General features: G+C 69.9%; 72 protein-coding genes and 1 pseudogene (1 of these 73 running past the window's edge). 34 read left to right on the forward strand and 39 right to left on the reverse strand.

What is annotated here, in order from left to right; translation table 11 throughout:
• Positions 1–477, forward strand: the 3' portion of a protein-coding gene (locus E8A74_RS23625; protein ID WP_136931318.1) for a hypothetical protein. It extends 183 nt beyond the left edge of the window; 477 of the gene's 660 nt are visible here — the last part of the coding sequence; its start codon lies beyond the left edge, outside the window; its stop codon occupies positions 475–477.
• A 23-nt stretch (positions 478–500) separates the two neighbouring features.
• Complete coding sequence (locus E8A74_RS55580; protein WP_170229318.1) at positions 501–941, forward strand: YraN family protein; 441 nt, start codon at positions 501–503, stop codon at positions 939–941.
• 69 nt (positions 942–1,010) lie between these two features.
• Here the strand turns inward: E8A74_RS55580 and E8A74_RS23635 are convergent, their stop codons facing one another.
• Positions 1,011–1,841, reverse strand: coding sequence for a methyl-accepting chemotaxis protein (locus E8A74_RS23635; RefSeq protein ID WP_136931320.1), 831 nt, complete (start codon positions 1,839–1,841; stop codon positions 1,011–1,013).
• A gap of 88 nt (positions 1,842–1,929) precedes the next feature.
• Complete coding sequence (locus E8A74_RS23640; RefSeq protein ID WP_232379713.1) at positions 1,930–2,733, reverse strand: HEAT repeat domain-containing protein; 804 nt, start codon at positions 2,731–2,733, stop codon at positions 1,930–1,932.
• A 326-nt stretch (positions 2,734–3,059) separates the two neighbouring features.
• Between E8A74_RS23640 and E8A74_RS23645 the strand changes: the two genes are divergently transcribed.
• The 11 genes from E8A74_RS23645 (at position 3,060) to E8A74_RS23695 (ending at position 19,583) form a co-directional block, all read left to right on the forward strand.
• On the forward strand, positions 3,060–4,853 hold the full coding sequence (locus tag E8A74_RS23645) for a carboxypeptidase regulatory-like domain-containing protein (RefSeq protein WP_136931322.1): 1,794 nt from the start codon (positions 3,060–3,062) through the stop codon (positions 4,851–4,853).
• 128 nt (positions 4,854–4,981) lie between these two features.
• A complete protein-coding gene (gene ftsY / locus E8A74_RS23650; protein ID WP_136931323.1) occupies positions 4,982–6,391 on the forward strand; it encodes a signal recognition particle-docking protein FtsY in 1,410 nt (469 codons plus the stop codon).
• A gap of 372 nt (positions 6,392–6,763) precedes the next feature.
• Complete coding sequence (locus tag E8A74_RS23655) at positions 6,764–7,732, forward strand: outer membrane beta-barrel domain-containing protein (protein WP_136931324.1); 969 nt, start codon at positions 6,764–6,766, stop codon at positions 7,730–7,732.
• A 63-nt stretch (positions 7,733–7,795) separates the two neighbouring features.
• A complete protein-coding gene (locus tag E8A74_RS23660; protein WP_136931325.1) occupies positions 7,796–8,728 on the forward strand; it encodes a porin family protein in 933 nt (310 codons plus the stop codon).
• Between the two features lie 235 nt (positions 8,729–8,963).
• Positions 8,964–9,743, forward strand: a complete 780-nt coding sequence (locus E8A74_RS23665) for a HEAT repeat domain-containing protein (protein ID WP_136931326.1) — start codon at positions 8,964–8,966, stop codon at positions 9,741–9,743.
• Between the two features lie 204 nt (positions 9,744–9,947).
• Complete coding sequence (locus E8A74_RS23670; RefSeq protein WP_232379714.1) at positions 9,948–11,594, forward strand: hypothetical protein; 1,647 nt, start codon at positions 9,948–9,950, stop codon at positions 11,592–11,594.
• Positions 11,591–13,006 carry a cytochrome c3 family protein gene (locus tag E8A74_RS23675; protein ID WP_232379715.1) on the forward strand — a complete coding sequence of 472 codons (1,416 nt, stop codon included), beginning with the start codon at positions 11,591–11,593 and terminating at the stop codon, positions 13,004–13,006. Before E8A74_RS23670 ends, E8A74_RS23675 begins: the two co-directional genes overlap by 4 nt.
• A gap of 174 nt (positions 13,007–13,180) precedes the next feature.
• The gene (locus E8A74_RS23680; protein WP_136931327.1) at positions 13,181–13,435 is read left to right on the forward strand and encodes a hypothetical protein; all 255 of its coding nucleotides are present in this window, start codon (positions 13,181–13,183) and stop codon (positions 13,433–13,435) included.
• Positions 13,436–13,518: 83 nt separating this feature from the next.
• A complete protein-coding gene (locus E8A74_RS23685) occupies positions 13,519–14,559 on the forward strand; it encodes an Ig-like domain-containing domain (protein WP_136931328.1) in 1,041 nt (346 codons plus the stop codon).
• 31 nt (positions 14,560–14,590) lie between these two features.
• Positions 14,591–15,259, forward strand: coding sequence for a DUF3105 domain-containing protein (locus E8A74_RS23690; protein WP_136931329.1), 669 nt, complete (start codon positions 14,591–14,593; stop codon positions 15,257–15,259).
• Positions 15,260–15,371: 112 nt separating this feature from the next.
• The gene (locus E8A74_RS23695; RefSeq protein ID WP_136931330.1) at positions 15,372–19,583 is read left to right on the forward strand and encodes a sigma 54-interacting transcriptional regulator; all 4,212 of its coding nucleotides are present in this window, start codon (positions 15,372–15,374) and stop codon (positions 19,581–19,583) included.
• Position 19,584: 1 nt separating this feature from the next.
• Here E8A74_RS23695 and E8A74_RS23700 read toward each other — a convergent pair whose 3' ends face one another.
• The 8 genes from E8A74_RS23700 to E8A74_RS23735 form a co-directional block, all read right to left on the reverse strand.
• Positions 19,585–20,271 carry an SCO family protein gene (locus tag E8A74_RS23700; RefSeq protein WP_136931331.1) on the reverse strand — a complete coding sequence of 229 codons (687 nt, stop codon included), beginning with the start codon at positions 20,269–20,271 and terminating at the stop codon, positions 19,585–19,587.
• A 34-nt stretch (positions 20,272–20,305) separates the two neighbouring features.
• The gene (locus E8A74_RS23705) at positions 20,306–20,764 is read right to left on the reverse strand and encodes a DUF420 domain-containing protein (protein ID WP_136931332.1); all 459 of its coding nucleotides are present in this window, start codon (positions 20,762–20,764) and stop codon (positions 20,306–20,308) included.
• A gap of 10 nt (positions 20,765–20,774) precedes the next feature.
• Positions 20,775–21,731, reverse strand: coding sequence for a heme o synthase (gene cyoE, locus E8A74_RS23710; protein WP_136931333.1), 957 nt, complete (start codon positions 21,729–21,731; stop codon positions 20,775–20,777).
• 190 nt (positions 21,732–21,921) lie between these two features.
• Entirely contained in the window at positions 21,922–22,737 is an 816-nt protein-coding gene (locus E8A74_RS23715) for a carboxypeptidase regulatory-like domain-containing protein (protein ID WP_136931334.1), read from the reverse strand.
• A 123-nt stretch (positions 22,738–22,860) separates the two neighbouring features.
• A complete protein-coding gene (locus E8A74_RS23720; RefSeq protein WP_136931335.1) occupies positions 22,861–23,967 on the reverse strand; it encodes a hypothetical protein in 1,107 nt (368 codons plus the stop codon).
• A 43-nt stretch (positions 23,968–24,010) separates the two neighbouring features.
• On the reverse strand, positions 24,011–24,514 hold the full coding sequence (locus E8A74_RS23725) for a T3SS (YopN, CesT) and YbjN peptide-binding chaperone 1 (RefSeq protein WP_136931336.1): 504 nt from the start codon (positions 24,512–24,514) through the stop codon (positions 24,011–24,013).
• 278 nt (positions 24,515–24,792) lie between these two features.
• The gene (locus tag E8A74_RS23730) at positions 24,793–26,589 is read right to left on the reverse strand and encodes a hypothetical protein (protein WP_136931337.1); all 1,797 of its coding nucleotides are present in this window, start codon (positions 26,587–26,589) and stop codon (positions 24,793–24,795) included.
• Between the two features lie 311 nt (positions 26,590–26,900).
• Positions 26,901–27,746: an SDR family NAD(P)-dependent oxidoreductase gene (locus E8A74_RS23735; RefSeq protein ID WP_136931338.1), complete on the reverse strand. Its 846-nt coding sequence runs from the start codon at positions 27,744–27,746 to the stop codon at positions 26,901–26,903.
• Between the two features lie 77 nt (positions 27,747–27,823).
• Between E8A74_RS23735 and E8A74_RS52595 the strand changes: the two genes are divergently transcribed.
• Genes E8A74_RS52595 through E8A74_RS23750 form a run of 4 tightly spaced genes read left to right on the forward strand, consistent with a single transcriptional unit; the run spans position 27,824 to position 30,651 of the window.
• Positions 27,824–27,994 carry a hypothetical protein gene (locus tag E8A74_RS52595; RefSeq protein WP_170229319.1) on the forward strand — a complete coding sequence of 57 codons (171 nt, stop codon included), beginning with the start codon at positions 27,824–27,826 and terminating at the stop codon, positions 27,992–27,994.
• A 13-nt stretch (positions 27,995–28,007) separates the two neighbouring features.
• Entirely contained in the window at positions 28,008–29,033 is a 1,026-nt protein-coding gene (locus E8A74_RS23740) for a lysylphosphatidylglycerol synthase transmembrane domain-containing protein (protein ID WP_136931339.1), read from the forward strand.
• Between the two features lie 19 nt (positions 29,034–29,052).
• Positions 29,053–29,652, forward strand: coding sequence for an SMI1/KNR4 family protein (locus E8A74_RS23745; RefSeq protein WP_136931340.1), 600 nt, complete (start codon positions 29,053–29,055; stop codon positions 29,650–29,652).
• A 12-nt stretch (positions 29,653–29,664) separates the two neighbouring features.
• Entirely contained in the window at positions 29,665–30,651 is a 987-nt protein-coding gene (locus E8A74_RS23750; RefSeq protein WP_136931341.1) for an RluA family pseudouridine synthase, read from the forward strand.
• Between the two features lie 7 nt (positions 30,652–30,658).
• Here the strand turns inward: E8A74_RS23750 and E8A74_RS23755 are convergent, their stop codons facing one another.
• Positions 30,659–30,922, reverse strand: a complete 264-nt coding sequence (locus E8A74_RS23755) for a hypothetical protein (protein ID WP_136931342.1) — start codon at positions 30,920–30,922, stop codon at positions 30,659–30,661.
• A gap of 508 nt (positions 30,923–31,430) precedes the next feature.
• On the opposite strand from E8A74_RS23755, the gene E8A74_RS23760 reads away from it, so the two are divergent.
• The 3 genes from E8A74_RS23760 to E8A74_RS23770 all read left to right on the forward strand — a co-directional run bounded on the left by E8A74_RS23760 (position 31,431) and on the right by E8A74_RS23770 (position 32,801).
• Entirely contained in the window at positions 31,431–32,144 is a 714-nt protein-coding gene (locus E8A74_RS23760; RefSeq protein WP_136931343.1) for a hypothetical protein, read from the forward strand.
• Between the two features lie 116 nt (positions 32,145–32,260).
• The gene (locus E8A74_RS23765; RefSeq protein ID WP_136931344.1) at positions 32,261–32,512 is read left to right on the forward strand and encodes an addiction module protein; all 252 of its coding nucleotides are present in this window, start codon (positions 32,261–32,263) and stop codon (positions 32,510–32,512) included.
• Complete coding sequence (locus E8A74_RS23770) at positions 32,490–32,801, forward strand: type II toxin-antitoxin system RelE/ParE family toxin (RefSeq protein WP_136931345.1); 312 nt, start codon at positions 32,490–32,492, stop codon at positions 32,799–32,801. Before E8A74_RS23765 ends, E8A74_RS23770 begins: the two co-directional genes overlap by 23 nt.
• On the opposite strand, the gene E8A74_RS23775 is transcribed toward E8A74_RS23770, so the two are convergent.
• On the reverse strand, positions 32,785–34,185 hold the full coding sequence (locus E8A74_RS23775; protein ID WP_136931346.1) for a glycosyltransferase family 39 protein: 1,401 nt from the start codon (positions 34,183–34,185) through the stop codon (positions 32,785–32,787). The genes E8A74_RS23770 and E8A74_RS23775 overlap by 17 nt on opposite strands.
• Positions 34,182–34,799 (reverse strand): Maf family protein, encoded by a 618-nt coding sequence (locus tag E8A74_RS23780; protein WP_136931347.1) that lies wholly within the window; start codon positions 34,797–34,799, stop codon positions 34,182–34,184. The genes E8A74_RS23775 and E8A74_RS23780 overlap by 4 nt, the downstream gene beginning before the upstream one ends.
• A 186-nt stretch (positions 34,800–34,985) precedes the next feature.
• Here E8A74_RS23780 and E8A74_RS23785 point away from each other — a divergent pair, with 186 nt between their 5' ends.
• The gene (locus E8A74_RS23785; protein WP_136931348.1) at positions 34,986–36,980 is read left to right on the forward strand and encodes an OmpA family protein; all 1,995 of its coding nucleotides are present in this window, start codon (positions 34,986–34,988) and stop codon (positions 36,978–36,980) included.
• Positions 36,977–37,855, forward strand: a complete 879-nt coding sequence (locus E8A74_RS23790) for a PPC domain-containing DNA-binding protein (RefSeq protein ID WP_136931349.1) — start codon at positions 36,977–36,979, stop codon at positions 37,853–37,855. Before E8A74_RS23785 ends, E8A74_RS23790 begins: the two co-directional genes overlap by 4 nt.
• Positions 37,856–37,960: 105 nt before the next feature.
• Here E8A74_RS23790 and E8A74_RS23795 read toward each other — a convergent pair whose 3' ends face one another.
• From E8A74_RS23795 to E8A74_RS55585, 10 genes are all read right to left on the reverse strand, one after another.
• On the reverse strand, positions 37,961–38,551 hold the full coding sequence (locus tag E8A74_RS23795) for a polysaccharide biosynthesis/export family protein (RefSeq protein WP_136931350.1): 591 nt from the start codon (positions 38,549–38,551) through the stop codon (positions 37,961–37,963).
• Complete coding sequence (locus E8A74_RS23800; RefSeq protein WP_232379716.1) at positions 38,551–39,987, reverse strand: hypothetical protein; 1,437 nt, start codon at positions 39,985–39,987, stop codon at positions 38,551–38,553. Before E8A74_RS23800 ends, E8A74_RS23795 begins: the two co-directional genes overlap by 1 nt.
• A gap of 37 nt (positions 39,988–40,024) precedes the next feature.
• Complete coding sequence (locus E8A74_RS23805; protein ID WP_136931351.1) at positions 40,025–40,603, reverse strand: hypothetical protein; 579 nt, start codon at positions 40,601–40,603, stop codon at positions 40,025–40,027.
• Between the two features lie 197 nt (positions 40,604–40,800).
• Positions 40,801–42,228 (reverse strand): AgmX/PglI C-terminal domain-containing protein, encoded by a 1,428-nt coding sequence (locus tag E8A74_RS23810; protein WP_136931352.1) that lies wholly within the window; start codon positions 42,226–42,228, stop codon positions 40,801–40,803.
• Between the two features lie 97 nt (positions 42,229–42,325).
• Positions 42,326–42,907, reverse strand: a complete 582-nt coding sequence (locus tag E8A74_RS23815; protein WP_136931353.1) for a hypothetical protein — start codon at positions 42,905–42,907, stop codon at positions 42,326–42,328.
• A 22-nt stretch (positions 42,908–42,929) separates the two neighbouring features.
• Complete coding sequence (locus E8A74_RS23820; protein WP_136931354.1) at positions 42,930–43,181, reverse strand: hypothetical protein; 252 nt, start codon at positions 43,179–43,181, stop codon at positions 42,930–42,932.
• A 52-nt stretch (positions 43,182–43,233) separates the two neighbouring features.
• Positions 43,234–44,838, reverse strand: a complete 1,605-nt coding sequence (locus E8A74_RS23825; RefSeq protein ID WP_136931355.1) for a tetratricopeptide repeat protein — start codon at positions 44,836–44,838, stop codon at positions 43,234–43,236.
• Positions 44,835–49,187: a tetratricopeptide repeat protein gene (locus E8A74_RS23830; protein ID WP_136931356.1), complete on the reverse strand. Its 4,353-nt coding sequence runs from the start codon at positions 49,185–49,187 to the stop codon at positions 44,835–44,837. Before E8A74_RS23830 ends, E8A74_RS23825 begins: the two co-directional genes overlap by 4 nt.
• Entirely contained in the window at positions 49,184–51,592 is a 2,409-nt protein-coding gene (locus E8A74_RS23835) for a tetratricopeptide repeat protein (protein WP_136931357.1), read from the reverse strand. The genes E8A74_RS23830 and E8A74_RS23835 overlap by 4 nt, the downstream gene beginning before the upstream one ends.
• Positions 51,593–51,614: 22 nt before the next feature.
• Positions 51,615–52,538 (reverse strand): hypothetical protein, encoded by a 924-nt coding sequence (locus tag E8A74_RS55585; protein WP_269749889.1) that lies wholly within the window; start codon positions 52,536–52,538, stop codon positions 51,615–51,617.
• A gap of 378 nt (positions 52,539–52,916) precedes the next feature.
• Here E8A74_RS55585 and E8A74_RS23845 point away from each other — a divergent pair, with 378 nt between their 5' ends.
• The 3 genes from E8A74_RS23845 to E8A74_RS23855 are packed head-to-tail and all read left to right on the forward strand — an operon-like array spanning position 52,917 to position 56,457.
• Positions 52,917–53,543 (forward strand): RNA polymerase sigma factor, encoded by a 627-nt coding sequence (locus tag E8A74_RS23845; protein ID WP_136931358.1) that lies wholly within the window; start codon positions 52,917–52,919, stop codon positions 53,541–53,543.
• 18 nt (positions 53,544–53,561) lie between these two features.
• Positions 53,562–54,632: a zf-HC2 domain-containing protein gene (locus E8A74_RS23850; RefSeq protein ID WP_211365433.1), complete on the forward strand. Its 1,071-nt coding sequence runs from the start codon at positions 53,562–53,564 to the stop codon at positions 54,630–54,632.
• A 52-nt stretch (positions 54,633–54,684) separates the two neighbouring features.
• Positions 54,685–56,457, forward strand: a complete 1,773-nt coding sequence (locus E8A74_RS23855) for a hypothetical protein (RefSeq protein ID WP_136931359.1) — start codon at positions 54,685–54,687, stop codon at positions 56,455–56,457.
• A gap of 1,103 nt (positions 56,458–57,560) precedes the next feature.
• On the opposite strand, the gene E8A74_RS23860 is transcribed toward E8A74_RS23855, so the two are convergent.
• Positions 57,561–58,043, reverse strand: coding sequence for a TIGR02266 family protein (locus E8A74_RS23860; RefSeq protein ID WP_136931360.1), 483 nt, complete (start codon positions 58,041–58,043; stop codon positions 57,561–57,563).
• A 61-nt stretch (positions 58,044–58,104) separates the two neighbouring features.
• Complete coding sequence (locus tag E8A74_RS23865) at positions 58,105–60,696, reverse strand: glycosyltransferase family 39 protein (protein ID WP_136931361.1); 2,592 nt, start codon at positions 60,694–60,696, stop codon at positions 58,105–58,107.
• A gap of 720 nt (positions 60,697–61,416) precedes the next feature.
• On the opposite strand from E8A74_RS23865, the gene era reads away from it, so the two are divergent.
• Positions 61,417–62,592 (forward strand): GTPase Era, encoded by a 1,176-nt coding sequence (era, locus tag E8A74_RS23870; RefSeq protein WP_170229320.1) that lies wholly within the window; start codon positions 61,417–61,419, stop codon positions 62,590–62,592.
• Between the two features lie 2 nt (positions 62,593–62,594).
• Positions 62,595–63,995 carry a ribosome biogenesis GTPase Der gene (gene der / locus E8A74_RS23875; RefSeq protein WP_232379717.1) on the forward strand — a complete coding sequence of 467 codons (1,401 nt, stop codon included), beginning with the start codon at positions 62,595–62,597 and terminating at the stop codon, positions 63,993–63,995.
• Positions 63,996–64,001: 6 nt separating this feature from the next.
• On the opposite strand, the gene E8A74_RS23880 is transcribed toward der, so the two are convergent.
• From E8A74_RS23880 to E8A74_RS23890, 3 genes are all read right to left on the reverse strand, one after another.
• Positions 64,002–65,750 carry a hypothetical protein gene (locus E8A74_RS23880; RefSeq protein WP_136931364.1) on the reverse strand — a complete coding sequence of 583 codons (1,749 nt, stop codon included), beginning with the start codon at positions 65,748–65,750 and terminating at the stop codon, positions 64,002–64,004.
• Between the two features lie 59 nt (positions 65,751–65,809).
• Positions 65,810–66,193 carry a hypothetical protein gene (locus E8A74_RS23885; RefSeq protein ID WP_136931365.1) on the reverse strand — a complete coding sequence of 128 codons (384 nt, stop codon included), beginning with the start codon at positions 66,191–66,193 and terminating at the stop codon, positions 65,810–65,812.
• 127 nt (positions 66,194–66,320) lie between these two features.
• Entirely contained in the window at positions 66,321–66,935 is a 615-nt protein-coding gene (locus E8A74_RS23890) for a hypothetical protein (protein WP_136931366.1), read from the reverse strand.
• Positions 66,936–67,262: 327 nt separating this feature from the next.
• Here E8A74_RS23890 and E8A74_RS23895 point away from each other — a divergent pair, with 327 nt between their 5' ends.
• Positions 67,263–70,244: a carboxylesterase family protein gene (locus tag E8A74_RS23895; RefSeq protein ID WP_136931367.1), complete on the forward strand. Its 2,982-nt coding sequence runs from the start codon at positions 67,263–67,265 to the stop codon at positions 70,242–70,244.
• A gap of 100 nt (positions 70,245–70,344) precedes the next feature.
• On the opposite strand, the gene E8A74_RS23900 is transcribed toward E8A74_RS23895, so the two are convergent.
• Both E8A74_RS23900 and E8A74_RS23905 read right to left on the reverse strand, forming a co-directional pair.
• Positions 70,345–71,121, reverse strand: a complete 777-nt coding sequence (locus E8A74_RS23900; protein ID WP_136931368.1) for a hypothetical protein — start codon at positions 71,119–71,121, stop codon at positions 70,345–70,347.
• Between the two features lie 130 nt (positions 71,122–71,251).
• Entirely contained in the window at positions 71,252–73,156 is a 1,905-nt protein-coding gene (locus E8A74_RS23905) for an OPT/YSL family transporter (protein ID WP_136931369.1), read from the reverse strand.
• Between the two features lie 164 nt (positions 73,157–73,320).
• Here E8A74_RS23905 and E8A74_RS23910 point away from each other — a divergent pair, with 164 nt between their 5' ends.
• Positions 73,321–74,487, forward strand: a complete 1,167-nt coding sequence (locus tag E8A74_RS23910) for an oxygenase MpaB family protein (RefSeq protein WP_136931370.1) — start codon at positions 73,321–73,323, stop codon at positions 74,485–74,487.
• Between the two features lie 10 nt (positions 74,488–74,497).
• Here the strand turns inward: E8A74_RS23910 and E8A74_RS23915 are convergent, their stop codons facing one another.
• Positions 74,498–75,868, reverse strand: a complete 1,371-nt coding sequence (locus tag E8A74_RS23915) for a DUF2330 domain-containing protein (RefSeq protein WP_170229321.1) — start codon at positions 75,866–75,868, stop codon at positions 74,498–74,500.
• A gap of 194 nt (positions 75,869–76,062) precedes the next feature.
• Here E8A74_RS23915 and E8A74_RS23920 point away from each other — a divergent pair, with 194 nt between their 5' ends.
• Together E8A74_RS23920 and E8A74_RS23925 are read left to right on the forward strand one after the other, a co-directional pair.
• Positions 76,063–77,181 (forward strand): MBL fold metallo-hydrolase, encoded by a 1,119-nt coding sequence (locus E8A74_RS23920; RefSeq protein ID WP_136931372.1) that lies wholly within the window; start codon positions 76,063–76,065, stop codon positions 77,179–77,181.
• Between the two features lie 10 nt (positions 77,182–77,191).
• Positions 77,192–78,004, forward strand: coding sequence for an SDR family oxidoreductase (locus tag E8A74_RS23925; protein WP_170229322.1), 813 nt, complete (start codon positions 77,192–77,194; stop codon positions 78,002–78,004).
• On the opposite strand, the gene E8A74_RS23930 is transcribed toward E8A74_RS23925, so the two are convergent.
• Both E8A74_RS23930 and E8A74_RS23935 read right to left on the reverse strand, forming a co-directional pair.
• The gene (locus E8A74_RS23930) at positions 77,988–78,887 is read right to left on the reverse strand and encodes a hypothetical protein (protein WP_136931374.1); all 900 of its coding nucleotides are present in this window, start codon (positions 78,885–78,887) and stop codon (positions 77,988–77,990) included. The two genes, E8A74_RS23925 and E8A74_RS23930, sit on opposite strands and share 17 nt — an antisense overlap.
• Positions 78,863–80,008 (reverse strand): GNAT family N-acetyltransferase, encoded by a 1,146-nt coding sequence (locus E8A74_RS23935; RefSeq protein ID WP_136931375.1) that lies wholly within the window; start codon positions 80,006–80,008, stop codon positions 78,863–78,865. The genes E8A74_RS23930 and E8A74_RS23935 overlap by 25 nt, the downstream gene beginning before the upstream one ends.
• A 345-nt stretch (positions 80,009–80,353) precedes the next feature.
• Here E8A74_RS23935 and E8A74_RS23940 point away from each other — a divergent pair, with 345 nt between their 5' ends.
• Positions 80,354–80,803, forward strand: a complete 450-nt coding sequence (locus E8A74_RS23940; protein WP_136931376.1) for a hypothetical protein — start codon at positions 80,354–80,356, stop codon at positions 80,801–80,803.
• On the opposite strand, the gene E8A74_RS23945 is transcribed toward E8A74_RS23940, so the two are convergent.
• The 3 genes from E8A74_RS23945 to E8A74_RS23955 form a co-directional block, all read right to left on the reverse strand.
• Positions 80,800–81,039, reverse strand: coding sequence for a hypothetical protein (locus tag E8A74_RS23945; RefSeq protein ID WP_136931377.1), 240 nt, complete (start codon positions 81,037–81,039; stop codon positions 80,800–80,802). The two genes, E8A74_RS23940 and E8A74_RS23945, sit on opposite strands and share 4 nt — an antisense overlap.
• A gap of 78 nt (positions 81,040–81,117) precedes the next feature.
• Complete coding sequence (locus tag E8A74_RS23950) at positions 81,118–82,698, reverse strand: radical SAM protein (RefSeq protein WP_136931378.1); 1,581 nt, start codon at positions 82,696–82,698, stop codon at positions 81,118–81,120.
• 85 nt (positions 82,699–82,783) lie between these two features.
• On the reverse strand, positions 82,784–83,236 hold the full coding sequence (locus E8A74_RS23955) for a PA2169 family four-helix-bundle protein (RefSeq protein WP_136931379.1): 453 nt from the start codon (positions 83,234–83,236) through the stop codon (positions 82,784–82,786).
• A gap of 243 nt (positions 83,237–83,479) precedes the next feature.
• Between E8A74_RS23955 and E8A74_RS23960 the strand changes: the two genes are divergently transcribed.
• Positions 83,480–84,652, forward strand: coding sequence for a hypothetical protein (locus tag E8A74_RS23960; protein ID WP_136931380.1), 1,173 nt, complete (start codon positions 83,480–83,482; stop codon positions 84,650–84,652).
• A gap of 21 nt (positions 84,653–84,673) precedes the next feature.
• Positions 84,674–85,420, forward strand: a complete 747-nt coding sequence (locus tag E8A74_RS23965) for a ferritin-like domain-containing protein (RefSeq protein ID WP_136931381.1) — start codon at positions 84,674–84,676, stop codon at positions 85,418–85,420.
• A 12-nt stretch (positions 85,421–85,432) separates the two neighbouring features.
• Here the strand turns inward: E8A74_RS23965 and E8A74_RS23970 are convergent, their stop codons facing one another.
• From E8A74_RS23970 to E8A74_RS54055, 3 genes and pseudogenes are all read right to left on the reverse strand, one after another.
• A complete protein-coding gene (locus E8A74_RS23970) occupies positions 85,433–86,434 on the reverse strand; it encodes a PEGA domain-containing protein (RefSeq protein ID WP_136931382.1) in 1,002 nt (333 codons plus the stop codon).
• A 9-nt stretch (positions 86,435–86,443) separates the two neighbouring features.
• Positions 86,444–87,766: a serine/threonine-protein kinase gene (locus tag E8A74_RS23975; RefSeq protein WP_170229323.1), complete on the reverse strand. Its 1,323-nt coding sequence runs from the start codon at positions 87,764–87,766 to the stop codon at positions 86,444–86,446.
• Positions 87,763–88,240 (reverse strand): annotated as a pseudogene (locus tag E8A74_RS54055) (hypothetical protein); the annotation flags it as partial. The gene E8A74_RS23975 and the pseudogene E8A74_RS54055, both read right to left, overlap by 4 nt.

Raw genomic sequence — 88,240 nt, forward strand, 5'->3', positions numbered from 1 at the left:
CAGACCCGTATCTGCCTCGTGAACCACTTCCAAGGCCGCGTGAGCTGCCCCTACGGGCAGACGAAGCCCGCGACCGGCGGCGCCGCCACGAACGGCTGCCAGACGGCCGGTTCGACGGCGGACGACGCGAACAAGGCCTGCTGCATCCCCGGCACCGACACGGTGATCGAGGCGGAGGTCTGTGGCCAGTGCGCGCCCGACTCGCAGCGTGACGCGGCGCAAGCCGTGTACTGCTCCTGCCGGTGCGGCGTGGCCGATGGCGAGCCGCCGGATCCGAACTTCAACTTCTGCGAGTGCCCGACGGGCTACTCGTGCGAGCAGATCCGGCCCAACGTGGGTCTCGGCGATCCGCTGCTCACGGGCAAGTACTGCATCAAGCAGGACACGAAGTTCGTCACCGAAGGCACCTGCGGCACGGTCAAGGGTCACTACAACGCGACCCAGTGCAAGGGCGTCGGCTTCACGACCGATAGCTGAAACGAGCTGCGACGCGCACGCCTGTGACGCGTCCTCCTCGTCCCCCGCCTGCCTCTCCCGAAGTATCTCCTTCTGCTGATGTCCGAGTCATCTCGCCGCGCGATGCGCGTCATCGCGCAGGTGCGCGCGCCGAAGACGCAGCCGCGGACCACTTCGTTCGCGCGGGATGCACGATCCTCGGCCGCAACGTGCGCGTGGGGCGTGCCGAGATTGATCTGCTCGTGCGCGACGGTGTCGTGATCGTGGTCGTCGAGGTCCGCACGCGCGGGCCACGAAGTTACCAGCGCGCGCTCGACAGCATCGACGCACGGAAACGCGCGCGCCTGCGTGCTGCTGGACAGCGACTGTGGACTGCGAAGTTTGCGCGCGACGAGAGGATCGAGCGCATGCGCTTCGACGCCGTCGCCGTCGCGTTCACGCCCGAAGGCGAGCCGCTCGTCGAGCACATCAAAGCAGCGTTCTGATCGGAGTGCGTGAGGCGCGGCGTCGCGTGATCCACAGGGATCCCATCGACGCCGCGAATCGTGACGACATCAGTTGTCGATCTGCGACTGCATCTCGGCGCGCAGCTTCTTCAACATCGCCACGCCGTCGCCCGAGGCGTCCGCCTCCACGCGCGCGATCGCGGCGTCGATCTGCTCGATCTCGCGCGTCTTCTGCGCGCGGAGATTGCCGAGCATCTGATCGAACGACTCGAAGAAGTCTTGCATCTCGTCGCCCCTGCGCAGGCGCTCGCGCAGACCGAGGTGGCCCTCGCCGACGCGACCGAACATGCGCTTCATCTTGAAGACGGGCCCCGCGATCTTGTGCGTGACGACGATCCCCGCGCTCCAGATGCACGCGACGAGGAAGCCGAGCGCAAGCACCAGACCGAGGATCAAGTTGCGCTGCTGCTCCTCCACCGCGGCGGCCTGGCGCTCGAGCTCGGCAGCTTGCTGCTTCAACGAGTCCGCGTCCCTTTCGAGGCTCGCTTGCTCTTCCTTGAGCTTCGCAGCGTCGTTCTCCGCGTCCTTGTTGAACTGCTTCGCGAGCTCGGGCGCATCCTCGTACGCCTTCGCGATGTTCATCTTGACGAGCTCGTCGTTCTTCTTTCGCTCGGCGAGCGCGAGCTGGCCGCGCTTGACGGTCTCTTGTCCTTGGGTGACGAGCGCCTTCTGCTGCACGACGGCCTGGCGGCTCTGATCGATCAGCTTGTTGCTCGTCCACCAGAGGACCGCGCCGAGGAGGAGGGAGACGACAAGCGCGATCGCCGCGAGAAAACCCGCGTATTTGAGCTGGAAGCGCTTGTCGAGCAGGAAGTTGCGGATGCGGCGCTGCTGGCGGCCGCTCGTAGCGGCGGGCGGGGTGACAGAAGCCTCGCTCATCGGGGACCTTGCGCGTCTCTTGCCACGGCGCGTGGTGTTTGCCCGAGTGGGTCGCGGCGCGCCGGATCCGCTCCCCCTCGCTGCGATATCACATCGACGCGACGATCTTCGCGAAGCTGTCGATGGCGTTCTCCACGCACATCTTCATGAGCACGTTTTCGCTCTGCACGTCGGTCTTCGGCGTGTCGGATTGCGTGAGCTTCGGCGAGAACTCGCCCTGCAACGCCTTGCCCGGGTACGTCCACATGCTCACGCGCACGATCTGCGTGAGGTTTCCATTCTCGTACACCGGCGGCTCGACGCTGGCGATCAGATAGAAGCCCTTCAGCTTTTTGGAGTTGACGACCTTGCCGCCTTGTGCAGCCGTCTCGCCCTTGGGCGCGACGGCATACCCCGCCTTGCCGAGGAGCTTCGTCTGCATCGCCGCGCGCACGATCGCGTCGACCTCGGCCGCAGGTCGCTTCGTCTTGTTCGAGATCTCGATCGCCACGTAGTATTTCGCGTCGGGGCCGGGCGGCGGAGGCGCAGCCACGCCGCCGCTCTTCAGCGTGTCGATCGATTTCTGCATCTGCGTCTTCGTGGAGGCGCCCTTCTCGTTCTTGATCGCAGCCTGCAGACACGGCAGGCCCGCGGGCTTGCCGAGCTTGCCGAGCGCGGCCGCCGAGGCGACCTTCACCGACTCGTTGCCATCCGTAAGCGCATCGCAGAGAGGTTTGACCGCGGCATCGTCGCCCGACGCGCCGAGCGCGAGCGCGGCCTGCGTTCGCACGCGGAAGTCTTCACTCGTCTTGAGCTGCTGGACGAGATAACCGGTGCGAGGATCCGCTCGCACGACCTCGGGGGTCAGCACGAACAACGAGAGGGCCGCGACGACGGGGACGCTCTTTCGCATTCGAGGTCCGAAGATACACGAGGTCCGCGTGTGAATGGAGCGAGCTCGCGCCAGCTCGGAGGTCGTGGAGTTCTCGAACACGCGATCACCCGTCTTCTTCATCCTGCACCTCACCCGTACCTCGACGCAGAGCGGCACGACTCGTTCTGCTCCGCCCAGAGAGACCCATGGCGACCTCGGTCATCCGAGATCCGCCGCGGCTGTCACGCGCGGAGGAGCCGTGAGGACTTGGACGTGCCTCGCCCGAGCTCGCTTCAACGCGCGGCCAGACCATGACATCGGCAGAAGCGCTGGTCGCGCGGGGCGTTCCCGCATATAGGAAAGGGATGTCCCGCAGCCGAGGTGCCCAGGCGAGAGCCTCGTCGCGCCCGCTGTGCACGCTCGTCGCCTTGCTCGTCCTGCTCCTCTCGGCGCCCGTCACGGCGCAGACACGAGGATCCGGAGGCGCGATTCGCATCCAGGTGCGAGGCGGCGCGCAGATCAGCGCAGCCGCGACCATCGAGCCGTCCGGCACGATCGTCCGAGGCGAGCTTCTCGACGACGCAGGCGCCGCCGTGGCCAGCGCGACGATCACCCTCCGCGCGATCGCGGAGGGCGGCGCCGCCGTCAATCTGCCGACGCCCTCGACGTGTGACGCGACCGCACGACGGTCGCGACGCTCGGTTCGCCTGGTCGGCACGGACGCGTACGAGGTGCAGACCGACGATCGCGGAGCGTTCTGCGTGCGCGCCGGTGCGCCCATCGGGCAGGCGTCGATCAAGCTCCGCTTCGAAGGCGACGAGCTACGAGACCCTGCCGAGAGCGTGGTCCGACTCGATGCGGCCGACGCACCGCTCGCGCGAACGATCCTCCGATTCGAACCTGCGCCTGACGTGATCGATCTGGATCGCGAGACCGTCCTGCTCACGGGATCGCTGCGCGTCGATCGCACCGGCTCGTCCCGATCCAACACAGCGCGGCGCGAGGGGCTCGCGATCCGGGTCGAGGACGAGCGTGGCGAGCGCATCGCCGAAGGGCAAACAGGCGGCGACGGGCGCGTACGCTTCGAGATCCCGAGCGCGTCGTTTCCCGGTCCTGGATCGGGCGAGCTGCGTCTGCGCTTCGAGGGCACGGCGACGCTCGCGAAGGCGACGACCACACAGCCGATCGTGAGGCGCGCCGAGGTGCGTCTGGCGCTCGCGCATCCTGTCGACGCAGGGGATCCCGAGGACGGCGTCGGCATCGACGTGGACGTCACGACGTCACGAGGACCGGTGACGGGCGGCGTGGTCGAGGCGCTGCGCGGGAGCGAGAGCGTGGGCGCAGGCACGGTGCAAGGCGGGAAGGCGCACGTCATCGCGTCGTTCGCGCTCGAGCGCGCCGGCGTCGTACCCTTGACGCTTCGGTACGTGCCCGCCGCGCCCTTCTACAAATCCGGGGCGAACCTCCAGGTCGACGTGAACGTCAAGGGGCCCGGTGTCGCGCGGCAGATTTTGATCGCCATCGTGGTGCTCGCGGTGACCGCGTGGATCGTCTTCGGTTGGCGGCGTGCGCCCATGCCGCCGAAGAAAGACGAAGACGACGAAGCGCATCCCGTGCCCTCGGGCCGCGCCGGTGTCGAGGTCGTGCGAGCGTCGACCGGACAGGGTGGTTATCGTGGCGCGGTGCTCGATGCGCACGATGGAACCCCGATCGCCGGCGCGCGTCTCGTCGTGGTGGCGCCCGCGTTCCAAGGCGACGGTGTCGTCGCGCGCGCGACCGCCGACGAACGTGGAAGCTTCGTGCTGGATGTGCCCTACCGCAGCGATGCGCGTCTCGTGATCGAAGCGGAGGAGCACAGCAGGTACGAGCAGGCGCTCCCTCCGCCGGGGGTGCTGCGCGTTGCCCTGATCACCCGCCGCCGCACGCTGCTCGAGCGGCTCGTGAAGTGGGCGCGCCGCACCGGAGCGCCCTTCGACATGCAACCGGAGCCGACCCCCGGGCACGTACGGCGGGCGGCTTTCCGCGCGAACAACGCGGAAATCGAGTCCTGGGCGCGAGCCCTCGAGCAAGCCGCCTACGGCTCCTCCGTCGTCGACGAGGGGGTCGAGGCGTCGCTCCTCAACGACGAACCCAGGGGCGGCCGAAAGCCGGCGGCATGACATGAACCGCCCCCGAATCTTCACCCGTGCGCTGCCTTTGCCCTCGCGCGCAGAGCACACACGTTGACGTACGGGTACCGTCCCATATAGTCGCGAACCAGTTCGCGGACCGCTGGAGAACGCACATCGTGGACCCCCTCTACATCGTCATCGGTCTCGTGGTCGTGGCGCTGGCCGTCTACTTCCTGTTCATCAGGAAGCCGGAAGCGCCCAAGAAGCTCGAGACGCCGCCGGAGCCGAAGAAGCTCCCGGAGAAAAAGGCGCCCGAGCGTGAAGAGCCGGCCAAGGCCGCGGGGAAACCCGCGAAGGAGGAGCCGAAGCAGGCTGCTCCTGCGAAGGCCAAGCCGGCCGAAGAGGCCAAGGAGGCCAAGAAGAAGGAGGAGAAGCCGGCTGCCGAGCCTGCACCGGCCGTCGTGGAGAAGCAGCCCGAGCCTGCGCCCGTCGCGAAGGAGCCCGAGGCCAAGCAGCCCGAGGCCGCGCCCGTGCAAGCTCCCACGCCGGTGGCCGAGCCCGCGCCGAAGCCTGCGGAGGCTGGTGGGATCAAGCCCGTGTCGATCGCGGCGCGTGAGCCGCCTGCGCCTTCGGCTCCCCGCAAGAAGGACGTCGAGGGGCTGCGCCGTGGCCTCACGAAGGCGCGCGAGACCGAGGGCTTCTTCGGTCGCCTGAAGGCGCTCTTCGTTGGTCGCAGCGAGATCGATCCCGGGCTCGTCGATCAGATCGAGGAGGTGCTGCTCACCTCCGACGTCGGCGTGAAGACGACCGAAGCGCTGCTCGAAGAGATCCGCGCGGGCATCAAGGAGAAGAAGCTCGTCAAGGACGAGCAGGTTTGGGATGCCTTGCGTCGTCGCGCGCGTGAGCTGCTTGGTGGGAGTGGCGGCGGCATCAAGTACCCTGCGCGTCCCACGGTCGTGATGTTCGTGGGCGTCAACGGCGCAGGCAAGACGACGTCGATCGGCAAGCTCGCGACCAAGCTCAAGGCCGAAGGCAGGACCGTCGTGCTCGCCGCGGGCGACACGTTCCGCGCCGCGGCGGTGCAGCAGCTCGTCGTGTGGGGCAAGCGCGTCGGCTGCGAGGTCGTGAGCGGCAAGGATGGCGCGAACCCGGGCGCGGTCATCTACGACGCGATCCAGAAGGCTGCGGAGATCGGCGCGGACGTCGTGCTCGCCGACACGGCGGGTCGGTTGCACACGAAGACGAACCTGATGGACGAGCTCAAGAAGGTCGCGCGCACGATCGACAAGGCGCTGCCGGGAGCTCCGCACGAGACGCTCCTCGTGCTCGATGCGACGAACGGGCAGAACGCGCTGCAACAGGCGGCGATGTTCAAGGAGGCGCTGCCGCTCTCGGGCATCGTGCTGACGAAGCTCGATGGTACGGCGAAGGGCGGCGTGGTCCTCGGCATCTGCGCGGAGCACGCGCTCCCGGTGCGTTACATCGGCATCGGCGAGCGTCCCGACGAGCTGCGTGACTTCAACGCAGACGAGTTTGTCGAAGCGCTGCTCGGTCAAGCGGACGAGTCTACGGACGCGGCGGCGTGAACCACGGCGTCGGCGAGCACGAAGTGGGCGCGACGGGGCTCCGACCGGGATCGGTGACGGGGCCGCGTCGCGCACGTTTCGGACGGACGGCGCAAAAAACGTGGATTTCGTTTGATTTTCTTGCTCGCTCGCGAGCGTCTCGTGGTGGAATGGGCGTGGATCGTGTCGCTGCGCGAGCAGTCGGGACGGTCCTGCCCGGTCCAGATCCGAGAGAGAAACCGATTTGGTTGTTGATTCCCAGATTTTACGCGTGATATAGTCCGTCCCGCTTGTCGGTAGACCGTTTTTTTGAATGAAGTCGCGCAGTTAGACTTGTACGGACGGACCGGACCGATCGATGCTCACGTCGCACGGACTGCGGAAGGGATGGCGATGAACCAGGTTCGCGTGGGGCTCCTCGTGGCGGCTGCGCTGCTGGCCATGCCGTTGACGGCGGCAGCGCAACCGAAGAAGGATCAACCGAAGGAGATCAACCTCGACGAGGAGGGAGCCGAGAAGCCTGCTGAAGCCCCCACCGAGGGCGAGGGCGCCGGCGCCGAAGGCGAGGGCGAGACTCCTGGCGGCGAAGGCGAAGGTCTCGGGGACATCTGTAAGATCGACCCGTCGGCCTGCCCGAGCATCAACATGGATGAGGCCGCGAAGCGGGACATCAACGCAGAGATGTACGCGGTGCAGCAGATTTACGCGCTGCGCCGGTTCCGCTTCGAGATCACGCCCTACTTCGGGATCACGATGAACGACCAGTTCGTCGCGCACCCCGCGCCCGGGCTCGGTCTCAACTTCTACATCACGAACGTGCTCGCGGTCGGGGTCAACGGCAACTTCTACGCCGGACTGAACTCGCCCTCGAACTTCAACTTCCAGACGAGCCGCGCGGCGCGCGTCGGTATTCCGATCACGGAGTACGCCTGGAACGCGAACGCGAACTTCTCGTACGTGCCTGCGTACGGCAAGTTCGCCGGGTTCGGCGACTTCATCTTCCACTACGACTTCTACGTGCTCGGCGGCGTGGGTGCGATCGCGACGCGTCCGATCGCCGTCGTCGATCCCGACAACCGCACGTTCGAGTACAAGCCTCGGCTGTCGTTCCATGTCGGCGGTGGGCTCCGCATCTTCTTCAACCGCTGGTTTGCGGTCGTGGCGGAGCTCAGCGACTACATCTTCTTCGACGAGCTCGAGAACCCGGGCATCCCGATCGGCAACGACGCCAACGGCAATCCGAAGGCGCAGGATCCGACGACCTGGACCGCGCCCGAGACGAGCTTCACCAACAACGTCCAGGCGCAGGTCGGCTTTTCGGTCTTCCTACCGTTTAGCTGGGAATACCGGCTGCCCAAGTGAGCCGAGGGGCAGCGTGGCATGCAAGGAACATCCGGGACGATTCAGCCAAGTACGGGGACATGCATGATGCGTCGATTCGTGAATAGCCTTTGCGCGTCTCGCCTGCTCCGCAGGGGCATGCTCGCGGCGCTCACAGGATGTGCAGCGCTTGCCATGAGCGCGGGCGCCGAAGCGCAGGAGATTCAGCTCACGGGTCCCCTCGCGGGGGCCCCGGCCGTGCGGAAGTTGCGCCTGCATCGCGCGGGTCGCATCGAGATTACGCCGAGCGCGTCCTTCACCCTGCTCGACGAGTACCAGCGCACGATCATGCCCGGTCTGCGCGTGATGTACCACCCGACCGACTGGCTCGGGTTCGGCGTCTGGGGCGGCTACGGCATCCAGACGACGACGTCGCTCACCGACGAGCTGCAGGTGAAGGCGATCGACGAGCGGAACTGCCCCACGGACTCGAACACGGCGACCGACACAGCCTGCAAGCTGACGGCCGTCAACCTGACCCGCGGCAACCTCGCCCAGGATCAGCTCGGCCGCATGCAGTGGGTCGCGGCCCCGCAGGTCACGGTCGTTCCGTTCCGCGGGAAGCTGGCGCTCTTCGCGACGCTCTTCGTGGACACCGACATCAGCTTCTTCGTCGGTCCGGCGGTCATCGGCGTGCAGGAGCGTGCGCCCTGCGGCAAGGACAACGACGGCAACGCACTCACCGACCGCCCCTGCGCGGCCCAGAGTTCGTTCCAGCTCGAGAGCCGCATCGCCATCGCGCCCACGTTCGGCGTCGGCTGGAACTTCTACCCGACGTCGTTCTTCGGCTTCGGCGCGGAGTGGAGGGCGCTGCCCTTCGCGTGGAACACGTCCGGCTTCGACAACGCTGGCTCGGGCAACGACGAGGCCTTCCCCGACACCGCGGTCAACAACCAAGACCGTCAGTTCCGCTTCAACAGCATGGTCTCCGTCAACCTGATGTTCTCCCTTCCGATGAAGGTGAAGAGCAGCGACTGACGAAGACGAAGCCGGCTGCACCCAAGCCGATGACACGCCCCGGGATGCGGGCGGGCGAGACGGAGACCAAGAGCTCCGCGACGCCCCAGGCATCACGGGGCGTGGCGCTTTCGAAGCCCCGCTGGCAGGGGCAGCGCGCTCGTCAACGGGGCCTTGCACTTGCTTTGTCCCTGGCGAGGGCCTATGCGAAGCCTGCTCCAGCCCCACCCCTGCCGGGCCGGAGCGCGAGGTAGAGGTGGGCATTTTCGACTTCCTCCGTAGCAAAGGCGCGAAGAGCGCGCCTCCGTCGGGCAACACGCCCGCCGTCGACAAGAAGATCGCCGGGCCGGCCAAGGTCGTCGCGGACAAACGCGCCCAGACCTACGACCGCCTGGAGGCCATCCAGGCCCTCGTCGACATGAAGACGCCGGAGGCGGCCGCCGCTCTCCTCAAGCGCTTCAACTTCACGATCGATCCGTCGATCACGGACGCAGAAGAGAAAGACCTCGCGTTCCGGGGCATCGTCGCCGCCGGCAAGGACGTCGTCCCCGCGGTCATCGAGTTCTGCACGAGGGCCGAGGCGCTGACGTGGCCGCTCAAGGTTCTCGACGCCGTGCTCGACGAGGACGGGTATCGCGAAGAGCTGCTCGATCTGCTCGAGGGCTTCGACACCGAGTACGCGCGCAACGTCGAGCCGAAGATCCAGATCATTCAGGCGCTCGAAGAGGTCGTCCACGACGACGTACGCGCGGCGGTGGAGCGCTTCTTCGAAGATGTCAACGAGACCGTGCGGTTCCACGCGGTGCAAACGACGTTCGCCCAGGCGATGTCCGAGAGCGTCAAGCCGATGATCGACTTGCTCGTGAACGAGGAGTCGGTCCGCGTAAAGAACAAGGTCGCCGAAGGCCTGCTCGTTCGCGGGTGGACGATCCCCGAGGATCGAAGGGATGCCGTCGCCGACGCGCTCGGCGATACCGGCGGCTACACGGTCGGCGAAGGTGGCAAGATCGTGAAGCGTTCGCTCCGGTTCGGCTGATCGAAACGCGTAGCGGATTGCGCGCCGCCCTGGCGCGTTGTGAGCAGCAAGCTCTCCCCTCGTCCGTGTTGACAGCGCGGGCCACGCTGAAAGAGGATCCCTCCTGCCTCGACTTGTTCGAGGTGTGTCGACTGCCCCGCGGCAGCCGCGCGTGATCCGCGCAGGCTCCCCGGCACCACTCGACGGAAAGCGAGCATCCCAGGCGTGAGGGGACATCGATCGACGCGCCTTCCGCGCGTGGTTGCTTCCGGGCTCGCCGCTCTTGCCACGGCGATCACCGCGCATCCGCGTGACGCGCGCGCCCTCGACTTCGAGGTGCAGAGCGACACGGCAGCACAGGCGTACCAAGTCGCGAGCCCGTGGGGCGACACGATCCTCGATCGGCGTCGCCTCATGCAGACGTTGTCGCTCGGCGTGTACAACCTGCAGGGCGATCACGTCCCAGGGCGCGCCGACTTCGCGGTCGTCTTGCGCGTTCGCCTCGACGCCGACTTCGGGATCAACGGCCACCTCGGCGACGCCGATCGCGGCGGCGAGACGAGCTACCTGACGGAGGCGGGGCCCGGCGTGCGCTTCGTGCCGGGCCTGCAGCAAGCGCCGGTCGATCTGATGTACGCGTACGTCGAGGGCCGCAACCTCTTGAACGGCTGGCTCGGCTTCCGCGCGGGCCGGCAGTACGTGGTCGACTCGCTCGGCTGGTGGTCGTTCGACGGCGCGCTCGCGCGCGTGACGACGCCGTACTTCGTGCAGGCCGAGCTCTACGGCGGGCTCGAGCAACGCGGGGGGCTGCCGCTCTCGACGTCGCGGTACGAGCGACCAGGCGTTTGGCGTGGCAACCACGCAGGCTTCGGCACGGCGGGCGATCAGCCGAGCGTGACGGATTTCCCTTCGTACCAGTACACGCAGCCCGCGCCCGCGTTCGGCGTCTCGCTCGAGAGCAACGGCCCGAGCTGGATCCACGGGCGGCTCTCGTATCGACGCGTCTACAACACGGGCACGTCGGTGACGCAGCAGTTCCCCGATCCGACGGGCGGCTATCGCACGGCGAAGGGGCTGCGCGTGTCGCAGGATCGGCTCGGGTATGCGCTCGATCTGAACAAGTCGGACCTCGGCGCGATCAAGGGCGGCGTCACGTACGACTTCTACAACCAGATCGTCGGCTCGTATTACGGCGGCGTCGAGGCGTACCTGGGCAAACGTGCGACCGTCGGTGCGGACATCGACTACTTCGTGCCGACCTTCGACGCGGACTCGATCTTCAACTGGTTCACGAAGAGCCCCATCACGACGGCGACGGCGCGCGTCTGGGTCGCGCCGACGCAACGCCTCGATCTCTCGGCGTACGGCGGCGTGCGGATCTGGATGGCCGACGGCGATCCCGAGACGTTCGGTACGGAGCAGTGCAGGGCCTCGGGCCTCTGCAGCGGCGACCAGGAGATCGATCCGTCGAACTCGAAGACGTTCACCCGCGATCCTGACAACCGCGAGATCTCCACGACGATTGACGCGCTCGCGAACGTGTCGGGTCGGTATCGCTTCGGCACGGGCGAGGTGGGACTGCGCGGCATGATGCAGGCCGGCGCGCGTGGGCACACCGGCGGCGCGGATCTCTCGGGCGAGAAGCGCTTCGACGGCGGGCGCTACCGCGTCGGCGGGCGCGTCTCGGTCTACGACTGGAACGACCCGCTGCGGCCCGATCGCGGCGCGACGTCGTTCGGCTACGTCCTCGGCGCGGGCGTCCGGCCCGTGCAACAGGCCGACCTGCGGATCGAGTGGGAGCACGACATGAACCGGCTCGTGGGGCAGCGCTTCCGCATCGTGGCGCTCCTCAACTTGAGGCTCGGCGGATGATGATGAACGCCTCCAAGCGAAGCTCCGTGAGCGCACGCAAGACGCGCAGGCCGAGCGGCCGACCGCTGCCGGGATGGCTCGCCTTCGTGGCATGCCTGTCGGCCCTCGTGCTCGGCCTCGTGGGCCCCGACGCCTCCGCGCAGGCCGCCGACGACGCGCCGCCCGCGGAGTCCGCCGCGCCGCCGCCCGCGCCGCCTCCGGGTGGCTACAAGAGCGGCCTCTACCCGATGCCGAACGACGCGGAGACGCCGCTCGCGTTCATGCCTCCGGGCAGCGCGGCGACCCCCGTGCCGAGCGAAGAGATCTACCCGCCGCAGACGATCACCATCCGCTTCAACCACAAGAAGCACACGAAGGATCTCAAGCAGACCTGCAAGTCGTGCCACGCGGCCGCGTTCACGAGCGACAAGGTCGCCGATCGGCTCATGCCGAAGGCCGAGCAGTGCGACGCCTGCCACGACGTCGATCACTCGGACCTGCACGACGTGAAGGCAGGCACGGACGCGAACGGGCAGTGCGTCTTCTGTCACATCGGCGACAAGGCGGGCGAGAAGGGCTCCGTCGCGCCGATGGTGCTGCCGAACGCGAACCTCGTGTTCACGCACAAGAAGCACCTCGATCGGAACATCCAGTGCGGGCAGTGCCACGGGCAGGTGGGTGAGCTCGAGCTCGCGACGCGGGATCAGCTCCCGCGCATGGCTGGCTGCTTCTCGTGCCACAACATGAGCGGCGCGGCGCAGGGGCAGGCGAAGGGCGCGTGCACGACGTGCCACACGGCGCGGAACGACGGCCGCATGATCACGAGCTTCACGACGGGCAACCTCGTGCCGCCGCAGTGGATGCACAACGCGGCGCACACGCCCGACTTCATCGAGCGGCACAAGAGCGTCGCGGCGAACGACAGCGCCTTCTGCGGGAGCTGCCACACGACGAACGAGTGCACCGACTGCCACGACGGCCGCGTCCGTCCCCGCAAGGTCCACCCGAACGACTGGCTCTCGATCCACGCGCAGTCCGCGCGGCAGGACAACCCGCGCTGCGCGAGCTGCCATCAGGCCCAGACGTTCTGCGGCGACTGCCACCGCCGCGTCGGCGTCGCGCGCGACACCGGCAGCGGCAACCGCCTCACGGGCCGCCGCTTCCATCCGCCCGCCGCGGAGTTCACGACGGCGCCGCGCGGGCCGAACCACCACGCGTGGGAGGCGATGCGGAACCTGAACGCCTGCGTCTCCTGTCACACGGAGCGTGACTGCGCGACGTGCCACGCGACGAAAGGCCTCTCCGGCGGGCACGGCGTGAACCCGCACCCGATCGGCTTCCGGGACAAGTGTGGCGCGGCCTTCGCGAGAAACCCGCGTCCGTGCCTCGTCTGTCACCAGTCGAACGACCCGTTCGTGAGGGCGTGCCAATGAGATCCCAGCATCGGTGCCGACCCACGCTCGGAGCCTCTACGCAGGCGGACGGAGCAGCGCTCCCGAAACATCCTACATATTCCTTGCACACCCCTTCTGGCGACGGGTATAGCGAAGAGCGACGGGGCGCTTCCTCTCCCGCGGTGGTCGCGCGCGTCGTCAAGGAGAACGGGTGTGAAGGAGCTGATCAAGTACCTGCTCGACAATCTTTACCTCGACTTCCAGGGCGAAATCACGCTGGAGACCGTGCGGGGCTTCCTCCGAGAGGACGACGGCCGGGAAGCGCGGCAATTGCTCGCGAAGCTCATCGAGGAGAAGGGGGTCGAGGACCTGCTCATCACCCTGGCCGATTGTTTGAAAGAGCACATCCAGACCGGCATCAACGAGAAGGTCGTCCGCGAACAGCTCTCGACCTACGCCGAGAGCTGATCGGCCCGAGAGGCCTTTCTTTCGCCCCGCGCGCCCTCCGCGCCGCTCTGCTCGCCGCCTCCCTGCCCCTCGTCGGTTGTGACGTGGGCAGCCCCGAGCGCGAGGCCATCGACGCCCCCCCTGTTCACCTGGTCGAAGTCGAGCTGTCCGGGCTCGACGCCGGCGGTCAGCCGACGACGCTGACGCTGACGCCGAGCGCGCCCGCGCCCACCGATGGGAGCGTCGCGCTCTCGACGACGAGCGTGCGCGTCACGTTCGATCGGTTCCTTCTGCCCGGCGAGGCGGTCCGGCAAGCGATCTGCCTGCAGCCGAGCTCCGAGCCCGTGCCGACGCTGCAGCAGTGCAGGCTTCAGGTGTTCATGGAGCCCAGCTACGACCCGGTGCATCGGCGCATCACGTACCGGCTGCCGGCGATGACGGCGCTCGCGCCCAACACGAAGTACTGGCTAACGGTGCTCGCGCCGACGGAGGCGTCGCCGTTCGGCGTACGCGCGTTCGACGGCGCGCCGTTCGAGGCGAACGTGGTCCTGCAGTTCACGACGGCCGCGATGGATCCGGCCGGCGGGCCCGTGGATCCGGCGCTCGACGAGGCGGCGCGGCGCGCGGCGTCCGAGGAGCTGTTCTGCACGGCGAGCGCGTGCGTGGCGTCGTGCGCCGTGGATGATCAGCTCTGCATCGACAAGTGCCCCGTCTCGAAGAGCCTGATCGTCGGCTGCGGCGGCTGCCATGGGCCGCTCGAGATCGGCGCCGCCGCGATGGGGCTCGATCTCTCGGGCGTGGAGCGGATCCCGGCGATGATCGGGCGCGTCGCGAACCAGACGCAGACGGGCGAGCAAGCCGACGAGCCGGATCTCAAGCCGCGCCGCTTCGGGCGGGCAATGCCGCACGTCGATCCGGGCAACGCGGGCAACAGCTACCTGCTCTACAAGATGCTGGCGGGCCCGATCTATACGCGCATGGATGCCGCGAAGGGGCTCGCGCCGGGCGAGATCGACAGGCTCCGCGCGTCGGTCGTGGTGGGCTTGCCGATGCCCCCGTACGACCTCTACGCCGCCCCCGAGGCGAGCCTGGAGGCGCTCAGCGCGTGGATCACCACGGGCGCCGAGACGCCGGCCTGCCCCTGAGAGACCACCTTCGGCGTGGTAGGTTCACGCCATGTCTTCCGAGTTCTTTTCGCGTGACGCGCTGACTTGCGCGCTGGTCCTGGTGTCGCTTGGTATCGCGGGGTGCGGCGAGGACGCGCAGCCGGTGGGGCCCACGGGCCCGGCGCAAACCGAGGTGCTGACGCCCGACGCGCCTCCGCTGCCCGGGGAGACGGCGTGCCGCGTGGTGAAGACGACGAACATCCCCGTCTCGTCGGCGAGCCACGTCGAGCTCTGCACGGACGTCTCGTACGAGACGAACCCGCCGAGCGGAGGGAATCACTGGGGCCAGTGGGCGGCGTTCAAGAAGTACACGACGCCCGTGCCGCGCGAGATGTACGTCCACGACCTGGAGCACGGCGCGGTCGTGCTTGCGTATCGCTGCGATGGGGCGTGCCCGGAGGTCGTGGAGGCGCTCGAGGAGGTGTTCGACGAGGCCGCAGCGGATCCGCTGTGCCTGTCGGCAGGCGCGGGGCCGAAAGCGCGGCTCGTGCTCACGCCCGACGCGGATCTCGACACGCCGATCGCGGCGGCCGCGTGGGGCGCGACATACACGGCGACGTGCATCGACAAGGCGTCGCTCGCGGCGTTCGTGGCGGATGTATACGGTAAGGGGCCCGAGGACATCTGTTACGCCGGCGTCGACATCGAGGCCGCCCCGCCGAATTGCGGGGGGAGCTGAGCTTCCGTTCGTGGTCCCCGGCCTCCCCTCCCCTGCCCCTGCGGCCCTTCGATGAAGCGCCCGTGCCACCAGCGTTGACACCTGAGGGCAGAGATCGAAGACTCGATTCCCGATGAACGAGCACGGATCGTCATCGGAGTTGACGGAGCGAAGCTTCGAGTTCCTCGCCCCGGCCGGGAGCGGCGGCGCAGGCGAGGTGTGGAGGGCGCGCGCGCGGCGCGATGGAACCCTCGTGGCGCTGAAGGTCGCGCGCGACGCGGCGGCGCGGGAGGCGATCGCGCGGGAAGCGAGGCACGCGATCTTCGCGCTCTCGCCACGTTTGCCCGAGCTCGTCGACGTCGGGTGGTTCGTACGGGAAGGCGACGTCGCGCGCGCGATCGAGGCGGACGACGAGGGAATCGGCGAGCGCTTCGCGTTCGTGGCGCTGCGCTGGGTCGAAGGCGCGACGCTGCGGGAGCGGGCGCGCGAGGCAGGCGTGGATCGAACGACGCTCGCGCTCGCCGTGGCGCGCGACGCGGGCGAGGCGCTCTCGGATCTGCACGAGGTCGGGCTCGCGCACGGCGACATCAAGCCGGAGAACGTGCTGCTCGGCTGGGGCGGGCGCGCGCACGTGATCGATCTCGGGCTCGCGTGCCCGGTGTTCACGGCGCGCATTGAAGGAGGGACGCCGCGTTATCTGGCGCGCGGAGACTCCGACTTGGGCGACGCGCGCGCGCGGGATCTCGTGGCGCTCGGCGCGCTGCTCGCGGAGCTCGTGGACGACGCGGTGGCAGCCGCCGAGCATCCGATCGAGGCCGCGCGGGCGGCGCGCCTCCCAGAGCCGATCGCGCTGCTCTGCGCGGCGCTGCTCTCGCCGAGCCCGGGCGCGCGTCCGCCGGCATCGTGGGTCGCGGAGACGGCGCGGGCCGCGCTCGCCGCGCGGGATGCGGGGTCGGGCCGCGAGCGGGAAGAGCGTGGAGAGCGCGACGCGCGGCGCGTGCGTGCGGCGTATCTGTCTGCGCGCCGCGATGAGCTCGCGACGCGCGCCTCGGCAGGCGCGGCGACGGCGCCATGGCTCGGCGACGCGCTCGCATGGGCGCGACGCGCGCGATCGCTCGTCGACGAGGAGACGTCGTCCTCCGCGAACACGGGCGCAGGCGAGATCGGTCCCCTCGGCCCGGAGGGGATCGCGCGGTGGATGACGTCGCTCGTCGGGAGCCCGGCCGCGGCATGGCCGACGGGTCCGCTCGGAAAGATCGGAGAAGCGTCGCTCGCCGCGGCGCTCGTGGATCTCGCGCGGAAGCTTCCGCCCGCGGCATGGACGTTCGCAGACGTGGAGGGCGCTGCGCTCGGACGAACCCCCACGGCGACGACGCCCGAGCGTCCGACGTCGGCGCCGTTCGACATCGAGGAGGTGGCGCGGCTGTCGATCGCGATCGCCGCCGTGCCGCCGGATCCGATGGCGATCGAGCGCGTGGAGCGAGGGGAAAACGTGCCCGCGTCGCTGCTCGTGGCGGCCGCGGACGCGCTGCGCCTGTCGGGCGAGCTCGGCCGCGCGAGGAGCCTCGCGCTCCGGGCGCGGGAGCGCCGCGCGAAGGGATCGGATGCGCTGGCGGCGGAGATTTTGCGGCGCGCAGGAGAGCTCGGCGCAGCGCGGGAGATCGCGGCGGATGCGGATCGACGCGGCGAGGATCCCGACGGGAAAGCGCGCGCGATCCTGGCGCGGATCGCGTTCGACGAGCGGCGCTACGAGGAGGCCGATACGCTCGTGCAAGGCGCGACGATCGTGCCCGCGTACGAGGTCGCGGCGCTCGTCGCGGCCACGAAGGGTGACACGGAGCGCGCGCTCGCCGCGATCACGCGCGGCGAGGCGATCGCACGTCGCGCCGAGGAGCACGCGCGGATCGCGGCGCTCCGGGGCTACGTGGAGCACGGGGGGGATCCGGCGCGCACGCGGAGCGCGTTCGCCGCGGCGGTCGAGCACGCGACGCGGGCAGGGGCCGTCGTCGAGGAGGCGACGTACCGGACGGGCGAGGCGGCGGCCGCAGTGGATCTCGGCGATCTCGGCGGCGCGATCGCGACGGCGCGGCGCGCGGCGCTCTTGTGGGAGCACCTCGGCAGGCCGGCGCTCGCAGCCCGCGCGCTGCTCGCGCGCGCCGCGGCCCACGCGACGGCGGGCGTGGCGCATGAAGCAGAACGAATCGCGCGGGAGGCAATCGCGCGGGCGCGGGAAGGTCGTGACACGCGGGCGGAGGCGTACGCGCTCTGGGCCATCGCGGACGTGTCGACGCGCGGCGCGGCCGAAGGGAAGCGCGCCGCCGAGCAAGCCCGAGCGCTGCTCGCAGACGCGGGTGGTGACGACAAGTTGCGCGCCTCCGCGCGGCTGCTGCGGCATGCGGAAGGGGCGATCGATCTGGAGACGTGCGTCGATCTCGATCGGCTCGCGGACACGCCGAGCCTCACCGCGGGCGCGCGGCTCGACTGGTGGCGCGCGCGCGCTGAGGTGCTGCTCGTGGCGTCGGGCGAGCTCGAAACGCGCACCGCCGAGCACGTGCTCAGCGCGATCGTGGCGCTCGCGGATGCACGCGCGCCCGTCTCGGCGCGAGGCCCCTCGATCGCGGCAGGATATGCGCTCGCGGCGCGCCTCGGCCGAGGCGATGTCGCCGTCCGGCTCCTCTCGTCCCTCGGAGACGCGGCGCGTGATCTGCTCGCGCGCGCCTCCCCCGAGCTCGCGCCGTCGATCCGCGCGCTCCCGTGGGTCGCGCAGGCCGCCGCCGCGCCGCAGGAAGGTATGCGCGCGGAGCAGGCGCGGGAGCTCGAGCAGCTCATCGTCTCGCTGAGCGATCGCGAGCGGCTCCGCTCGCTGCTCGATCGCGTGGTCGACGCGCTCGTCCTGTGGACAGGCGTCGAGCGAGGCTTGCTCCTCTTGCGCGCGCCGGACGGGCGGCTCGTGGCACGCGCGGCGCGCAACCTCGCGCGGGCCGATCTTCGCGACGAGCAGCTCTCGCTCTCGCAGACGCTCGCGCGGCGCGCGCTCGCGGCGCTCGAGCCCGTCGTCGCCGTGGACGCAGCGGGCGAGATGCCCGCGGTGCACGTCAGCGTGCATGCGCTCAAGCTGCGAAGCGTGCTCGTCGTGCCGCTCGTCGCGCGCGGCGAGGCGCTCGGGGTCGTCTACCTCGATGATCGCGTGCGGCGTGGCGCGTTTGGTCCACGCGAGCTCGCGTGGACACGCACGGTGGCGACGCTCGCGGCGCTGGCGATCGCGGACGCGCGGGATCAGACGCTCCTCCGGCGCGCCGCGCGCAAAGCGAAACGGGCGAGCGCGGCGCTCGAGGAGACGCTGGCGAAGCGGGAGGCCGCGCTCGACGTGGCGGAGCGCGAGCTCAACCGCACCCGCGGCACGCGCGAGACCCGCTTCGAGTACGACTCCATCATCGGCGACAGCGAGCCCGTCCGCGCGATGCTGCGGCTCGTGGATCGCGTAACGATCGCCGACGTCCCCGTCCTCGTCCACGGCGAGTCGGGCAGCGGCAAGGAGCTCGTCGCGCGCGCGATCCACGACAACGGCCCCCGCGCGGGGCGCCCGTTCGTGGGCGAGAACTGCGGCGCGATCCCGGAGGGCCTGCTCGAATCGACGCTCTTCGGCCACGTGCGCGGCGCGTTCACGGGCGCCGATCGACCGCGCTCCGGCCTCTTCGAAGCGGCCGATCGCGGCACGTTGTTCCTCGATGAGATCGGCGAGATGAGCCTCGGCATGCAGGCCAAGCTCCTGCGTGTCCTCCAGGACGGCATGGTGCGACCGCTCGGCACCGAGCGCGCGCGCAAGGTCGACGTGCGCATCGTCGCCGCGACCCACCGCGACCTCGACGCCATGGTCCGCGCGCGCACGTTCCGCGAGGACCTCTACTACCGCCTCAACATCATCACGATCCGGATCCCGCCGCTCCGCGAACGCGCGAGCGACGTCCCTCTCCTCGTGAAGCACATGCTCGCCAAGTACAGCCGTCCCGAGGTCCGCGTCACGCGCGCGGCCATGGATCGGCTCATGGCGTTCCCCTGGCCCGGCAACATCCGCCAGCTCGAAAACGAGGTCCGCCGCGCGCTCCTGCTCTGCGACGGCGTCATCGAGCGCGAGCACCTCTCGCCGGACATCGCGAACGTCACGCCGCCGGTCCCTGCGGATCTCGGCTTGCGCGTGCGCCCGCGCGTCGACGCCCTCGAAGCGCAGCTCGTGCGCGAGGCGCTCGAACGCACGAAGGGCAACCAGACCCAGGCCGCGAAGCTCCTCGGCCTCTCGCGCTTCGGCCTGCAGAAGATGATGAAGCGGCTCGCGGTCTCGACTTGATTCAGCGGTCCAAGACGAGCCGCGCGTCCCGCACGATCGCCTCGATCCCCGCGTCGTCTGCGTCGTAAAAGCCGCGGATCTTGCCTTCGCCGTCAACGAGCACGAGGCGCTCGCCATGGAAGATCTCGAGGATGCCCTCGGGCGTCTCCTTCTTGCCCATCGCGATCTTGAATCCGCGCAGCACCACGGTCTCCACCTCGCCGAGCGGGCCCGTGAGGAACGTCCAGCGCGTGTCGTCCGCGCCGTACTTGCGCCCGTACGCGGCCAGCACCTCGGGCGTGTCGGTCTCCGGATCGACCGAGAACGTCACGAGGTGAAGCTTCTCGCCGAGATCCGCCGTGCGCTTCTGCACCTCGACCATCCGCTTCGTGAGGCGCGGGCAGACGCTCGGGCAGCTCGTGAACACGAAGTCCGCGATGTACGGCTTGCCGCGCAGATCGGCTGCGCCGAACGGCTTTCCGTGATGATCGGTGAGCGTGTACGCCGGCAGATCCAGCACTGGCTTCGGCGCCGTCGGGCGCGGCGTGATCACGATCCGCGTGATCAGCACCAGGGCGAACACGATCCCGAAGACGAGCCACGGGAACCGCTTCGCACGCTGCGGGGGCGGCGCAGGTCGAGCTTCTTGCGGGGGAGCGGCCCCCGCGTCCGTTCCGCCCTCGTCTCGGTTCTCCACGCGCGACGTCACGACGAGCGTGGTGTAGGCGCCGCTCCGCGCAGGGTCAAGGCGCGTGCGCCGCGCCCGCGAGCATCGGCGCGAGGTGGTAGAGCATGAGATACACGACGATGCCCGTGACCGAGACGTACGCCCAGATCGGGAACGTGATCTTCGCGAGCTTGCGGTGCGCCTCGAAGCGCCCCTGACGACCGAGCCGGAGCGTCACGATCACGAGCGGCAGCGCCACCATCGCGAGCAGCGTGTGGGTCGAGAGGACCACGAGGTAGATCGTCCGCGCGAGCCCGACATCCGGGAACCGATGCGTCCCCGTGAGCGCGAAGCGCGCCACGTAGCTCACGAGGAAGACGCCCGACGCGATGAACGCGCCCTGCATCCGCCACCGGTGCGCCGCGATGTTGCGCTGCTTGATCGCGACGAAGCCGGCGAAGAGCAGCGTCGCGCTCGTCGCGTTGAGCAGCGCGTTCAGCGGCGCGAGCAGACGACCGATGCTTTCGGCGCTCATGGGATCGTACTCAGGCGCCGATGAGCAGCGCGGCTTGCAGCAGCATCAGGTACACGATCGAGATCGCAAAGAGCCTGCGCGCCCATCGTGTCCCGAGCACCGTCGGGCGGAGCCCCCACGCGCCGAAGCCGAGGAAGCCGAGGCCGAGCAGCGCGGCCGAGGCGAGATACACCGGACCCGCGACGCCGAGCGGGACGAGCAGGAGCGAGACCAGCACGAGCGCCACGAGGTAACCGACGATGTGGTGCCGCGTGTGGCGATCCCCGCGCTCGATCGGGAGCACCTTGAGGCCCGCGCGCTGGTAGTCGCGGCTGCGGAACATGGAGATCGCCAGGAAATGCGGCACCTGCCAGAGGAACAGGATGCCGAAGAGCGCCGCGCCGGGGCCGTCGATGCGATCGGTCACCGTCGTCCAGCCGAGCAGCGGCGGGATCGCCCCGGGCACCGAACCGATGAGCAGCGCCAGCGTCGTCTTCCGCTTCAGCGGCGTGTAGATGAGCACGTACGAGAACAAGGCGAACGCCGCGAGCAGCGTCGTCGTCATGTTCACCACGAGCCCGAACAAGACGAGCGAGAGCGCGGAGATCGCAAGGCCGAACCAGAGCGCGAGCTGCGGCGAGATCCGCCCCGCGGGCAGCGGCCGGTTCTTCGTCCGGGCCATGAACCCGTCCGTGTCCCGCTCCAGGTACATGTTCAGCGTGTTCGCGCCGCCGACGACGAGCACCGTCGCGAGGAGCGAGAGCATCACGACCGCCGGAGATACCCCGGGGCGTCCTTGCTCGTGCGCGAAGCGGTTCGCGACCCACGCCCCGCCGAGCATCGTCGCGACCACGATGACCGTGACGCGAGGCTTCGTCAGCGCGACGAGATCTCGCGCGACGGCACCGAACGGAGGCTCGCGCTGCTCGTAGCCGGAATCGCGGCGGTTCACGTGCACGTCGCCGAGTGGCTCCGCGGGGATCGTCATGCGCGCACCTCGATAGCAGACACCGCACACGGGGGCACGCGCGTGGGGCCAGGAAACACGGCAGGAGCAGGAGCGACCATACAGGACGACGTCATGAAGCGGGGGGAGCCTAGCTCTGGGGCGCGGCGCGCGGGAGGAAAGCCCAGCGCGATCGTGGGGTCAACCCAGGTTCGAGACAACGGGGTCGGGCCTACCAAAGTCCCTGGAGCTCGCCCTGGTTTTCGGTGGGCTCCGGCTCGGTGCCGTCGAACGAGAAGACGACCTCGAGCGTCTGCCCGTCGGTCACCGTCACCTCCTGCGTCTTCAGGCCGTACCGGGCGTGAAACGCCTCCAGCCGAACCTTGCCGGCCGGCACGCGATCGATACGAAACGCCCCATCCGCGCCGCTCACCGCGAAGAACGGATGATCGGTGACCACGACGAAGCTCCGCATCCAGGGGTGGATGTCGCATCCGAACCGTACGATGCCGGAGGGCGGCAAGCGCTTCGCGATCGGCGGCGATCCCATCGCCGTCGCCTCGTTGAAGACCGTCTCCGCGCCGAGGTACGTGTGCACGTTGTGCAGCGTCCGGTCGCTGTTCTTCACGACGATCTCCTGCCCGCTGAGCACGCCCTGGATCCGCGGCACGTACATGCAGTCTTGCTGATCCACGGTCGCGGCCGGCGGCACCTCGTAGCGCCCCTCGAAACTCTTCGGCGCGATGCGGACGAGCACGTCCTTCAGCTTGCCCCCCTGGACGATCACGGCGTCGTGGACGAGCTGTTTGTCCTTGCAGACGTCGGTCGCCTGCGCGCGCTTCGCGGGCACCTTCATCTCGGGCGGCGCGCCCGTGAAGCGCACTTCGCCGCGCAGCGTCGCGCTGCCGAGCTTGCCCGCCGGGGCCGCGCTCGCCGTCGCGGACGCCGCGGGCGATGACGAGCTCCCCGTCTCCTTCTGACATCCCGCCGCGAAGGCGAGCAGAGCCACGACCGAAGGGACGATCCAGGCTGTTCGATGGGTGGTCATGTTCGCCGTGTGCGCCGCGGGAGGGGCCGAGCGAGCGCTCCCCGCGTCCTAGTGAACGCCTCGCGGCACGTCAACGGCAGGGCGCGGGTTCGTCCCGCTGGTTTCGCAAGAAAAGCGAAGACCTCAGCTCGGCCGCGCGCCCTTCGCCTCCCCGCTCGCCCCGGGGCCTTCCTCCGGCGTCGACTCCGCGCGTGTGATCGCGGCCCAGAGCCCCCGATGATCCCGCGACGCGAGCACCGTCGCGAGCGACGCGAGCACGAGCGCGAGCGCGCAAAGCGGCACGTCCGGCGCGCCCCGCGCCACGAGCAGGAGCGCGATCGCCCCCGAGAGCGCCGGCGTCAGCGTGCGCGTCGCGAGCGCCGCGACCGCGAGCGCAGGCGCCGCGAAGGCGACGAACGTCGCGACCACGGGCGAAGCCAACGGCTCGGGCCGCAACACCAGGTTCTTCGCGGCGCGCGCGAGCAGCACACTCACCGCGGCCGCCTCGTCGGACGTCCCCGCCAGCGCTTGCCGCGTCGCGAAGAGCGCGACCGCGAGCGCCGCGAGCGTGGCCGGACTCGTGAGCTTCTTCCCGCGCGACGCGACGAACCCCACGGCCACGGCCATCGCCGCGCCGTCGAGCAAAAGCCCCACCGTCGAGACCCCACGCGCGATCCGCGCGAGCGACTCCGGCGCCGCGCCGCCCCGCATCACGAGGAGCACCGACGCAACCCGCGCGAGCCCGCCGAGCCCGAGAAGCCCCAGCATCACGGCCGTCGCCCGCGCGAACGGCGTCCGCATCGTGTCCCAGGCCGCGAGGAGCGCGAGCGCGCATGCGACGCCCCCGACGAGCACGAGCGACGCCTCCGGCACGCGCGACGCCGACGCCGAGAGCGTCACGAGCACGACGAGCCCGCTCGCGAAGACGGCGCCGAAACGCACCACCGCTGGCAGCCCTGCGCGCAGCGCGGAGAGGCCGAGCGCCATGGCGCCCACGGTCGCGAGGATCAGGAAAAACTGCGACATCGCCGCGCCCGCGAGCTCGAGGTAGTCGCCCGCCTTGCCGAGCCCGACGGCCAGGCCTCGCACCGAGGGGCCGAACGCACGTCCGAGCAGCATCGCGAGCACCCCGAACGCCGCGAGCGGCCGGACGAACGCGAGCACGCCCAAGCTCGCCTTGGGCTCGGGACGCGCAGGCGGGGCGGCTCGGGGCGCTTCGGGGGCTTCGGTGCTTTCGCCTTCCGTGCTCATCGAGGTCGGGCTCGCCGCGAGCGGCTCCCTGCAAGATGCAGGCTCACGCGTCGCTCCAGTCGCGTGGGTGGACCGTATCGTCGAAGAACTCCGACGCCGCGGAGGCGTCGATCAGGTCCTGCATGCGATGCCCGCCGAACTCCTCGAAGATCCGGTCGTCGTACTCGTCGGCGATGACTGACATGTCGCGCAGCGCGGCGAGGATCTCGTCCGGATCGAGCGTCTCGCCGCCGAGCAGCGTGTGCACGAGGACCACGCACGCGCCCTGCGCGACGTAGCCGAAGGCCCCGAACCGGAGGCGCGCGTTCATGCGCAGGAGCTTCATCGCGAGGTCGGGCGTCATCTCGACCCCGCGGACGAGCTGCGCCACGAACCGCACGACGGCGCGGTCGGGCTCCCACGGGAGGATCTGGATGTAGATGTACGCCGTCCCCTGCCGGACCACGTAAAAGCGCGGCTCGACACGGACGAAAGCCGGCGAGTCCGCGAGCGTTTGCTCTATCCGCGCGATGCTCACGCGAGCGGCGGATGCAGCGTCCTTGGACATCGGGGGCGATGCTACCAGCTTCGGGGCGGGCCGTCTCGCGTTGTCCTAGACAAACCTGCATCGCTTGGGGCTGCGCTCGGCAAGCCGAGCTACGCCCCAAACCCCGTCCACGCTTGGGGCTACGCTCGGCAAGCCCCCTTGCCGCCCCGCGTGCTCAGAGGGTGTTCCACAGGCGTCGCGAGCGGCTCGAGGCTAGGGAGGCCGAGCGAGGCGTACTCTGTACGTCGAGCGAGGCCGACTGACGCATCGAGCCGCGCAGCAGCCTGGGGAACACCCTCTCAGCGAGTCGGGACAGGAAGGAGCGGCGGTGGGCCGCGTCGCTCATCCGAGGGCGTCAGCGTCGGCGCGCGCGGCGGACCGACCGGGGAGACGCTGCCGCCGCCCTTCGGGTTGGGCAGGATGTACGGGAACGCATTGCGCGTGCTGCATGCATCCACCGGATCGCGGTGGAACTCCCAGTGCAGGTACACCCTGCCGTCGTGCGAGACGATCGCCTCGGGCGCCTTCCCGAACGGCGACGAGCGGTTCATCGAGTTCAGCGCGACGATGTCGAAGGCCGTCATCCCGCTCGCCTTCGTCACGCCCATCTTCACGATCTTCCCCTCGTCCTTGCTCAGCACGATCTCGAGGTGCGTGACGAGGTTCTTGTTCAGCGCGTGCTCCTGCGGGAGGTTGTCGAGCGACGCGAGGAACTCCTCGGCGAAGATCGGGTGCAGGCGGTTGTGGATCGTGTTCAGGTACGTCGCGAACGCGGACTGCGCGGCGTTCAGCGCCGTCTGGTTGCCGACCTTCACCGTCGGCTCGTAGTTCTCGATCGCCGCCTTGTACTTGCCGAAGTTGTTCTTCTCCCACTTGCCGCGGTGCGCGCTGCGCCGCGCCGCACCGTCGGCCGCGCGCTCGGCTTCGAGTTTTTCCCGACCGACCGAGGCCTCGAAGCCCGCGTGCGAGAGGTTCAGGTTTGGCCCGCCCGCGATCCCGGGCGCGCCGAGGCCCACGGAGCCGACCTTCACCGGAGCCTGGTAAGGCGCCGGTTGCCGCTTCTTTCCGGCCCTTCGGCTCTTGCCGTCGCCGCCGGGGTTCGCCGGATCCATCGTGAAGCCGCCGGGGCCCGCGCCTGCGACGACCTCGGGTGACGCGGGGCCCGCGCCGCCGGGGCTCGGGGGCGGACCTGCGGGCGCCTTCGGCGTGTTCGCACCTCCACCGCCGGTCGTTCCGCCGGGCGCCATGGGCGGCGGCGACGTCCGCGCGATCGCCGCGGGCGGCGCCGGCCTCGCCGTGTGGTGATGCTCGGCGCTCTCGCTGTGATCCCTCGACTCGCCCGGCGCCTTGTTCGAGCCGGCCTTCTGCTCGCTGTCGGCGACCTTCTCGTGGTCGTCGTTCCCCTCGCCGGACGTCGCGGGCTTCTTCATTGCGCCCGCGTTCGGGTTCGCATGATCCTGATCATGCGACCGGAGACGCGCGACCGTCTCCTCCTTCACGGTATTCGCCTGATCCGCGATGCGGCTCGCGTCGGGGTTGTCCTTCTGGTTCGGATCGACGTGCTGGCGCACGGCGATCCGACGATCCGGCTCGATCGGCTTCGGCGGCTCCTGCTTCGCGACCTCTTCGGTCGGCGGCGGAGGCGGCGGCGGCGGAGGTGGCGGTGGAGGCGGCGGCGCCACGAGCGGAGGCGGCGGCGGGACCACCTTCGGCTCCACCTTCGGAGGTTCGACCTTGGGCGGTTCGACCTTGGGCGGCTCGACCTTCTTCTCCGGCGGAGGTGGCTTGATCTTGGGCGGCTTCGGCGGCTCCGGCACGGCGTCCGGATCCGGCTTCTCTTCGTCCTTGGTGTCGTCGGCCTTGTCCTCGGGCGCCTCCGCTTCCTGCGGCGAAGGCGTCGCGGGCGTATCCACGAGGATCTCGAACTGCGTGTCCTGGGGACGAAGCCCTGTGCGGACCGCATCGACGAGCGAACGGATCTGCGCGCGATCCTCGACGACCTGCGCCACCTCCACCGCGCCATTGCCGCCTGCCCAGTGGACGACGATGGCCGCAGAGATCCAGAGCAGCAGGGGGATGTGGGCTTCGCGCGACATGCCGGTTCGTGAGGCTCCCGGGGCGGAAGGGGCAGATCGTGGGGACGAACCCAGCACCCACCCATTCGACGTGGCCGGGACACTTCCCCCGGCAAAACGACGAGTTACCCAGCGACGAAGTCCTGAGCGAAAGCCCACGACGACGGCCGCCGAACATCGAAACTAGCATTCGTGTCCGAGCCCAGCAACGACCGGGATGGTCGAAACGGGCTGTTCCGGGCGGGATTTGGCCGAAGAACGGGCGGCGTTCGTGAGCCTCGGCGCAGAGCACGGGCGGAAACCAGCGAAGAACGTCGGCCGCCCGCCCGTCGTCAGACCTTCGTGATCGCCTCCCAGTGATCGGCGATCTCCTGGGCCGTCCACGCGGCGCCCTCGTCTTTGAACTTTCCCGCGCTTTGCACGACCTTGTAGGCGAAGACCTGCGAGCCCGTCACGGCGAGGACGTGCCCCGTCCGATCCGCACAAAGGTCCGAGCCCAAAAAGAGCGCCGCGGGCGCGATGTGCTCGGGCGTGAGCGACTCCATGCCGGCCTGGAACATCGGGAGATCCTCGGTCATGCGCGTCTTCGCCACCGGCGCGAGCGCGTTCACCGTGATGCGATGCTTCTGCAGCTCGATCGCGGCGGTGCGCGTAAAGCCGTAAATGCCGGCCTTCGCGGCCGCGTAGTTCGATTGCCCGAAGTTGCCGACCATGCCCGACACGCTCGTCGTGTTGACGACGCGCCCGCCGCCGCCCTGCGCGATCATCTGCTTCACCACCGCCTGCGTGACGAGGAACGTGCCCCGGAGGTGCACGGCGATGACGCTGTCCCACTGCTCCTCGTCGAGCTTGAGCAACGTCTTGTCCCGCAGGATGCCCGCGTTGTTGACGAGGACGTCGATGCGGCCGAACGCGTCGAGCGCGGTCTTCACGATGCCCGCTGCGCCCGCGGCCGTCGCCACCGTGTCGAAGTTCGCGACCGCGACGCCGCCCGCGGCCGTGATCTCCTCCACGACCTTGCGCGCCATGGCGTCACTTCCGCCGGTTCCGTCGCGCGCGCCGCCGACGTCGTTGACGACCACCTTCGCGCCTTCCTGGGCGAAGAGAAGCGCCTCGGCGCGGCCGATCCCGCCGCCTGCGCCCGTGATGATTGCCACCTTGCCGTCGAGCAGACCCATCCTCGTTCCTCCTTATCGACGCGCGAACAATACCGCTTCTTGCCCTTCCCCCTAGGCCCGTGTAACGACGAGCCCGCGTGAGCTCGCTGCAGACGAGAACCGAGCGCCCCCCCGAGGGCCTCGCCCGTGGAGTCGTGGTCGCGCCCAAGTGGGCCGTCGCCGCGCTCGGCGCCGCCGTCGTGCTCGGCGCGATCATCTACCTCGTCGTGCGCGTCCGCCGCGCGCGGAAAAGCCTGAGATCGCCTTGATCGGAGCGGAGACTTGAACAAGCTGGTCCGCCGCGTCGTGGCGGTGATGCTGCTCGGCGTCGTCCTCTACGGCGGCCTCGTCCTCTACCGTGACGCGAACCTCATCGCCGCGCGCCTCTCGACCTACGCCTGGTCCACGTTCGCCCTCGCCTGCGCGCTCGCCCTCGGCAACTACCTCCTGCGTTACCTCAAGTGGGAGTACTACCTCGCGCGGCTCGACATCCGCGGCGTACCCAAGCTCGAGAGCTTGCTCGTCTACCTCTCGGGCTTCGTCCTGACGGTCACGCCGGGCAAGGTCGGCGAGGTCTTCAAGTCGCTGATCCTGTTCCAGCTCCGCAAGGTGCCGATCGAGCGCACCGCGCCCATCGTCATCGCCGAGCGCGTGACCGATCTCATCGGCGTGATCGCGATCATCGCGATCGGCAGCGCGAGCTTCCCCGGCGGCGCGCTCTGGGCCGGCCTCGGCGCGGCGACCGTCGTCGTGCTCCTCGTCTTCGTCTCGGTCCCCGCCGTGAGCGGGGCCGTCATGCGCCTCCTGCCCAAGCTCCCCGGGCCGCTCGGGCGCGTGGGCGGCAAGGTCGCGCCGAAGATCAACGAGGCGCTCCACGGCCTGCGCACGATCGTCTCGCCCGCGCAGCTCGTGTGGCCGACGCTCCTCTCGATCGTCGCGTGGTCGCTCGAAGGCGTGGCGCTTTGGGTGATCCTGCGCGGCTTCGGCGAGCAGGCGTCCATGTCGCTCGCGATGTTCTTCTACTCGACGGCGACGCTCGCGGGCGCGCTCGTGCCGGTCCCGGGCGGGCTCGGCGTGACGGAAAAGCTGCTCGAAGAGCAGATGGCGCGGCTCGGCGGCGTGGAGGCGGCGACGGCGACGGCGGCGATGATCCTCGTGCGCTTTGCCACCTTGTGGTTTGCCGTCGCGGTCGGTTTCGCCGCGCTCGGGCTGCTCCGGGCCAAACACGGCGCGGCCGTGCTCGGCGGCGAACCCGCGCCCGAAGACCCGGAAGCACAACGGAAACTCTTGACAGAACGCACGCCTTGACGGTCGGCTACGCGGAGACATGGCGACCATCGAACGAGGCATCGGGCTTGTCCAGCGCGTCATCGCGGAGCTTTCGAAGCACCCGGAGGGGGCAGACGTGGTCGGCGCGAGCGCGGCTGCGCTCGACGCGCTCGAGTCCAAGCTGATGGTGGAGCTGCCGCCCTCCTTGCGGACGTTCCTCGCCTACGACTTCACCTTCGCGAGCTTCGGCAAGCGCTTCAAAGGCCGGCACCGCTTCGGCGAGGACCCGCGCGCGCCGCAGCCGAAGATCACCTCGGTCCGCAAGCTCGCGGAGTCGATGGTCGAGCTCGGATGGACCGACGCGCGCATCCGCGGCAAGGTCGTGCGCCTGCCGAACAAGCCGGGCCAGCCCTGGAACGCGCTCTACCTCGGCGAGGCGCGGCGCGACGGCGAGCTCGTCATCCTGGGCCTGGATCACGACGAGACGAACGTGCGCGTCTTCCCGCGGTACACGGCCTTCGACCTCTACCTCGGGCACCAGCTCGGCTTGCTCAAGCTCCGCCAGAGCATGATGCTCGACGATCTCGACTCGCACCTCGCGCACAACCCCGAGCTCGTGTCGCGCGACGAGGACGAGGACGAGAGCACGGACTACTGATTCGCTCTCGTGATGCGACGCGCGCCCGAGCCCCTCGTCACCTCGTCGTTCGAAGCGAGCGCGACCGATCCGCGCGACCGGCTGGACAAGCTCGTCGTATGCCTGCTGGAAAAATCAGGCACGGCCGCGTCCCGTGCCGCGGTGCAGCGCTGGATCGAACACGGGCGTGTGCTCGTCGACGGAAAACCCGCCCGCGCGTCGATGGCCGTCGCCGCGGGCGCGCGGATCGACGTGACGCCGGAGCCGCCGGAGCCGACGCGCGCCGAGCCGGACGCGTCGATCCCGCTCGCCGTGGTGTACGAGGACGCGCACCTCGTCGTGATCGACAAGCCCGCGGGGCTCGTGGTGCATCCGGCGAAGGGGCACGCGAGCGGGACGCTGGTCAACGCGCTGCTCGGCCGCGGCGGCTTCGAACGTGCGGGCGCCGATCCGCTCGATCCCGCGGGGCATTTGCGGCCCGGGATCGTGCATCGCCTCGACAAGGACACGAGCGGGCTGCTCGTCGTGGCGAAGGACGCGGAGACACGCGAGGCGCTGAAGGCGCGCTTCGCGAAACACGACATCGAGCGCGAGTACGTGGCCGTCGTCGTGGGCGAGGCGAAGGAGGCGACGTTCGAGTCGCTCCACGGCCGTCACCCGACGGATCGGCTGCGCTTCACGACGCACGTGCAGGAGGGCAAGCGCGCGGTGACACGTGTGCACGTGCTCGAGCGGCTCGGGCCGGCGACGCTCGTCGCGTGCCGTCTGGAGACGGGGCGCACGCACCAGATCCGCGTGCACCTCGCGGAGCGGGGGAAGACGCCGATCCTCGGCGATGCGTTGTACGGCAAGACGCCCCGGGATCCGGGGCTGCGGACGCTCGCGGCGTCGCTCGGGCGTCAGGCGTTGCATGCGCGGGTGCTCGGCTTCGAGCACCCGGCGACGGGCAACCGTCTGCACTTCGAAAGCCCGATCCCCGCGGACATGGCCCGCGTGATCGAGGCGCTGCGCAAGCGCTGAGCGACGGCTACCAGATCTTCGACTTCACGTGCCCCTTCGACTTCACGAGGATGTCGACGATGGCACGGTCGTAAAAATTCTTGGCGTAGAGGTCGGGGGAGACGCGGCTCTTGTAGAGGGCGCGTCCCTCCTCGATCTCTTCGGCGAGGACGGTGAAGAGATCGTCGTTCTGGATCCCCTGGACGATCTTCTCTTCGTTGTAGAGCGAGAGGTCGCTCGCGATGGCGCGCGCCAAACGGCGGGCGGCCTCCTCGGTCTCGATCAGCGGCATCGGGTCGTCTCCTCCGAACCTCGAACTGGGGGCGTCTCGGTAGAGCCCACGGGCGCAAGAATGCTCGGGTTTGCCGAGCGTGTCAAAGTCGCGGTGATCCGGCCGCCGGGGGCGAACCCCGAGAGGCGACGGCGCGGCGCAGAAGCGTAAGGCATCCCACGGGGATCGGGATCTGGACGATGCAGAGGTGCATCGAGGGTTGACGGCGGGCACCTCGGCGAGGCGCGGAGGTCCCGCCGATCGGGACGGGCCCCGCGTCCGCGCGTTGCGGAGGGTCGATCGTGCGCGCCTGGAAGGAGGTCTGCGCGGCGCAGGAGGGGATCCCGGCGCGGCGGCGAGGGGATCTGCGGGTCGCGGAGGTGCTTTCGTGCGTGGTTGCTCACATGTCTGCACGGGCCAGATGCGTCTCCGATCGCGCGGGGGTCCTCACCTGCGTGCGCGGGGATGGTGTGGGGACCTTGTCAGACAGAACCCGCATGGTTAAGCCCTTCTGTCCTTGGAGGCGCGTATGACGGATCGGCACATCGACGATGGCGAGGTCAGCGAATACGGCAGGCACTTCGTGACGGAGGCGAAGAAGCTCGTGGGGGCTTCGGATCTCGTCGACATCGAGAAGGTGGTCGCGCGGGTGCTCGGCGCGGTGGAGGGGGTGGAGACCGAGCTCGCGAAGGCGAGGAGCCTGCGGAGCGAGGTGCGCACGGAGCGCGGAGGGACAGGCGAGGCGGAAGAGGCGGTGCGCGAGGTGGTGACGCGGTTTCACGCGTATCTGCGGTCTCTCCCGAAGGGGACGAGCTTCGACTTCGAGGCATTTTTCCCGGGGAAGAAGCTCGGCGAGGTCGCGGCGCTGAAGCCGGCGGATCTCGGGGCCAAGGCGGCGGACGTGATGCGCGGGTTCGATGTCGCGCGGAACGCGGGGCTCGATGCGTTCGCGCCGTGGAAGCAGGAGATCGCCGGGGCACGCGCGGCGCTCGACGGGGCGCTGTCGGGCAAGAGCGGCGCGGCGAATCGATCGATGACGGCGACGGCAGGGCTCAGCGCGGCGCGGGCGCACTTTCTGAAGGTGTACAACCAGGTGGCGAAGCCGATCGTGCGCGGGGTTTTGAATGAGCTCGGCCGGGGAGACGAATACAAGCTGTTCTTCAAGGATTTGACGGTGCAGGAGGGGCGGGGGCGCGGAGGGAATGGGAGCGAAGCGAACGCGGAGGAGGAACAAGCGCCATGAGCCACGTCCATGTGCACGAAATCATGCGCAGCGATGAGGACGGCAGGCGGCTCGGGCTCCAGGGGGGCACGCATGAGGGGGACGGCGGGGGACCCGCGCCGTGCTACCTTTTCGGCATGTCCACGCAAGAGATGCTCGCCTACATGCTGAAGCTCCCTCGCGAAGAGCGGGTGCAGGTCACACAGGCGCTCCTCCTCAGCTTGGAAATCCTCGATGAAGAGGAGATCGCGGCGACGTGGGCACCCGAGCTGGAGCGCCGGTCGCGCGAGGTCGCAGAGGGAACGGCCCAGACGATCGAATGGGGCGGCGTGCAGACGGAACTTCTGAACGAGCTCGCGGAGCGTCGTGCGCGTCGAGCTACACCCTGAAGCGCGCAACGACCTTCGCGCAGCAGCCCTCTGGTACGACGAGATGAACCCCGGGCTCGGGGTCGAGTTCGTCGGCGTTATCTCGCGGGTGCTCGAACGGATCGGAGCCGCCCCCGCGTCCTTTCCGGTTTGGCCCGGCACGGAAGGCGGGCCCTCGATCATTCGCAGAGCCCTCGTCGATCGCTTTCCTTACGCGGTCGGGTTCGAGGTTCACCCCGAGCACGTGCTCGTGCTCGCCATCCCCCACACACGGCGTCGCCCCCTGGAGTGGCTCAGGCACGCGTTCTGAAGCCCGCCAACACGAGCCCCGCCATCCCCGCCAGCAGCGGAAACGTCACGAGCCCATAACGGCCCGCGCCGAAAAAGACGGCGTGGGTCAAGAGCGTCGCGCCGAGGACGGTCACCGCGGCCGCAGGCAGGACGGGGCCTCGAAGCAGGGTTCGGCCGCCGAAGAGCGCCGCGACGACGAGCGCGGCGTAGGCGACCCACGCGTGCACCAGGAACAGGAAGACGAGCCCGACCCCCACGACGGCGCGCGTCGCGATGCGTCGGGCGCGGCTCTCCGCCGACGCGCGCGCGAGGCCGAGGAGCGCGAGGCCGAGGACGCCGCGCTCATACACGGTCTCGACCACGCCGAGGCCGAGCTTGCAGCGGTCGCCGCAAGCCGCGCCGTTCGATTCGTGCAGGTACCAGCCGGCGGCGCCGCAGTAGTCGAAGGTCGCGGCGAGTTTTCTCGGGACGAGCGAGAGCCACGCGCCCGGGTGCTCGGTGATGTAGAGCGTGGCCGCGCGGCCGAAACAGGCGTCCTTGCCGGCCTCGTCCCAGACCTCGCGGCACGCGTCCGGGACCTTGATCGGCGACCACGCGCCGGTGGACGCGGGATCCGCACCGATGAGCAGGTTCCAGCCGCCGTTGACGCTGACGAGCGCGCACCGGTTCATGCGCTCGCAGTTGCGGATCGTCCACGGCGCGCACACGGCGAGGGCGCAGGCCGTCGCGAGCGCGGCGAAGCCGAGCGTGGCCCGACGCGCGCGGGGGCCCGCGAGGGGCGCGAGCGCGAGGAGCGCGAAGAGCGGCGCGAAGACGAGGCTCTGCGGACGAACGAGCGTGGCGAGGCCAACGACGACGCCGAGGAGAGCCGTACGTGCCGCGATCGTACGTCGCGCGCCGAGCGGCACGGCGTCGCGCACCCACGCGGCCGCCCACGCGGCGCACGCGACGAGCGAGGCCGTGACGCCTTCGCTCATGAGCGCAGGCGTGTACGCGACGAGGCCAGGATGCAGCGCGGCGAGCAGGCCCGCGGCGAGCGCCGCGCCAGGGGGAGCCGCGCGCGCGGCCAGGCGATGGACGGCGACGGCCGCGAGCGCGCCGAGCAGAGCGTTGAGCGTCATGGCGACGCCCGGATGCGCGCCGAAGATCGCGTACGCCCCGCCGAGGAGCGCGGGGTATCCGACGGGGTAATGCGCGGCGTACGTGACGACGCCGTCGGGCCAGAGCCACGTGTAGCCGAGGCCCGCGGCGACACGCTCGGCGATGCGGTGATAGAAGGTGCCGTCCGCGGTCGGCGGGAACCGCGACGCGGCCCAGGCGACGACGGCGAGACGCGCGAGCAGCGCAGCCGCGAGCACGATCCAGGTGTCCCGGCGGCGGGGCGAGGCGCGCTCGGACGTCACGCGATCGGGGGGCGCGGGAAACGCCCGAGCAGGCCCGCGGCGCGCAAGGCGACGATCACCTCGCACGCAGGCAGTCCCACGACGTTGGAGTACGAACCTTCGATGCGCTCCACGGCAAAACTCCCGATGCCCTGGATCGCGTACGCGCCCGCCTTGTCGAGGCCCTCGCCGGTCGCGGCGTAGGCCTTGATCTCGTCCGCGTCGAGCGCGCGAAAAAAGACACGCGTGCGCACCGTCTCCGCGTGGACGGCCCGCGTAAGATCCGCGCCGGAGGCGATGGCGAAGCGGGTCCAGACCTCGTGCTCGCGCCCCGATAGGGCCGTGAGCATGGCCCGTGCTTCCGCGTCGTCCGCAGGCTTGCCGAGCGCGGTCTCGCCGAGGATCACCGACGTGTCGGCCACGAGCACCGCGCCCACGGCGACCGCGTGCGGCGTCGCGGCGGCGAGCTTGTCCGCCACGATCCGCTCGAGGTAGGGCCGCGGCCCCTCCCCCGGCCGCAGGCGCTCGTCGACGTCGAGGGAGACGACCCGCAAGGGCAGGCCAAACGTCGCCAGGATCTCGCGGCGCCGCGGCGACGCCGAGCCCAGCAGCAAGGGGTGCGTTTCGTCGATCATGGCGAGGTTCGGGGCCTTCGTTGCGTGCCTGTCCTACCACGGCTTTCTCGCCGTGACAGGCCCGCCGCGTTTGCCGTTTTGACTCCGGACGGGAAAGGAGTAGACGTGCTGCGCGCGCCGTACGCCGGACGCGTCCGCTTTTGCGGGCACGGTAGGCGCTGGGACCGGGCCCGGATTCGACTTGCCATGACATTCCTTCCTGCCCAGAAGCCCCACCGCCTTCGCTTGTTCGGCTCGCTGCTCGCGGCCGCCTCCACGCTCTCACTCGCGCCGGCAGATGCCCACGCGCAGTGTGATCCGAAGGCCGAGCGGAGCGGCTGCATCAACGCGGACAACCTCTGGGTGCACGCCGGCGCAGGGCCCTTCCTCTCGCTCGGCGCGCCCCTGCTCGCGCCCTCCGGAAAAGCCTCGTTCGGGCTCGCGCTGAGCTACCTGTCGCGGCCGATCGGGCTGCGCGTCGCGTCAGCGGATCCCGAGGGGACCGTCGTCCCCGTCATCGACAACGCCGTGAACGCGACCTTCCTGTGGTCGCTCGGCGTGCACGATCGGCTCGAGATCACGGCCGCGCTCCCGATCACGTTCTACCAAGACGGCACCGGCCTCGGCGTGGCGACGGCGAGCGACGAGGAGCTGCCGCGGAGCTCGATGCGCGACGTGCGCTTCGGCTTCGCCGCGTCGATCCTGCCGCGGCCGCGCGCAGGCAGCGCCGACGGCGCGAGCGTCATCGGCCGCTTCGAGCTCGCCGTGCCCGCAGGCGACGCGCAGGCGTTCGCGAGTGGCCGGACGATCACGTGGTTCCCCTCGATCCTCGCGTCCTACCGCCGCGGCCGCTTCGAGGCCGGCGTCGAGGCGAGCGCGCGCGTCCGCGGCGAGGCGCGCCTGGCGAACGCGCGCATCGGCTCGCAGCTCGGCGGCTCGCTCGGCGCGTCGTTCGACGTCCTGCAAGACGGCTGGCTCACGGCGGCCGGCGAGGCGTTCGTCTTGTACAACTTCGCCGCGCAGAACCCGCCCACGCGCACGGTCGATCAACCCGAGAGCCCCGCGTTCGTGCCCGCGGAGTGGATCCTCTCGGCGACGACAGCGCCGATCCTCGGCGGCGACATGTCGTTCACGATCTCCGGCGGCGGGCCGATCCCGTTCTCGTCCGAGGCCGCGGTGACGACGCCGCGCTTCCGCTTCGGGCTCGCCGCGCGGTACGCGCCCACGGGCCGCGACATGGACAGCGACGGCGTGCTCGACCGCGACGACAAATGCGTGAAGGTCGCCGAGGACCGCGACGGCTTCGAGGACGGCGACGGCTGCCCCGATCTCGACAACGACAACGATCGCATCCCCGACACGCAGGATCGCTGCCGCGACGCAGCCGAGACCGTGGACGGCTTCAAGGACGACGACGGCTGCCCCGATCCCGACGACGACGAGGACGGCGTGCTCGACGAGGCCGACGCGTGCCGCAACGAGGCCGAGGACAAGGACGGCTTCGAGGACGACGACGGCTGCCCCGATCCCGACAACGACGGCGATGGGCTGCTCGACAAGGTCGATCGTTGCCCGAACGGCGCCGAGGACAAAGACGGCTTCAAGGACGACGACGGCTGCCCCGATCCCGACAACGATCTCGATCAGGTCCTCGACGCGGCCGATCAGTGCCCCGACGCGCGCGAGGATCTCGACGGCTTCCAGGACGACGACGGTTGCCCCGAGGTCGACAACGACGAGGACGGCATCGCCGACAAGGCGGACAAGTGCCCGCTCCAGGCCGAGACGATCGACGGCAAGGACGACGCGGACGGCTGCCCCGAGGCGGGCGCGAAGTCGCTCGTGCGCTGGTCGGGGGATCGCATCGTCGCGGAGGCGCCAGCGCGGTTCGCCCCGGGCAAGGCGGACGTGGCCAAGCCGATGGAGGAGATGCTGCGGCAGATGGCGCAGCTCGCCGCGGGCCGCGCTCCGATCGCCACGATCGTCATCGAGGGGTATGCCGACCGAGCCGGCGACGAGTCACCGAGGGCCATGGAGCTCGCCGAGAAGCGCGCGATCGCGGTGAAGGACGCGCTCGTGGCCGCCGGTCTGCCGGCGGATCGCATCACGGCGGCGACGGGGGATGCGGGGGAAAAGCGCGCTGCGAACGTGACGCAGTTCGAGATCACGGTGCAGCGGGACAAACGAGGAAAGCGTAGATGAACGTCGTCGAATCGAGGGGGATTCGCCATCTGGTCGTCAGGGCCGAGAATGGCGAGGAAGTACCGCGCGGGCTGGCCCGCGCGCTCGAAGAGGCGTCTGCCAAGGCTGGCCGACTGTCGGGAACGGGCGTGCTCGACAGCGTCGAGCTCGCGAGCGTCGGCGCGGAAGGCGCGCGCGTGACGCGGCGGATCGAAGCGCCCGTGATGGCCGTCTCGATCACGGGCAACATCGCGCAGGAGGGCGCGGCCGTGAGCGTGCGGCTTTATGCCACGCTCGTGCAGGAGAGCCCGTTCGGCCTCCAGACGGTCGCCGGCGAGATCGTCTCGGCGCGCGCGCTCTCGCTGGAGATCTTCGCGACCGCGCTCGACGACGTCGCGCTCGTGCGGCAGGGCGACGATCGCTCCTTCACCGCTTCCGCCTCGGCGCAGCCGCAGGTGCAAGCGCAACCGCAAGCGCAAGCGCAGGCCCCTGCCCCTGCCCCTGCTCCGGCTCCGGCTCCGGCCCCCGCGCCTGCTCCGGCGCGCACCGCGGCGCCCGCACCGCGCATCACGCACCCGGAGTCGCCGCGCGCGCCCTCCCCATTCCCTGCGGCCGCGCCGGCCGCGCCGGCCGATCTCCCGACGGCACCGACGCCGCTCACGCGGCCGACGCAGCAGCGCGACGATGTCGAGATCTACCCGGACACGGGGGACCTCGTGAACCACTTCCACTTCGGCGAGTGCGAGATCATCAGCTCCGACGGCGAGCGCATCCGGCTGCGGCAGGAGAAGGACAGTCGCGTGCGCGAGGTCGCGCTCGGCATGCTCAAGATCGAAGCGCCGACGACCGATCCCGCCACGGGCAAGCGCCACTTCCGCCTGTCCCGCAAGCACTGACCCGCCACGAAAAACAGCAGCCCCCACGCCGAGTAGGCCCGAACGCAGCGAAGCGGCGTGAGGGCCTTAGGGTGCGCCCCGTCGAGGGCGCACCCTCCCCAAACCTCACCACACACGCTGCGGAATGTTGATCGAGTCGCCCGCCTGGAGGGGGACGTTGGGGATCGTGTTGTCGATGATGTCCTCGACGCTCACGGTGACGACACGTGTCTTGTCCCCGATCTGACGGCGGATCGTGACCCTGTCGCGGGCGGCCATCTGGTTGAAGCCGCCCGCGAGCGAGATCGCGCGGAGCAACGTCATGCCGGGCTCGAAGCGCAACGAGCCCGCGCGCTGCACCTCGCCGAGCACCTCGACGCGCTTGGAGTTGTACTCCTTCACGCTCACGCTCACGATCGGGTCGGTCAGGATCTCGCCCTCGATGAGCCGCTTGCGCACGGCCTCGGCGATCTGCTGCGGCTCGAGCCCCCCGACCTTGAGGCGCTTGATGTAGGGCAGATCGACGGTGCCGTCGGGCGCGACCGTGAACGTCGTGGGCAGGTTGTCCTCGCGCACGATGCGCATCTCGAACACGTCGCCCGCGCCCACGGTCTCGTTGCTCACGGGGGCTGGCAGATCTGCGGGGCGTGGACGCCCGCCGCAGGCGACGAACGCGGCGCCGAGCGCGAGCGTCGCGAGGAGGTCGCGCCTCCGCATCACATGAGCCAGCGGGCGCCCAGGTAGGCCTCGAACTGCTGCCACTGGAGCTTGTCCTCGCCGATGCCGGGGATGGTGAGAGAGTTGTCGCTGATGCGCGAGTTGTAGTGCAGCGTCGTGTTGATGCCGAACGCGTCCTTGAAGCGATACTCGGCGAAGCCCGAGGCGTCGATGCGGACGTCGGTCCAGGGGTTCTCCTGGATGCTCGGCGTGTTGATCGTCGGGTTGACGAGCGCGCCCACGCCGACGTCGACGATCACGACGAAACGGCCGCCGAAGAAATACGTGAGCTTCAGGTAGCCGCGATCGCGCTCGAAGTACGAGCCGATGTACGAGTCGTAGAAGTCACGCGTGAAGCCGAGCGAGACGGACGAGAGCGTCGTGCTCGCGGCTTGTGGATCGACGCTCGGGTTCGGCGTGAGGAAGTAACGGAGCTCGGCCTGGCCGATGAGGCTGTCGAAGTCCTGCACGGTCTCGGCTGTCTCGGTGGAGCTCGGGTCGTAGAAGCTCGCGCCCCAGCCGGCCATGATCAGCGCGCCGAAGTTTTTCGTGATGAGGCCGTTGTAGCCGAGCTGCACGCGGAGCGGTGTCGAGCCCGTCTTCTCGCCTGCGTCGAGGTACTGAACGATGCCGATGCGGGCGTCGTAGAGGAGCGCGGAGCGCGGCAGGAAGCGCCAGCGGCCTCGCGTCTGGAAGGTGTGGTGGATGTTCGTCAGGCCGGAGAAACGGCCCGATTCGAAGACCGTGCCGGCGAAGTTGTAGCCGAGGCGCCAGTCGAGCAGGCCGCTGCCCGGGTTCCAGACGAGCTCGGCCCCCGCGGTCGGCGTGAAGCGGTTGTAGCTCTCGGAAAAATCGTCGCGGATTACGCCTTCCTGCGTGGGCTGGATAAGGCGCCCGACGCTCGCGTAGAGCGAGCCCGACCAGGGGCGCGTGGGCAGGATGTTGAGGCGCATGTCGAACAGGCCGCTGAAGTTGCGCTGCTGCCACATGCGCTCCTTGCCCTCGGCGGGGCCGGAGACCGGGAAAAACTCGTTGTAGGTGACCGAGAGACCGCCGGAGAACTCGGCCGTGGGCGGGGCCTGCGAGGCGCCGCCGGCCTTGCGTTGCGGTCCGAGGGTCGAGAACGAGAACGACGGCGTCACGCGCAGGCGCATCGCGCCCACGGGCTCGCCCGCCGCGTCGCCCTCGCTCGCACGCAGGAAGAAGTTCGAGTCGTAGCCGAACTCGAGGGCGACGCCCGGGTGCAGCTCGTAGTCGCCGACGCGGTAGCCCGGGCCCACGGTGAAGCGGCGATCGGCGAGCCAGGGTTGGTCCTGCCCTGCCGCCGTCGTGGGCGCGAGGGTCGCGAGGGCGAGTGCTGCAGCCAGGGGCTTGGGGCGTAGGACGCCGGAGGCGATCCGTAGCCCCAAACGTTGAACGAGGCCGCGCTTCTTCATGGGATCCGGTGAAGCTCCGTTGGTCCGGACCAACGCGTCACTTGATCACGCTCGCAGAGGGCGGCGGCTCCACGATGACGACGACAGGCGGGTAAAAGGCCGGATCGTCGGGGATGCCGGGATCGATCTGCGTGACGGTCGACGTCTCGCCGAGGATGTCGGCGTCTTTCCCGATGCACTGGTTCGCCTCGGCCGTGATCTGCTCGACGCGCTGCCGGAGGACGCCGAGGATCGTGAACTCGTGGGACGACAGATCCGCGTCGTCGCGCTTCACCGCGAGATCGAGCGCCTGCCTGCGCTCACGCGCGCTGCGCAAGGTCACGTCGATCTGGTTGAGTTTGTCGTTCAGGCAGAGCGTCTTCACGACGTCGCGCTGCGCCCGCGCCTCTTCGAGCAGACGCCGCACGACGCTGCGCGCGCTTTCCATGCGCCCGATGTACGTATCCGTCTCCTGGAGCTGCTGCGCCGGCGTCAGCGTGACCTGACGCTGAAGGCCCGCGTTCGTGTCAGGCGGCGCGGGCGGCGTGCCTTGCGCCTGCGCAGACGCGATGCCGGCCCCGACGAGCAGCGAAAGCGCGCAAAGCGCGCCGAAGCCGAGCATCCGTTCTCGCTGCATCGAAGTCCTCCAAGGGGGCCAGACGGGGTCACTATAGAAGCGGCCGAGCGCACCTGTCAACGCGGGCAGGTGAAGAAACCCCGGGAAATCCAGCCGTTTGCGCGGCCAGGGCGGGACGGTCTCTCGGGGGGTTCTGTTGCGGCGCGCGGGAGGAACATTCACGCGCCCCGGACGCGAGCAGGATCAAAACGCGGACGTCACTGGCTGACGAAGGAGACGGGGATGACGACCGTCGCGCCGCCGCCCTCGGGGGGCGAGAACTGCGCGCTCTGCACGCGCGCGACGACGCACGAGACGACCTCGCCCGAGAGGCCACCGCCGCCCGAGGGCGACGCGGAGAGGACCTCGCCGTTCGGGCCGATCTTCGCGGTGATGCGCACCGAGCCCTTCATCGTCGGGTCGGCCTGCAGGCCGCGGTTGTAACAACGCCGGAAGCCCGCGGCCATGCCGGCCACGACGGACGATGCGTTCGCGACATTGCCGCCGGAGACCGCTGCGCCGCCGACGTTCGCGCTGCCCGTCGGACCCTTGACCGTCTTCGCCGCGCCTTGTGCGCTCGACGCGGCCGCCGCCTGTGTGTCGCCGATGTTCGCGAGCCCGCCGCCGCCGGCCGCGCCGGGGCGCACGGTGCCGCCGCCGGCCGCGCCGAGGTTCAAGCCCGCGATGCCGCCGAGGCCCGCGCCCGCGCCCGAGGCCGCCGCGTTGTCGAGCAGGCCGAGCGGGACGTCGCCGCGATCGAGGACGCCGGCCGTCGCGTTGCCCGCGGCGTTCAGGGCGCCGAGCATCTGCATGTCGAGCTGGTTCAGCTCGTTGGCGATCGCCGAGGCGCGCGTGTCGCTGATCTTGCCGCCCGCGCCCTTCGCCGCGGACGCGCCCGCCGAAGGCTTGGGCGCTTCGGCCGCCGCGGTCGAAGCCTGCGTCGGCTGATCGTTCGTCTCCTTCGGCTGCTCGACCGGCGGCGGCGGGGGCAAGCTCCGCACGGTCTCGAGGATCTGCGCGACGTCCACCTCGTCGTTGACGAGCGGATCCATCCAGTCCGAGTAGATGGTGCCGACCGCGCCGAAGTGCAGGAGGAACGAGAACGCCGCGATGATCGTGGTGGTCCAGTCGATCGACTGGACGAAGCCGCCGCGCACCGACGCGGGGAGCTGCGGCTTCGGCTGAGGCGGCGGCGCGGCGACGAACTGGAAGAGGAAGGTCGTGTCGCCGACGACGATCTTGCCGCGGGCGTCGTCGCTGAGCGGCACCTGGAAGGCCTGCACCTGGCCGAGGCTGACCTTCTTGGCCTGCGATTTCAGCGAGGCGAGGTCACTCACGCCGGTCTTCAGCGCGATGCGGCCGGCCATGCCATCGAGGAAGTTCAGCGCGTATTCGTTGCCGACGAGCTCGAAGAGCCGGAAGCTCGGCGGCACGTTCTTGTTCGGCGTGACGAACATGCTCTTTTCGCTGGGGCCGATGGTGACGTGGGTGCGCTGCTTGATGATGCGCTCCTCGATCACCTTGCCGCCCTGGACGACCCCGACGCGCAGGACCTTCGGGCCCGTCGCCTGGTTCATGGCCCGCATGACTGCGGTCATCTGACCGGGCTTCGTCCCGGACCCCGTCTGCGTCGTCGTCTGCGTCATGAAAAGGGCCTCCGCCTGGGGCGATGAAGACGCCCAGCCGACACGGAAGTTTCATCGGAAGGGTACACAACGGCGAGAGATCGGTAAAGCGCGCGGCTCACGCGCCGCGTCTTCGGCCTGGACGAGGCGCTCGCGGAGGGGCGCCCGGGGCGAGCCGGTCGCGGAGGCCGAGGGTGTCGACGAGGGCGTCGACGGCCTTGCGCTGGTCGTCGGCGAGCTCGCGGGCGCGGCGACCGAGGGCGGCGCAGGTGGCCGCGGCGCCGAGCCCGAGGACGAGGAGCGCGGGCACGGCGAAGGAGATCGAGCCGGGGCGGAGGAGGACGGTGATCACCGCGAGGAAGAGGCCTCCGTAGGCCGCGATGCGCGTGGCAGCGCCGGGCCAGGATGCGGTCGCGTCGAGGGCGAGCTCGATCTCGGCGAGGAGCTCGTCGACGGCGGCGCCGCGGGCGTCTTCGGAGGCGTCTTCGGAGGCCTCGATCAACGCGGCGAGGCGGCGCTCGGCGCTGCCCTCCGGCGCACGCGCGGCGAGGGCCGCAGCGCGTTCGTTCACGGGGACGCGCTTCAACGCGACGAGGAGCTCGGCGGCTTTGCCGGAGGTCGCGCGGCGAACGCGCGCGAGGTGCGCCCACGCGAGGAGCACGGAGGCGAACGTGATGAGGACGCCGAGCGCGAGAATCAAGCGTCGAGGCGAGATCGTTGGATCAGAAAGGATCCTTGAAGATGGCCTCCTCGATGCGATCGAGGAAAGGCTGCCGGAGCTCCGCGAGCGTCAGCTTCGGCTGGATGCGGCTCACGTCGACGGCGGCGATCGGCTTCTCGATGCGGCCGGTGATCGTGACCTCCGACAGCGTGATCGCGCCGCGAGGTTTTTTGTCCTTTTCCTGCGCCTCGGCGGTTCGTACCGACGAACCGAGGACCACGAGCCCGGCGAGGATCAGCATCGCTCTCCGCATGCGCGACCTCCGTTCCACAAGATGCCTCGTCTCGCGCGCGCCGTCCATGTGCCTAGAAGCCCGGGGGCGGCGTGGCGAACGGCGCGACGATGGTGCTGGTCGGCGTGGGCGCTGGCGCTGGCGCGGGAGGCGGCGGCTCGGGCGTGGGCGCTGGCGCCGCGGACGGCGGCGGCGCTGGCGCGGCAGAGCTGTCCGAAGGCGCAGGCGCAGGCGGCGGGGCCGCGGAAGTCGCGGGCGGCGGGCCTGCGGGCGGCGGGCCCGGCGGGACCGCTGCGGCGTCCGGGGCGCCCCCATCCTCGGCGCTCGGCGTGCTCGGGAGGGGTGCGACGGGCGCGGGCGCCTCGGCGGCGGACGCAGCGGCGAGCTCGCCTTCCTTGAGCTTTGCGCGCTGCAGGAGCTCCTCGGAGTCGTCGCGCTCTCCCTTGCGACGGAGCTCCTGGTACTTCTTCAGCTCGGCGATCGCCTCGGCGACCTGCTGCTTGGCCGACATGCCGGGGACGCTCGGCGCGAAGAGGTACAAAAGGCCGAGGTCGTAGTGGACCTGCGGCATCGATGCGTCCCGCGCGAGCACCCACTCGAACTCGCGCTTCGCGTCACCGTACCGGCCGAGCAAGCGGTACGTGTCGCCGAGCGCGAGGTGCGCGGGGAGGTTGTCGCCGTCGTAGCGGACCGCGCCTTCGAGAAGCGGGAGCGCCTCCTGGCCGTTGCCGGCTTCGAGCAGCATCGCGGCGAGCTGCACGCGCGCCTCGACGAGATCGGGCCTGCGCTGCACGGCGCGACGGAAGTTGTCCATGGCGCCCGCGCGCTGGGATTGCTCGCGCAGGATGAGGCCTCGCAGAAGCAACGCCTCGGGGTTCTCCTTGTCGCGCGGCGGGTTGTCCGCGCCGAACCCGTCGAGGATCGCCTGCAGCGCGTAGAGCGCGAGATCGAGCCTGCGGTTGCGGTAATGATCGCGGGCGATCACGACCATCGCGGGCCGGTAATCCGGGTTGATCTTGAGCGCCTCCTGGGCGAGGCGTTGCGCCGATCCGGTGTCCTTCTGCAGGCTCTTCACCTCGGCGAGCGTGGCCGTGACGGCGGCCGATCGCGGCATGATCGCGCGTTTTTCCGTGAGGAGACGTTCGGCCTCGCCGAGGTTGCCCTTCCGCGCGAGCAGCATCGCGTAGGCGATGATCGCGGGCTCGTAGTCGGGCGTGATGGAGAGGGCCTTCTGGTAGCTCGCCGCGGCCTCGGGCTCGCGCAAGCGCTCCTGCACGGCGCCGAGCGAGTAGTGCGCGTGGGGGGCGCGCGCGTCGGCCTGGATGACCTGCTGGAAGAGGCCCTTCGCCGCCGTGAGATCCCCCGCGGCAAACGCGGCCATGCCTTGCTGGTAAGGCCCTGCCGCGGCGGGCGGGAGCGGCGCGGGCGGAGGCGCCGGGGGCGGGGTCGTGAGCGTCGGCGGCGCGCTCGGCGTGAGGCTCGGCGTCGGGCTCATGCCCACGATCGGCGCGGGCTGGCCCCACGGGTTCATCCCGTTCGGCCCATTCGGATACATGGCCGAAGGTTGCGGCGGCGTCTGCGGCTTCTGCTGCGAGGTCGTCTCCTCGCAGGAGGCCGCGAGGAGCGGCACGAGCGCGCATGCGAGAGCCGCGAAAACCAGAGGAGGCGAACGCTTCATGGCAACGTCACCGGGAGCGGCGCGGGCAGACCGTCGGGCTGCAGCGCGGGCGCCATGCCGGGCCGCGTGCGCAGGAACATGCCGTCCTGGTACTGGAAGGGCTGTCCCGTCTCGGGATCGATGATCCCCTGGCTCATGTCGCGGATCTTCGCGTCGCCGAGGATGTCGGTGAAGAACGCGAGCCTTTGAATCGCGTGGTCGACCTCGGGGTTTCGCACGTTCCACGCGCGCGCATACACCACGGCCTGCACGTAGAACTTGATCATGGCGCGGTCGGCGTCGTTGAGGAGCCGCTCGCGCGCCTCGCGCCACTGCTCGCGGCGCTTCTGGCGGATGGCGTCCGCGGTCTCTTGCAGGTCCTCGCGATCGCTCGTCTCTGCGAGCTTGAGGAGCTTCTCCTCGCGGTCGGAGTAGAGCTTCAGGCCCGGCGGGCGCGTGTTGTAGAGGCCCGTGCGGCACGAGTCGTAGAGCGAGCCTTGCCGCGCGAACGACGCGACGGACAAGGCGCGCGACTCGTACGTCTTGATCACGGACTGCAGGTCGTTGAAGTACGTGTCGCCCGCCTTCTTGAGGTCGTCGGAGTACGTCTTGATGACCTTGTCGATGACGCCGGCGTAGCGGTGGTGGCCGGCGTCGTAGTCCCAGGACTGCCGGAGCTTGTCGTCGATCACGCCGTACGCGCACTCGGCGGCCATGTCGGCCTGCATCGTGCCAAGCGCCTTCTTGTTGTCCATCGCGGCGAACGCCTTGAACTTGTCGAAGGCGCCGATGGTGTTGCGGCACCACTCGAACGCCTTCGGATCCGAGGCCGCCTTGCGCATCTTCGCCGCGTGGAAGGCCGCCTGGACGAGGAACGGCGTGGCCGCCGGCGTGAGGCGGTTCATCTCGTAGTAGTTCTCCATCGCGTCCATCGCCTTGACGCGCGCGGCCCTGTTCGCGCCCTCGTCGAGGCCCTTCTCGTCCCACGCCTTGAGGTCGGCCGACGCGACGATGTAGTCGATCTCGGCCTTCTGCTCGACCGGGGCCTCGAGGTTCAGGAACGCATTGCGCGAGGCGATCATGCGATCACGCTCGCCCACGTTCGCGTAAAGGAGGACCGCGCCCCGGGCCGCCTCGCGCCGCGCGGGCTTTTCGAAGCGGCCGTTGCGCGAGATCGTGTCGTACGTCTCGGCGGCGGCGCGGTAGTTGAAGAAGAGCACGTACGCCGCGCTGAGCGCGTCGTAGGCCTGCTTCAGGTACCCCACGCGCTCGGCGTAGCGCTTCGGATCCGCGGGCTTCGGGGGCTTGCTGGCCTCGTCGCCCTTCTCCAGCTTCGAGAGGTTCGCCTCGCTCCCGTACTCCTTGATGAAGAGCGCGTACATCTCGATGGCCTGGTCGTAGTCGCCGACCTGCTTGTAGCAGTACGCGCCGTTCATCGCGGCCTCGGGCGCCTCGTCCCGCGCCGGGGCTTTTTCCAGCGCCACGCGGTAGAGCGCCGCCGCCTCGCGCCACGCCTGCACGCGCTCCGGCCCGTCGGGCATCTTCTCGGCCTTCTCGAACTTCGCCGCGGCGTCGACGTAATAGCCGCGCGAGATCGTGGGCTGGGCGATGCCCGTCTCCTTGAGCTTCTGCTCCTCGCTGATGGCGCAGCTCTTCGTCATCGAGGCCTCGGCGAGCGCGCGCGAGCGCGGCACGTCGTTCTCGAGGTTCGCCATCGTCGTGAGCTTCTCCCACGCGAGGTAGCCGAACGGCGTCTTGCCGCACTGCTCGGCGTAGATCGGCTCGAGCCTGCGTCGCGCCTCGGCGAAGTTGCCGTACAGGAAGAAGAACTCCGCGGACTGGTAGGCGTAGAGATCGCTGTTCTTCTGATCCTGGTTCGTCTGCGGATCCCGCGTCGAGAGATCACTCGCCGGAGGCACGCGCTGGATGTACTCGTCGCGCGCCGCGACCGCGTCCTTGAGGACCTTCGGCAGCTCCTCGACGGCGACCTTCTGCTTGTCGTTCTCCGTGACGATCTTGAGCCCCGTGCGCTGCTCGATCCCCTCTTGCCCGCCCGTGCGCTTGTAGAGCTTGTACTGGTCGAGCAGCGCTTGGTACGCGGTGTCGACGACCATGAACGCGGCGGGCTGCAGGTGCTTGTCGTCCTCGTTCGAGTCGCGGACGTCGACGGCGGTGCGCCGCGCGGTCTCGATCTCGTCGACCGTCGGTGAGCGATCCATCGCCACCTGGATCACGAGCACCATGTGGTTCGCGTCCGCGAGCCAGTAGCGGCTGTCGTAAGCGTCGGGCGCGTTTTCGTCTTCCTGCAGCACGCCCTGCCAGCCGAGCGCGGCCATGCGGTACTCGGAGAGCGCGCGTTCGAAGAGCTTGGTGCGCGTCTCCTGCTCGCCGCTCTGGATCGCCGCGTTCACGAGCGCGCTGCCCGCGTTCGTGTGATCGGCCGCGGCGCGACGCAGGCCGCCACGCACGAGGCGCTCGGCGGTCTGGATGGCCTCCGGATCGTCCTTGTTCGCCTCGACCCACGGCGTCTTGCCGACGTAGTTCGCGAGCTTCGTGCGCGCGTCGAGGGCCTTCGCCGCGTTCTCCGCCCGCTCGGCCGTCCCCTCGCGCGACTGCCCGGTGAGCGTGTCGTAGATGTCCGCGATCTGCGCCTGCATGACCGGCGCGTCGCGGTGCATCGGCCACTTCTTGAGGATGAGCTCCGAGACCTCGATCGTGTTCCGGTACTGGTTCAGCTCCTTGAACTCGACCGCGAGCGCTTTGTAGACCTCGACGGTCCACTTGCGATCCTGCGGGATGAGCGCCGCGTTCTGCACGCGATCGATCGCGATGCGCATCTTCTGCTCGCGGATCCGCGGGTCCTGCTCGAGGTCGAGGATGTCGCTGCGCGGGACGAAGGGCTCATCCGCGGCGGGCCCCGTGAAGTCGAGGAACGTGAGCGCGCCGGCGATGTACGTGTACGACTCGCCGCGGAAATCCGTGCCCGGATCCCCCGTGAGTTTCTCCTGTTCGTCGGTGTACTTGAGCAGCTCGACGAACTGCCGGACGCTCGTCTCGTAGCGGAGCTGCTTGAAGTACGTCCACGCGAGCTTGTACATCGCGACGCCGTAGACGGGCGGCTTCTTGTACTGGAGCGATCGCGTGTACGCGACCTCGGCGCGGTTCAGGCTGAAGGGCCCGCCGCCCGGATCGATCTCGTTGAAGTGGTAGTCGCCGATGAGCCACCAGACCTCGGCGAGGTACCGCGGCTCCGCGCCCTCCGCGACCTTCTGCGGGATCGGCTTGCAGGCGTCGGGGTACGGATTGACGAAGACGAGCTCGTCCTCGATCGCCGGCGCTTCCGGCTCGGGCTCGGGCTCCTTCCCTTTGCCCTTGGCGTTCGTCTTCTTCTTGGGCGGCGGCTGCGCGGCCTTGCGTTTCGCGGCCTCGCCGATGGGGATCGGGTGCCGCGACTCCCAGCCGAGCCAGTAGTCGCGATCGTGATCCTGCGGGAGCTTGCCGACCGTGTCCCGCGTCGGATCCTTCGGATCCGTAGGAACGGGGTACGGGTAGCGGTCGTGGCAGACGAAGGACCGGAAGACCTGCTGCGCCTCGAAGATCCGCGCCGAGTCGTTCAACGCGTGGCCGAGGTAGTAGTAGACGCCCGCGAGCTCCTTGTACTGCGGGAACTCGCGGATGATGCGCTTGTAGAGGGCGATCGCGGGCCGGAGGCCGATCGCGAGATCGTCGGCGAGGTCGGTGTCCTCGCGGGCGCGCTCCTCGTAGAGCGCCGCGAGGCGGAACATCGCCGTGGGCGTGCTCTCGGGGTGCGCGTTCCTGCCGCTGTACGTCTCGACGAACTTTTCGAGGCGGCGGATCGCCTCCTCGCGCGCCGACTTCAGGTCCTTCTGCTCGACGTCGATCTCGCGGTCGAGGGCGGCGATGACACGACGCCTGCGCTCTTCATAGTGCTGCTGGATGATCCGCGTGATCGACGAGCGGTAGTCGCGCGCGGCCTGCTCGTACGCCGCGGCCTCTTTCTCGAGCTCCGCGAGCACCGCGACCTGCTCGGGCGTGGGAGGCGGCGGCGGAGGCGCCTGCACGCGCGGCTTGAACGCAGGCGTGGGCGGCGGGATGGGCGGCGCGCTCGCGGACGGCGCCGGAGCCGTGGTCGTGGGCGCTGCACTCGGAGGCGCCGTGGGGATCACGCCGGGAGGCGCCGTGGGCGCTGCCGTCGGTGGTGCGGTCGGCGGCGCCGTCGGCGCTGCCGTCGGCGGAAAGGGCTGCGGCTGCGACGCGGCGCTGCCGGCGACGCACGTCGCGACGAGCAGCGCGAGGATCGACGACGCGCCGCGTCCCGACCGCGACGAGGAACGACGAAGCACGCTCATTTGCCCTCCGTCCCGGGCGCGGCGCTGTCGTCGAGGACCTCGTCGAGCTCCTCCCGCAAGAGCTTCTCCTCGCGCGCCCGCTCGACGCGCAAGCTGCGCACGCGGGTCATCTGCTCCTCGCGCACCTCCCACGCCTCCTCGGTGATGCCCACATCCGCGCGCAGGACGATGTTCCGCAGCCGGTCGCGCACGAGGCCGAAGTTCCGCATCGCCACCTCGCCCACGACGCCACGCGCCTCCTTGTCGAGCCGCTCGAGCTCCACCTCGTACCCCACCACCGCGGCCGTCTCGCGCGCCAGGATCGCCCGCACGTCCGTCGTCCTCCGCGCGACCTCACGCTCGAGCTCGGAGAGCGCGGCGAAGACCTTCGCGTCCGTCTCGTCGCCCTTCTGCAGGAGCGGCGCGACACGCTTCGCGTACGTGGCGAGCGACGCGCCCCCCTGCCCCGCCATCGCGAGCTGGACCTCCCGCACGATCGCCTCGCGGTACGCCTGCCGCACCTGCGCATCATCGATGAAGCGCTGATCGCCGAAGCCGACCTGCATCTTGCCGGCGCCCACGAGCTTACGCAGATCCGTGATCTGCTTGCGGTACACCGCGAGATCACGCTCGTGCGCGGCGAGCTCCTGCTCGAACCGCGCGACCGCCGCCGGATCCCGCACGACGCCCGCCTGCGGCGCCTCGCGCAGCATGCGCCGCAGGCCGTTCACCTGCGCCTGCAGCGAGTCCACTTCGAGCGTCATGCGCTGGACCGACTGCGACGCGCCGTTCCACTGCTTCAGCGCCTGCCCCTCGCGCTCCTGGAAATCCGAGTCGTTGACGGGGATCATCCCGAGCCGCTTCTCCAGCGAGCGGCGACGCGCGCGCACCTGCCCGATCTCGCCGGAGAGCGACGAGGACTCGACCTCGTCCATGCCCTGCCCGATCGAGAGCCGCGCGATGCCCACGCGGTTGATGAGCCCGAGCGCCTTCTCCTCGCCCGCCTTGAGCTCGGGAAATGCGCGGACGCGGTTCGTCGAGGCCACGACCGCGTTCAGCTTCTCGATGAGATCGTTCGATTGCTGGATGAGCTCGCGGCACTGCGCGATGCCCTCGATCACGGCGAACGCGGCCGGGCCGTCCTCCGCGTCGCGCGCCCACTGGATCGCCAGCGTGGGCAGGCCGGAGCTCGAGTCGAGGACGTCGAGCTGCTCCTGGCTCAGCTTGTCGTAGTAGACGGCCGGATCGCTGGTCGCGCCGAGGAACGCATCGACACGCGCGCGCATCGGATCGTAGTTCGCGCGGACGCCCTCGTAGACCTTGAGCGATTTTTCGAACTGGCCCGCGCGCAGCATGAGGTCCGCGCGGAGCAACGAGCCATCCGCGATGTTCTGGCTGTTCGGATCCGCGACGGAGAGGACCTCGAGGGCCCGTTGCGCGCGCTCGACGTCGCCGAGGCGGACGTACACCCAGCCGAGCTCGTAGAGCATCGTCCCGAACTCCGGCGACGATCGGTCGATGTGGTTGTACGCATCCACGGCCTGCGCCCACTGATCCGACTCGTAGAAGAGCCTTCCTATCGCGAGCCACGCCATGTCGATCACCCGCTCGTGCTCCTTCGAGTCGGGCGCGAGCTGCGTGACCTTGCGGAACTGATCGATCGCCACGACGTAACGGCTGCGCGGCGCGCGCGGCGGCACCTCGCCCTCGGCGAGCGGGACCGGCGGCGGCGTCGCCTCCTTCATGGCCACGACGCCGAGCAGGTAGCCGGCCTGATGCGCGTACTCGCTCTTCGGATCGACCGACGCGAGCGCCGCCTTCGCGCCCGCCCAGTCCTTCTTCACGACGAGGCCTTTGCCGCGTGCGTACGAAATTCCGCTCGTCACGGCCGCGGGCGGGAGGCGGTTCATCGCGGAGAAGACGTCGTCGAGGTGCCGGTAGTCCTTCGTCCGCAGCGCGATGTCGACGAGCCGCTCGAGCGCCTTGCCCTGGTAGGTCAAGAAGCGCGGCTCCTGCACGCGATCGGTGATCCTGAAGTAGACGCGCCGCGCCGAGAGGTACTGCCGCGACTGGAAGTACGTCTCGCCGAGGAGCGAGAGCGCGTCGGGGTACGCGGTCGGGTGGTCGGGGTACTTCTCGAGGATCTCGTTCAGCAGCGTCGCCGCGCGATCCCAGTCCCTCGAACCCACGAGCAGCACGGCGTCGGCGATGCGCTGCGCCGGCGTGCGCTCGCGGCCCTTCGACTTCTGGATCGCGTCCTCGATCGCGCGCAGGCCATTGCCGGCGATCGTGATCTGCTGCGTGGCGGTCGAGATCGCCTGCTCGGCGTCGATCGCGTGCGCGAAGCTCGGCACGAGGGTGGCGCAGGCCGCGAGGAGGCCCGCGAGGAGCGCCTTCCGCGTGCGGGAACCGCGTGTGCTCTTCATGCGTGTTCCTTCGGGAGATCGCTCACTTGGCGACGCCCTGCGGCGCCGGCGCGCCCGCAGGAGCGTTCGGATCCGAGAGCCCTTGCGTGACCTTCTCGACGAACCGCACCGCCGGGCGCTCCTCGATCGGCGTGGTCACGCCGCCCTTCTCGAACGAGACGATCTGAAGCGTCATCGTCTTGCCTTCGAGCGCGGTGAACGAGTGGTTCGAGCGGACCTCGAGCCGATAACCGCGCATGTACGAGAAGACGCCGTAGCCGTTGCCCTGCAGGTTCACGAGGACCTGCACGGTGTGATCACCGGGCGGGATCGAGCCGTTGAAGATCGGGATCTCGCCGGCCTCGGCGATCGCGCCCGTCTGATCGGTCTTGTTGTACTGGACGGCGCCGTCGAGGACGACGAGCAGGCGCGTGATCTTGAAGGCGCCCGAGAGCTCGTTCATGTACTTGAGGTTCGCGCGGGAGCCGGCGCCGCCGCTCGACAGGATCGTGTCGCTGAGCAGCGAGAGACGCGTGTGGCTGCGACGGATCTGCTCTTTCAGCTCGTCGATGCGCTGTTCGAGATCACGCAGGCGCACGGCGTACGTCTGTCCGTCCATGCCCGGCGGCGCCGCGGGCTGCGCTCCGGGGGCCGGCTGCGCGCCAGGCATGCCCGTGGGAGGCACGGGTTGCATGCCGGGCTGCGTCGGCGGCTGCGGCTGCATGCCCGGCTGTGGCTGCATGCCGGGTTGCATCGGCTGCGGCTGCATGCCGGGCTGCGTCGTTTGCGGCTGCATGCCGGGTTGCGTCGGCGCGGCGGCGGGCGGGGTTTGGCCCGTCGGAACGGCCTGCAACAAGCCGGGTCCGGCCGCCGGCGGAGGCGCCGTGGGGGCCTGAGCAAACGCCGGCGCCACGGTCAGCCAGGTTGCCGCAAAGGTCACGGCGAGCGTCTTCGGGAGCAATCGCATGAAGACCAACCCCATCGTCGAAGGAAGGCGGAAGGACGCGCTGTCGCCCGGCCATGCTTGCCGGCCTTCGCCAAGTGTACGTTCCGGGAGCGCGCCGATGCAACCGAGGACCCCGCGCGACACGGGAACGTGACGTGCCGTGAATTTGCTGGCGCTTCGTGTCCGCCCCGGCGCGAGGTCTTTCCGAGCGCCCTCGCCATCCAAACTTCGCGGCTCCGCCCTGGTCCCGATCCGGTAAGGTGGCGTCGTGCAGCGACGCCCCCATCCGATCAGAACTTCGGGCCCCGTCGCGCGTCCCATGGACCCGTTCAACGGTCGTCACGACCCCCTTTCGCCTGCATCCGCCCCCGCGGACGCGCAGGAAACGAGGAGGTGACGGTGGCGAGCATCTCTCGCGAGGAGGTGACCGACGAGGTCCTGATGATGCGGTTCCAGGGTGGTGACCGAGCGGCGTTCGCCGGTCTCGTCCGCAGGCACAAGACGAACGTCTACAACTTCATCCTTCGCCAGGTCCGCGCGCCTCAAATCGCCGAGGATCTCGTGCAGGACGTGTTCGTCAAAATCGTGCAGAACGCGGCCGACTTCAAGCACGAGGCCCGCTTCTCCACGTGGGCCTACGCCATCGCCCGGAACGTGTGCATCGACCACCTGCGGAAGGCCGCGCTCCGGCGGCATCCGTCGCTGGATCAGGCCACCAGCACGAGCAGCGGCGAGGAAGGACCGACGCTCGCCGAGCGCACGGCCGACGCGCACCCCACGGCCTCGGTCGAGCGGGTCGCGATCGGCGCCGAGCTCGGACATCGGATCACCCACGCCGTCGAGCGGCTGCCCGCCGAACAACGCGAGGTCTTTCTCCTGCGGGAGATCGGCCACGTGCCGTTCAAGGACATCGCCGAGATCACCGGGGTACCGGAAAATACCGTCAAGAGCCGGATGCGTTACGCCCTCGAGCGCTTGCAGGAAGCACTCGCCGAGTACGAGGACTACGCTCGAGCCCTGCGATAACGCCGGGCAAGGTGCTGCATGGATTGCCAGAAGTTCGACCAGGTCGTGATGGACGCGCTGTACGAGGAGCTCGACGAGCTCACGTACGCAGCGCTCCGCCGGCACGTGGAGTCCTGCGCGCGCTGCGGTGAAGCCTGGAACGGGCTCCGCGCGACACGCGAGGTCGCGATGCTGCCGCTCGAAGAGCCAAGCCCCGGCCTCGAAGACCGCATCCTCGCCGCCGTCACGGACGCGCAACGCACGACGCCCTGGCATCGCAAAGCGCTGCGCGCCCTGGCCTGGGCGGGCAGCCACGCGATGCGGCCGCAGCTCGCGATGGCCGCGTTGTTCTTCCTGGTGATCGGGTCGAGCCTGCTCCTGCTCCGCGCCAAACCCGGCACGGTCGGGATCACGCCGGTGCGCGTGACCGAGCGTGGCGTGCCCGCGCCGGACGAGGGCGATCTCCAGGCCCCCGCGCAGGCCCCTCCCCCGCCGATCGCCGCAGCGCCCATGGCCGCGGCCGCAGCCGACGTCGCCGAGGGCGCGAAGAAGAGCAAGGACGACGCAGCGGACAAGGGCGCGGCGAAGGAGACGGAAGGCGCGGGCAAAGCGCTCGCCGAGGCACGCGCCACGCGCGACGGCTCGGGCTGCGACGCGTCGCTCCGCCTGTACGACGATATCGGCGCCCGTTACCCGGGCACGCCACAAGCCGCCGACGCGATGTGGGAAGCGGCGCAGTGCCAGCGGAGCCTCGGCAACACGGATCGCGCGCGGGAGCTCTACTCGGCGCTCAAGCAGAGCGACGGGTACAAGGCGCGCGCCGAGGAAGCGCTGCAGGAGAGCGAAACGGCGAACCAGACGAACAACGCAGGCGGTGGCCTCGTGGCCAACCGCGCCGCGGCGCCGGCCCCTGCGCCGCCTCCAGCCGCGACGTCGACGGTCGCAGCCGCAGGCAAGCCCGCGGGCAAGCCCGCCCCCGCGACGCCGACGGCGGAGGAAGAAGCGCAAAGGGCGAAGGCCGCGCCGGGGGGTGGTCCCGGCCGGAACGTGAACGCCGCGCCGAAGCGCGCAGCAGAGCAGCACCCCGCCCCCGCCAACGCCGCGTACTGACGGGCCCATCAACGGCCTGCGAAACCGGGCCGTGACCCGCTAGACTCGGCCCATGCGCCGATCACGCCTTTTCTTGGGCCTCGTCCCTGCCCTGCCCGTGGCCATCGTCGTGGGCGCCTGCACCGAGGCGCCCATCCACGTAGGCCTCGTCATGCAGGCGCCCCTCGGGCTGCTCGACACGGCGACGCGCGTCACGCTGCGCGTCTTCGACAAGGGCAACGCGACCTGCACGCCCGCGACGGGCCGCGTGGAGAACGCACCCACGGGCGACGCCGTGCAGACGTTCGATCTGCACAAGGACGGCTGCGGCGAGGGCGTCACCTGGTGCAGGGACATCGAGCTCGATCGCGACGGCGCCGAGAAGGTCTTCGCGATCATGGCCGAAGGCGGCGCGGGCGTCCTCGCCGAAGGTTGCGCCGTGGAGAAGGTCGATCAGGACCCGCTCGAGGTGACGATCAAGGTGCAGCGGTACACGCCGCCCGCATGCTGCAACGACGGCGCCGTCGGCACCGGCGAGCAGTGCGATCTCGGCCCCGAGGCAGCACGCGCGTGCGACGGGAGCCCCGCCGAGACGTGCGGCGGCATCGCGCCGGACGCAGTTTGTCGGTGCGACTGCACCGCGCAGGAGATCCTGCTCTCCGTGAAGAACAACGTGCCCCCGGCGCTCGACAACGACGGCCCGGGCACGAAGACGCACCTCGCGATGGAGTTCTGCCCGGGCGTCGACGCGACGAAAAACGCGCTGCGCACCGCCTACACGAGCACCACGGGCGGCGGCGGCGGCGACATCCTGATGCGCTTCCTCGGCGCGGATCTCTACCCGATCGAGAAGCCCTACCCGCTCTCGCAGCAGATCCAGCTCCCCGCGCGCTGCACCAGTTTGCCCGGGTCAGGCCCCGCGCTCGTGCAACGTGATCCGTCCCTCGCCCCCGTCGGCCTGAACCACGTCGCGATCGTCTACGCGAGTGATCAAGAGGCGACGAACAACTACCACATCTACCTGAACGCCCAGAACGAGTGGGGCTGCGCAGACGCGCCGCCGCTGAAGGTCAGCACGCAGGTCGGCGACGTGCAGATCCGGCCCGACGTCGCAGGCGGGCCGGAGGACGCCGCACTCGTCGTATGGAACCGCGGCACCGGCGTGTTCGGTCGCATCTGGAAAAAGACGGGCGCACTCGAGCCAGCGATGGGCGAGATCCCGATCGCCACGAACGGCTCCGCGCCGCGCGTCGCAGGCAACAAGGACGGCTGGGTGGTCGTCTACCAAGGCGCCGGCGACGGCGACGGCAACGGGATCGTCATGGTGACAGTCAAACCCAACGGTGAAGTCGGCACGCCCAAGCTCGTGAACGACGCGACAACAGGCCTGCAAGACGCCCCCGACGTCGCGATGCTCCCCGACGGTCGCTACATCATCGTGTGGCACGCGAGCGGCGACATCTTCTTCCAGCGCTACGACAAGGACTTCACGCGTGTCCCCGGCACCGAGGACCAGAAGACCGTAAACACGCAGACCGCCGGCCTGCAGCAGATGCCGAAGGTGGCCGCAGGACTCGGCTTCTTCACGGTCGTCTGGCAAGACGAGCGCGGGACGATCGGCGCGCGCTTCATCGGAGGCACCTCAGGCTTCGGCTACAACAGCGTGACCGGCCAGAACGACGCCTTCCTCGCAAACATCCCCGACCCCGAAGGCACAAACGGCGCCCGCAGCGGGCCCGCCGTAGCCATCGGCGGCGCAGGCTTCGTCGCCATCGGCTGGCAAGACGACAGCACGAACCACTTCGGCGTCTACGTACGTCGCTTCCCGTTGCCGATCGGGCTGTAGGCGTCCTCCAGCTCATGCGCACGCGAAGGCGAAGGCGCGGAGCTGGGGCTTTGCCCCAGACCCCACCGGGGCTGTCCGCCCCTGGACCCGGACCAGCGAGGCGCTGGACCCGGGGTCGATGAACTGCGCGATGCGCAGTTCATCGAACAGGCGAAGACAAGGCCGGCGACAAGCCTGCCCATCAAGGCAGCAGCGCTGACGGTTCCACGGGGTACGTGCCCGTCGTCGGTTTGAAAGAGCAACAGGTAGGCTCGTTCGTTCAGGCGAGGTGACGCAGGGCGTGATCACCACGCCCGCCGTCCTCGTGTTGCCCGATCGCATCCTCGACAGGCGACATCGATCCTCGTCCTCGTCGGTTCCGCGCCGCGACAAGCGACGTCCCAGCAGCAGGACATCAGGCACGAAGCGGAACAAGGTGCATCGGCGCGACCGGGTACGTGTCCTGCCGCCAGACACGTGGCGACACGCGTGCCCCTGGGGAAGGTCGAGCCTGACACCACAGCCGGAGGCAACCGAGGCTCCGTGTCGAGCTGCCAAACATCACGCGTCCACCGTCGAGGGTCCATGTCACGGAGGACGACCGGTCAGCGCCAAACCCAAACGCACGTGGTGGGCAGCGTGCCGCGCGCCGTCCCTCAGCGAAGGGATCCGTCGCGCCGCCGAACACGCACCGTCGAGGGACGACAACACGTGTTCAGCCGGATTTCAGGCATCCTCCGCCCTCTCCACCACATGGTCGCGCATGCGTCTCCGCGTGGAGCGTCGCGCCGGGGCGCTGCCCCGGACCCCGCGGGGGCTCTCCGCCCCTCGACCCGGACCAGGCACGGCCTGGACCGAGGGGGAAGAACTGCGCAACGCGCAGTTCTTCCCACGAGCCGGTGGCAAGACCATGGAGGTGGGTCTCCACCTGGCGACGGGCACGCTGCCCGTGGAGCCCGCAGCGCCGCTGTCTTGGTTGGCAGGATCGTGGAGGGTCTTGACCCTGGCTGTTCGAGGAACTGCGCGGAGCGCAGTTCCTCGACCCCGGTCCAGGCCGTGCCTGGTCCGGGTCCAGGGGTGGACAACCCCTGGTGGGGCCTGGGGCAACGCCCCAGCTCCGCGCTTCAGTTGGAAACGGGTCCCGCGTTCTCGCGCAGGTACGCGATGGTGCGGATTGTGTCGACGAGCCGCTCGCGCTCGGCGGCTGTGATCCGCACGAAGCGTACGCCCATGCCGGGGTTTGGGTTGTCGTGGAGGGGGCGGACCACGTTGACCCACTGCACCGTGCCTTCGAGCACGAAGGAATCGTTGCTGTTCGGCGGGGCGAATCGGAGCGTGAGGCTTGTGCCGATGGGCAACGGGTCTGTTGTCCGTACGAAGATGCCGAGCTCTGAGATGTTCGTGATCGCGGCGTAGAGGAACGTCTCCTCGGTCTCGCAATCCACCGACCAGGTCACGTCGTATCGCTCCGAGGAACGGCGCTCGAGCCAGCTTGGACGGCTTGCAGGCGCTGCTTCGTTCTCGCGCGTCGACGACGGAGGTTTGTCCGCTGTCGCGGCCTCGTCGACCGCTCCGTGCTCCGGATCGCTCCTGCGACGCTCAGCCATTGAACCTTCCGCGTAGCCGCTTTCCACACGGGCGCCAAGGGATCCGACAGGTGCGCATTGCTCAACGCACGTGGAGCGCTCCGCCGATGACGCGATTCTCGTGGTTCGGGCCACGCGTCACCCGGAAACGCGTGTCTCCGGAGAAGAAGCCGAAATAGATGGTGTAGTCGCCTGGCGTGAAGTTCGGCTCGAGCTCGAACACGTAATCGTCCACCACGATGTCGTTCGGCTGCCACAGGTTCATCGCATATTTGCCATCGAGGACGGTGTGATCGCCGTTGTATCGGCGCTGGTAGCCGTCGATGTGCAGGAACGCCTTCCAGGTGCCGGTGATGGGATTCACGACCCGGTAGTAGAAACGCATGTGGTACTTGCGCTGCGGGACCACGCTGTCCACGGCTTGGCCGGTGCCGTCGCGGACCTCCCAGCCGAGCACCTCGATCTGATCCTCGAATGCGGCGTCGACCTCGTGGAGGCGGGGCAGCGGCGCGTCGAGCACCTGCGCGCCGAGGGGATTTTCGTTGGGCTGGCCTCCGAGATCACTCGACACGAGCAGGATCTGGCTTGAACGCGCGTCGAGCACGGGCAGGTTCGAGCCCTTGTTCTTGCGGTGGAGTGAGTTGAGGCGCGGGAGCTCTTCGGCGCGGACGATGAGCCAGCGACGATCTGTGCCCTCGGTGAGCCACTTGAACGCTTCGGCGGGATCGTTGAACTGCGCGACTTCGCCGCCGTGGTGGTAGTAGGCGATCGAGCGGGCGCGCACGCCGAGCAGGCCGAGGGGCTCGCCGGGCTTCTGGAGCCGCGCGTAGGCGTCGAAGACCTCCTTCGGTGAGAGCTGCGCGGCGAGCGCTGGGTAGTAGCCGAACGAGAGCACCGCGCCGGCGGCGAGCGCGGCGAGGAGCACGCCGGCGCCGCGGGGCAGGCGCGTGAGGCCGAGCGCTGCGCGGAAGCCGTCGCGCACGGCGGCGAAGGAGAGCGGCAGGGTCGCGAGGAGGAGCGGCAACGCCCACCAGAGGTTCAGGCCGGCGTCGATGAAGTTGCGCGGCAGCCTCAGCACGGAGGCCCAGCCGAGCCGCGTGCCGAGGAAGAGCATTGCGCCGAGGCCGACGAGCGCGGCCTCGACGACGACGGCGGCGAAGAACAGGTTGCCGTTCCAGATCGTGGCGAGCTCGCGGCTCACCTTGCGGTAGTCCTCGACGAGGCCGTCGGCCCACGCGGCGATCGAGCTGGGCTTGTCGGTGCGCCCCTCGAACCACGCGATCGCCACGAGCGCCGCGAAGGCCGCGGCGGAGAGGCGCATCAGCGCTGCCGCGTCCTGCTCGAAGCTCTTCGGGAACGAGGGCTTGTCCACCTCGAACACGCTGAACATGCGCCCCGGCTCGAGCACCATGTCGCGGTAGAGCACGAACGCGAGCAACGCGACGCCGAGCGCGAGGGCCCGTGACGGAGGCGCGCCGCGATCGAAGTCGGCCACCGCGAGCCCTGCGACGCCTGCGAGCAGCGCGACGCCGCTCCACGGGAGAAACGTGACGTGTGGCGTGAGCGCGGCGTAGACGGCGTATGCGACGGCTGCGCCGACGAGCAACGCGACGCGCAGGCCCACCTCGCGCCTGCGGGCGGGCACGTCGAGCTCCACGGGCGCGCGGAACAACCTTCCGATCGCGAACGGCAGGAACGCGCTCCACGGGAAGAGCGCGTGGCCGAGGTGCCGGATCGTCCGATCGAACGTCGCATCCACGCTCGCCTTCTTGGTGAGCGCGACGCCGAGCGCGCGCGGCAGCGCCGCGTCGGGCGAGGTGCGGGCCAGGAGCGAGATCCCGACGCCCAGGGCCATGAGCCCGAAGAGGAGCGAGAGCGCGCCGATCGCGTGCTCGCCGAGGGTTCGCCCCGCGGAGAACCCTCCGAGCTCGAGGACGAGCCAGGCGAGACCCGCGGCGAGCGCAGGCACCGCGACGCCGATCAGGAGCCCGCGCGACATGTATCCGGCCACGAGGCCGAGGGCCCCGACGAGCAGCCAGACGCCCTTCACGAGCCACGTGCGCGCGCCTGGGACCTCGACCTCGGCGCCCTCTTTCGTGCCGCGCGCGCGGTCAAAAAGCGCGCCGACGAGGCCCGCGAACGCGAGCGAGAGCGAGGACATCGTGACGATGTCGCCGAGCATCGTCCGCGCCTGCATGAAGTAGAGCGGCGTCGTGGCGAGCGCGACGGCGCCGTAGAGCGCGGCTCGTTTTCCCGAGAGACGCGCGAGGATCTCGTGCAGCGCGACGACGCCGACGAACGCCCAGATCGCGAGCGGCAGGCGTCCCGTCCAGTCCGCGAGCCCGAAGAGCCGGAAGCCGAGGGCCATCGAGGTGAACGGCAGCTCGCCCATGCGCAGATCGCTCAGCGTGGGCATCTGGTTCACGGCGTCGGGGAGCGCGAGCTTGTCCGCGTGGAAGACGTGGATCGCGATGCGGCGCGAGAGATCGGCTGCGTCGAGCTCGTACGGATCCCAGATCCCGCTCTTGCCGAGGGTCGAGAAGAGCACGAGGGCCGCGACCGCGAGCGCCAGCGGTCGGGACCACGCGGCGAAGGAAGGCGCGCGGGCGCTCGCAGGGGTTCGAGCATCCTCACGGGTCGTACCGCCTTGGGCGCTCTCGGGGACGGCTTCCATGGGGGGCTTCTACCGCTGCTCGGGCCGGCAGCCAAAGGCGTTTGGAGAGGCGGTCAGCTTGGAGAACGTTGAGAAGCCGTTTGAGGCCTCCCCCTCTGTCTGCTATCGCGCCGCGCTGTGAAGAGCCGTAGAGCCGAACCCCGCGCCGAGCGACCTGGCCGGGAGCCCGAAGCCGCGCGTGAACGACCGTCCCATGACGAACGAGCCGGCGCGTCCCCGCAAAGGGAGTCGCGCGGGCCGAGGCCCGAGCGGGGTCGCGGCGGAGGTCGGCCGGGCGAGGCGACGCGCGGCGCGAAGGGAAAACCGCGTGTGGAGGAAGGGCGAGGGCAAGGGCCCGGCCCGCGCGGGAAGGGCCCTGCGACGAAGGGGGCGCCTCCCGGGCGCGGCGAGAGGGGCGCACGACCCGACACCCGCGGCGAGAGGGGCGCACGACCCGACACGCGCGGCGAGAGGGGCGCACGACCCGACACCCGCGGCGAGAGGGGCGCACGACCCGACACCCGCGGCGAGAAGGGCGCACGACCGGACGCTCGCGGCGAGAGGGGTGCACGACCGGACGCTCGCGGCGAGAGGGGTGCACGACCCGACACCCGCGGCGCGGCGGCGCGACCGGGAGCACCCGCGCGTGGCGGGAGGCCCGCGACGACGGACGATCTCACGCGTGGTCCGCGGGGTGGAACGGGCGCCGGGCGCCGCACAGATGCCCCACGCCCGAGGCCCGTGCCGCGCCCCGCGCCGGAGGCCATCGGCCCCTCGCGGAGCGGCACCGTCGCGCTCATCGGCAGGCCGAACGTCGGCAAATCCACGCTGCTCAACGCGGCGCTCCAGCAGCCGCTCTCCATCGTGTCGAAGACGCCGCAGACCACGCGCGACGCGCTGCTCGGCGTGGTGCACCACGGCTCCGCGGAGCTCGCGCTGCTCGACACGCCGGGCCTGCACCGGCCCCGCACGCAGCTCGGCCGCGTGATGAACGAAGCCGCGCGGGACGCGGCGCGCCGCGCCGACGTCGTCGTCTTCGTGACGGACGTGTCGCCGCGCCCCGTGAAGCACAAGGAAGACGGGACGCCCATCGCGCCACGCCCGCTCCTGCCGCACCCCGGGGATCTCGTCCTGCTCTCGGATCTCGCGCCGGATCGGCCCGTGCTCCTGGTCGTGAACAAGGTCGATGTGCTCCGGGACAAACGGCACCTCTTGCCGCTGCTCGAAGCGTACGGGAAGGTGCGGAACTTCGACGCGGTCGTGCCCGTGTCGGCGCAACGCGAGGACGGCATCACGCTCGTGCTCGACGAGATCGCGCGCTTCTTGCCCGAGGGCCCGTTCCGGTACGGCGTCGACGACGTGACCGACAAACCCGCGCGTTACTTCGCGGCGGAGTACGTGCGCGAGCAGATCCTCCGCGCCACGCAGGACGAGGTGCCGCACGCCGCGGCCGTGAGCATCGACCGGTACGCCGAGCCACGAGCGCCGGGGCAGGCAGTCCAGATCGACGCGACGATCCACGTCGAGCGGCAAGGCCAGAAGCGGATCCTGATCGGCACGGCCGGGGCCATGATGAAGCGCATCGGCATCGCCGCGCGCGAGCGCATCGAGGAGCTCGTCGGCGGCAAGGTGGTCCTGCGCCTCTGGGTGGCCGTGACGCCGGACTGGCGCGAGTCTGTGCCGCGCCTGGAGGAGCTCGGCTACGGCAGGGCGCGTGGCGGCGCGACGGACGCGACCGAGTACATGATCGTCGCCGAGCGCGACGCCGAAGCGGACGAGGCCGACGATACGGCCGACGACGAAGGCGACGAAGGCGACGAAGACCTCGACGCCGAGGGCGAAGAGGACGAAGACCTGGACGAGGAGGACCTCGACGACGACGACGAGGGCACGCTCGACGAGGACGAGGAGGAATGACGATGCAAGAAGACCAAATCGAGCAGCCGGACGGGGGCGTAACGCCCGCGCGGGTGATGAGCGCTCCGCTGCCGATCGTCGCGATCGTCGGCCGCCCCAACGTCGGCAAGAGCACCCTGTTCAACCGCCTCGTCGGCAAAAAGACCGCGATCGTGCACGACGAGCCCGGCGTCACGCGCGACCGTCACTACAGCGACGTCACGTCCCGCGGCCGCAGGTACACGCTCGTCGACACGGGCGGCTTCGATCCGGAGAGCGACGATCCCATGCGGCAAGGGATCAAGCGCCAGATCGACGTCGCGATCACCGAGGCCGACGTCATCGTGTGCGTGCTCGACGCGAGCCTGCCGCCGACGCCGGCCGATCACGCCGAGCTCGATCTGCTCCGCCGCGCGGGCAAACCCGTCATCTACTGCGCGAACAAGGCCGACTCGCAGCGCGCCGAGCTCGAGCTCACCGAGCTCTACCGCCTCGGCGCGCGTGACCTCATCCCCTTCTCCGCCCTCCACGGCCGCCGCATCGACGAGCTCGAGGGGGCGATCGTGGCCGCGCTGCCGCCGCCTCCGCCCGAGCCGGAGGAAGGCGCGGCGCCGGACGAGGCCATCCGCGTCGCGATCGTGGGCCGCCCGAACGCGGGCAAGTCCTCGCTCATCAACCGCCTGCTCGGCGAGGAGCGCCTGCTCGTCGACTCGCGTCCCGGCACCACGCGTGACGCCATCGACACGCGCATCACCAAGGGCAAGCACTCGTTCCTGTTCATCGACACGGCCGGCATCCGGCGCAAGGCGAAGGTCACGAAGGAGGACAGCGTCGTCGAGGCGGTGAGCGTGCTCCACGCGATCCGCGCGATGGAGCGCGCCGAGGTCGTGGTCCTCCTGAGCGACGCGTTCGAAGGCGTGGCGGAGCAGGACGCGAAGATCCTGGGCCTCGCCGTCGATCGCGCCCGCGCCGTCGTCATCGGCCTCAACAAGGCCGACCTGCTCGACAAGAAGGCCTTCGGGAAGGCCGAGGAGAACGCGCGGGACAAGCTCTCGTTCGTGCCGTGGGCGCCCATCGTGCCCATGAGCGCGAAGACAGGCCGCGGCGTGGGCAACCTGCTCTCCACGATCACGCGTATCGCCAAGGCCTTCCGCACGCGCGTGCCCACCGGCGAGCTCAACCGCTTCTTCGAGCAGGTCCTCGAGCACCGCCCGCCGCCCACGTCCGGCGGCCGCGCGCCGCGCCTCTACTACATCACGCAGGCCGAGACCTCACCGCCGCTCTTCGTGGTCATGGCGAGCGCGCCCGAGCAGATCCACTTCAGCTACCAGCGCTACGTCCAGAACCAGCTCCGCAAGAACTTCGGCTTCGAGGGCGTGCCGGTCCGCGTGAAGTACAAGCCGAGGCGTCGCCGCGGCGATTGACGCGACTCACTCCCCGCGGGGGGACGGCCGCCCCACCGGGGGGCGGCCCTCGTTCACGGGGAGCTCGACGCGCGGCACCTCGTCGCGCACGTGCTCGGTCCCCGCGTCTTTCCACACCGGCACCGAGCGGCTGAACACCTCGAGCCGCTCGATCTCCTCGTCGTCGACGAGGCACCGCAAGCCGAGCACCGCCTGGTTGATCCCCGTGAAGCCGAGCGCCTTCGCCAGCGCGCGGAGCCTGTCCCGCTCGTCCTCCTGCGGCTCCGAGGGGACCGAGATCGGCTCGCCCGACCACGACTCCGTGGGCCCCCGCAACGCCGAGCTCGCGCTCCGCGACGGGCCCACGATCTCACGCGCGAGCTGCCGCGCCGCGATCGCGCCCCGCACGAGGTACTGCTCGCGCAGGAGCTGCGCGTTCGTCCGGCCGACCCGCGCGATGAGCAGCGCTTGATCCTGCCAATCGCAGATCCGCTGCAGGCTGTAGGTCGTGTTGAAGAAGATGCGCGGCGTCGGCATGAACGCGAGCGCGTGCGCCGAGTCGATCCGCTCCTCCGCGAGGCGCGCCACGTCGTCGTCGTTCAGCCCGTCGATGAGGCCGAGATCGCTGCCCCGGATCGGCGCCGTGGTCCCCACGCCGAGTATCGTCGCGGCCCGATCCGTCACGGCGCGCAGCACCCGCTCGCCGAGCAGCGCGACGGCCACGCCCACGATCAGCGCGCCCTTGTAGCCCTGGAACAGGTAGCCCTTGTCCGTGTTGGTCGCTTCCTCCGGGCCGGAGAGCAGCGCCACGCCGAGGAACACCGTCGCCACGCTCACGATGAGCAGCGTGCGCGCCGCGAACGCCATCATGCGCGCGGTCGAATCGTTGCTGGCCGAACGAAACAGGATTTGCCCGAGGTTCAGGGTGAAGGACACCGTGCACGCCGCGCCCACGGAGAGCGCGACGAGGTGCCGCAGCTCGTTCTCGGTCCGCGCGTACCGGAGCAGGATCACGCCGCAGGCGATGAGGATCGCCGACGCGATGAACCCGAGGATCGTCGCGTGCCGCGCCATGCGTTGCACCGACTCGCGCATGAGCTCGTTCTCGTAGGCCCACATGCGCTCGACCTTTTCGCGCAGCTCGATCCGATCCCGCATGGCCGTGCCCGCCCCGTACCCCACCTTCAGCCGGAAATCGCCGCGCGCAAAACGCCGCTCGACCAGCATCGCCGAGCACACCGCGAGGATCACCGGCATCACGCACGCGCCGAGCACCCGCAGCCGCGCGATCGACGACTGGCTCCACTCCCCGAGGTCCTGGTAGGCGACGACGAGCATCCCGCCGAGGCAGGCGAAGAGGATCCACCGCACGAACGACGGCGCGATGAGCGCGAGGAACCCGAGCAGCGCGCGGAAACGCTCCTCGCCGATCTGCATCGACTCCGCGACGGATCCGCCGACGAGCGTGTGCAGGAAGAACACCACGATCCCGATCGCGAGCCCGGCCCCGATCTCCGCCACGTATTGCGGCCGGTTCGGCGCGACATACCGGAAGAACAACAATGCGCCGGCGTAGGCCACGATCACGAGGACCGCGACGAGGAGCGCGCCGCGGACCGCCGAGCGGGCCTCGGTCGGGCGGGCCGGGGTGGATCCCTCGACGATGCGGGGCGGCGGCGCGGCGAGGGATCGGGCCGTGTCGGCGCTCTTGCCGGGCACGTGCCGCAGGGTCGGCGGCGACACCGACGATTCGGCGGGGGGCGCGGGATCGGTCAAGGCAGAACCTCCGCCTGCATGGTACCTGCCCGCGCCTCCCCTCCCGCCTCGAAATTGCGTCAGCGCCGCATCGTCGCCATCGTCCGGCGCGAGCCGCGGTGGGCCTGCGTGCGGTCGCTCGGCTCGTCGATCTCGTAGATCTCGGCGTCCGGCGGCGGGCGAACGGCCTTGCCGTGCAGGCCGCCCGGATGCTCACCGCTCTCGTAGCGAGCGTCGCTCTCCTGGCTGCTGATGCCACCCGCCTGCGCCTCGGCGATGCGCCGTATCGTGCGCTCGTCGGCTTGCTTCGGCCTCTTGCGGACCACGCGCCTGCCGGAGGCGCCGAGGCGCCCCTTTTGAACGAGCCACACCGCCGCGGCCACGGCCGAGAGGAGCCCGGCCGCGCGCTGGATGCCGCGCCAGGCTCCCCGGACGCGGCGCTGCCACCTGCGAGGAATGTTCATGCGTGAAAGGGTGGGGAGACGGGCCGCGATCGTAAAGCGTCCGCGACGCTCGCGGCCCGCGGCTCGAAACGACGCGCGGCGGGAACGAGCTACCCGTTCCCGCCGCAATGCCCTCTCGGGCGCTCGGTCATTTCTGCGTCGCCTTGCGCATCTGGCACATGAGATCACAGACCTCGAGCGGCAAGGTCTCGCGCTTCGGCGGATCCTTCACGACCGGATCCGTCTTCTTGGGATCGGTCGATTTCGCGTTCGTGTTCCCGCTCGTCCGCGGGGAGGGCTTCGTCTTCTCGGGCGCGGTCGCCTCCTTCGCGGGCGGCGTTGTCGTCTTCACCTCGGCGGGCGGCGAAGGCAGCGTCGCGACGCGCTTCAGGGCCACCTCGAAATGGGGCGACACGCGGCCGCCCAGCGTCATCGGCTCGGCCTTCGGGCGCGCGCTCGCCGCGCCGATCGCCATGGCCGAGACCAGGATGGCGCCCACGGCGGCGACCAGCCATGGCCCTCGGCGGGCCTGCGTCGCGACCACCTCGGCGCTCGGCTCGGGGGCCGGGAGCGGCGCCGGCTCCGGCGCGCCGAAGGGGAAGATCGGCGCGTGCGGGAGCACGGGCTCGACCGGCTTTTGCGCCTCGGCGGCGAGGGCCTTCAGATCGATGAGGCCGGAGTCGTCTCGGCGTGCGCTCGGCTCCTTCGTCGTGGGTGCGTCGTTCGAGGCCTGGGCCACGAGGGAGCTCAGCGAAAACACCACCGAGCCGTCCTCACGCGTTCCCGGGGCTCCCCTCGAGGACATCGTTGCATTGGATCGAGGAATGCTCTTCATGGCTCGTTTTCTCGCTTTCTCCACGTTCACGGGTCCGGCGGTATTGCGCCGGCCCGAAGGGCGACGGTCACTGCATTCGACGCACGGCCGCGATGGAAGTTTTGGGGACCAGGCAAAAGTGAACGAAGGCTGAAATCGATCCGTGGGGGACGGGGGCCAAGCGCCCGGCTTGGTCCGGGGCGGGGCCCGTGGTAGCTGTGCCGGCTCGCGTGGACGGCCGGTGTTCCCGGGCGGACGCGGCATGTTTCGCCTTCGATGCGCCCTCGGCTCCTCCTCCCGCTCGTGCTCGCCGGCCTCGCCGGGCCCTCGGCCTGCCGCCCGCCGGCCGAACATGGCGTCGAGCAGCGCCCGCCTCCGCGCGCCGAGCCCTCCGCGCAGGCCCCCGCGATCCCTACCGACGCCGCGCCGGGCGCCGTCTGCACGCCCGGCGAGGGTCGATGCACCTCCGACGAGGTCGCGCTCGTTTGCCAGGGCGGCGAACGCTGGGTCGAGGAGCGCTGCGGCGAGGGGTCGACCTGCCTCGGCGCCGGCTGCGTCTCGCTCCGCGCCGAGGGACATCCGCCGGTCGGGCTCGCGCGGGAGGCGCTCCTCGCGCCCCAGGGGGAAGGCTGGCTCGACGCGTGGAGCGCCGTCGGTCCGCTCCCGGGCCCCTTGCCCGAGGGCGACGCGACGACGCCCCCCGACGCCGGCGCCCCGCCCGCCCCGCGCCCGATCTGCGCGAAGGACGGCTACGTCGAGGTCCACGAGAAGGCCGATTCGAAAAAAGGCCCGAAGCCGCCCACCCATTTCGTCCTTTCGGGCCAGCTCGTCTCCGGCCGCGCCCAGCGCGTCCTCCTCGCCGCGGGCGTGTCTGGCCGCGTGCGGATCTCCGTGGCCGGAAAACGAGTCCTCGACGCCACGCGCGAAGCCGATCCCGCGCCCTTCCGCGACGAGACGCGGGTCCCGCTCGACCTCGATCGTGGCGTCCATCGCATCGTCGTCGAGGTCGAACAGCCAACCCCTGCGCCCACGGGCTTCTGGCTCCGCGCCCGCTCCCCTTCCGGCGGCCCAGCGCCCGACCTGCTCTTCGCCACGGCCCCCGAGGCCACGTGCACGCCGGCCGAGCTCCTGCGCGCCGAGATCCAGAAAAAGCCCACCGCCACGGGGTTCGACGTCTCCGTGCGGCCGGGCTGGATCGGCCTCGGCCCGCGCAACCTCGTGGATCTCCCCCACCGCGCGGAGCTCGCGTCCGAAAAAGGCCCGGCCCGCCCGCTGGTCGAGGGCACCTTGCCCGCCGCCTCGCTCGGCAGCCCCGAGGGCGCGATCTCCCTCTCGATTCCCTTCGAAAAAACCGGGACGACCGACCTCCGGCTCCGCCTCGGCGCGGCGCCTGGGACCGAGCAGAAGATCCCGCTCGTCTACCGCGGGGCGCTCCAAAAACGCGTCCTCGCGCTCGTGGACAAGCGCGCGTCCATCGAGAGTTCCGCGGCCACCCGCGGCGAAAAAGACAGCCTGCTCGTGCACATCGACGGCCTCGTCGAGAACCTCGCGCAAAACGATCCCGACATCTCGTGGATCAAGCGCCAGACCGAAGAAGCCGAGGCCCTCCTCGCCTCGCTCGAAAAAGGCGAGAGCCCGTATGCCGGCCGGTTCGGCATTCAGCGCCGCGCGTATCGCAGCCCGCTCGACGGCCGCCTCCAGCCCTACGTCCTTTTCGTCCCGCGGGCCTATCGCCCCGGGGGAAAACCGCTCCCGCTCGTCGTCGCTTCCCATGGGCTCGGCAATCGCCCCGAGATCGCGCTGCGGGTCGTCACCGGCGAGGCGCCCGAGGCAGGCTTCAATGGGCTGCTCGAAGCGCGCCACTTCTCGGGCCTGCCCGATTTCGGCGCCTTCCTCGTCGCGCCGTGGCAATTCGGCAATGCGGGCCAGCGCCACCTCGGCGAGGACGACGTCCTCCGGGTCGTCGCCGAGCTGCGCGCCCATTTCCCCATCGACGAGCGCCGCATCTCCATCACCGGTTACTCCCTCGGCGGCACCGTCGCGTTTTACCTTCCCTTGCATTACCCGGACCTCTTCTCCGCCGCGGCCCCGCTCTGCGGATACCCGAACCTGCTCGGCTGGGAGAGCATCCGAAAAGCCCCGCACACGCCCTGGGAAAACGTCCTGCTCGCCAAACGGTACATCGTGAACTGGGCCGAGAATGGCCAGCACGTGCCGCTCTTCATCGTCCACGGCGGGAAGGACGATCCCACGCGCTCGCAGCTCGTCGCCGATCGGTATCGATCCCTTGGCTATCCCTACAAATTCGACGTCCAGGAGGACCTCGATCACAACGTATGGGATTACGGCTACGAGGACGGCGACATGATCGGATGGCTCAAATCGCACCGGCGGCCGAAGGCGCCCGAGCGCGTCCGGTTCGTCACGGGCGAGTGGCGGTACGATCGGGCGCATTGGGTGCGACTGCTCGGCATGGAGGTCGAGGACAAATTCGCCGAGATCGACGCGCGCCATTCGAAGGCGGACGGCGTCACGGTGAAGACCCGCAACGTGGAGTCGTTTGCCCTGGATCTGTCACAGCTCGCGCTGCGCGAAGGGGCGGGCGTGGCCGTGGACGGCGCGGCCATCGAGGGGCCTTTTGCGGCCGGGATGCTCTGGCTCGTCAAGAAGGACGGCGCGTTCGTCCGCGTGCCCGAGGAGCCTTCGCGCAAGGGGCGCAAGCGCGCGGGCGTCTCGGGCCCGCTCGACGACGTCGATCGCCACGGCCGCCTCGTCGTCTACGGCACCCAGGATCCCGCGCAGATCGAGACGAACCGCCTCGTCGCCGAGCATTTCGCCTCCTTCGACACCTTCGCGGCCCGCTTCCCGGTGAAATCCGACGTCGAGATCACCGACGCCGAGATCGATTCGCGCAGCCTCGTCCTCATCGGAAACCCACGTTCGAACCGCGTCACCGCGCTCTTCGAAAGCACGCTCCCCGTGCGCTTCGAGCCCTCCGCGCTCACGCTCCGCGGCAAGCGGCACGAGGGCGAGGACGTCGGCGTCTCCTTCCTTCATCCGCACCCGCGAAACCCGGACGAATACGTGGTCGTGCACGCGGGCGTGGGCTCCGCGGGCACGCTCGCGAGCCGCCACCTCCCGCGCTTCGCCCCCGATTTCATCGTCTATGACGGACGCATCACGGTGCAGCGGGGGGGCCACGTGCTCGACCGGCGCGTCGCGCTCGACGGCGGCTTCTTCGGCATCGACTGGAATTGAGAGCGCTCCGCGTCGATCAGGACGGGGCGATGAAAAAAGAACGAGGGACCGGTTGGAGGCCCGGCCCCTCGTTGCAAGGTGTTTGTCGTGGCGGCTGGGATTACCGCTGCGCGACCCGCCGCGGGCGGAGCGTGGCCGCCGCGATACGGAGCGGCTCCAGCGTGCTCTCGCCGAGGGCCGTGACGAAGTCGTCGTTCGCCGTGAGCACGGTTTCACCCGCGATCACGAAGCGCTCGTCGCCCTCGCCCTCCGCGACGAGCTGATCCTGCGGCACGATCCGGCCTTCGCGCAGCGCCGCGTCGAGGACACGCACGTCGGACGAAGCGTTCGTCGCGCGCAACGTGACCCACGCGCTCACGGGCGTCGGCAGGGGCGCGAAGGACGTGTCCCCAGCGAGACCCGTGTAGACCCAGGGGTTGTCCTTGGCCATTCGCTTCCAGCCACCGCCGTGCTCGTCTTGCACGTAAAACGCGCCGTGCGCCGCGTCCGCGATGAGCCGTCGCGTCGCGCCATTCACGCCCGTCGCGGTCACGTCGGCATACACGAGGCGGCCATCCGGGCCGAGCTCGGCGTATTCCATCACCTTCATCGCAGCGACCTGCGAGACGCCCGAGAGCGTCTCCGAGCCATCGCTGCGCACCGTGCGCTCGACACGTGCACGGGGGGTATGGGGGGCAGAGCGCAGCGAAGGCTGCGCGAGCCCCCCATCGTCGATCGACGGCACCGAGCCCGCGGAGAACACGTAGACATGGTCTCCTGCCAGGCCGGGCGCCTCCACGCACGCCTCCTCATGCGAGGAAGCGGCGTTCCCGCAGCCCGCCGAAAGCGAAGCCACGAGCGCCGAGAGAACCAGAGCGGAGATGTGTTGCGTCTTCATGGCTCCCCTTATCGAGCGACGGGGGGCCGTTATTTCAAGACGTCGCGAATTTTTCTTTTTGCCCGCGCGGCAAGGGGCCATGACGAACCCTTCCGCGATCCCGGTCACATGCGCTTGACGCGCGGCGTCGTCAGGCGGGCGGCGACGGAGGAGGGGCGGCGGGCGGCGGGGGCGCGGCGGCGGCGGGCTTGAGCAGCACGTTCGAGAAGAGGCCGTGCAGGCCCACGGCGAGCGCGTAGAGCGCCTCGCCCGCGATGAGGCCGCCGCCGACGAGCGACGTCGTGCTCATGTCCTCGGGCAGCTCGTCGCCCTTCGTTTGCTTCGCGGCCACGCTCTTCTGCCAGGTGTTGTACGCGGACGAACCCACGCCGCCGACCGCGAACCAGACGCAGACCATGAGCTCGACGAAGCCGCCGAACGACGAGGCGTACGGGCTCGGCAAGACGACCGCGTCCATCACGAAGCCCGCGGCGAACCCTTCCTTCGAGCCCTTCACGAAGTTCTTGTAGCGCTCGCTCGCGTGGAGGACCTTGCGGAGGACCTCGGTGCCGATGCCGATCGCGAGTCCGATCGCGAGCGCCTTCACCTTGTAGTCCGGCAGGTAGCCGATGTCCTGCAGCGCGCCGACGAACTTGAACGTCATCGCGCTTTGCCACTGCCCGACGTCGGCCTTCGGGTTCGCGAACGAGTTGATCGTCAGCACCGGGTAGGCCTTCATGAACGTCTGCGCGAGCACGACGCAGAGGACCGAGCCCATCAGGATCCCGATGCTCTGGTAGCGGAACTGCACCGTGCGGTTCGTGCCGAGGCGATACCCCGTCGAGCGATCCTGCTGCATGTCGCCGCCGACCGAGCACGCGACGAGCAGGATGCTCGCGCTCATGAGCCCGACGCGCGGATCCTTCAGGCCGAGGCCGCTCATGAGCAGCACCGCGATCACGAACGCGCTCGAGATCGGGTTCGAATCGCTGATGCCGAGCGAGATGCCGTTGATCAGCACGAACACGCTCGTCAGCAGGATGGCGAAGATCGTGAAGCCGAGCGGCTGCCCCATCACGAGCGTCGCCACGGCCACGAGCGCCGCCGCCCAGAACACGATCCACGCGACGAGCCGCTTCGGGTTCACCTGCTTCCACGCGTCCTTCGCGTCCACCTCCGCAGGCTTGCCCGCTTGCGCGCGCACGCGCCGGACCGCCTCCACCGCGAGCAGCGCCATGTCGACGAGCGCCGCGCCGAGGATCATCGCGAGACCGATCAGGAAGCCGATCTTGCGGAAGCTCTCGCCCTCCTTGAGCCAGCCGATCGAGACGAGGTACGGCGTGAGCCCGTGGCCGAGGAGCCCCATCAAGATCGCGGGGATCGTGATGCGCGCGCCGACGACCATGCCCGCGCCGATCGTCGACGCCGAGATCGACGTGAGCCACGGGATCTTCGCCATGACCCACGCGCTCGCCGGCAGCTTCTCCGCGAGCGCCGCGAACACCACGCCCGCGCCCGTGCCGCCGCCGAGCTGCCCGATCGAGCGCTTGAGCAGGCGTTTGTCCGTGAGCGCGCGCAGGATGTTCGCGACCGCGTAGCCGCTCGGGAAATCGAGCTTCAGGCGGTCGACGAGGATCGGCGTGTACACCATGCCGAGGCCCACGCCGAACATGCCGATGCACATGAAGAAGAGCGCCAGGTGATGCCACGGCGGCATCGGGATCCCGAGCCACGTCATCGCCTGGATGAGCACGCCCATGCCGGCCATGCCCGCGACGCTCGCGGCCATCGTCTGCATGTAGTTCGCGCCGTGTTTGCCCTCGGGCCCGTAGCCGTACGTGACCGCGCTGCCGAGGATCCCCGCGAGCACCTGCCCGCCGACGAAGAACCCGAGGCTGAAGTTCATGTACGCAGCGGCGATGCCGCCGAGCGGGCCGAGGATCAAGATCGCCACGGCCGAGAGGAGCGCGTGGTAGGCCGGCGTGTCGATCTTCGGGAGGAACGCGAACTTGGGGCGCGACGCCTCCTCGGCGGCGGCGGACGTCGGGGTTGTCATCGGGAACGGGATGCTAGCAGCACGGACGGGCGCGCCTAGCGCTGGATCGCGGCCCCCGTATGTCCGGGAAGACCCGGAGGCCGGGGGAGACGGAGGAGAATTGGGACGAACCCCAACAGCCCGCTCGCCAGCGGGCGCGGCCGACCCTATGGTCTCCGGGCCCGATGATCCCGACGCGATACCAGAACCTCGAGGAAGCCCGCGCGCGCTTCGGTGACCGCGTGGACCGTCTTGCGCCCTTCCTGCTCCGCGGCGATCCGCTGGCCGACGCCGTCATCGAGGAGATGGAAGGCGCGCCGGCCGGGCGAGGTTTTTCCCTCCTGGACAAGGCCCTCCGCGCCCCCGAACCACGTGGCCTCGACCTGCCCCCGGCCATGCGCGCCTACCTCGAATGGGCGTCCTACGTGCCGGCGTGGGTCGATTGGGATGCCGTCCGGCGCGGCGGCGAGCTGCTCTTGCGCTCGGGGGCGCTCGGAGGCGCGGTGCTCGGCACGTATTCGCTCGTGCTCGGGTATGCCTCGCCCGGGGGCAACAAGCCGCTCGTCTTCTCGGGCCAGCTCGTCGAGCGCGCGCCGCGCCGCCTCGGCGAGACCTCACGCTTCGTGCAAGCAACGGCGCAACCGGGCGGGCTCCTTCGCACGGGCGAGGGGTTCGCGATCACGCTGAAGGTGCGCCTCATGCACGCGAAGGTGCGGCAGATGCTCTCGCGATCGCCGAAATGGGACACGGCGACGTGGGGCCTGCCCGTCAACCAGCACGACATGGCCGGCACGTCGCTCCTCTTCTCGCTCGTGTTTCTCGAAGGGATCCGCGCGTTCGGCCTCGACATCGATCGCGACGAGTCCGAATGCTTCATGCACCTCTGGCGATATTCGGGGCACCTCATCGGCGTGGATCCCGAGCTCTTGCCGGCGAGCGAATTCGACGCGTGGAGCCTCGCGCACCTCATCCGGGCGACCGAGGGCCGGCCCGACGACGATTCACGCGCGCTCACGCACGCCCTCTTCGAATCCCCGCTCCGGCAGGCGAAGACCGCGGAGGAGCGGCGGCTCGGCGCGCTCCGGCGAAACGTCGGGATGGGTTTTTCGCGCGGGCTCCTGGGGGACGAGCTCGCCGACGCGCTCGGGATCGACCGCACGCCGTTCGTCGCGGCCTTCCACGCGCTCCGCGCGGTCACGCGGGTGGCCGAGCAGGCGCGCAAGCGCTCGCCCGCGGCGCATCAAAAGGCCATCGGCACGGGCGCGCGGTACTGGGAGATGGTGGTGAAGGAGGGGCTCGGGGGCGCCCCGGCGCATTTCGCGCCGCCAACGCGCCTCTCGCGCGCGGCCTGAGACCAACCGATTACTTGCGGCGGCGACGCGCCACGGACAAACCGAGCGCGACGCCGAGGAGGCCGAGCACGGCCGTCGTTTCGCTGCCGCTCGACACGGCGCAGCTCGCGCTCGAGCTCCCGTTGCCCTTGCCGTCGCCGAGGTTGCCCCACCAGGAGCCGCCGTTCTCGCCGGGGATCTCCGAGCCCGGCTCGCAGGGCGGGTACTCGGGGCACTTGGGCGGCGTGCCGATCGCCTTCGTGGCCTGGAAGAAGTTCGAGACCGGATCCTGCAACGTCGCCGCGCCGAGCGCGAGATCCTTGTTGAGCGACGCCCGCGCGAGCTCCGTGTTGAGGCGCGTCACCCAGAGCTCGCTCTCGTTGATCCCGCCGAACATCTTCTCGAGGTCGGCCTGAAGCTCGTCATTCGCGGTCACGTAGCCGTCCTTCGGATCGCCATAACCGCTCTGATCCGGCAGGAAGCTCACGAGCTGCTCGAGCCGGCCGCGGATCTCCCACGGCGACGTGGGCTGCGCGTACTGGTTCAGCCAGTTCGCGTTGTTCGCGGCCTTGAACGCGTCGTCCTTCAGCGTGGTGTAGTTCGAGGTGCCGAGATCCCAGTTCCACACGATGTCGGCCGGCTTGATGTCGAACGACGCGAAGTTCTTCGTCTCGTAACGGCCCTCGGCGAAGACCCACAACGTCATCGGCGCGAAGGCGCCCGTGCCCGCGCCGACCATGCGCAGCGGCAGCGTGGTGCTCGCGCCGAGCGCGGTGATGCGGACGGGGCGCATCGAGCTCACGCCCTGGCCGGGGACGAGCTTCAGCGCGAGGAAGTCAAAACCCTCGCCCACGTAGGCGTCGATGATGGGCCCGATGTCGGCGTCGATGTTGTAGCCGTTCGTCGTGAGCCAAGTCTTCAGCGCGCCGGGATCCGACGAGGAGAGTTGTACGGTCTCGTAAGGCCCGACGACCTCCTGCGTGATGATGTCGACGCCGCCGCCGGCCGCGTCCCCGCCCGCGCCGCCCGACCCGCCCGCGCCGGAGCCGCTCCCCCAGCCCCAGCAGGAGGGCGGCGGTGGGCAGTTGAGGGGAGGCGCCGCGACCGACGTCGCCGTGCGCTCGCTGAGGACCGCAAACACTGCGTCCGAAGACAAACCGACCTCGACCTGCCCCTTGATGGGCAGGATCCAGGCGAACGAGGTGGGATCACCCGAGTATTCGATCTGATCCCACAGGGTGGTCGACGTCTGCGAGACCGAAAAGATCATCCGGTGGCCGGTCACCTGCGTCGACTCGTCCTGCGGCGGGAAGCAACCGCCGCAGGCGGCAGCATCGTGGGCGTTGGTCACGACGGCGGTGACGAGCGGGATCGAAAGAAAGACGGCGTGCAAGAGCTTCATGCGTGGGACCTCCGGGCAGCCATCGCGGGAAAGCACGCGCCGTGCCTCTCCGATTCTTCGGCGTTTTGCATGATCCCGGCATCCGACCCGCGGCCCCCTCGGGCACATCCGGGCACACGTTGACACGATTGCGTGGAGGTTCTCCGCGACGCGCCTTCGTGGTAGTCAGGGCCCGAACGAGGAGCGAGATTGTCATGCGCGAACCTTTGGATCCCGTGCTCCGACCGATCGACATTTTTGCAGGCGCCCGTGACGCGTCGCGCCCCGAGGATCGCCTGCGCGAGGTGCGAAAACGCGCCGCGAGGCTCCACGAGGAGCTGCTCTCGGCGCCCCCGGTGCCCTGTTATCGATCCCGTTCGCTCGTGCGTGTCCCCTATCCGACGCGGTATGCCCTGCGCGACGCCTTCCGCGGCCCGACGCCGTTCGTGCACATCCTGAACCGCGTCTTCCTCGTGCAATTCCAGGCCGAAGGCCGGCTCCGCACCCTGCTCGCCTCACCCTCCGACGTCCGCGCCAATGCCGAGACGCCGTTCTTCAAGCGCCTGAGCGGCACGTTCGGCCCCTTCAAGGAGCTCGGCCAGCGCATCATCGCGCCCGAGCTCGGCACCGTGGAGGCTTGCCTCGCCGAGGCGGGGCTTCTCCCGGAGGACATCGATTACATCACCTACGATCACATGCACACGCAGGACGTGCGCCGCTGGCTCGGCGCCCACGGGCGCCCCGGCTATTTTCCGCGCGCAAAGCTGCTCGTCATGCGAAAGGAATGGGAGAGCACGCTCGCGCTCCTGCCGCCGCAACGCGACTGGTATTGCCCGGGCGGGATCGACGGCGTCGATCCCTCGCGGATCGTCCTGCTCGACGGCGACACGAAGCTCGGCGAGAGCGTCGTGCTCATGGCGACGCCCGGCCATACCGAGGGGAACCATTCGATCGTGGTGCGTACGTCCGAGGGGATCTTCGTGACGAGCGAGAACGGCGTCGGCCCCGATGCGTACGCCCCACGCGCCTCGCGGATCCCAGGGCTCCGCCGGTATGCCGAGGACACCGGGATGGAGGTCGTCCTCAACGGCAACACGCTCGAACGCGGGCTCGACCAGTACATCTCGATGGTGCAGGAGAAAGAGGTCGCCGGACCGTCCCGGCAAAACCCGGATTTCCCGGGCATGGTCAGCTCCTCGGAGCTCACCGCCTACGCCCTGTTCCCCGGCGTCACGCCCACGTTCTCGTTCGGCGATCTCACGCTGGGCAAACCCGCGCGGCCCCTCCGCGACGAACCCCGAACCCGCGCCGCCGGCGCGGCCGTCCTGGTCTAGGAGAATGACGATGAGCGTCCTGGTATTGACCGGCTCTGCAAGTGGGATCGGCGCGCACATGACGGGGGTCTTTGCGCGCCGCGGTGACACCGTCGTTGCGACCGACGTGGACCTCGCCGCCCTGGAGAAACGCGCCGCAGAAGGCGCGTGGGGGACGAACGTGCGTCTCGCCCGGCTCGACGTGCGCGAGGCCGCGGAGTGGGAGGCGGCGCTCGATCTCGCCGAGCGGGAGGGCGGCGGGCTCGACGTCGTGATGAACATCGCGGGCGTGCTGAAGCCCGGCTGGGTCCCGGACCTCGGGCCCGCGGACGTCGATTTCCACCTCGACGTGAACGTCAAAGGCACGGTGCTCGGCACGCGCGCGGCCGCGGCGCGGATGATTGCGCGGGGACGCGGCGGGCACATCGTGAACATCGGCTCGCTCGCGTCACTCGCGCCCGTGCCGGGGCTCTCGCTTTATGCCGCGTCGAAATTCGCCGTGCGCGGATTCACGCTGGCCGCCGCGATGGAGCTTGGCCGCCACGACATCGCCGTGACGCTCGTCATGCCCGACGCCGTGCAGACGCCCATGCTCGATTTGCAGGTCGACCACGAGGAAGCCGCGATGACCTTCTCCGGCCCGCGCGCGCTCACCGTCGAGGACGTCGAGCGCGCGCTCCTCACCGAGGTGTTGCCGAAGCGCCCGCTCGAAATCACCTTGCCGCTCGGCCGAGGGATGCTGGCGCGCGCGGCGAACACGGCGCCGGCCGCTTCGCGCTGGCTCGAACCGATGCTCACCAAAAAAGGCCGCGAAGCCCAGGAGCGAATCAAGCAGGGGCGCTAGTCCACCCCGGCCTCTTCGCCCGCGGCGCAGGCGAAGCGCGCCAGAGATCCCGGGCGAGCCAGGCGAGGACGCGCGGATTCTGCCGCGCCTCCGTGAAATGGTAGGGCACGCGGGCCTCGCCGAAGGGCACGTACACGCGCACCGGGACGCCGAACGTGCGCGCCTCCCGCAAGACCGGCCCGAACGGCCATCCGAGGAGCAATTCGAGCTCGCACGGCGTCCCGTTCGAGACGAGACGCTGGAGCGCCTTCCGCACGAGCGGCGCGTCGTGCGAGGCCACCCCCACGTGCCGCGCTTTGCCCGCGAGCGCGTCGATCACGGAAAGAAAACCCGCCCGTGGATCGAGATCGGGCGCCGCCGGATCCGCCACCTGCCCCTTCACGACGCGCACGGGCACATTTCGCCGCGCCGCCCAGGCTGCGTCCCGTACGCTCCGCGCGAATCGCCCGGGCAACGTGAATCCGATGGGCGTGCCCCCGCCCATGACGCTCTCCGCGAGCGCCCGCGTCTTCTCGACGGCCTCCGGCCGCTGCGCGTCGAAATGCACCCGCGCGGACGAGAGCGCCGCGCGCGCCACGATCTCCCCGACGAGATCCCGGGAGAACCCGAGCGCCGGAGCCTTGATCGCGAGGTAATGGTCTCCGTCCGCCTCCGCGAACGCCTCCAGCGTGGCGAGCGAGCGGTTCGCCACGATCCGCGGGGACGTCTTCTCCGCGTTCCAGTAACAAACGACGACGCCCATGCCCGCCTCCCAGAATCCGCGGCTCAACGAGAGGGCGTCCGTGATCCGCGGCCCCGCGATGTACGACCGCCCGGCGCGCCGCGCGATCGGCTCCCACGCCGCGAACGCGGCCTGCTTCAGACCTCGGACCGTGTCATCCATTGCCATTGCCTCCTCAATGTCCGGAGCACGCGCGCGGCCGCCTGGCGCGAGAGCGCCGACACGCTCGCGAGGCTCATCGGATACGCGCTGAGCGAAACCGTGGCGCGCTCCTCGCTCGTCCAGGGCTTGATCCACGGCGCGACGCCGCCGAGAAATTCGTACGTCGCGAGGTTTTCCGTCGCCGCGCGGCGCAGGCTCTCGCAGAGGAGCAAGATGCCCGGCGAGGCCTGCCGGAACGACTCGTCATAGCCGATCTTGAGCAGCCAATGACGTCCCGCGTGCTCGACCGCGAGCTGCATGGCCGCGCCCCGCCCGCCGATGCGGAGGAGCGCGACGCGCAGGATGCCGCGCTGCGCGGCGGCGAGCGCGTACGTCCTGAAAAACGTGCCGACGACCGGGTCGAACGACATCGCGGTGCCCTCGCGGCCCTTCCAGCCGGCGGCCTCGACCCGAAAGGCCTCGTCGAGGACCGCCGCCGCTTCCTCGGGCGAGGGCGAATGAAACGAATACACGACCTTGCCGAGGCGCTCGGCGTGCCGCTCGGCGCGGCGCAGATCCTGGCGCCTGCGGGGCGAGAGGTGGCGCTCGGGCTCGGCCCAGGAGGCGTCGAGCGAGAGGAACGGACACGGCTTCGCGGGACCGACGCGGACGAGGCCGCGCCGGCGGTAGGCCTGATGGAAGGCCGCGATCGTGGGCGACGTGGCGAGCACGCGCGGCAGGTGCACCGGCCAAGGTCCGCGGGCGAGCGCCTGGCAAAGCGCCCCGAGCACCCGTGGCCCGCCGCGGGCCAGATCCACGGGCTCGCCGAGCTCGATCGCCCCGGCGGGCATGAGCGAGGGCGAACGACCGCCATGATGGACGAGCGCCGCAATCCCGGTCGATTCGCGCGGCGACGTCGTCACGAGGACACGCAATCGATCCGATGCCCCGCTCGCCGAGAGCCAGCTCTCCGTCCAGAGGCTTTGCTGCATCGGGGTGTCCTGGAGCGCGTCGAGCGCGGCCCACGTCTCCTGGATCTGCGAGAGCGCCCGTGCCCCCGCGAGGCGCTGCGTGGAAATGGCGGCGTGGCCGATTTCGTCCGCGCTCGCGGAAGGCTTCTGCCGTGGCTCGACCTCTCGCATTCCGTTTCCCTCGCGCTCTCGGGCCCCGTTGCCGGAGCTTGGACCGCCCCCCAGGGCCCCGCCACCTCACACGACCCGTGAAAACCCATGCAAATGCGCGCCCGGAGGGGCGGGTATCGGCGTCGAGCGCTCCCCTCGGATCCCGAGGTGTTTCCCTGCGCCGGCGGCGCGCGCCCGGGGCATTCACGCGCGGCGCGCGCTCTTCCAGGTTCTTCGGCCAATCCTTTGCATACGGGCTCCTGCGCGACGCCCGCCGGGCATTTCTTTCTCGCCCGGCCCCGCGCCCCCGGCCTACCGCCGCGACCTTATGCCTGCGGCCTTACGCTTCAAAAAGGAGTCTCCCCCGTGAAAAGGATCCTCCAGCGCACGCTGCTGCTGCTCCTCGCCTCGCTCTCGCTCGTCACGACGGACGCCATCGCCGAACCGGAGGCGAGCGTCGAGGTCACCTCCGAGCCCGTCGCCCGGTGCGCGGGCGAAAATGCCGTCGTCTCGCTCCACCTGCGCAACAAGAGCGGCCAGACCGTCGCGGTCCGCGCGAGCGCCGCGGTGATGGTCGCGTGCAGGGCCGAGGACGGCGAGGGGAAGGCGGACGAGAAGCGCGGCGATACCCTCGAAGTCGAGGAGCGGATCCCCGACAACGGCGGCCGCTCCGTCGCCTACACGCTCGTGCTGGAGGGGCGGATGGGCTGCAATGCGGAAGAGCGCGTGGCCGCGATCGATTTCGAGTCGGTGAAGCTCGAAATCGATGGGGAGGCCAGAGCCTTGCGCGTGGAAGGGTGCAAAGCTTCCCGTTAATCGGTCGGTTCCGTGGGCGGCCCGCTGATCTGCTCGGTCGGGGGCACCCATGCCTCGGGGTTCGGGCCCTCCTCCAGCGCCGTCCCCTCGGAGAACGTCGGGCCGCCGGGGTACGAGCCCGCGCCGCCCTCCTCCCCCACGGACCCGCCCCGCACGCCGGGCACGCCCTCCTGCGTCCGCGGCTGCACGGTCCCGGCGTCGCCCCGATCAAAAGGCCAAGCTTGCTCCTTCCCCATGATGCCCTCCAGAGCGTCCTCATGGTGCCGGCGTGGACGAACCGCTAGCCGTCCGCCCTCGCGGAACGTCGAGCCACGTCAAGCCCGCGAAGCCGACGGGGCCCGCGGGCCTGCGCCGGCGGGCGCGAGCGCCCCGAGCACGGCCCGCAGCCCCTCGATGACCTCGGCCGAAGGCTCCCCCTCCCCGACCCGATACCCGCCCACGGGTTTTCCGTTCGTTTCACCCAGCCAAACCCAGACGCGCTCGCCCGACGGCGCCTCGAACCCGAGCTCGGCGCGCCGCCCCTCCGGAAGGACGCGCACGTCCTTCCACGCGAGGGCGCCGAACGGCGCGCGCCGCCGCAAGAGCTGGATCCGCGCCCCCACGGACCGCAAGAGCGGCAGCGCCGCGTCCTCCCCGATCGGATGCACGAACGTGACGTGCCGGGACAACCGCTCCCCGATCGCGAGGATCCCCGCGCATGCCACCGCGTGATCGGCCGGCGCGCCCGTGATCCCCACGGCAAACCAATCCGTCGCCGCGATCCCCTCGCCTTCGGCCCGGGGCCTGAGCGTGAGCACGAGGCTCTCGTCGCCTTCGAGCCGCACCTCGACCGCGCGCTCGCCGAGCTCCGTGAGCAGGGCACGTGAAAACGGCTTGGGCGGGACGAACCCGGCGAACGCCCGCGCGACGAGCGCCCGCGCGTGCACCGAGAAGAGTTTTCGGCCGGGATCGGCTTCAGACATGCGTTCGGGCGTCACGGGGACGAACTCCTCGTCGCCGTACATCTCCCGATAGGTCTCGAAGATGCCATTGCAGCGCGCGTCGAAGACACACGCCGCGCAGGTTGCGGGCTTCGATTTGTCCCGGCGTTTGACGAGGTACTTGTCCCAGGGCTTGCTGAGCGTCTTGTCTCCGTCGACGGCGATCGTCATCGTCTTTTCGCCGTCGTGGTGGATGAAGGGCGAAAGCTCGGGGGCGAGGCAATACGGGAGGTTCCCGATGTTGACGTCGAACCCCTCGGGGAAGCCGCGGACCATGCGCGTGAAGGGGCCGACGAGGCTCCGGTACCGCGGGATCATCGCCGCGAACTCCTCCTCCGTGCGCACGCCTGCGTCGAGCGGCCGCACCATGTCGAGGTGGAGCTGCGAGGCCCCGAGCGGCAAGAGGAGCTCCGGGAACACGTCCACCGATTCGTAGTTCGACTGGACGACACACATGTTCACGGTGAGCCGCTCGCCCCGCGCCTGCACGTGCCGCATCGACTGCACGATGCGGGCGAACGATCCGTCTTTGCGCGTCGTGCGCTCGTGGGCCTCCTCGGTCGCGCCCTGGATCGAGAAACGGAACGTGAAATTCCCGCCGGTCGCGAGGATCTCGTCCACGAACGCGGCGCGGGCCGTCTTCACGCCGTTCGTGAAGATCACGATCTCCTCGAAGCCGAGCGCGACGCTCTCGCGCACCACGTCGAGGAACGCGGGCTGGAGCGTGGGCTCGCCGCCGAGCAGCGTGATCTTCGCGTGCCCGGCGGCGCGCGCGGCCCGGATCTGCTCCAGGATCGGCGCGAGCGGCAGGGGCCTCGCGCGGCCGAGCGCCGTCTCCTGGCCGCTGACGCAGAAGACGCAACGGTTGTTGCACATGTGGCCGAGTTGAATTTCGACCTGCCTCTTCGGCTCCATCGGCCGGAGATCCTACAACAAAACGAAACCCCGCCACACACACGACGTGCGGGCGGGGTCGGGTTCGCTCACGGGGAGCGGTCGTCTACGCCGCCTTCCTCTCCCACACGCGCATGTCGAGCTGATCCTTGATCCACGCGAGGTGACGCTGCTCGTCCGAGAAGTTTCTCTCGAGCAGCGAGCGCACCTCCGTCGGCAGGTCGGCCGCGTTGAGCGCCGCCTCGTACGTGCGGTTCGTCAGCTCCTCGTTCCCCCGCATCGCGAGCAGCGCGCTGTGATCGCCCTGCGCCGTGATGGCCGTGAAGCCCTCGATCAGGAACCCGGCCCAGGACGTCTCCACCTCCGGCTCGCCGCCGCAGGCCCGCACCTGCTGCGAGAGGTCCCGGATGTGCCGCTGATGGTCCTCCTGGAACCGCACGAGGTTGCTCCGAAGGTCCTCCATCGTGCAGGCGTCGATCGCCTGCTTGTACGCATGCACCGCGTCCACGTCGAGCTTGATCAGTTTGTTCAGCTTTTCGCACACTTCGCGGTTATCCATGGAAAACTGCCTCCTCAAGGCCCTTCCAGGCTCGGCCTATCCATGGGGGACGAATGTGCGCGACGTCGAGCCCCCGTGGCGGGAAGCTTTCGCCCCCGGCGTGCAACGTCTGCTCGCCCGACAAACCATTTCGCTCCGGGACGAAACCTCGCAAGGTTCTTGCAAGCAAGGTGGGACGGACGGCGACCCTGCGGCGCCCGAACCTTGAGCCCATCACGGAGGAACCGAACGGGGAGGAGTATCGTGGCACTCGACCTCACGAAGGAAAAAGGCGTGGCCCTCGACGCCCAGGAAGACTTCACCTGGCGCGACATGGTGCGCGAGCCGATCAGCAAGCTGAACGACGACGCGTTCACGCGCCTGCGTATCATCCTCATGAACGGCTTGGAGATGGAGGCGAACCGCTTCCAGCACGCCTTCGCCCGCATGAACGCGCCGATGCGCGCCGACCTCGCGCGCGTCCGGCGCATCGAGACGCACCAGCAGGTGCTCGTGAACTGGCTCCTGCCGGCGGATCAATCGCCGCTCGAAACGACGATCGCCTACGAGCAGGTCGCCATCGAGGTGACCGCGAGCCTCGCGCGCCTCGAGCCCGATCCGTACATCGCGCAGGTCCTGCGCTTCGGGCTCCTCGAAGACTTCGACCACCTCTATCGTTACTCCGCGCTGCTCGATCGGCTCGAAGGCAAGGACGCGAACGCCATCCTGCAATCGTACACCGACGTGCTGCCGGGCCGGCCCACGGTGGTCGAGCACCGCTACCCGACGGACGATTTACGCGAGCCCTACGATCGCACGACGGCCGCGCCGATCACGAAGCTCGTGTCGCTGACGATCCTGGCGGGCGAGCAGCAGACGCTGAACTATTACCAGAACATCGGCCCGCTCTTCTCCGACCCGGTGGCGCGCCTGCTCTACGCGGAGATCGCGCACATCGAGGAGCAACACGTCACGCAATACGAGGCGATCATCGACCCGAACGAGACGTGGATGGAGAAATGGCTGCTGCACGAGTGCACGGAGGTCTGGAACTACCTCGCCTGCATGGAGCAAGAGTCGAACGCGCGGCTCAAGGCGATCTGGGAGCGCATGGTGGCCTATGAGCTCGGCCACCTGAACCACGTGATGGACCTCTTCCGGCGCGTCGAGAACCGCGATCCCTTCGAGATCATCCCGACGAGCCTGCCGGAGCGCATCAAGTACATGAGCCACCGCGACGACGTGCGGCAGGTGCTGAAAAACGAGGTCCACCTGCGCAGCGTGGGGACCCAGTTCGTCCCGGTGGGCCAGGTGCCCCCGGATTCCCCCTCGATCGCCTACAACCGGCAGATCAACTCCGCGGGTTCGCCCAGCCAAACCGTCGCGGCGGGCTACGTGTACACGCCCGGGACCGAGCTCGTGAAGAAGGCGGCCTGAAGGGAGCTTGGAGGAGAGACCATGAAAGAGCCGACCGATATCGGGATGAACCGGACGGGGATCGGGACGAGCCCCCTCGATTCGAAGGAGCTCATCGAGGCCGCGGAGGCCACGGTGCCGAGCGCGGAGGGCGACGAATCAGGCATCGCGGGCCTCCGGATGTCGTACATCAGCGAATCCGGCATCCTCGGCACGATGCCGCCGCCCTCGACCGTGAAGGGCGCGGTGAAATCGGTGCTCGATGGCCTCAGCGCCAAGAACCCGGCCGTGTTCCTGGACAAGCTCGCCGAGCGCCTGCAATTCGAGCGGACCGGGACGCGGATGTACGAGAGCGTGATCGCGAAGTTCGACGCGCTCGGGGGCTTCGACGGCGGGCCGTCCCGCGAGACGCTCCTCGAGTTCCACGACGAGGAGCTCAGGCATTTCCACGTGCTGCGGAGCGCGCTGGAAAGCATGGGCGCCGATCCGACGGCGCTCACGCCCTCGGCCGACATCGCCGCGGTGGAGGCGTCGGGCCTCGTGCAGGTGCTGAACGATCCGCGCACGACGCTGCCGCAGTCGCTCCACGCGCTCCTCGTCGCAGAGCTCGCCGATACCGAGGGCTGGGACATGCTGATCGAGCTGGCGACGAGCCTGGGGCACGAGGCGATGGCGGACGATTTCCGCGACGCGATGCGCGCCGAGGAAAAACACCTCGCGCACGTGCGGCAATGGGTCGCGAACCACGTCATGCAGGACGCGGAAGGGACGATGGAGCAGGCGGCCTGAGGGAGAGGCCGATCAGAACGGGAGCGGGGGCGACGTCACGAAAAAGGCCGGCGAGAGCTGGCCCGGCGGGATGTCCCCCTGCCCCGGATCTTTTTCGGTCGTGAGGGCATACGCGGCCCCGCCGGCGGCGCCGCCCACGACGACCACGCCGATCGTGGTCCAGAACCACCAACGCGCATAAATCGGCGGCGGGCGCTGGAGGACGAGCGCGACCGTGCGTTCGCCGCCGGCGGTCACGATGACGCTCGTCTCGTAATCGAGGTAGTCCGGGTGCCGCGCGGCGACCTTGTGTGTCCCCGGCTCGACGAGCGTCTCGAGCGGCGCCTGCCCCGCGCCCTTGCCGTCGACGAGCACGTTGACGCCTGTCTTCGGCGCCGTCACGAGGAGCTTGCCGACCTTGGCCTTGCTCTGGAGCTGCGCATCGAGGACGTAGGCGCCGCCGCCGGGCAGCTCGACGCGGGTCCGATACGGAAAATACCCCTCCGCCTCGACGAGCACGTCGGCCGGGCCGGCCTTGAGCGCGAGCGGTTTGTCGAGGGGCGACATGCCGGCGACGACGTCACGGACGAGGATACGCGCGCCTTCGACGTTCACCTTCACCGTGAGGCGCGAGAGACGTTTTTCGAGGTTCGTGATCCGGTCGTTCAGGCCCGGGACCTTGGCGAGCAGCTCGGCGGGCGCCTGCGCGCGGAACGCCGTGAGCTTTTCGAGCGCCTCGGGCAAACGATCGAGCGCTTCGAGGGCCCGGCCCATGTTGTAAAGCAGCGCCGGCTCGGGGTTCAGCGCGTAGGCCTCGGTATAGGCCGCGAGCGCGTCGAGGGGGCGGAGCTTGTCCATCGCCTTGTCGCCCTCGGCCTTGCGCTCCTTGGCGCGCGCCACGAGCGCGGGATCCTGCGCGGCAGGCGCCGGCGGGGCCGCTTGGGGCTCGGCGGCGAGGGCGGCCTCGGCGAACGTCGTGGCGAGCACGACGAGGAGGACGTGGGAAAGGCCAGCGCGGAGGCGATTTCGGCTCATGGCGCGATCCTAGAGGTGGGTCGGATCCTCCGCCGGGGGCGGAGGTGGCTTGGGAGGCGTGGGCGTGGGCGTCGGCGCGGCCGTCGCGGGCACCGGCGGCGCGGACGTCGGCTCTTTTTTCGGCCCCGTTCCCACAGCGGCGGGCGCCGTGGGAAGGGGCGTGGGAACGGGCGCGGCCACGGGCACGATCGTCGGCTCGGCCGCGGCCGCCGGCGTCGCGGCGGGCGGAGGCGTGAGGGCAGGCTCTGCCGTCGGGTTCGTCGCGGCCGCATCCCCGGCCGGCTCCGCCGGTTTTTTCGTCTGCGAGGCGAGCACGACCAGAAACACCGCCACCACCACCGCCGCAAGGCCCGCCGAGACGAACATCAATCGCCGGTTCGACATCGGCGCGCGGGGCGCGACGGCCAGCGCCTTCGTATTGAGCAACGTCCGCGGCGCGGCGCCGCCCGGGCCAAACGGCAGGAGCGCGGCCATGAAGGTATCGACGTCGGGCCACCGGTCGTCGGCGCGCTTCGCGAGCGCCTTCGTGACCACGTCCGCGAGCTTCTGCGGCAGATCCGGCCGGAGCTCGCGCAAAGGTTTGGGCTCGTCCGCGATGATCGCCGCGAGCGAGGCCGTCGCGCTCCCCTCGTCGAAGGGCCCCCGTCCGCCGAGCAGCTCGTACAGCACCACGCCGAGCGACCAGATGTCCGCCCGCCCGTCGACGTTTTTCGTGGACCGCACCTGCTCGGGGGACATGTATTGCGGCGTGCCGAAGGCGGCCGTCGTGGCCGTCTGCGCGGCGTCGTCCCGTTTGTCGAGGACCTTCGAAATGCCGAAATCGAGCACCTTGACGATACGCCGCGGGCCCTCCTGACACAGGTACAGGTTCCCCGGCTTGATATCGCGATGCACGACGCCCATGCGATGCGCCTGCGAGAGCGCTTCACACGCGGCGAGGATGTGGCCGACGGCCTCCGGATAGGGCAAGGGGCCACGAATCGCGAGCTCCTGGCCGAGATCCCAGCCCTGGAGCATCTCCATCACCATCATGGGGCTGCCGTCCGGGAGGTTGTCGACGTCGTAGACACGCACCACGTGGGGCCCCTGGATCAGGGCCGCCGCGCGCGCCTCGCGCTCGAAGCGCGCCTTCACGTCGGGCAGCGCGCGCGCGTCGGGGCGCAGGAGCTTGATGGCCACCGGCTGCTCGGTGCGCTGGTGCCGCGCCTGCAGGACGATCCCCATACCCCCCTGCCCGAGGACGGACTCGACGACGTACTTGCCGGCGAGCACCGTGCCCGGCGCGGGCGCGCCCTCGGGCGAGGCCGGATCCCGGGAGACGGGTTCGGTCACGGGCGCAGCGTACGCGGGAGCGCGTCCAGGGTGAAGAGGCGAACGCGGTGAAGGGTCGTCGTCTTCCGCCTCGGCGGCGGCAGGGCCCCGTTGTCCCGGAGGGTGCTGCCCGCGCAGGTCGGGTTGGGGACAGGCACGCCGCCGCCCTGACCGCCCGCTCCCCCGGAGCCGGGAGGGCATTCGTTGCCTCCCATACCGCCGGTTCCGCCGCCCATGCCGCCGGTTCCACTGGCGCCGCCCATGCCGCCGGTTCCGCCCGTTCCCGTAGAACCGGCTCCGCCGCCGGTTCCGCCGCCCATGCCGCCAGCTCCGCCGCCGCTGCCGCCAGCTCCGCCGCCACTGCCACCGCTCCCCCCACCGCTGCCGCCACTCCCCCCGCCGCTGCCGCCGCTCCCCCCGCTGTTGCCACCCATACCCCCGCCGCTGCCGCCACTCCCCCCGCCGCTGCCGCCGCTCCCCCCGCTGTTGCCACCC

Source organism: Polyangium fumosum, from assembly GCF_005144585.1.
Classification (GTDB): Bacteria; Myxococcota_A; Polyangia; order Polyangiales; family Polyangiaceae; genus Polyangium; species Polyangium fumosum.

Bases quoted from the DNA above. Each gene is read 5' to 3' on its own strand.
- E8A74_RS23635 (WP_136931320.1), bottom strand. From the start codon at position 1,841: ATGAGCGAGGCTTCTGTCACCCCGCCCGCCGCTACGAGCGGCCGCCAG.
- E8A74_RS23640 (WP_232379713.1), bottom strand. From the start codon at position 2,733: ATGCGAAAGAGCGTCCCCGTCGTCGCGGCCCTCTCGTTGTTCGTGCTG.
- E8A74_RS23645 (WP_136931322.1), top strand. From the start codon at position 3,060: ATGTCCCGCAGCCGAGGTGCCCAGGCGAGAGCCTCGTCGCGCCCGCTG.
- E8A74_RS23655 (WP_136931324.1), top strand. From the start codon at position 6,764: ATGAACCAGGTTCGCGTGGGGCTCCTCGTGGCGGCTGCGCTGCTGGCC.
- E8A74_RS23660 (WP_136931325.1), top strand. From the start codon at position 7,796: ATGATGCGTCGATTCGTGAATAGCCTTTGCGCGTCTCGCCTGCTCCGC.
- E8A74_RS23675 (WP_232379715.1), top strand. From the start codon at position 11,591: ATGATGATGAACGCCTCCAAGCGAAGCTCCGTGAGCGCACGCAAGACG.
- E8A74_RS23690 (WP_136931329.1), top strand. From the start codon at position 14,591: ATGTCTTCCGAGTTCTTTTCGCGTGACGCGCTGACTTGCGCGCTGGTC.
- E8A74_RS23695 (WP_136931330.1), top strand. From the start codon at position 15,372: ATGAACGAGCACGGATCGTCATCGGAGTTGACGGAGCGAAGCTTCGAG.
- E8A74_RS23705 (WP_136931332.1), bottom strand. From the start codon at position 20,764: ATGAGCGCCGAAAGCATCGGTCGTCTGCTCGCGCCGCTGAACGCGCTG.
- cyoE (WP_136931333.1), bottom strand. From the start codon at position 21,731: ATGACGATCCCCGCGGAGCCACTCGGCGACGTGCACGTGAACCGCCGC.
- E8A74_RS23715 (WP_136931334.1), bottom strand. From the start codon at position 22,737: ATGACCACCCATCGAACAGCCTGGATCGTCCCTTCGGTCGTGGCTCTG.
- E8A74_RS23720 (WP_136931335.1), bottom strand. From the start codon at position 23,967: ATGAGCACGGAAGGCGAAAGCACCGAAGCCCCCGAAGCGCCCCGAGCC.
- E8A74_RS23725 (WP_136931336.1), bottom strand. From the start codon at position 24,514: ATGTCCAAGGACGCTGCATCCGCCGCTCGCGTGAGCATCGCGCGGATA.
- E8A74_RS23730 (WP_136931337.1), bottom strand. From the start codon at position 26,589: ATGTCGCGCGAAGCCCACATCCCCCTGCTGCTCTGGATCTCTGCGGCC.
- E8A74_RS23735 (WP_136931338.1), bottom strand. From the start codon at position 27,746: ATGGGTCTGCTCGACGGCAAGGTGGCAATCATCACGGGCGCAGGCGGC.
- E8A74_RS23745 (WP_136931340.1), top strand. From the start codon at position 29,053: ATGGCGACCATCGAACGAGGCATCGGGCTTGTCCAGCGCGTCATCGCG.
- E8A74_RS23750 (WP_136931341.1), top strand. From the start codon at position 29,665: ATGCGACGCGCGCCCGAGCCCCTCGTCACCTCGTCGTTCGAAGCGAGC.
- E8A74_RS23755 (WP_136931342.1), bottom strand. From the start codon at position 30,922: ATGCCGCTGATCGAGACCGAGGAGGCCGCCCGCCGTTTGGCGCGCGCC.
- E8A74_RS23760 (WP_136931343.1), top strand. From the start codon at position 31,431: ATGACGGATCGGCACATCGACGATGGCGAGGTCAGCGAATACGGCAGG.
- E8A74_RS23765 (WP_136931344.1), top strand. From the start codon at position 32,261: ATGTCCACGCAAGAGATGCTCGCCTACATGCTGAAGCTCCCTCGCGAA.
- E8A74_RS23780 (WP_136931347.1), bottom strand. From the start codon at position 34,799: ATGATCGACGAAACGCACCCCTTGCTGCTGGGCTCGGCGTCGCCGCGG.
- E8A74_RS23785 (WP_136931348.1), top strand. From the start codon at position 34,986: ATGACATTCCTTCCTGCCCAGAAGCCCCACCGCCTTCGCTTGTTCGGC.
- E8A74_RS23790 (WP_136931349.1), top strand. From the start codon at position 36,977: ATGAACGTCGTCGAATCGAGGGGGATTCGCCATCTGGTCGTCAGGGCC.
- E8A74_RS23795 (WP_136931350.1), bottom strand. From the start codon at position 38,551: ATGCGGAGGCGCGACCTCCTCGCGACGCTCGCGCTCGGCGCCGCGTTC.
- E8A74_RS23800 (WP_232379716.1), bottom strand. From the start codon at position 39,987: ATGAAGAAGCGCGGCCTCGTTCAACGTTTGGGGCTACGGATCGCCTCC.
- E8A74_RS23805 (WP_136931351.1), bottom strand. From the start codon at position 40,603: ATGCAGCGAGAACGGATGCTCGGCTTCGGCGCGCTTTGCGCGCTTTCG.
- E8A74_RS23810 (WP_136931352.1), bottom strand. From the start codon at position 42,228: ATGACGCAGACGACGACGCAGACGGGGTCCGGGACGAAGCCCGGTCAG.
- E8A74_RS23820 (WP_136931354.1), bottom strand. From the start codon at position 43,181: ATGCGGAGAGCGATGCTGATCCTCGCCGGGCTCGTGGTCCTCGGTTCG.
- E8A74_RS23825 (WP_136931355.1), bottom strand. From the start codon at position 44,838: ATGAAGCGTTCGCCTCCTCTGGTTTTCGCGGCTCTCGCATGCGCGCTC.
- E8A74_RS23830 (WP_136931356.1), bottom strand. From the start codon at position 49,187: ATGAGCGTGCTTCGTCGTTCCTCGTCGCGGTCGGGACGCGGCGCGTCG.
- E8A74_RS23835 (WP_136931357.1), bottom strand. From the start codon at position 51,592: ATGAAGAGCACACGCGGTTCCCGCACGCGGAAGGCGCTCCTCGCGGGC.
- E8A74_RS55585 (WP_269749889.1), bottom strand. From the start codon at position 52,538: ATGCGATTGCTCCCGAAGACGCTCGCCGTGACCTTTGCGGCAACCTGG.
- E8A74_RS23850 (WP_211365433.1), top strand. From the start codon at position 53,562: ATGGATTGCCAGAAGTTCGACCAGGTCGTGATGGACGCGCTGTACGAG.
- E8A74_RS23855 (WP_136931359.1), top strand. From the start codon at position 54,685: ATGCGCCGATCACGCCTTTTCTTGGGCCTCGTCCCTGCCCTGCCCGTG.
- E8A74_RS23860 (WP_136931360.1), bottom strand. From the start codon at position 58,043: ATGGCTGAGCGTCGCAGGAGCGATCCGGAGCACGGAGCGGTCGACGAG.
- E8A74_RS23865 (WP_136931361.1), bottom strand. From the start codon at position 60,696: ATGGAAGCCGTCCCCGAGAGCGCCCAAGGCGGTACGACCCGTGAGGAT.
- der (WP_232379717.1), top strand. From the start codon at position 62,595: ATGCAAGAAGACCAAATCGAGCAGCCGGACGGGGGCGTAACGCCCGCG.
- E8A74_RS23885 (WP_136931365.1), bottom strand. From the start codon at position 66,193: ATGAACATTCCTCGCAGGTGGCAGCGCCGCGTCCGGGGAGCCTGGCGC.
- E8A74_RS23895 (WP_136931367.1), top strand. From the start codon at position 67,263: ATGCGCCCTCGGCTCCTCCTCCCGCTCGTGCTCGCCGGCCTCGCCGGG.
- E8A74_RS23900 (WP_136931368.1), bottom strand. From the start codon at position 71,121: ATGAAGACGCAACACATCTCCGCTCTGGTTCTCTCGGCGCTCGTGGCT.
- E8A74_RS23905 (WP_136931369.1), bottom strand. From the start codon at position 73,156: ATGACAACCCCGACGTCCGCCGCCGCCGAGGAGGCGTCGCGCCCCAAG.
- E8A74_RS23910 (WP_136931370.1), top strand. From the start codon at position 73,321: ATGATCCCGACGCGATACCAGAACCTCGAGGAAGCCCGCGCGCGCTTC.
- E8A74_RS23915 (WP_170229321.1), bottom strand. From the start codon at position 75,868: ATGAAGCTCTTGCACGCCGTCTTTCTTTCGATCCCGCTCGTCACCGCC.
- E8A74_RS23920 (WP_136931372.1), top strand. From the start codon at position 76,063: ATGCGCGAACCTTTGGATCCCGTGCTCCGACCGATCGACATTTTTGCA.
- E8A74_RS23925 (WP_170229322.1), top strand. From the start codon at position 77,192: ATGAGCGTCCTGGTATTGACCGGCTCTGCAAGTGGGATCGGCGCGCAC.
- E8A74_RS23930 (WP_136931374.1), bottom strand. From the start codon at position 78,887: ATGGATGACACGGTCCGAGGTCTGAAGCAGGCCGCGTTCGCGGCGTGG.
- E8A74_RS23935 (WP_136931375.1), bottom strand. From the start codon at position 80,008: ATGCGAGAGGTCGAGCCACGGCAGAAGCCTTCCGCGAGCGCGGACGAA.
- E8A74_RS23945 (WP_136931377.1), bottom strand. From the start codon at position 81,039: ATGGGGAAGGAGCAAGCTTGGCCTTTTGATCGGGGCGACGCCGGGACC.
- E8A74_RS23950 (WP_136931378.1), bottom strand. From the start codon at position 82,698: ATGGAGCCGAAGAGGCAGGTCGAAATTCAACTCGGCCACATGTGCAAC.
- E8A74_RS23955 (WP_136931379.1), bottom strand. From the start codon at position 83,236: ATGGATAACCGCGAAGTGTGCGAAAAGCTGAACAAACTGATCAAGCTC.
- E8A74_RS23965 (WP_136931381.1), top strand. From the start codon at position 84,674: ATGAAAGAGCCGACCGATATCGGGATGAACCGGACGGGGATCGGGACG.
- E8A74_RS23970 (WP_136931382.1), bottom strand. From the start codon at position 86,434: ATGAGCCGAAATCGCCTCCGCGCTGGCCTTTCCCACGTCCTCCTCGTC.